The organism is Microbaculum marinum (assembly GCF_037855135.1).
Classification (GTDB): domain Bacteria; phylum Pseudomonadota; class Alphaproteobacteria; order Rhizobiales; family Tepidamorphaceae; genus Microbaculum; species Microbaculum marinum.
Genome location: NZ_JAZHOF010000001.1, coordinates 284,960 through 398,802 on the forward strand (window position 1 = coordinate 284,960; position 113,843 = coordinate 398,802).

At 67.7% G+C, this 113,843-nt stretch carries 104 protein-coding genes (2 of these 104 running past the window's edge); 50 read left to right on the forward strand and 54 right to left on the reverse strand.

What is annotated here, in order from left to right; all coding sequences use genetic code 11:
• From V3328_RS01325 to V3328_RS01355, 7 genes are all read right to left on the reverse strand, one after another.
• Window positions 1-366, reverse strand: the start of a protein-coding gene (locus tag V3328_RS01325) for a N,N-dimethylformamidase beta subunit family domain-containing protein (protein ID WP_340327837.1). 1,938 nt of this gene lie to the left of the window's left edge; only the first 366 of its 2,304 coding nucleotides appear in the window; its start codon is at window positions 364-366; its stop codon lies off the left edge, out of view.
• A gap of 428 nt (window positions 367-794) precedes the next feature.
• Entirely contained in the window at window positions 795-2,348 is a 1,554-nt protein-coding gene (locus tag V3328_RS01330) for a N,N-dimethylformamidase alpha subunit family protein (protein ID WP_340327838.1), read from the reverse strand.
• 3 nt (window positions 2,349-2,351) lie between these two features.
• Entirely contained in the window at window positions 2,352-3,278 is a 927-nt protein-coding gene (locus V3328_RS01335) for a branched-chain amino acid ABC transporter permease (protein WP_340327839.1), read from the reverse strand.
• Between the two features lie 16 nt (window positions 3,279-3,294).
• Window positions 3,295-3,993 (reverse strand): ABC transporter ATP-binding protein, encoded by a 699-nt coding sequence (locus tag V3328_RS01340; RefSeq protein WP_340327840.1) that lies wholly within the window; start codon window positions 3,991-3,993, stop codon window positions 3,295-3,297.
• Window positions 3,963-4,712, reverse strand: a complete 750-nt coding sequence (locus V3328_RS01345; protein WP_340327841.1) for an ABC transporter ATP-binding protein — start codon at window positions 4,710-4,712, stop codon at window positions 3,963-3,965. Before V3328_RS01345 ends, V3328_RS01340 begins: the two co-directional genes overlap by 31 nt.
• Window positions 4,713-5,207: 495 nt before the next feature.
• On the reverse strand, window positions 5,208-6,467 hold the full coding sequence (locus V3328_RS01350) for an ABC transporter substrate-binding protein (protein ID WP_340327842.1): 1,260 nt from the start codon (window positions 6,465-6,467) through the stop codon (window positions 5,208-5,210).
• Window positions 6,468-6,626: 159 nt separating this feature from the next.
• Window positions 6,627-7,289 carry a GntR family transcriptional regulator gene (locus tag V3328_RS01355; RefSeq protein ID WP_340327843.1) on the reverse strand — a complete coding sequence of 221 codons (663 nt, stop codon included), beginning with the start codon at window positions 7,287-7,289 and terminating at the stop codon, window positions 6,627-6,629.
• A gap of 233 nt (window positions 7,290-7,522) precedes the next feature.
• Here V3328_RS01355 and V3328_RS01360 point away from each other — a divergent pair, with 233 nt between their 5' ends.
• From V3328_RS01360 to V3328_RS01370, 3 genes are read left to right on the forward strand one after another with little or no spacing between them, the layout of a single operon-like run.
• Window positions 7,523-8,467, forward strand: coding sequence for a class II glutamine amidotransferase domain-containing protein (locus V3328_RS01360; protein WP_340327844.1), 945 nt, complete (start codon window positions 7,523-7,525; stop codon window positions 8,465-8,467).
• On the forward strand, window positions 8,464-9,156 hold the full coding sequence (locus tag V3328_RS01365; RefSeq protein ID WP_340327845.1) for a GltB/FmdC/FwdC-like GXGXG domain-containing protein: 693 nt from the start codon (window positions 8,464-8,466) through the stop codon (window positions 9,154-9,156). Before V3328_RS01360 ends, V3328_RS01365 begins: the two co-directional genes overlap by 4 nt.
• Complete coding sequence (locus V3328_RS01370; protein WP_340327846.1) at window positions 9,141-10,562, forward strand: FMN-binding glutamate synthase family protein; 1,422 nt, start codon at window positions 9,141-9,143, stop codon at window positions 10,560-10,562. The genes V3328_RS01365 and V3328_RS01370 overlap by 16 nt, the downstream gene beginning before the upstream one ends.
• Before the next feature lie 308 nt (window positions 10,563-10,870).
• On the opposite strand, the gene V3328_RS01375 is transcribed toward V3328_RS01370, so the two are convergent.
• On the reverse strand, window positions 10,871-12,013 hold the full coding sequence (locus tag V3328_RS01375) for an FAD-dependent oxidoreductase (RefSeq protein ID WP_340327847.1): 1,143 nt from the start codon (window positions 12,011-12,013) through the stop codon (window positions 10,871-10,873).
• Between the two features lie 107 nt (window positions 12,014-12,120).
• On the opposite strand from V3328_RS01375, the gene V3328_RS01380 reads away from it, so the two are divergent.
• The 15 genes from V3328_RS01380 to V3328_RS01450 all read left to right on the forward strand — a co-directional run bounded on the left by V3328_RS01380 (window position 12,121) and on the right by V3328_RS01450 (window position 26,090).
• Window positions 12,121-13,416 (forward strand): glutamine synthetase family protein, encoded by a 1,296-nt coding sequence (locus tag V3328_RS01380; RefSeq protein WP_340327848.1) that lies wholly within the window; start codon window positions 12,121-12,123, stop codon window positions 13,414-13,416.
• A gap of 1 nt (window position 13,417) precedes the next feature.
• On the forward strand, window positions 13,418-13,741 hold the full coding sequence (locus tag V3328_RS01385; RefSeq protein WP_340327849.1) for a EutN/CcmL family microcompartment protein: 324 nt from the start codon (window positions 13,418-13,420) through the stop codon (window positions 13,739-13,741).
• Between the two features lies 1 nt (window position 13,742).
• On the forward strand, window positions 13,743-14,054 hold the full coding sequence (locus tag V3328_RS01390) for a BMC domain-containing protein (RefSeq protein ID WP_340327850.1): 312 nt from the start codon (window positions 13,743-13,745) through the stop codon (window positions 14,052-14,054).
• A 38-nt stretch (window positions 14,055-14,092) separates the two neighbouring features.
• The gene (locus tag V3328_RS01395; RefSeq protein ID WP_340327851.1) at window positions 14,093-15,289 is read left to right on the forward strand and encodes a hypothetical protein; all 1,197 of its coding nucleotides are present in this window, start codon (window positions 14,093-14,095) and stop codon (window positions 15,287-15,289) included.
• Window positions 15,289-16,668, forward strand: coding sequence for an aldehyde dehydrogenase family protein (locus V3328_RS01400; RefSeq protein ID WP_340327852.1), 1,380 nt, complete (start codon window positions 15,289-15,291; stop codon window positions 16,666-16,668). Before V3328_RS01395 ends, V3328_RS01400 begins: the two co-directional genes overlap by 1 nt.
• A gap of 18 nt (window positions 16,669-16,686) precedes the next feature.
• Complete coding sequence (locus tag V3328_RS01405) at window positions 16,687-17,328, forward strand: BMC domain-containing protein (protein ID WP_340327853.1); 642 nt, start codon at window positions 16,687-16,689, stop codon at window positions 17,326-17,328.
• Complete coding sequence (locus tag V3328_RS01410; protein ID WP_340327854.1) at window positions 17,328-18,557, forward strand: malate dehydrogenase; 1,230 nt, start codon at window positions 17,328-17,330, stop codon at window positions 18,555-18,557. Before V3328_RS01405 ends, V3328_RS01410 begins: the two co-directional genes overlap by 1 nt.
• A gap of 5 nt (window positions 18,558-18,562) precedes the next feature.
• On the forward strand, window positions 18,563-18,976 hold the full coding sequence (locus V3328_RS01415; RefSeq protein ID WP_340327855.1) for a Rid family hydrolase: 414 nt from the start codon (window positions 18,563-18,565) through the stop codon (window positions 18,974-18,976).
• 127 nt (window positions 18,977-19,103) lie between these two features.
• Window positions 19,104-20,411, forward strand: a complete 1,308-nt coding sequence (locus V3328_RS01420; RefSeq protein WP_340327856.1) for an ABC transporter substrate-binding protein — start codon at window positions 19,104-19,106, stop codon at window positions 20,409-20,411.
• 95 nt (window positions 20,412-20,506) lie between these two features.
• Window positions 20,507-21,358 carry a branched-chain amino acid ABC transporter permease gene (locus V3328_RS01425; protein WP_340327857.1) on the forward strand — a complete coding sequence of 284 codons (852 nt, stop codon included), beginning with the start codon at window positions 20,507-20,509 and terminating at the stop codon, window positions 21,356-21,358.
• Between the two features lie 2 nt (window positions 21,359-21,360).
• The gene (locus tag V3328_RS01430) at window positions 21,361-22,338 is read left to right on the forward strand and encodes a branched-chain amino acid ABC transporter permease (protein WP_340327858.1); all 978 of its coding nucleotides are present in this window, start codon (window positions 21,361-21,363) and stop codon (window positions 22,336-22,338) included.
• The gene (locus V3328_RS01435) at window positions 22,322-23,050 is read left to right on the forward strand and encodes an ABC transporter ATP-binding protein (RefSeq protein WP_340327859.1); all 729 of its coding nucleotides are present in this window, start codon (window positions 22,322-22,324) and stop codon (window positions 23,048-23,050) included. The genes V3328_RS01430 and V3328_RS01435 overlap by 17 nt, the downstream gene beginning before the upstream one ends.
• 181 nt (window positions 23,051-23,231) lie before the next feature.
• On the forward strand, window positions 23,232-23,936 hold the full coding sequence (locus V3328_RS01440; RefSeq protein ID WP_340327860.1) for an ABC transporter ATP-binding protein: 705 nt from the start codon (window positions 23,232-23,234) through the stop codon (window positions 23,934-23,936).
• Between the two features lie 5 nt (window positions 23,937-23,941).
• On the forward strand, window positions 23,942-24,580 hold the full coding sequence (locus V3328_RS01445) for a helix-turn-helix transcriptional regulator (protein WP_340327861.1): 639 nt from the start codon (window positions 23,942-23,944) through the stop codon (window positions 24,578-24,580).
• Between the two features lie 82 nt (window positions 24,581-24,662).
• Window positions 24,663-26,090, forward strand: a complete 1,428-nt coding sequence (locus tag V3328_RS01450) for an amidase (protein ID WP_340327862.1) — start codon at window positions 24,663-24,665, stop codon at window positions 26,088-26,090.
• A 13-nt stretch (window positions 26,091-26,103) separates the two neighbouring features.
• Here V3328_RS01450 and V3328_RS01455 read toward each other — a convergent pair whose 3' ends face one another.
• From V3328_RS01455 to eda, 7 genes are all read right to left on the reverse strand, one after another.
• Window positions 26,104-26,817, reverse strand: a complete 714-nt coding sequence (locus V3328_RS01455; RefSeq protein ID WP_340327863.1) for an ABC transporter ATP-binding protein — start codon at window positions 26,815-26,817, stop codon at window positions 26,104-26,106.
• On the reverse strand, window positions 26,810-27,580 hold the full coding sequence (locus tag V3328_RS01460) for an ABC transporter ATP-binding protein (protein ID WP_378758879.1): 771 nt from the start codon (window positions 27,578-27,580) through the stop codon (window positions 26,810-26,812). Before V3328_RS01460 ends, V3328_RS01455 begins: the two co-directional genes overlap by 8 nt.
• Complete coding sequence (locus tag V3328_RS01465; protein WP_340327865.1) at window positions 27,577-28,596, reverse strand: branched-chain amino acid ABC transporter permease; 1,020 nt, start codon at window positions 28,594-28,596, stop codon at window positions 27,577-27,579. Before V3328_RS01465 ends, V3328_RS01460 begins: the two co-directional genes overlap by 4 nt.
• Window positions 28,593-29,459, reverse strand: a complete 867-nt coding sequence (locus V3328_RS01470) for a branched-chain amino acid ABC transporter permease (RefSeq protein ID WP_340327866.1) — start codon at window positions 29,457-29,459, stop codon at window positions 28,593-28,595. The genes V3328_RS01465 and V3328_RS01470 overlap by 4 nt, the downstream gene beginning before the upstream one ends.
• Window positions 29,460-29,552: 93 nt before the next feature.
• Window positions 29,553-30,725 carry an ABC transporter substrate-binding protein gene (locus tag V3328_RS01475; RefSeq protein ID WP_340327867.1) on the reverse strand — a complete coding sequence of 391 codons (1,173 nt, stop codon included), beginning with the start codon at window positions 30,723-30,725 and terminating at the stop codon, window positions 29,553-29,555.
• A gap of 142 nt (window positions 30,726-30,867) precedes the next feature.
• Window positions 30,868-32,523, reverse strand: a complete 1,656-nt coding sequence (locus V3328_RS01480) for a CocE/NonD family hydrolase (protein WP_340327868.1) — start codon at window positions 32,521-32,523, stop codon at window positions 30,868-30,870.
• A 39-nt stretch (window positions 32,524-32,562) separates the two neighbouring features.
• A complete protein-coding gene (gene eda / locus V3328_RS01485; RefSeq protein WP_340328253.1) occupies window positions 32,563-33,216 on the reverse strand; it encodes a bifunctional 4-hydroxy-2-oxoglutarate aldolase/2-dehydro-3-deoxy-phosphogluconate aldolase in 654 nt (217 codons plus the stop codon).
• Between the two features lie 236 nt (window positions 33,217-33,452).
• Here eda and V3328_RS01490 point away from each other — a divergent pair, with 236 nt between their 5' ends.
• Together V3328_RS01490 and V3328_RS01495 are read left to right on the forward strand one after the other, a co-directional pair.
• Window positions 33,453-34,511: a sugar phosphate isomerase/epimerase family protein gene (locus V3328_RS01490; RefSeq protein WP_340327869.1), complete on the forward strand. Its 1,059-nt coding sequence runs from the start codon at window positions 33,453-33,455 to the stop codon at window positions 34,509-34,511.
• Window positions 34,512-34,695: 184 nt separating this feature from the next.
• Window positions 34,696-35,868, forward strand: a complete 1,173-nt coding sequence (locus tag V3328_RS01495; protein ID WP_340327870.1) for a Gfo/Idh/MocA family protein — start codon at window positions 34,696-34,698, stop codon at window positions 35,866-35,868.
• Between the two features lie 371 nt (window positions 35,869-36,239).
• Here the strand turns inward: V3328_RS01495 and V3328_RS01500 are convergent, their stop codons facing one another.
• The 10 genes from V3328_RS01500 to V3328_RS01545 all read right to left on the reverse strand — a co-directional run bounded on the left by V3328_RS01500 (window position 36,240) and on the right by V3328_RS01545 (window position 49,284).
• Complete coding sequence (locus V3328_RS01500; RefSeq protein WP_340327871.1) at window positions 36,240-36,998, reverse strand: SDR family NAD(P)-dependent oxidoreductase; 759 nt, start codon at window positions 36,996-36,998, stop codon at window positions 36,240-36,242.
• A 35-nt stretch (window positions 36,999-37,033) separates the two neighbouring features.
• Complete coding sequence (locus V3328_RS01505; RefSeq protein WP_340327872.1) at window positions 37,034-37,933, reverse strand: EamA family transporter; 900 nt, start codon at window positions 37,931-37,933, stop codon at window positions 37,034-37,036.
• Between the two features lie 75 nt (window positions 37,934-38,008).
• The gene (locus V3328_RS01510) at window positions 38,009-38,761 is read right to left on the reverse strand and encodes an SDR family oxidoreductase (RefSeq protein ID WP_340327873.1); all 753 of its coding nucleotides are present in this window, start codon (window positions 38,759-38,761) and stop codon (window positions 38,009-38,011) included.
• Between the two features lie 137 nt (window positions 38,762-38,898).
• The gene (locus tag V3328_RS01515) at window positions 38,899-40,491 is read right to left on the reverse strand and encodes an ABC transporter substrate-binding protein (RefSeq protein ID WP_340327874.1); all 1,593 of its coding nucleotides are present in this window, start codon (window positions 40,489-40,491) and stop codon (window positions 38,899-38,901) included.
• A gap of 24 nt (window positions 40,492-40,515) precedes the next feature.
• Window positions 40,516-42,870, reverse strand: a complete 2,355-nt coding sequence (locus V3328_RS01520) for a sensor histidine kinase (RefSeq protein ID WP_340327875.1) — start codon at window positions 42,868-42,870, stop codon at window positions 40,516-40,518.
• 77 nt (window positions 42,871-42,947) lie between these two features.
• Entirely contained in the window at window positions 42,948-44,201 is a 1,254-nt protein-coding gene (locus V3328_RS01525; protein WP_340327876.1) for an MFS transporter, read from the reverse strand.
• 174 nt (window positions 44,202-44,375) lie between these two features.
• Complete coding sequence (locus V3328_RS01530) at window positions 44,376-46,190, reverse strand: ABC-F family ATP-binding cassette domain-containing protein (RefSeq protein ID WP_340327877.1); 1,815 nt, start codon at window positions 46,188-46,190, stop codon at window positions 44,376-44,378.
• A gap of 78 nt (window positions 46,191-46,268) precedes the next feature.
• Window positions 46,269-46,448 carry a hemin uptake protein HemP gene (locus V3328_RS01535; RefSeq protein WP_340327878.1) on the reverse strand — a complete coding sequence of 60 codons (180 nt, stop codon included), beginning with the start codon at window positions 46,446-46,448 and terminating at the stop codon, window positions 46,269-46,271.
• Between the two features lie 590 nt (window positions 46,449-47,038).
• On the reverse strand, window positions 47,039-48,226 hold the full coding sequence (locus tag V3328_RS01540; protein WP_340327879.1) for a pyridoxal-phosphate-dependent aminotransferase family protein: 1,188 nt from the start codon (window positions 48,224-48,226) through the stop codon (window positions 47,039-47,041).
• Window positions 48,227-48,375: 149 nt separating this feature from the next.
• On the reverse strand, window positions 48,376-49,284 hold the full coding sequence (locus V3328_RS01545; RefSeq protein WP_340327880.1) for a helix-turn-helix domain-containing protein: 909 nt from the start codon (window positions 49,282-49,284) through the stop codon (window positions 48,376-48,378).
• Window positions 49,285-49,399: 115 nt separating this feature from the next.
• Between V3328_RS01545 and pobA the strand changes: the two genes are divergently transcribed.
• A complete protein-coding gene (gene pobA / locus V3328_RS01550; protein ID WP_340328254.1) occupies window positions 49,400-50,569 on the forward strand; it encodes a 4-hydroxybenzoate 3-monooxygenase in 1,170 nt (389 codons plus the stop codon).
• 15 nt (window positions 50,570-50,584) lie between these two features.
• On the opposite strand, the gene V3328_RS01555 is transcribed toward pobA, so the two are convergent.
• Window positions 50,585-52,282: a hybrid sensor histidine kinase/response regulator gene (locus tag V3328_RS01555; RefSeq protein ID WP_340327881.1), complete on the reverse strand. Its 1,698-nt coding sequence runs from the start codon at window positions 52,280-52,282 to the stop codon at window positions 50,585-50,587.
• A gap of 304 nt (window positions 52,283-52,586) precedes the next feature.
• Here V3328_RS01555 and aroQ point away from each other — a divergent pair, with 304 nt between their 5' ends.
• Both aroQ and V3328_RS01565 read left to right on the forward strand, forming a co-directional pair.
• Window positions 52,587-53,030 carry a type II 3-dehydroquinate dehydratase gene (gene aroQ, locus V3328_RS01560; protein ID WP_340327882.1) on the forward strand — a complete coding sequence of 148 codons (444 nt, stop codon included), beginning with the start codon at window positions 52,587-52,589 and terminating at the stop codon, window positions 53,028-53,030.
• Between the two features lie 132 nt (window positions 53,031-53,162).
• The gene (locus tag V3328_RS01565; RefSeq protein WP_340327883.1) at window positions 53,163-53,897 is read left to right on the forward strand and encodes a response regulator; all 735 of its coding nucleotides are present in this window, start codon (window positions 53,163-53,165) and stop codon (window positions 53,895-53,897) included.
• Window positions 53,898-54,093: 196 nt separating this feature from the next.
• On the opposite strand, the gene V3328_RS01570 is transcribed toward V3328_RS01565, so the two are convergent.
• From V3328_RS01570 to V3328_RS01605, 8 genes are all read right to left on the reverse strand, one after another.
• The gene (locus tag V3328_RS01570) at window positions 54,094-54,675 is read right to left on the reverse strand and encodes a L,D-transpeptidase (RefSeq protein ID WP_340327884.1); all 582 of its coding nucleotides are present in this window, start codon (window positions 54,673-54,675) and stop codon (window positions 54,094-54,096) included.
• Window positions 54,676-54,732: 57 nt separating this feature from the next.
• Window positions 54,733-55,134: a hypothetical protein gene (locus V3328_RS01575; protein ID WP_340327885.1), complete on the reverse strand. Its 402-nt coding sequence runs from the start codon at window positions 55,132-55,134 to the stop codon at window positions 54,733-54,735.
• A 278-nt stretch (window positions 55,135-55,412) separates the two neighbouring features.
• A complete protein-coding gene (locus V3328_RS01580; protein WP_340327886.1) occupies window positions 55,413-56,921 on the reverse strand; it encodes an aldehyde dehydrogenase family protein in 1,509 nt (502 codons plus the stop codon).
• Window positions 56,922-57,012: 91 nt separating this feature from the next.
• Window positions 57,013-59,121, reverse strand: coding sequence for an acetate--CoA ligase family protein (locus tag V3328_RS01585; RefSeq protein WP_340327887.1), 2,109 nt, complete (start codon window positions 59,119-59,121; stop codon window positions 57,013-57,015).
• A gap of 32 nt (window positions 59,122-59,153) precedes the next feature.
• Window positions 59,154-60,371: an aminomethyl transferase family protein gene (locus V3328_RS01590; protein WP_340327888.1), complete on the reverse strand. Its 1,218-nt coding sequence runs from the start codon at window positions 60,369-60,371 to the stop codon at window positions 59,154-59,156.
• Between the two features lie 177 nt (window positions 60,372-60,548).
• Window positions 60,549-62,120: a phytoene desaturase family protein gene (locus tag V3328_RS01595; protein ID WP_340327889.1), complete on the reverse strand. Its 1,572-nt coding sequence runs from the start codon at window positions 62,118-62,120 to the stop codon at window positions 60,549-60,551.
• Window positions 62,121-62,261: 141 nt separating this feature from the next.
• Window positions 62,262-63,890, reverse strand: a complete 1,629-nt coding sequence (locus V3328_RS01600; RefSeq protein ID WP_340327890.1) for a phytoene desaturase family protein — start codon at window positions 63,888-63,890, stop codon at window positions 62,262-62,264.
• 42 nt (window positions 63,891-63,932) lie between these two features.
• Entirely contained in the window at window positions 63,933-65,276 is a 1,344-nt protein-coding gene (locus V3328_RS01605; protein ID WP_340327891.1) for an aspartate aminotransferase family protein, read from the reverse strand.
• 203 nt (window positions 65,277-65,479) lie between these two features.
• Between V3328_RS01605 and V3328_RS01610 the strand changes: the two genes are divergently transcribed.
• The 8 genes from V3328_RS01610 (at window position 65,480) to V3328_RS01645 (ending at window position 72,903) form a co-directional block, all read left to right on the forward strand.
• Window positions 65,480-66,301 carry a methyltransferase domain-containing protein gene (locus V3328_RS01610; protein ID WP_340327892.1) on the forward strand — a complete coding sequence of 274 codons (822 nt, stop codon included), beginning with the start codon at window positions 65,480-65,482 and terminating at the stop codon, window positions 66,299-66,301.
• 10 nt (window positions 66,302-66,311) lie between these two features.
• Entirely contained in the window at window positions 66,312-66,971 is a 660-nt protein-coding gene (locus tag V3328_RS01615; protein WP_340327893.1) for a TetR family transcriptional regulator C-terminal domain-containing protein, read from the forward strand.
• Window positions 66,968-68,149, forward strand: a complete 1,182-nt coding sequence (locus V3328_RS01620; protein WP_340327894.1) for an acyl-CoA dehydrogenase family protein — start codon at window positions 66,968-66,970, stop codon at window positions 68,147-68,149. Before V3328_RS01615 ends, V3328_RS01620 begins: the two co-directional genes overlap by 4 nt.
• Before the next feature lie 86 nt (window positions 68,150-68,235).
• The gene (locus tag V3328_RS01625; protein ID WP_340327895.1) at window positions 68,236-69,345 is read left to right on the forward strand and encodes a polyamine ABC transporter substrate-binding protein; all 1,110 of its coding nucleotides are present in this window, start codon (window positions 68,236-68,238) and stop codon (window positions 69,343-69,345) included.
• A gap of 135 nt (window positions 69,346-69,480) precedes the next feature.
• Window positions 69,481-70,629 carry an ABC transporter ATP-binding protein gene (locus tag V3328_RS01630; RefSeq protein WP_340327896.1) on the forward strand — a complete coding sequence of 383 codons (1,149 nt, stop codon included), beginning with the start codon at window positions 69,481-69,483 and terminating at the stop codon, window positions 70,627-70,629.
• Window positions 70,630-70,639: 10 nt separating this feature from the next.
• On the forward strand, window positions 70,640-71,620 hold the full coding sequence (locus V3328_RS01635) for an ABC transporter permease subunit (protein ID WP_340327897.1): 981 nt from the start codon (window positions 70,640-70,642) through the stop codon (window positions 71,618-71,620).
• Window positions 71,617-72,459: an ABC transporter permease subunit gene (locus tag V3328_RS01640; protein ID WP_340327898.1), complete on the forward strand. Its 843-nt coding sequence runs from the start codon at window positions 71,617-71,619 to the stop codon at window positions 72,457-72,459. Before V3328_RS01635 ends, V3328_RS01640 begins: the two co-directional genes overlap by 4 nt.
• 21 nt (window positions 72,460-72,480) lie before the next feature.
• Window positions 72,481-72,903 (forward strand): GFA family protein, encoded by a 423-nt coding sequence (locus V3328_RS01645; protein ID WP_340327899.1) that lies wholly within the window; start codon window positions 72,481-72,483, stop codon window positions 72,901-72,903.
• 25 nt (window positions 72,904-72,928) lie between these two features.
• Here the strand turns inward: V3328_RS01645 and V3328_RS01650 are convergent, their stop codons facing one another.
• From V3328_RS01650 to V3328_RS01665, 4 genes are read right to left on the reverse strand one after another with little or no spacing between them, the layout of a single operon-like run.
• Window positions 72,929-74,470, reverse strand: a complete 1,542-nt coding sequence (locus V3328_RS01650; RefSeq protein ID WP_340327900.1) for a DHA2 family efflux MFS transporter permease subunit — start codon at window positions 74,468-74,470, stop codon at window positions 72,929-72,931.
• A 25-nt stretch (window positions 74,471-74,495) separates the two neighbouring features.
• Window positions 74,496-75,698, reverse strand: coding sequence for an HlyD family secretion protein (locus V3328_RS01655; protein WP_340327901.1), 1,203 nt, complete (start codon window positions 75,696-75,698; stop codon window positions 74,496-74,498).
• The gene (locus V3328_RS01660; RefSeq protein WP_340327902.1) at window positions 75,698-76,153 is read right to left on the reverse strand and encodes a MarR family winged helix-turn-helix transcriptional regulator; all 456 of its coding nucleotides are present in this window, start codon (window positions 76,151-76,153) and stop codon (window positions 75,698-75,700) included. The genes V3328_RS01655 and V3328_RS01660 overlap by 1 nt, the downstream gene beginning before the upstream one ends.
• Window positions 76,154-76,201: 48 nt before the next feature.
• Window positions 76,202-77,185 (reverse strand): GlxA family transcriptional regulator, encoded by a 984-nt coding sequence (locus tag V3328_RS01665; RefSeq protein ID WP_340327903.1) that lies wholly within the window; start codon window positions 77,183-77,185, stop codon window positions 76,202-76,204.
• Between the two features lie 118 nt (window positions 77,186-77,303).
• On the opposite strand from V3328_RS01665, the gene V3328_RS01670 reads away from it, so the two are divergent.
• From V3328_RS01670 to V3328_RS01690, 5 genes are all read left to right on the forward strand, one after another.
• Window positions 77,304-78,200 (forward strand): beta-keto acid cleavage family enzyme, encoded by an 897-nt coding sequence (locus tag V3328_RS01670; RefSeq protein WP_340327904.1) that lies wholly within the window; start codon window positions 77,304-77,306, stop codon window positions 78,198-78,200.
• Window positions 78,201-78,394: 194 nt separating this feature from the next.
• Complete coding sequence (locus V3328_RS01675; protein ID WP_340328255.1) at window positions 78,395-79,885, forward strand: carnitine 3-dehydrogenase; 1,491 nt, start codon at window positions 78,395-78,397, stop codon at window positions 79,883-79,885.
• 223 nt (window positions 79,886-80,108) lie between these two features.
• On the forward strand, window positions 80,109-81,269 hold the full coding sequence (locus V3328_RS01680; protein ID WP_340327905.1) for an acyl-CoA dehydrogenase family protein: 1,161 nt from the start codon (window positions 80,109-80,111) through the stop codon (window positions 81,267-81,269).
• A 971-nt stretch (window positions 81,270-82,240) separates the two neighbouring features.
• Window positions 82,241-83,023, forward strand: a complete 783-nt coding sequence (locus V3328_RS01685) for an enoyl-CoA hydratase-related protein (RefSeq protein WP_340327906.1) — start codon at window positions 82,241-82,243, stop codon at window positions 83,021-83,023.
• A 186-nt stretch (window positions 83,024-83,209) separates the two neighbouring features.
• Entirely contained in the window at window positions 83,210-84,088 is an 879-nt protein-coding gene (locus tag V3328_RS01690; protein WP_340327907.1) for a phosphatase PAP2 family protein, read from the forward strand.
• A gap of 60 nt (window positions 84,089-84,148) precedes the next feature.
• Here V3328_RS01690 and V3328_RS01695 read toward each other — a convergent pair whose 3' ends face one another.
• Window positions 84,149-84,721: a GNAT family N-acetyltransferase gene (locus V3328_RS01695; protein ID WP_340327908.1), complete on the reverse strand. Its 573-nt coding sequence runs from the start codon at window positions 84,719-84,721 to the stop codon at window positions 84,149-84,151.
• 272 nt (window positions 84,722-84,993) lie between these two features.
• Between V3328_RS01695 and V3328_RS01700 the strand changes: the two genes are divergently transcribed.
• From V3328_RS01700 to V3328_RS01720, 5 genes are all read left to right on the forward strand, one after another.
• On the forward strand, window positions 84,994-86,493 hold the full coding sequence (locus V3328_RS01700) for a CoA-acylating methylmalonate-semialdehyde dehydrogenase (protein WP_340327909.1): 1,500 nt from the start codon (window positions 84,994-84,996) through the stop codon (window positions 86,491-86,493).
• Window positions 86,494-86,567: 74 nt separating this feature from the next.
• Entirely contained in the window at window positions 86,568-86,753 is a 186-nt protein-coding gene (locus tag V3328_RS01705) for a hypothetical protein (RefSeq protein ID WP_340327910.1), read from the forward strand.
• 163 nt (window positions 86,754-86,916) lie between these two features.
• A complete protein-coding gene (locus V3328_RS01710) occupies window positions 86,917-87,534 on the forward strand; it encodes an AprI/Inh family metalloprotease inhibitor (protein WP_340327911.1) in 618 nt (205 codons plus the stop codon).
• Window positions 87,535-87,765: 231 nt separating this feature from the next.
• Window positions 87,766-88,293, forward strand: a complete 528-nt coding sequence (locus tag V3328_RS01715; RefSeq protein WP_340327912.1) for an AprI/Inh family metalloprotease inhibitor — start codon at window positions 87,766-87,768, stop codon at window positions 88,291-88,293.
• Between the two features lie 166 nt (window positions 88,294-88,459).
• Window positions 88,460-89,092, forward strand: a complete 633-nt coding sequence (locus V3328_RS01720; RefSeq protein ID WP_340327913.1) for a glutathione S-transferase family protein — start codon at window positions 88,460-88,462, stop codon at window positions 89,090-89,092.
• A 226-nt stretch (window positions 89,093-89,318) separates the two neighbouring features.
• On the opposite strand, the gene V3328_RS01725 is transcribed toward V3328_RS01720, so the two are convergent.
• The 5 genes from V3328_RS01725 to sdhC are packed head-to-tail and all read right to left on the reverse strand — an operon-like array spanning window position 89,319 to window position 93,655.
• A complete protein-coding gene (locus V3328_RS01725; protein ID WP_340327914.1) occupies window positions 89,319-90,098 on the reverse strand; it encodes a succinate dehydrogenase iron-sulfur subunit in 780 nt (259 codons plus the stop codon).
• A 38-nt stretch (window positions 90,099-90,136) separates the two neighbouring features.
• Window positions 90,137-90,994 (reverse strand): FkbM family methyltransferase, encoded by an 858-nt coding sequence (locus V3328_RS01730; protein ID WP_340327915.1) that lies wholly within the window; start codon window positions 90,992-90,994, stop codon window positions 90,137-90,139.
• A gap of 23 nt (window positions 90,995-91,017) precedes the next feature.
• Window positions 91,018-92,868, reverse strand: coding sequence for a succinate dehydrogenase flavoprotein subunit (gene sdhA, locus V3328_RS01735; protein ID WP_340327916.1), 1,851 nt, complete (start codon window positions 92,866-92,868; stop codon window positions 91,018-91,020).
• A gap of 1 nt (window position 92,869) precedes the next feature.
• Window positions 92,870-93,244, reverse strand: coding sequence for a succinate dehydrogenase, hydrophobic membrane anchor protein (gene sdhD / locus V3328_RS01740; RefSeq protein WP_340327917.1), 375 nt, complete (start codon window positions 93,242-93,244; stop codon window positions 92,870-92,872).
• 12 nt (window positions 93,245-93,256) lie between these two features.
• Window positions 93,257-93,655 (reverse strand): succinate dehydrogenase, cytochrome b556 subunit, encoded by a 399-nt coding sequence (sdhC, locus tag V3328_RS01745; RefSeq protein ID WP_340327918.1) that lies wholly within the window; start codon window positions 93,653-93,655, stop codon window positions 93,257-93,259.
• Between the two features lie 244 nt (window positions 93,656-93,899).
• Between sdhC and V3328_RS01750 the strand changes: the two genes are divergently transcribed.
• Window positions 93,900-95,249 (forward strand): mechanosensitive ion channel domain-containing protein, encoded by a 1,350-nt coding sequence (locus tag V3328_RS01750; protein WP_340327919.1) that lies wholly within the window; start codon window positions 93,900-93,902, stop codon window positions 95,247-95,249.
• A 107-nt stretch (window positions 95,250-95,356) separates the two neighbouring features.
• Here the strand turns inward: V3328_RS01750 and V3328_RS01755 are convergent, their stop codons facing one another.
• Together V3328_RS01755 and V3328_RS01760 are read right to left on the reverse strand one after the other, a co-directional pair.
• A complete protein-coding gene (locus tag V3328_RS01755; protein WP_340328256.1) occupies window positions 95,357-96,409 on the reverse strand; it encodes a MaoC family dehydratase in 1,053 nt (350 codons plus the stop codon).
• 11 nt (window positions 96,410-96,420) lie between these two features.
• Window positions 96,421-97,302 (reverse strand): HpcH/HpaI aldolase/citrate lyase family protein, encoded by an 882-nt coding sequence (locus V3328_RS01760; RefSeq protein WP_340327920.1) that lies wholly within the window; start codon window positions 97,300-97,302, stop codon window positions 96,421-96,423.
• A gap of 159 nt (window positions 97,303-97,461) precedes the next feature.
• Here V3328_RS01760 and V3328_RS01765 point away from each other — a divergent pair, with 159 nt between their 5' ends.
• Window positions 97,462-98,631 carry an NAD(P)/FAD-dependent oxidoreductase gene (locus tag V3328_RS01765; RefSeq protein WP_340327921.1) on the forward strand — a complete coding sequence of 390 codons (1,170 nt, stop codon included), beginning with the start codon at window positions 97,462-97,464 and terminating at the stop codon, window positions 98,629-98,631.
• Between the two features lie 25 nt (window positions 98,632-98,656).
• Window positions 98,657-99,505: a bifunctional hydroxymethylpyrimidine kinase/phosphomethylpyrimidine kinase gene (locus V3328_RS01770; protein WP_340327922.1), complete on the forward strand. Its 849-nt coding sequence runs from the start codon at window positions 98,657-98,659 to the stop codon at window positions 99,503-99,505.
• Window positions 99,506-99,562: 57 nt separating this feature from the next.
• On the opposite strand, the gene V3328_RS01775 is transcribed toward V3328_RS01770, so the two are convergent.
• Entirely contained in the window at window positions 99,563-100,837 is a 1,275-nt protein-coding gene (locus V3328_RS01775; protein ID WP_340327923.1) for a beta-1,3-glucanase family protein, read from the reverse strand.
• Window positions 100,838-101,047: 210 nt separating this feature from the next.
• Here V3328_RS01775 and V3328_RS01780 point away from each other — a divergent pair, with 210 nt between their 5' ends.
• From V3328_RS01780 to V3328_RS01800, 5 genes are all read left to right on the forward strand, one after another.
• The gene (locus V3328_RS01780) at window positions 101,048-101,824 is read left to right on the forward strand and encodes a DUF429 domain-containing protein (protein WP_340327924.1); all 777 of its coding nucleotides are present in this window, start codon (window positions 101,048-101,050) and stop codon (window positions 101,822-101,824) included.
• A gap of 109 nt (window positions 101,825-101,933) precedes the next feature.
• On the forward strand, window positions 101,934-102,185 hold the full coding sequence (locus V3328_RS01785) for a hypothetical protein (protein ID WP_340327925.1): 252 nt from the start codon (window positions 101,934-101,936) through the stop codon (window positions 102,183-102,185).
• Between the two features lie 6 nt (window positions 102,186-102,191).
• The gene (locus V3328_RS01790; protein WP_340327926.1) at window positions 102,192-102,971 is read left to right on the forward strand and encodes an alpha/beta hydrolase; all 780 of its coding nucleotides are present in this window, start codon (window positions 102,192-102,194) and stop codon (window positions 102,969-102,971) included.
• Between the two features lie 105 nt (window positions 102,972-103,076).
• On the forward strand, window positions 103,077-104,012 hold the full coding sequence (locus tag V3328_RS01795; RefSeq protein WP_340327927.1) for a threonine/serine dehydratase: 936 nt from the start codon (window positions 103,077-103,079) through the stop codon (window positions 104,010-104,012).
• A 36-nt stretch (window positions 104,013-104,048) separates the two neighbouring features.
• On the forward strand, window positions 104,049-104,705 hold the full coding sequence (locus tag V3328_RS01800; RefSeq protein ID WP_340327928.1) for a carbonic anhydrase: 657 nt from the start codon (window positions 104,049-104,051) through the stop codon (window positions 104,703-104,705).
• A 1,210-nt stretch (window positions 104,706-105,915) separates the two neighbouring features.
• Here V3328_RS01800 and V3328_RS01805 read toward each other — a convergent pair.
• From V3328_RS01805 to argH, 6 genes are all read right to left on the reverse strand, one after another.
• Window positions 105,916-106,563, reverse strand: coding sequence for a hypothetical protein (locus V3328_RS01805; protein ID WP_340327929.1), 648 nt, complete (start codon window positions 106,561-106,563; stop codon window positions 105,916-105,918).
• Window positions 106,564-106,608: 45 nt separating this feature from the next.
• On the reverse strand, window positions 106,609-107,004 hold the full coding sequence (locus tag V3328_RS01810; RefSeq protein WP_340327930.1) for a MarR family winged helix-turn-helix transcriptional regulator: 396 nt from the start codon (window positions 107,002-107,004) through the stop codon (window positions 106,609-106,611).
• Between the two features lie 166 nt (window positions 107,005-107,170).
• Window positions 107,171-107,839: a cation efflux transmembrane domain-containing protein gene (locus V3328_RS01815; RefSeq protein WP_340327931.1), complete on the reverse strand. Its 669-nt coding sequence runs from the start codon at window positions 107,837-107,839 to the stop codon at window positions 107,171-107,173.
• Between the two features lie 95 nt (window positions 107,840-107,934).
• Window positions 107,935-108,963 carry an aspartate-semialdehyde dehydrogenase gene (locus V3328_RS01820; RefSeq protein ID WP_340327932.1) on the reverse strand — a complete coding sequence of 343 codons (1,029 nt, stop codon included), beginning with the start codon at window positions 108,961-108,963 and terminating at the stop codon, window positions 107,935-107,937.
• A 520-nt stretch (window positions 108,964-109,483) separates the two neighbouring features.
• Window positions 109,484-110,596: a 3-isopropylmalate dehydrogenase gene (leuB, locus tag V3328_RS01825; RefSeq protein ID WP_340327933.1), complete on the reverse strand. Its 1,113-nt coding sequence runs from the start codon at window positions 110,594-110,596 to the stop codon at window positions 109,484-109,486.
• A gap of 95 nt (window positions 110,597-110,691) precedes the next feature.
• Complete coding sequence (argH, locus tag V3328_RS01830; RefSeq protein WP_340327934.1) at window positions 110,692-112,074, reverse strand: argininosuccinate lyase; 1,383 nt, start codon at window positions 112,072-112,074, stop codon at window positions 110,692-110,694.
• 53 nt (window positions 112,075-112,127) lie between these two features.
• Here argH and tlpA point away from each other — a divergent pair, with 53 nt between their 5' ends.
• Complete coding sequence (gene tlpA / locus V3328_RS01835; RefSeq protein WP_340327935.1) at window positions 112,128-112,805, forward strand: thiol:disulfide interchange protein TlpA; 678 nt, start codon at window positions 112,128-112,130, stop codon at window positions 112,803-112,805.
• A 32-nt stretch (window positions 112,806-112,837) separates the two neighbouring features.
• On the opposite strand, the gene V3328_RS01840 is transcribed toward tlpA, so the two are convergent.
• On the reverse strand, window positions 112,838-113,843 hold the 3' portion of the coding sequence (locus V3328_RS01840) for a GGDEF domain-containing protein (RefSeq protein WP_340327936.1). 182 nt of this gene lie beyond the right edge of the window; the window shows 1,006 of its 1,188 coding nt (coding positions 183-1,188); its start codon lies off the right edge, out of view; the stop codon is at window positions 112,838-112,840.

Consider the following 113,843-nt stretch of genomic DNA (forward strand, 5'->3'; position numbering starts at 1 on the left):
GCCTTTCGATTCGTTGACCGACCACGACCCCATGATCGCCTGACGCTGGTGGCCGGGCCTGGTCGGGCAGAAGAAGGCGTGCAGGGTGAGCGCGCCGGGGGCGGCGAGCACGCGTCCGGGATCGGCGACCTCGGCATAGGAGCCGACCTGCGTGTACTGGCGCGTCGCGCCGATCTCGGCCGGCACGTCGGAGGCGATCTCCTCCTCGACGAAGCCGGGGCCGAGCGGGTTCTCGTCGCCGTGGATCAGGCGGACGATCTGCGCCTTCAGGCGCGTCGCGCCTTCCGCCGACACCATGAAGTCGACCCTGCCGCCGGCGCGGGCGGCGAGCGGATCGGAGTAGCCGAAAATTCGGACGTCGGTCATGGGTCAATCATCCGGTGATTGGAACGGGCTGGCGTCGGGCGGATGCGGGCCGCCCTCGTGGTTCGAGACGCGGACTGCGTCCGCTCCTCACCATGAGGGCTGCGGTTTGGGCGTCTGGCGAGTGCAGGCGATGCGCGCGGTGCGTGACGCGATCGGGCGGCGGCGGGCTCGGCGATCGGGCACGGCAGGAGATGAGCCTCATGGTGAGGAGGGCGCGGATGCGCCCGTCTCGAACCACGAGGCGCGGGGGGAGGCCTGGATGATGCGGCGACGGCCTCGTCTGCCGCTCTGGGTCCCGGATCAAGTCCGGGACGTAGGCCTGCATTCTTTGCATCTGCATTTGCCATGCGACCGGCCGACGCCCCGGATCTGATCCGGGGCCCAGGCGGGCGGTGGCGGCAGGTGCCGATGGTCGAGCGACCCCCACGCTAGCTCTCCAGCAGGTCATTGACGCGCAGCAGGAAGACCGCGTGGTAGGCCTCCGACAGGCTCCTGTACTCCTTGTCGTCGACCACCCGCGGCGGGGCGCCGCGTTCGCCGGAGAAGGCGAGGATGCGGAACCGGTCCATCGAGCGCTCGACGCGCAGGATCGCGTACTTGTCGGGCATCTCGCCGCGGCGGAAGAAGTTCAGAACCCGCTCCAGCCGGTCGGTGTGCCTGCCGAGCGGCGCCCGCTTGTGCTCCTCGATCAGCTCCGGCGTGATGTAGGTCTTCAGTTCGTCGCGCAGGCGCTTGTTGAAGCGGCGGTAGTAGATCTCCTGCTTGTCGGCGATCTCGGTTGCCTCTTCCGGCATCACTTCGCCCCCCTTCTCCGTGCGAACGGCGCGGCGCTCGCTCTTCTTGCGGTTGCGGAAATTGCGGAACTGCTGGTGCGCGCCCATCAGGCCCTCGTGGGCGAAGATGGTGACGCCGCCCATGATCAGGGCGACCAGCACGATGCGCAGCGGCCCGAGCTCGACGAGGCCCCGGTCGATCAGGATGACGACGGCGGCGCCCAGCACCGCGCCCTCGGAGCGGCCGAGGCCGCCGATCACCATCATGGCGAACAGCAGGAGGAGCTGGTCGAGCGAGAAGATCGACGGCGAGATCGACCGGTAGTACATGGCGTAGAAGGCGCCGCAGACGCCGAGCGCCGCCGACGAGATCAGGAACACGTACATCCGCGCCCGGCGGAAATCGATGCCGCAGGCCTCGGAGAACGCTTCGTCCTCGCGCGCCGTCTTGGCGGCGCGCAGCAGCAGGCCGAGGCGCTCGGAGTTGACCAGCCGGAACACCAGCAGCGCGCCGAGCAGCAGCACGAAGGCGCCGGCGAAGCCGAGCATCAGTCCGGGGCGCTGCAGGAACCAGTCCTCGGGAATGAAGCTGCCGACCCGGTTGATCGATCCGTTGGTGGGGGCGAGCGGGCGCAGCTGGGTGACGAAGATCCGGCAGATCTCCGCCACGCCCATGGTCAGGAGCGCGTAGTAGAGCCCGTCGAGCCTCGTCGACGGCAGGGCGAGGATGCCGCCGATCAGCAGTCCCGCCAGCGGCCCGATCAGCAGCATCAGCGGCCACGGCACGCCGAGATATACGTTGGCGGCGGCCGCCGCGTAGCCGGACATGCCGACGACGGCGAGCGTCGCCAGCGAGAAGATGCCGGCGGTGCCGATGATCAGCGTCCACAGCACGTTGATCGCCGCGTACATGCAGAAGATCGACGCGACGTTGATCATCGAATTGGGCAGGAACGGCGTCACGACCAGCAGGGCGCCGAGCGACAGCGCCCACCACAGCGGCTTCTTGTCGACGAGCACCCGCTCGCGGGCGAGCGTGCGCGGGTTCTGGACGCCGCGCCATTTCAGCCAGTGGCGGCGGGTGAAGGGCAGCCGCGCGCGCGACCATTCCTTCGCACCGTCCGGCCTGATCCGGTAGTCGTGGTGGCGGCGGCCGACCTTGTAGAGCCTCTTGCGGGTGGCAGGCGTGTGCGGGCGCGCGTCCGTCATGACCTACTCCCGGGTCTCGTCTAGGAGGCCGCCGAGGCCGCGCGGACGGATCACCAGCACGGTGATGATGAAGGCGAACTGCACGAACATCACGTAGCGCTGGCCGAGGAAGGGGATGATGCCGGTAAAGGCCTCGATGAAGCCGATCAGCAGCGCGCCGAGGACGGCGCCCGGGACACTGCCGAGCCCGCCGAGCAGGGCGATGGTGAGGCCCTTGATCAGCGGGATCGCGCCGGCGGTCGGGCTGACGAAGATCGTCTGCGACAGGAGCACCGCCGCCATGCCCGCGAGCATGCCGGTGACCATCATGATCGGCAGGCCGGTGCGGCGCACCGAGACGCCGGACAAGGCCGCGCCCTCCGGGTTCTGCATCATCGCGCGGATCTCGAGGCCCTTGCGGCTGTGTCTGAGCCATTCCAGCACGACGAGCAGCAGGATCGCCGTGCACAGGATCGTGCCGGCCTGGTCGTAGCGGATCGACACCCCGAACACCTCGAAGCGGCCGAAGCCGAAGATCTTCGGCAGGCTGCGGCTGCGCGGGCCGAAGAAGAACAGCAGCGCCTGCACCGTGGCGATGTTGATCGCCAGCGTCACGATCAGGCTGCGCACGGCGAAGTTCGGCTTGTCGTGGATCGGCAGGAAGGCGAGCAGGTAGATCAGCGCGCCCATCAGTGCACCGACCAGGAGCGCGGCGCCGACGACGATGCCCGCCGTTGCCAGGGACGCCATCATGGTCTTGCCGAGCATCGCCAGGATGACCGGCTTCATCGCCTCGGAGGCGAGCCAGGCGCCGTAGCCGGCCACCGCGAAGGTCGCGCCGTGCGCCATGTTGATCATGCCGACGCTCGACCACAGGATCGAGATGCCGATCGCCATCAGGCCGTAGATGGCCGCCAGGTTGAGGGCGTAGACGATGATGCCGAGGTCCATCTGTGCTACCGGCTCCTCAACTCAGCGCCACATGGCCGACTTCGCCGCGCATCCGGCCGGCGTGCATGCCGATGATGCGGTCGACCCGGCCCGACAGGAGCGACACGTTCTGCTCGGCGATGATCATCGCGCGGCCTTCGATGGGCAGCGACCAGACGGCGTCCATGACGGCGCGCGAGATCTTCGGGGCGAGGCCCAGCGACGGCTCGTCGATCAGGTAGAGCTCGGCCTCGACCATCAGCATGCGGCCGAGCGAGACCATGCGCCGCTCGCCGCCCGACAGCTTGCCGACCAGGGAACTCTGGAGGGCCCGCAGCGGCGGGAATATCTCCATGATCCGCTCGCGGCGGCGCCTGCGCTCGCGCCAGGCAAGCTTCGTGTAGGCGCCGCAGTCGAGATGCTGCCTGACGGTCAGGCCGGGAAAGATCGCGTCGCCCTGTGGCGCCATCGCAACGCCCCGGCGCACGATGCCGGAGGTGCGGCGGCCGGCGCCGAGCGAGCGCGTCCCGCCGATCTCCTGGCCTTCCAGGCGTATCGAGCCCTGCTGCCAGCCGACCATGTGGGTGATGGCGCGGAACAGCGTCGTCTTGCCGTGGCCGTTGAGGCCGACGAGACCGATCCGCTCACCCGCCCTGACGGTCAGATCGACCTCGTGGAGGACGCGCAAAGGGCCGTAGCCGGCCGTCAGCCTGCGGATCTCGAGCAGCTCAGCCATGCGGTCTCCCGCGCGTGGGGCTCTCGCGCATCGGGCGCGCCCTCGAAATAGGCGGCGTGGACGCGGGGGTCCCTGAACACCTCTTCGGGCGCGCCGCGGGCGATCACCTCGCCGAGATCGAGGACGACGACGCGGTCGGCGATCGCCGACAGCAGTTCAAGCCGGTGCTCGATCAGGATGACGCCGATTTCGTACTCGTCGACGAGCCGGCGGATGATCATGTCGAGTTCGTCGATCTCGGTGTTGATCAGGCCGGACGCCGGTTCGTCCATCAGCAGCACCGAGGGCCGGCGCATGATCAGGCAGGCGAGCAGCAGCTTGCGCCTGTCGAAGGTGTCCAGCGTCCCGGCGGGACGCTCCCAGTCGACGTCGAGATGGGCGAGGCGGGCCGCCCATTCCGCGTCATGGGCGCTGAGATAGGGCCGGTAGGCCTTGCGGGTCGCCCGGAAGGTCTCGCCGACGGTGAGCGCGGCCGGGACTACGGGGCTCTGGAACGTGCGGGCCATGCCGAGCCGCGCCCGTTCGGGAAAGCTTGCCGAGGTCACGTCCCTGCCGGCCAGGCTGACGCGGCCGGCCTGCGCCGCGTAGCGCCCCGACAGGACCTCGAACAGGGAGGTCTTGCCGGCGCCGTTTGGGCCGACGAGGCCGAGGATCTCGCCCTGGCCGACCGCCAGGGAGACGTCCTGGAGGATGGACCTACCGCCGAGCGACAGGCTCACGCCTTCGCATCCGAACAAGGCCGCCGGGGTGGTCGCCACGGCGCCGCTTCGACGGTCGGCCGCCGGACTAGAGCTTGTCGACATCTGGGCTAGCGAGAGTGGACGGTACCGGGATTTCGGTGTGCCGGAGAGGGCGCTGCCTGCGCTCCCTCCCCCCTTGCGGGGGAGGGTCGGCGAGGGGGCGCGCCGCCCTCGGCGGCGCGTATGGCTGCGCCGGAACGAAGCGGCCACTCGAACTGCCGCGGGCGCCGCACGCTTCGCTTCGCTTGCGCTCGCTCCGCGCCCCACCCCCGACCCCTCCCCACAAGGGGGAGGGGAGGGCGGGAGAGCCCCGCAAGGGGGAGGGGAGGGGCGGAAAGCGACCGCCTCCGCGTGCCGCAGCCTGCGTCCCGCGTTGCCGGACCCCGGATCCCAGAGGCGCCAGGTTAACGGCCATTGGGGCTCCAACCTTTCGTTCGAAGGAGGGTGACGGCGCTGCCGCTGGCGTCTACGGACCTACATCCAGGGCGCCGGCTTGAACGGAACTTCGGCGTAAGGTTCCGGCGCGATGATCCGGTGTTCGTCGTCCTGCACCTGGAAGAACAGGTGGGCCTGGCCGGCTTCCGGGTCGTCGGTCATGTTGGGATAGCTGATCCCCGACTGGGTCTCGGCATCGAACTTGTAGAAGCCGTTGACGCCCCTGAACTCCATCGCGCGGATCGCGTCGCCGACGGCGTCGTAGTCCTTGGGGTCGCCGGCCTTCTCCCAGGCGTCCTTGAGCATGTAGACCGCGTCGTAGCCGCCGCCCGTGTAGACCATGCCCATCGTGCCGGGGTAGAGCGCCTTGTACTTCTCGCGGAACTCGGTGCCCTTCTCGTCGGCGTAGACGCCGTAGACGGTTCCCCAGATCATGCCTTCGGCGGCGCCGCCGGCGAGATCCAGGAATTCGGGTTGCGAGGGGCCGTACTGCAGGTAGACCAGCGAGCCCTCGACCGGATCGGAGGCGAACTGCTGGGCGAAGGCGGCGAGCTCGGCGGCGACCCAGTGGTCGATCATCAGGGCCGCGCAGTCGCTTTCATGCAACGCGCGAATGACCGGCGCCCAGTCCTGGACCGGAAACTGGATGTCGGTGATCGGACCCTGCTCCCACATCTCGGATTCGGCGATCGACTCCTGCGTCGCCTTGGAGATCTGCTGGGTGTATGCGATCTGCTCCTGGACGATGTGGACGCAGTTGTTCTTCGGCTCCCACTGGCCGCTCTCGACGAGGTCGGTGAGGAAGTTGATGAAGCCTGAGCCGTACCAGACCTCCGGCACGTCGAGCTGGAAGATGTTGCGGTACTTCTCGGGGTCGGCCTTCATCAGTTCGTTGTGCGAGGACTGCGTGTTGCCGTGCAGGTAGGGCACGCCGGAAGAGGCGGCGGCGTCCATCGCCGGCTGCGGGATCAGCACGAAGGCCGATGCGATGGCATCGACGCCCGCATCTGTGAGCGCCTGGATGCCGGCGACGGTGCCTTCCGGCGACAGGATGTCGGTGTCGACGACCTTGGTGGCGAGCTGCCTGCCGAGGACGCCGCCATTGGCGTTGATCTCGTCGATGGCCATCATGACGCCGTTCGTCCAGTCCTGGTGGTCGGCGACGCCGACGGGTCCGGACTGCGCGGCGGGCACGCCGATGACGATCTCGTCGGCAACCGTCGCCGATCCCGAGCCCACGCACAACGCGGTTGCGGCGACCGCCCCCATCAATGCCCTGCGGCTGAACTGCAGCTTCATGTCACGACCCTCCGGAATGGTGCGGACCGGTCGCACGGGCGGCGCCGATCATTGAATTCTGTATTCAGAAGACCAGAGAACGCAGGGTCATGAAAATGATGCAAATGCATCAGGCGGCGTGCCGTGGCCACGGCACGCCGCCTGCCGTGGAGGTTCCGATCAGGAGGTGAGCGCCAGGGCCTCGAGCTGGAGGTCGAGCCCGTCCTCGATGTGGCGGATCATCGCCGCCTGGGCCTTGTCTGGGTCCCCGCCTTCCATGGCGTCACACAGGGCCATGTGCTCGCCGAGCGATTTCGACAGGTCGACCTTCTCGATCGCCGCGAAAAGGTGGAACGACACGCCGCGGTTCCAGATGTTGTCGTACATCTCCAGCAGATAGCGGTTGCCTGTCTGTTCGACGATCGACCGGTGGATCGCCCGGTTGGCGTTGAAGTAGTCCGTGGCCGAGGTCGACTGGATCGCCTCCTCGCGCTCGATCACCCGCCGGATGGCGGCAATGCGTGCGGGATCCTCCAGTTCGGCGACGATCCGCGCGGACATGCCTTCGATCGCGGTGCGCGACTGATAGAGCTCGCGGACCTCCGCGGTACTGGTGGTGCGGATGGTGAAGCCGCCGCGGCCGGCGGTTTCAAGCACGCCTTCCTGCTCGAGGCGCAGCAGCGCCTCGCGCACGGGGGTGCGGCTGATCACGAATTCCCTGGCCAGCTTCTCCTGGACGATGCGCTCCTCCGGGCCGATGGCGCCCTTGTGGATGGCATCGAGAATCTGCCGGTAGACCTCGTCGGCCAGTCTCGACCGCTGGGTTTGTATCTGCCTGAACATTCCGGTAGTGGCTCTCCTTGAGGGGCTCTCCTCCGAATCTTCGCTCTGCCCCGCCATGCCGGCCCGCACACAGGCTACGGCACACGGGGATCGCCTATCGGCACAGGGGGCCCGTTCTCTGTATACTGTATTCGCTCGACCGTCGATCCGACCATTTATCTGGTGAAGACTCCGCTTGCGGTCAATCTGGATACTGAATACAGTATCCATGTCGGCGGAGGAGGAAGACCCCCATGTGCGGCATAGCAGGCAGGATTTTGACGGCGCCCGGCCGGGTCGGTGCCGACCTGGTCGATCTGATGGACGCGCAGGAACACCGCGGCGCGGACAGCACCGGCTTCGCGATCTACGGCATTCCGCGCGACGAGGGCTTCGTACTGCGCGGCATGGGGTTCGACAAGGCGCGGCTGTCTCCCGACATGGAGGACTTCCGGCTGATCCTGCGCGAGCACGGATCCGACCTGCTCGAGGAGCCGACCTTCGTCACCTCGGACGCCAGGCACTACAGCTTTCGCGCGGTGATCTCCGAGCCCAACGACCTGGCCCGCTGGATCAGGGACGCCGACGCGATCACCGACCGGCTCGAGGTGCAGTCCTGCGGCCGCTCGCTCGAGATCATCAAGGATACCGGCAGTTCGGCCGAAGTCGCCGACAAGCACGGCGTGCGCGACATGATCGGCACGCACGGGCTCGGCCATGCCCGGCTCGCCACCGAAAGCTCGGTGCTGCCGAACGCGAGCCACCCGTTCTGGGCGCGGCCGTTTCCCGACACCGCGATCGTCCACAACGGACAGATCACCAACTATTACACCTGGCGCGACCGGTTGCACCGGCTCGGCTACCGCTTCCTGACCCAGAACGACAGCGAGCTGATCGCCGTCTGGGTCTCGCACGAGATGAGCGAGGGGCTGACGCTGGAGCAGGCGCTGAAGAAGTCCATCAAGGACATCGACGGCGTCTTCACCTACATGATCGCGCGCGAGGACGGCATCGGCTTCGCCAAGGACCGCTACGCCATGAAGCCGCTGGTGGTGGTCTGGCAGGACGGCGCGTTCGCCGCCGCCACCGAGGAGCAGGCGGTGCGGCGCATCTATCCGGGCGAAAGCGAGGTCATCAACTACGACGGCCCCAGCATCACCGAGATCTGGGGCGTCGGCAACCGGAGCATGGCGGCGTGAGCGAGATCGTCATCGACGTCGGCAAGCGTCCGATCCGCGAGATCAACGAGGAAATCCAGGCGGCCTGCAAGACGGGCAGCCCGATCCGCGTCGTCAACACGCTGTCGCGGCACAATCTCGGCATCGGGCTGCCGCCGGGCGTGCGCATCCATTTCGAGGGCAGCGTCGGCTACTACTGCGGCGGCCTGAACACCGGCGCGACGGTGTCGATCGAACGCAATTGCGGCTGGGCGGTCGCCGAGGGGATGTCGGCCGGCCACGTGACGGTCGGCGGCTATGCCGGCATGTCCTGCGGCGCGGCGATGACGGGCGGACTGATCCACGTCAAGGGCGACAGCGGCCCGCGCTGCGGCGTCGCCATGAAGGCCGGCAACATCGTCGTCGAGGGCAAGATCGGCTACCAGTCGGGCTTCATGGCCCATCAGGGCAAGATCATCGCGCTCGGCGGGGCCGGCCACTCCTGCGCGGATGCGCTGTGGGCGGGCGAGGTCTGGGTCGCCGGCGAGATCGACAGCCTCGGCGTCGACGTCAACGTCGTCGAGCCGACGGCCGAGGAGGTCGCCGAGGTCGACGCGATCCTGGAGCCGCTCGGCCTGGTCGATTCCTCGCGAAACTGGCGCAAGATGATATCGGGTCAGCGCCTCTGGTACTTCCAAAGCCGGGATGCAGGCGCATGGCTGATGATCTGAACGACACGTACCAGTATCCCTTCGAGATGGCCGACGAGGCCGACATCAAGTTCCGGGACGGGGCCATTCCCGGCCGCCCCGCCGGCGTGCCGTCGTCCTACGAGGAGGGCGGCTCGACGCGCTGGACGCCGGACGCGATCGCCGAGGTGCACGCGCTCGCCCAGCTCGGCCGCTACCAGGTCCGCGGCTACAATACGTTCAACAAGCGTATGCCGACCTTCGACGACCTGACCTTCGTGCCGGCGACGATGACGCGGCTGCCGCTGGAAGGCTACCGCGAGGGCTGCGACACCACGACGGTGCTGGGCGCCGGCCGCGGCCTCGTTGAGAAGCCGCTGGAACTGAAGATCCCGATCTACATCGCCTCGATGTCGTTCGGCGCCCTGTCGGCGCCGGCCAAGGCGGCGCTCGGCTACGGCGCCTCGAAGGCCGGCACGATGACCTGCACCGGCGAGGGCGGCATGCTGGAGGAGGAGCGCGAGGCCTCGCAGACGCTGCTCTACCAGATGTCGCCGGCGCGCTACCGCATCGACCTCGACCACCTGCGCCGCGCCGACGCCCTCGAGCTGGTGGTCGGACAGGGCGCCAAGCCCGGCACCGGCGGCCTCCTGCTCGGCATGAAGGTCAGCGAGCGCATCTCGCGGATGCGCACCCTGCCGGTCGGCGTCGACCAGCGCTCGACCATCCGCCACCCCGACTTCCTCGGCGCCGACGACCTGGCGGTGAAGCTCGAGGAACTGAGGATCGCGACCAACTACCAGGTGCCGATCTTCGTCAAGATGGGCGCCACGCGGCCGCGCTACGACGTCGCCATCGCCGCCAAGGCGGGCGCCGACGTGGTGGTCGTCGACGGCGCCGAGGGTGGCACCGGCGCCTCGCCGGAGCTGCTGCTCAACCACACCGGCATCCCGACGATGAGCGCGATCCGGGCGGCGCGCGAATCGCTCGACGAGTGCGGCATGACCGGCAAGGTCAGCCTGGTCGCCGCCGGCGGCATCCGCTCCGGCGTCGACGCCGCCAAGTGCCTGGCGCTCGGCGCCGACGCGGTGATGATCGGCAATGGCGCGATGATCGCGCTCGGCTGCAACTCGCCGCGCTATCTCGATGACTATCGCAAGCTCGGCACCGCGCCCGGCGCCTGCCACCACTGCCACACCGGCCTGTGCCCGGTCGGCATCGCCACGCAGGATCCCGAACTCGAAAAGCGGATGCACGTCGCCGCCGGCGCCGAGCGGATCGCCCGCTACCTCGCCGCGATGACCATGGAGATCACCGCGCTCGCCAAGGCCTGCGGCAAGTCGTCGGTGCACAACCTCGAGGTGGAGGACCTGCGCGCCATGTCGTTCGAGGCCTCGGCCTTCACCGGCGTCAAGATGGCGGGTATCGACCGGCCGTTCGAGTGGTGAGCCGCTAGCGGAACGTCTCGCCTGGACCCGCAGCCCGTCCGGCTGCCTTCCTTGCAGGGCCTAGCCCGGCAATCCACCCGGCGCGCAGGGAGCGGAGACGTGGATGCCCGGAACAAGTCCGGGCATGACGACTGTGGGTATGGGCTCTCACGCGTCGAGATCCGATTGGTCCAGACATTCCTATCCGTCGTCATCCCGGAAACTGCGCAGCAGTTGTCCGGGATCGCTCCGAGCCGCAGCGCTGCGGCCCTTGGAGATCCCGGCTCGCGCTCCGCTTGGCCGGGATGACGTGGGTAGTTTGGTGTTCTTTACCGCCCCGACGGGCTTTCCGCCGGCGACAACTTGCGGCGGCCGGCGATCCTGAAGCGGTCGGCGGTGCCGTATTCCTTCAGGCCGACGCCGGCGACGAAATCGCCGAAGACGGGGCCGTGCTTGTAGAGGTGGCCGGAGCAGCCGCCGGCGAACAGCACGTTGGAGTGCTCGGGATGCCAGTCGACGATGAAGTGCGTGTCGGGCGTCAGGATGATCTGGTTGAACTTGGAATCGACGACGCGTTCGCCGACCAGGCCCGGCAGCCGCTTCTGGATGTAGCGGCGGGTGCGCGACAGGGTCTCGCGGCGGATCAGCCGCTCGTCGTTGTCGAGGTCGATCTTGTCGGGAATGACGACCGCCGCCTTGACGCCGCAGCCCTCCGAGGAGGGCAGGCCGAAGGAGCCCTCGCCGTGGTCGATCCAGCACGGCATGTTGGCCATGTCGAAGGCGGTGCTGCCGTCCGGGGTCGAGGTGTAAAGGACGTTGACGCCGACCACCGTGCTGATCGGCTTGATGGTGCGCGGGAACATCTCGCCCATCCATGGGCCCGAGGCCACGACGATCAGGTCCGCCTCCAGCGGCTTGCCGTCGAGGTGGAGCCGTTCGTGGGCATCGGTGGTGACGTGCCCGCGCGCAACCGTGCCGCCGGCCCGCTGGAACAGCTCGAGCCCCGCACGCACGCCGCGATGAGCCATGATCATCCCGGCTTCGGGCTCGTAGAGGGAATAGGCGATGGAACTGGTGTCGAACTGGGGAAACCGCAGCGCCGTCTCCTCCGCCGAAAAGCGGTAGTAGGGCACGCCGAGCTTGTCGAAGGTCTCCGCTGTCGCGTCCTCCCAGTGGCAGTGGCCGCGGGTCGCCAGGATCAGCGCGCCGCACTCGTAGTAGAGGGTCTGGCCGATCTCCGCCTGCAGCTCCATCCAGCGCAGGCGCGCTTCCCGCACCCAGCGCGTATAGAACTCGTCGCGGCCGTGGATTGCGCGGATGATGCGGTTATAGTCGGTGGACGAGGCGCGGGAATGGCCGGGTTCCCAGCGGTCGATGAGGGTGACGCGCTCGCCGCGGCGGGCCAGTTCGAGCGCCGTCATCACCCCGGCAACGCCCGCACCGACGACGATTGCTTCGCTTTTGCCCGGCACGGAACATTCCCCTTGCATCGGTATGATCTTTGAATACAGTATTCAATGAGGGGCGTCCGAACAAGGGCGATATCGCCAGGGACAGTTTCCAGTACAGGGGGAATCCGTTGAGTTCGAAGGATTTCAGCCTTCCGGAAGGCACGCATACGGTTGCCTTGGGCATGGGGGATGCCAACGGGATCATGCGCGGCAAGCGCATTCCCGCGAGCCACTGGCCGACGATCTGCGAAAGCGGCAACGCCCTGTCGATGGCGCTGCTGGCGATCGACATGACCTGCGACGTCTGGGACACGCCCTACGTCAACTTCGACAACGGCTACCCTGACATGCACATGTTTCCGGAGTCCAAGCCGGTATCGGTACCCTGGGAGGACGGCGTCGCCTTCTGCTTCGCCCGTGCCGAAGGCATGGACCACAAGCCGGTGCCGATCGACCCGCGCGGGGCGCTCATCAGCCAGGTCGAGCGCGCCGAGGCGATGGGCTACGACGTCGTCGTCGGGGCCGAGCTGGAATTCTACCTGCTGGACCCGGAGACGCTGCGGCCGCGCGACAAGGGCATCCAGGTCTACAGCATGGCGCGCGCCGCCGAGCTCGAGCACGTGCTGGGGCCGATCCGCCGCCAGATCAACGACATGGGCATCCCGATCGAGCAGTCGAATCCGGAATACGCCGCCGGCCAGGCCGAGGTGAACCTGCGCTACGGCAGCGCGCTGGAAGCGGCCGACCGGGTCGTCATGTTCCGCAACCTCGTCCGGGAACTGGCGATGCATCACGGCTACCTGGCGACGTTCATGGCCAAGCCCTTCATCGACCAGTCGGGCAACGGCTTCCACGCGCACTATTCGCTGCGCAAGGACGGCCGGAACGCCTTCGCCGAACAGGGCAAGCTCAACGCCACGGGCATGTCGTTCCTGGCCGGCCTGCAGAAGCGCATGGCGGAAACCGCGCTGGCGGCGGCGACGACGCCGAATGCCTACCGCCGCCGGCAGCCCTACACGTTCTGCCCGATCAATTCGTCCTGGGGCATGGACAACCGCACCGTCGGCATCCGCGTCATCGAGGGCTCGGACAGCTCCACCCGAGTGGAGAAGCGCGACGGCTCGGCCGACTGCAATCCCTACTACCTGATGGCCTGCGACATCGCCGCCGGCCTGGACGGCATCGAGCAGGGCCTGCAGCCGCCGCCGATGACAGAGGGCAACGGCTACGAGGCGGCCGACTGCGCGCCGATCCCCACCGACCTGGGCACCGCCGTCGAGCTGGCCAGGAACTCCGACTTCATGAACTCGGTGATCGGCGAGGATCGGCTGCTGATCCTCATCCAGCAGGCCGAACGCGAGCTCGAATTCATCGCCAACCAGGTGACCCCCGTCGAGACCGAACGATACCTGGGGAACTTCTGACATGCGGATCGCGCGCGTGACCGGCCATGTGACCGCAACCGTCAAGGACGTGTCCCTGGCGGCCATGCGGCTGCTCGTCACCGACATCGAGGACGGCCTCGGCAACGTGCTCGAACACGCGGTGGTCGCGGTCGACCATCTCGGTGCCGGACCGGGAGACATGGTGCTCGTGGTCACAGGATCCGCGGCCCGTCTGCCGGCCACCGTCGGCGGCATTCCCGTGGACGCCACGATCGTCGCGATCGTGGACGACATCAAGATCGGCGGCGCGTCCGCCCAGTCCCAGCCGGGTCCCTCCCGGACGGGCGCAACAAGGAGGAAGTAGAATGGCTCAGAAACCTGCGCCCGGCCAATCGGCGCTGGGCATGATCGAGACGCGCGGTCTCGTCGCCTCCATCGAGGCAGCCGACGCGATGGTCAAGGCGGCCAGCGTGACGATCGTCGGCCAGACCAAGTCGGGCGGCGGGCTCGTCTCCACCCTGATCCGCGGCGAGGTCGGCGCCGTCAAGGCAGCCACCGACGCCGGCGCGGTTGCCGCCAACAAGGTCGGCGAGGTCGTCGCGGTGCACGTCATTCCGCGTCCCCACGACGAGCTGGAAGCGATCATCGGCAAGCTCGGTGGCGGCGGCGGCGACTGAGCCGGCGCGCGACATCCGCCAAACCGTAAGCGCATGACATGAGCAGCGCCGACTTCGGGAAGTTCGCCGACTCGGTCACCGGCAGACGCAGCGATGGGGCCCTGTCCGCCGACGTGCCCGCCTACCAGCGCGTCACCGTGCTCGGCGGCGGCGCCGACGCGCGGCTGCTGGCGGCGCTCTGCCTGTCGGAAGGCGCCGACGTCACGCTGTTTTCGGCCTATGGCGCGGAGCTCGACCAGATCCGCCAGGCCGGCGGCATCACCATCCGCGGCGAGGGACCGGTCGGCACCTACCAGGTCGACCAGGCCGCCGTCCCGTCGGTGAAGACCACCGCGGAGCTGGACCGCGCGGTCAAGGGCGCCGAGCTGATCTTCCTGACCGGACCCGTCCACAAGCAGCGCACCTACGCCATGGTGCTTGCCGACCACCTCGCCGACGGCCAGACGCTGGTGCTGGCGCCGGGCCGGTCGCTCGGCGCCGTCGAGACGGCCTGGCTGCTGCGGGTCGGCGGCGTGCGCGCCGACGTGACGCTGATCGAGGTGCAGGGGCTGCCCTACTGGACCAATGCGCAGGGTTCGGTGCTGCACCTGACCCGCTGCGGTCCGGCGCCGGCCGCGGCCCTGCCGAGCGGCCGGGCGGGCGCGGTGGCCGGGCTGAAGCGCTTCTTCCCGAACCTCGTCGAGACCGAATCGATCGTGCAGAGCGGCTTCGCCGACGGCAGCGGTCTGGTCGAGGTGCCGGCGTTGCTGATCGGTGGTCCGGCCTGTCCGGACGGCCAGACGGACATTCCCGACGGCGCGAAGCGGCTGGCCGAGCGCGAGACGTTCCGCAGCCTGATCGGGCCGCGGCACGAGCAGGTCATCGCGGCGATGGCCGCCGAACGGCGCGCCGTCGCCTCGCGCTTCGGCGTGCGCGGCCTGCCGGACGACGATGCCTGGCTCGACGTCAATGCCGGCGAGGCCGTCGGGCCCGCTTCCAGGCCGATTCCCGATGAAGGCCATGCAGTCGCGCTGGTGCGCTGTGCGGTTGTCGGATCGCTCGTGCCGCTGGTGTCGGCGGCGCGGCTCGCCGGCATCTCCGTGCCCGTCACGGAGGCGATGGTGACGCTGGCCGGGGCTGCGCTCGGCGGCGATCTCGCCAGTGCCGGACGCCGGCTCGACGCGATCGGGGTGACGGCTGACACCATCGACGACGCGCGCCGGATCATCGACGCGATCGCCAAGGGAGAGCGCTGATGGATGCCGATCTCCGCTCGATCGCAGCCGCCCGCCGCACCGTCGAGGCGGCGTGGAACGCCTACCAGACGTTCCTCGGCGCCGATCCCGCGCTGATCGACCGGATGGTCGAGGCGATGGCGCGGGCTGTCGAGCCCGAGGCCCGGCGGCTCGGCCAGATGGCGGTCGAGGAGACCGGCTACGGCAACACCGAGGACAAGCGGGTCAAGAACCTGTTCAACGCCCTGTCGGTCGCCGACTGGCTGCGCGACGTCACGACATTGGGCGTGCTGTGGCGCGACGACGTCACCAAGGTCGCTGCGATCGGCGAGCCGATGGGCGTGGTCGCAGCCCTGATCCCGGTCACCAATCCCACCTCGACGATCATCTACAAGGTGCTGTCGGCGGTGAAGGCGGGCAACGCCATCGTCTGCGCGCCGCACCCGCGCGGCGTGCGCTGCGGTATGGAGACGGTCCGGATCATGGCGCAGGCGGCCGAGCAGCTCGGCGCGCCGAAGGGCCTGATCCAGTGCCTCGACGAGGTGACGATCCAGGGCACCGCCGAGCTGATGCGGCACCGGCGCACCTCGGTGATCATGGCGACCGGCGGTCCGGGCATGGTGCGGGCCGCCTACTCGTCGGGCAAGCCGACGATCGCGGTCGGCGCCGGCAACGTGCCCTGCTACGTGCACGCATCGAAGGCCGACGAGGTCGGCGAGGTGGCCGAGCAGATCCTGACGTCCAAGTGCTTCGACTACGGCACCGCCTGCGTCTCCGAGCAGGCGGTGATCGCCGACCGCAAGCTGGCCCGCGAGCTGCGCCAGGAGATGAAGATGCGCGGCGCCTATTTCTGCACGCCGGCGGAGGCGAACCGTCTGGCGGCGCGGATCTTCACGGAGTCCAACGCCATCCACCCGGATTTCGTCGGCCAGTCGGCGCAGGCGCTGGCGGACGCGGCGGGCTTCGACGTGCCGCCGCGCACCCGCGTGCTGGTGTCCGAGGAGACCGAGGTCGGCTGGTCGCGGCCATTGTCGGCGGAAAAGCTCAATCCGGTGCTCGCCTTCTACGAGGCCAGGGACACGGCGGAGGGCCTCGCCATCTCCGACAGGATCGTCAGGTTCGGCGGCTGGGGCCACTCCGCGGTGATCCATTGCGGCGATCCGGAGGTAGTGGCCGCGTTCAGCCGCGTGCCCGCGGGGCGCGTTCTGGTCAATACGCCGGCGATCATGGGCGGCATGGGCTTCTCGACCGACCTGGAGCCGAGCTTCATGCTCGGCACCGGCACCTGGTCCGGCTCGATCGTGTCGGACAACGTCACCGCGCTGCACCTCATCAACATCAAGCGCGTCGCCTACGAGAGCCGGCCGTGGCGCGACATCTACGACGTCTACGGCGCGTGAGTCCGGGGGAGAACGAGTTTGGCAAATCCGCAGAAACGGTCCCCGACGATCCGGGCGCTGGTGCAGATCGACAACCTGCAGCCCAAGTTCGCCGCCTATAACGGGGCGACGGTGCAGGGCTCGATCCCGCTGGCCGGCGACACGATCCTGATCGGCGAACTGGCGCCGGGCAACGAGGTGTTCTCGCTGATCGACGTGGCGCTGAAGGCGAGCCGGGTGGAATCGACCTCGCAGATCGTCGAGCGCGAGTTCGGCTTCTTCATCCTGCGCTCGCCCTCGAACGCCGAGGTGACCGCGGCGCGCGAGGCGATCCTCGCCGAGATCGGCCAGTCGATGTCCGACCGCCTGAAGCCGGCGATCGAATCGACGCAGATCATCACCTCCGTCGAGCCCTATCAGGCGCAGCTCCTCAACAAGTGGCGCAAGGGCACGCTGCTGGTGCCGGGCCGGACCCTCGGCATCGTCGAATGCGCGCCGGCCGCCTACATCGCGATCGCCGCCAACGAGGCGGAGAAGGCAGCCGACATAGACATCGTCGAGGTCAGGGCCGTCGGCCGCTTCGGGCGCCTGTTCATCACCGGCAGCGAGGATTCGGTGAAGACCGCCATCGAGGCGGCGGCGGTCGCCGTCAACGGCATCGAAGGCAAGGCGGCAGACTGATGGCGCGCGCGCCCGCTACCGGTGGTTCCGGCCGTCGCGGACGGCGGGTCATCGGCGCGGAGCACGTCAGCGAGGCGCATCAGCGCGGCCGCGTCGTCATCGAGGTGCTGCCCGGCGACATCGTCACCGCTCAGGCGCGCGAGTCGGCCGAACGGCTGAAGATCAGGCTCGTCGACGGGCCGCTGGAGAAGCCGGCGGTGGTGCGTACCGACGGCGCCACCGCGATGCGGCGCACGCTCTACCGGCGCTCGCCGAAATGGGTCGCGCCAAGGCCGCAGCACACCCGCAACGCCCGCCGCGTGAGGCGGCTCGCCCTGGTCGGGGCCGGCGGCGTCGGCGCCAATATCGGGCATCTGGCGGCAAATGCCGACATCGCCGACGAGATCGTCCTGATCGACATTGCGCCGGGCATGGCCGCCTCGGTGGCGCTCGACCTCAACCACGCATCCGGGGTCAGCCGGTCGCGGTCGCGGGCAACGGGCGGGACCGAGCTGTCGCGCGTCGCCGGCGCCGAGGTGATCGTGGTCACCGCCGGCCGGCCGCGCACGCCGGGCATGACCCGGGCGGACCTGCTCGACATCAACCGGCGCATCGTCCGCCAGGCCGGCGAGGCGATCCGCGCCCACGCCCCCGATGCAATCGTCATCGTCGTGACCAATCCCCTCGACGAGATGACGGTGGAGATGCTGCAGGCGACCGGGTTCCCGCGCGAACGGGTGCTCGGCATGGCCGGGACGCTGGACTCCAGCCGGTTCCGCAACGCGCTGGCGCTGGCGGCCGGAGTCCCGGTGTCCGACGTGGAGGCGATCACGCTCGGCAGCCACGGCGACGAGATGGCGCCGATCACCTCGCGCGCCCGCATCCGGGGACGGCACCTCGACCGGTTCCTGTCGCCGGACCAGATCGCCGCCTGCGTCAAGGATGCGGTGACCGGCGGGGGCCAGGTCGTGGCGCTGCGCAAGACCGGCTCGGCCGTGCTGGCGCCGGCGCACGCGTCGATCGAACTGATCGACCACATCCGCGGCGCCCGCGCCGGCGCGGTGCCGGCGTCGGTCATGCTGCGGGGGGAATACGGGATCGAGGGCGTCGTCCTCGGCGTCCCCTGCCACCTGGGCGCATCCGGACTGGTGGAGGTCGAGGAACTCGACCTGTCGGAGGCGGAGCTGGCGGCCCTGCGCGCGGCGGCAGACGCGATCCGCGCGCGGCTCGGCGGCGCGGCGACGGGGTAGGCGGAATGGTGCGGGCGACGGCAGCGGGAGGCGGGCGGTTCGAGCAGATCGGATCCTACTCCCGCGCCCTTCGCGTCGGTCCGTTTGTCTACGTGGCCGGCACCACGGCGATCGAGCCGAGCGGCAAGCTGCATGCGCCGGGCGACACCTACGCCCAGGCGATGTTCATCTTCAAGCGCATCGAGGCGGCGCTGCAGGATGTCGGGGCGGAAATGCGCCACGTCGTGCGCACCCGCGCGTTCCTGACCGACATGGCGGCGGGCGGCGGGGATTTCGTCCGCGCGCACGGCGAGACCTTCGCGGGAATCGCTCCCGTCACCAGCGGCGTGGAGGCCGGGCTGACGACGCCCGGAATGATGATCGAGATCGAGGTGGATGCCGTGATTCACGACCCGGACGGACGCATCGAACTGGGCTGAGGGGGGAGCGTTCCGAGGGGATTTTTATGGGGCGCCGGCAATTGACGTATAGGGCAGTGTATGCACTGAATACAGAATACAATAGGCGTCAATGATAACGAGCTCCGGTAACGGAAGGGGAACCGAAATGGGATGGACAATTCGCACGGTCGCCGCAGCGGCGGCGATCTCCGCGCTGGCGGCGACGGCCGCCCTTGCCGCAGATGACGGGCCGGTCAAGGTCGGCTTCATCGGGTCGCTGGCATCCGACACCGGCAGGAGCACCCTCCGCGGCGCCCAGATCGCCATCGACGAGCTGAACGAAGGCGGCGGCGTGCTCGGCGGCCGGCAGATCGAGCTCGTCACCGCCGACACCGGCGAGGACGTGACCGAAGGGATCAAGGCCTACGAATACCTGGCCGAGACCGAGAACGTGGACTTCATCGTGTCCGGCTCGATCGACGACGTGTCGCTGGGTTGGCTGCCGCGCATGGTCGAGTACAAGATCCCGACCCTCGACACCTGGACGTCCTATATCGGCATCATCGACAAGCTGGTCGAGGACTACGACGCCCACAAGATGTACTTCATGAACATCGCCTCCGACGAGGCTCTGGCGACGCTGTACGTCGACTTCGGCAAGGACGTGCTCAAGGACAAGATGGGTTGGAAGAGCGTCGTGATCCTCCAGGAGGACACCGCGTTTGGCAACGCCATCAACGGACTCGTCAGTGGCCTGCTCGCCCCGGAAGCGGGCATCGAGGTCGTCGACACCATCGTCTACGACACCCAGACGGTCGACTTCTCGCCGATCTTCTCCAAGGCCGTGGATAGCGGCGCCGACTTCATCTACCTGATCTCCTCCGTCAACGGTCAGGTCGTCGCCTCGCAGTACGTGAAGTTCCAGGTTCCGATGCCGATGACGGGCATTTCCGTGGCGGCGCTCGGACAGGAGTACTGGGAGGACACGGGCGGCGCCGGCGGCGGTATCTCCACGCTGAGCCCGATTCCCTCCGTCGGCTTCGCGCTCGATCCGAAGTCGCAGGAATTCGCCGACAAGTACATCGCCCGGTTCGGCGACGAACGGCCGAAGTTCCCTCACTTCAACGGCTTCAATGCCTACTGGGGCACGCTGCAGGCGTTCGCCGCGGCCGAAGAGGCCGGCGGTTTCGAACCGCTGGACGCCTGGGTCGCGGCCATGCAGGATCAGGACATGATCCTGGAGAAGGACGGCGAGCTGTGGCTGCGCTACGGCTTCTGGAAGCCGGACGAAGTCGAGCCGCGGACCGGACGCACCTATCCGCACAACCTGCGCTTCGACATCACGCCGCCCTACGAGGACGGCGCGCCGTCGATGGTGGTCATCCAGTGGTACGAGGACGGCACGGCGAAGGTGGTCTACCCGCCCAAATACGCGACCGGCGAGTTCCAGGTGCCGTCCTGGATCAAGCAGTAGCCGCTTCTACAGCAGGCATCCGAGCGCGGTCCGCGTCCGGATGCCCACCTACCCGACACCCGCCGACAACCCGTAGCCGCCGGATCATGCTCTAGATGAGCCAGGTCGTCATCCAAGGCTTGCTTCTGAGCGGTCTCTACTCGCTGATCGCGATAGGCTTCACGCTGATCTTCAGCGTCGGACGGGTCCTGAACCTCGCCTACGGCGCCTACATCATGCTCGGCGCCTACTGCTACTTCTACATCACCCAGACCGTCGGCATGTCGAAACCGGCGGGATTCGCGCTGGCGATCGCGGTCGGCGCGGCGGCGGGGATCCTGAAGTATCTCTTCATCGTCAAGCCGCTGAAGGGCAACCATGTCGCGGTGGAAATCTCCACGCTGATACTGGCCGTCGTCGTCCAGGCCGGCATCGTCCTGCTCTTCAACGACAGCGCCAAGGTGCTGCACCCGATCGTTCCCGGCGTGATCTGGGTGGGCGGTGCGGCGGTGACCTACAACGTCGTCGCGGCGACGCTGGCAAGCTGGCTGATCCTCGCCGCGCTCTACGTCTTCGTGCGCAGGACGCATACCGGGCGGGCCATGCAGGCCGTCTCGATGGACGTCAAGGGCGCGTCGATCTCGGGGATCGATCCGGATCGGGTCAACCTAATCACGTGGATCATTTCGGGAATGCTGGGCGCGACAGCCGGCGTGTTCTTCGCCAGCTACACCCAGCTCAATCCCTCGATGTGGGTCGCGCCCCTGATCATCGCCGTCGCCGTCGTCATCGTCGGCGGGATCGGCTCGATCGTCGGAACCCTGATCGTGGCGCATATCATTGGGTTCATGGAGGTGATCTCCACCACCTTCATCGCGCCGGAACTGCGCGGCGTGTTCACCATGCTGCTGATCATCGTGGTGCTCGTGATGATGCCGCGCGGCCTGTTCGGCCGGGAGGAGCTGTAGCGATGGCGGCCGACATCCGCCTGCGTCACGTGTTGCTGTGGGGCCTGTTCATCGCCGGCATGTGCCTGCTGCCGTTCGTGACGACGCCCGGCACACTGCGCACGGTCATCTTCGCGAACTACCTGGCGATCTTCGCCATGAGCTGGGACTTCCTGACCGGCCGTACGGGATATGTCAGCTTCGGCCACCCCTTTCTGATCGGCATCGGCGCCTATTCGACCGCCATCCTGTCCTACCGGTTCGGCGTTCCCGTCGCGATCAGCATACCCGCGGCGGTCCTGATCACGATGCTGGCCGGGACGCTGTTCTTCCTGCCGGCGCTCAGGATCCGCGGGTCGTATTTCGCGCTGGTGACGCTCGCCTTCATGGAACTGATGTACCAGCTCGTCCAGGTGATACGGCCCGACATCACCGGCGGCACGCGCGGGATTTCCGGCGTGCAGACGCTGACGAGCGGTGCGTTCAACAACTTCTATCTGTCCTTCGCGCTGATGGTGGTCATCGCGATCGTGCTGTGGACCCTGACCCGAACCCGGCTCGGCACGGCGCTGAGCGCCATCGGCATGAACGAGGAGTCGGTGCGCGGCAGCGGCCTCAACACGACCAAGCTGAAGCTGTTCTCCTTCATGGTGTCGGCCTGCGTCGCCGGCATCGGCGGGGCCTTCTACGTCCACTATCTCGGCTCGATCGCGCCGAGGGCGCTGTTCGACATCAACTTCCTGTTCACCATCATCGTGGCCGCCCTGATCGGCGGGGCCTCGACCATCATCGGGCCGATGGCCGGAGCCTTCTTCCTGACGTTCCTGCTCGAATACCTGCGGCCGGTGCTGCCGGGCTCGGAACGCTACTTCATCTACGGGGCCATCGCGCTGGTGCTCTACATGTACCAACCCAAGGGACTCTACGCGATCGTCGAGGATCTCGCCGGCAGGGTCCGCCGCAAACCAACCCAGGATACCGTCCGTGACCGCGCTGCTTGAAGTCGACCGCGCGGTGAAGCGGTTCGGCGGCATCTCCGCCGTCAACGACCTGTCGTTCAAGGTCGAGGCGGGCGAGTCGCTCGGGCTGATCGGGCCGAACGGCGCCGGCAAGACCACCGTGTTCAGCCTGATCATGGGCGAACACAGGCTGAACTCGGGCGCGATCAGACTGAACGGGACCGACATATCGGCGCTGCCGACCTACGAACGCATCAAGCGCGGCGTCGCCCGCACCTACCAGGTGCCGCGGCCGTTTTCCGAGATCAACGTGGCGGAGAACATCCGTGTCGGCCTGATGCCCGACAGCCTGCGGCTGATGCTGACGGAGGGCCCGGATCCCGACGCCGAACTGGAACTCGCCCGCAGCGTCGGCTTCGGCCCCGCCGACCTCGAGCGCAAGCCGAGCCAGCTGTCGATGGGCGACCTGCGCAAGCTCGAACTCGCCCGCACGCTCGCCACCGCGCCGCAGATCATCCTGCTCGACGAGGTGTTCGCCGGGCTGACGGTCGGCGAGATCGCGCAGATCTCCGACCTGATCGCGCGCAAGCGCGCCGAGGGCATGACCTTCGTCATCGTCAGCCACGACCTGCGCTCGCTGCAGCCGCTGATCGACCGCGCGGTGGTGATGACCTTCGGCCAGGTGATCGCGGAAGGCAGCTTCGAGTCGGTGATGAGCGACGAGAAGGTGCGCGCGGCCTACTTGGGCCACTAGTGGTCCGATACCGACATTTGCATTCCGCTGATGCAGGCCCGAGAGCAAATGTCGGTATCAAAAGGACCACTAGCTACTTTAGGAGTTCAGTGGAGCTTTTGAAAATGACATTTGATGCGGCGTTCGCAGCAGGCGGTGATCAAATGTCAAATTCGCTCCACTAGCAGGAGACCGCAACGCGATGGCACTGCTGGAAATCGAGAACCTGAACGCCTTCTACGGGATGGCGCAGTCGCTGCACGACGTTTCGCTGTCGGTCGAGGAGGGCGAGATCGTCGGCATCATCGGGCCGAACGGCGCCGGCAAGTCGACGCTGTTCGATTCGATCATGGGGATGACCAGGACGACCGGATCGATCCGCCTGAACGGCACCGAACTGACCCGGATGCAGCCGGCGGCGATCGTCCGGCTCGGCATCGGCTACGCCCCCGAGCGGGCCCATCTGTTCCCCTACATGAGCGTGCGCGACAACCTGCTGGTCGGCGCCTACACGTCTCGGGACAGGATCGAGGCGAACCTCAAGCTGGTGCACGAACTGTTCCCGGTGCTGCTGGAACGCCGCAACCAGGAGACCAGCACCCAGAGCGGCGGCGAGCGGCAGATGGCCTCGCTCGGACGGGCGCTGATGACGAGCCCGATGCTGCTGCTGGTCGACGAGCCAACCATCGGGCTCGCCCCGAAGGTCTGCCTCGACATCGCCGCGGCGCTGAGGAAGCTGAACCGGGAAACCGGGCTGACGATCGTCATCACCGAGCAGAACGTCAACTTCGCGATGACGCTCGCCAACTACCTGCACGTCCTGGAGACCGGGGAGATCCGCACCCGCGGCACGGTCGAGGAACTGCGCTCCGACGAGGAACTGAACCGGGCCTATTTCGGGCAGTAGCGCCAATGAGGATACCATCGAGCCGGCACTGGGCGGCGAAGATCGAGATCGGCGCCAGCTTCGGCGCCCACGTGGACGTCGATTGCCTTCCCGTCGGCGTCGGGTTGCTCGACAACGAGTTCCGGTTCCGGCGGTTCAATCGCGCCTATGCCGACTACCTCACCGCGAACACCCGCTACAGCGCCGGTGAAGCCATCGGCCTCAGCTATTTCGGCTGCATCGACGGAGCCCGCGCCAAGGCCGAGCCGCTGATGCGCCATGTCCTGGCCAGCGGCACGCCGTACGAGCTCAGGCGCGAGGAACTGGCGATCCGCGTCGGCGATCGCACCGTCGTCACCTATTGGGACGGCCAGATTTCCCCGGTGATCGAAAGGTCCGGGCACGTCTCTGGCATCCTGCTGGTGTGTACGGAGATAACGGAGCTGCGCTCCGAGCAGCCCCGGCAGGACTGCCGCGCGCCGCTCACCTTCAAGGAGGAGCAGGTCGCCGCGCTGATATGCGAGGGGCTCACCTCGAAGGAGATCGCCGACCGGCTGTGCCTGACCAAGGCTGCGATCGACGCGCGCCGGAACGTCATCCGCAAGAAGCTCGGCATCAGCGGCTCGCAGGCAAATCTCTACGGCTGCCTCAAGCAGCTCAATTGAGCTTTTTCATATAAATCTCGTATGGGCGCCCGTCCGGGACTCCCGCAGGCTGCGTCGCGAGAACGCCAGCGGGAGGAGCAAGATGCGGGTCGACGAATACGCCGAACAGGACGCGGTCGGCCTGGCCGACCTCATCCGCCGCGGGGAAGTCACCGCCGAAGAGGTGGCCGGCTGCGCCGCCGAGGCCGCCGAGCGGGTCAATCCCCAGATCAACGCGATCATCGACCGGTTCGACGCGCCGATACACGGTGCCGCGGACGGACCGCTTGCCGGCGTGCCCTTCCTCGTCAAGGACCTGGTCCTGCACGTCGAGGGCGTTCCCACCAAGATGGGCAGCCGCCTGCTCGGCGGAGGACAGTTCGTGCCGCCGGCCAGTTCGGAGCTGTTCCTGCGATTCCGGAAGGCCGGACTGGCGACGATGGGGGTCACCAATACGCCGGAGTTCGGCTTCTCGCCGACCACCGAACCGGTGCTGCACGGTCCGACGCGCAACCCCTACGACCGCGAGCGCAGCTCGGGCGGGTCGAGCGGCGGTTCCAGCGCGGCGGTCGCGGCGGGCATCGTGCCGGTGGCGCATGCCAACGACGGCGGCGGCTCGATCCGCATTCCCGCCGCCTCCTGCGGCCTCGTCGGCCTGAAGCCGACGCGCGGACGCACCCCGCTCGGCCCGGACTATGCCTTTCCCCTGATGGGCATGGGCATCGAGTTCGCCGTGTCGCGCACCGTCCGCGACGCCGCGACGCTGCTCGACAGCACCGAGGGGCCGGAGGTGGGAGCGATGTTCGACATCGCGCGTCCGGCCGAGACATATACCAGGCTGATCAACCAGCCGACCCGCAAGCTGAGGATCGCGGTCGCGCACGGGCTGCCCGGCTCCGGCAGTCCGGAACCGCAGATCGTCGAGGCGGTCGACAGGACGGCGCGGCTCCTGGAATCGCAGGGGCACTCGGTCGAGCAGGCGATGCCGGACTACGACGCCGAGGTGTTCCACAGTGCCAACTTCGTCGCCTGGGTTTCCTTCCTGGCGAGCGGCGTGTTCGGCCTCGGCCAGATCCTCGGCATCGAACCCGGTCCCGACACCGTCGAGGCCGCGACGCTTGCCTGCGCCCGCGACGGCGCCGCCCTGAGCGCGCTCGACGTCGAAGTCGCGATGATGCAGATGAACGCGATCAACCGGGCGCTCGGCGCGTTCATGACCGGCTACGACGTCCTGCTGATGCCCGTCCTGAAGACCGCGCCGCTGAAGCTCGGGACCTTGAACCAGAACGAGGCCGGGATCACCGGCCGTCAGTGGTACGACAACCTGTTCGAGGCCTTTCCCTATACCGCGCTGTTCAACATGACCGGCCAGCCGGCGCTGACCGTGCCGGCCGGCGAGCATGACGGGTTGCCGGTGCCGATACAGCTTGTCGGACCGTATGGCGACGAGGGAACGCTCCTGCAGGTCGCCCGCGATCTCGAGGAGGCGCAGCCGTGGCGGGACATGCGGCCAGCGATCTTCGCGGCGTGACCGGTTACGGAGACTATTCGGCCAGCTTCAGTCCGATGTAGCGGTCGAGCACCTCGTGGTCGTCCAGCAGGGCCTTCGAGGGGCCGCTGTGGGCGATCGCTCCGCGTTCGATGACGATGGCGCTGTCGGTCAGCGACAGGGCGATCTCGGCGTGCTGCTCGACGAGGACGAGGGCGATGCGTTCGCCCGCGCTCATCTGCACGATGGCTGCGGACAGCTCCTCGGCGACGATCGGCGCAAGGCCTTCCAGCGGTTCGTCGAGCAGCAGCAGGTCGGGATTGGTCATCAGCGTGCGGGCGATGGTGAGCATCTGCTGCTCGCCGCCGGACAGCTGGTTGCCCATGTTGGCGCGGCGTTCCTCCAGCCGCGGGAAGAGGGCGTAGACGGTCTGCAGCGTCCAGTGACCGGGGCGGGCGGCGACCGTGAGGTTCTCCTCCACCGACAGGGTGGCGAAGATGTCGCGCTCCTGCGGCACCCAGCCGATCCCGGCGCGGGCGCGGCGGAAGGAGGACATGCGCGTGATGTCCTTGCCCTGCCAGCGGATGGTGCCGCGCCGCAGGTCGGTGAAGCCCATGATGGTCAGCAGCAGCGTAGACTTGCCGACGCCGTTGCGGCCCAGCACGGCGAGACTGCCGTGCGGCGGGATGTCCAGCGAGACGCCGTCGAGCACCACCGCGTCGCCGTAGCCGGCGCGAATGTCGTCGAGGGCCAGCAGCGGCTCAGCCATGGGGTGCGGCTCCGTGATGGGAACTGCCGAGATAGACTTCGCGCACCCTCGGATCGGAGGAGATTTCGTCCGGGGGCCCCTCGACCAGCACGGCGCCGCCGACCAGCACGATGATGCGGCTGGCGAAGCGGAACACGATGTTCATGTCGTGCTCGATGAACAGCACGCTGATGTCGTCGGGCAGGTTGGCGATCACCTCGAACAGCCCGGCCGACTCGCTGCTCGGCACCCCGGCCGCCGGCTCGTCGAGCAGCAGCACCTTCGGCCGTGTCGCCAGGGCGAGCGCGATTTCGAGCAGCCTCTGCTGGCCGTAGGCGAGCGCATGGGTCGGGCGCAGGCAGTCCTCGGCCAGCCGCAGCGAGGACAGGATCTGGTGGGCTTCGTCGACCGCCTCGCCGTATGTCGGCAGCTGCTTCCACCAGTTGCCGGCCTCTCCCCGGCGTTCGCACACGGCGAGCGTGACGGATTCGAGCGCGGTCAGGTGCGGGAACAGCGTGTTGATCTGGAACGTGCGGACGAGACCGCGCTTGACGCGCGCGTCGGGCGACAGCGCGGTGATGTCGCCCCCCTCCAGCAGGATCCGGCCGGAATCGGGGCGCAGCAGGCCCGTCATCATGTTGATCAGCGTCGTCTTGCCGGCGCCGTTCGGGCCGATCAGCGCATGCCGGGCGCCGCGCGGCAGGCTGATGTCGATCGACTGGGCCACGGCCAGCGAGCCGAACTGCTTGTTCAGGCCGCGCGTGGCCAGCGCCGGCTCGCTCACAGCGACCTCCATCGGGCCGGGACGAGCCGCCGCAGGCCGCCGAGGATGCCGGAAGGCAGGAACAGCACGACCGCCATCAGCAACAGGCCGATCCAGAAATACCAGTACTGCGGATTCATGCCGGACAGCTGGTCGCGGGCGATCAGGAAGATCAGCGCCCCGAGGATCGCGCCGTAGAGCTGGCCGGTGCCGCCGAGGATCAGCATGATGGCGACGTCGGCCGACCTCTGGAAGCCGAGCACCTCGAGCGAGGCGAAGTCGGTTGTCTGCGTCAGAAGCGCGCCGGCGACGCCGGCCATGGCCGCGGAGATGACATAGATCTTCCGCAGCCGACGCCGGCTCGGCGCTCCGACCGCGGGCATCCGCACGGCATTTTCCCGGATCCCCCTGAGCGACAGGCCGAAGGGCGAATGGACGAGCCGCCGCGAGATGACGAACATGATGAACAGCACGGCCAGCGAGTAGGCGTAGGCGGTGTAGCCGTAGAAGTCGAACTTGAAATAGCCGAAGATCGGCCAGGTATCGACGTCCTGCAGACCGTCGGCGCCGCCGGTCAGCCAGGCGGCGGAGTTGGCGATCTCGACGGCGATGAAGCCGAGCCCCAGCGTGATCATGAGAAGCGCCAGGTGCTGCACGCGCACGATGACGAAGCTCGTCACGTAGCCGACGACGGCCGCCGCTGCGCCGCCGATCAGGAGCCCGGTGATCGGCTCGCCCCAGCCGTACCTGGCCGAAAGTATGCCGGTGGTGTAGGCGCCGACGCCGAAGAACACCGCATGGCCGAGCGAGATGATACCCGCATAGCCGAGAATCAGGTCCAGCGAGACGGCGAACAGCGCGGTGATCGCGATCTGGCTCGCCAGCGACAGGTAGGTCGGAAACAGCCAGAACGGCAGCAGGGCGGCGAGCCAGAACAGGATCTCGAACATGCCCCAGCGGGTCTGCCGGCGCAGGAAGAGGTGCGGATCGGGGAGCGGCGACGTCCCGGCCGGCGCGTCGTGGCGGGACGCGCTCATGCCCGTTTCCCGAACAGCCCGAGGGGAATGAAGAACAGGATGCCGATCATCAGGACGTAGATCAGGAAGGCGCCGAATTCGGGGACGTAGTACTTGCCGGCCACGTCGCCGATGCCGAGCAGCGTCGCCGCCACGAACGACCCGCGGATCGATCCCAGTCCGCCCACCGCCACCACGATCAGCATGTAGACGAGGTAGTGGAAGGCGAACGAGGGATCGAGCCCGACGATCTCGATCGACATCGCGCCGCCCAGTCCTGCAAGCCCGCTGCCCAGCGCGAAGGTGATGGCGAAGACGCTCTCCACGTTGATACCGAGCCCGTGCGCCATCCGCTGGTTGTCGACGGCGGCCCGCACCATCGCGCCGAACCGGGTGTAGTCGAGCCCGACGATCAGCAGCGCGGTGACGGCAAGCGCCACGGCGATCAGGAACATCCGGTAGATGCCGAAGCTGACGCCGAGCGCCTCGACGGAGCCGCGCAGGTAGTCGGGAATGCGGACCGGCTGGAACTCGGTGGTGAAGAGGTAGGCGGCGATCGCCGAGAAGACGAACACCAGGCCGATGGTGAAAAGCACCTGCTGCAGCGGATCGGACGCGTAGAGCCGCCGGAACAGGGTGCGCTCCAGCACGATGCTCAGCGCGCCGGCGGCGAGGAAGGCGACCGGAAGCGTCGCCAGGAACGGCCATCCGAAGTTGTTCATCAGCGTGACGGTCACGTAGCCGCCCAGCATGGCGAAACTTCCGTGGGCGAGGTTGATGAAGTTCATCAGCCCCAGCGTGACCGACAGGCCGACCGACAACAGGAACAGCAGCATGCCGAAGGCAAAGCCGTCGAATAGAACGCCCAGGATCTGTGCGCCCATGCCCTGCTGCCCGACCTCTTGCCCTGGAGAGACTTGCAGCGACCGGACCCGCTATCCGGTCGCCGCGATTTCAGCGTACCGACCCGGCGCGGATCACATGCGCGCCTTCACCGGATCCTTGACGTTCTCGATCTTGTCGAACTCGACGTTGAGAAGCGTGCCGTCGGCGGACTTCTCGACCCGTCGGATATAGACCGTCTCGATGATGTCGCGGGTCTCCGGATCGATCGAGATCGGCCCGCGCGGGCTTTCCCACGCCATGCCCTTGGCCGCGTCGACCAGCGCCTGGCCGCCGGCGTCGCCGCCGGTCTTCTTCAGGGCCTCGTAGATGAGGTGCATGCCGTCGTAGCCGCCGATCGAGAAGATGTCCGGGTTGCGGTTGGCCAGCGCATTGTAGGCCTTCACGAATTCCGCGTTCTTGTCGGACTGGTGGTTGAAGTCGTAGTGGAACGCCGTGACGATGCCTTCGGCGCCGTCGCCCATGCTTTCCAGCGCGCTTTCCATGGTCAGTTCGCCCTGACCCATGATCTGCATGGTCTCGGGCGTCAGGCCGCGTTCGGCCAGCGCCTTGCCGAGCGCCGCCGGCATCGAGCCGCCGGGAATGAACACCCACAGGCCCTGCGGATTGGCATCCTTGACGCGCTGCACGAAGGGGGCGAAGTCGGGGTTGGCGACCGGCATCTTGTCGGCGCCGACGATCTTGCCGCCGGCCTCGGTGAAGCCGCGCTCGAAGGCGGCCTGCGCGTCGTTGCCCGGGCCGTAGTCGGAGTTCAGCGTGTAGACTTCCTTGAGGCCGCTGTCGTAGACCCACTTGCCGAACGCCTCGTTCAGCAGCGGCGTGGTCACCGAGACCCGGACCATGTAGGGCGACTTCGTTGTGATGATCGAGGTCGCGGCGTTCATCACCACCATGAACTTCTCGGCCTCCGCGGAGATGTCGGCGGCGGCAAGCGCGTTCGGGGTCAGCGCGAATCCGGCCAGGATGTCGATGCCGTCGCGCACCACCAGTTCCTGGGCGAGGCGCTTGGCGACGTCGGGGGCGATGCCGCCGGTGTCCTTGCGGATGATCTCGATCTTCTTGCCGGCCACCGTGTCGCCGTTCTGCTCCATGAACAGCTTGATGCCGTTGTCCATCTGCGTGGCGGCGTCGGCGAAGGGACCGGAATAGGGCAGGATCACGCCGATCTTGACGGTGTCCTGCGCCTGGGCGCTGCCGAAACCGGCAAGGCCGGCAGCCAGCGCCAAAGCGGCAAGTTTCAGTTTCATTGAATTGTCCTCCCGGGGTGATGAAGTCGATGCTTTTGGAGCAAAACTAAGAGCGAACCCCGGTCCGGTCAATTTGAACGATAGTAAAACCGGGGTCTCCCGATCGATTTTCGGATGCCGAACGGATTCGCCCGAAATCCGCTCACCTCGGCACGACCGGCACCAGGAGATGGGAGTCGTAGCGCCCGCCGGCGTGGATGGTGTGCCTGCCCGAGTTGACCAGCTCCTCGTGGCGCGCGTAGACGCTCGGCTTCGGGTAGTCGTAGATGTCGAAGCCCTGCACCACCACCCGCAGGCCCTCGCCGCGATCGAAGCGGGTGCCGGACGGCCAGATCTCGATGTCGAGCGGGACGATCTCGCCGGGGGCGAGCTTCAGGTCGCGCCGGTGCGCCAGAACCGGCTGGAACGCGGTGGATCTTTCCGGATCGAGCTCGCGATGCGACGCGCGCAGCCAGCCGAGCGCCACCGGGCCGTCCTCGAACTGGGCGTAATAGGCGAACGGCACGACCTCGCCGGCCCGGTCCAGCTTCTGCACGGCCACGAACAGGTCCATGTCGTCGGCGGCGTCGGCGACCATCCACAGCCTCAGCTTCATGTGGCCGACGAGATCGGTCGGGGTCTCGAAGACGTGGTCGAAGGTCGCCCGCGTCGGATCCCCGCCGTCGGCCCTCGACGCATACCCGACCGTCGATTCGGCGGCCACGGGCTCCGCCCGCAGTCGACCGGCCGAGGCATCCAGCCAGAGTGGCGTGTAGCGCGTGCCGGCGAGCGGCCATTCGCCGCCGGCGCGGTCCTCGCCGGCGCCGTAGCGCTCGCGCACTTCGAACCGCACGCGAGGCCACTCGGCGAGCTCCGTCTCCTCGCCTTTCAGGAAGTGATCGAAGAAGGCGCGCTGCATCTCGACGCTGGCCGCGTCGTAGTAGTGCTTCCACTTCTTGCGGCCGTGCACGTAGAGCCACTTGTGCGCCGAGGCGATGCCTTTGAAGCCTTCCAGCGTGCCACGCGTGTGCAGCGCCTGGTCGGTCCAGCTCGCCACCACGAAGGCCGGCACGGTGATCTTCGAGAAGTCCGCCGCCTTGGAGGCCCAGAAATCGTCGTAGAACGGGTGCTCCACGGTTTCGGTCCACAGGTCCTCGATCCGCGTCGTGCTGTTGCCCCAGCGGGTCGGCAGGTAGGGCCAGAACGAAGTCTCGGGGATACCGCCGTGGCGGACGACCTCGCGATAGGTGTCGGTCCAGCCCTCCCACGGGTTGATCGCGGCCAGGTGCGGCGGGTTCAGTTCGGCGACGCGCCACTGGGCGGAGGTGAGGTAGGAGACGCCGGACAGGCCGACCTTGCCGTTGCTCCAGGCCTGTGTCCCCGCCCATTCGATCAGGTCGCGAAAATCGAGCGCCTCTTCCGGCGACAGGTAGGTGGCGGTGCCCTCGGAGTGCCAGGTGCCGCGCGGGTCGGCGTTGATGACGGCGTAGCCGTGCGGCACCCAGTAGAACGGATCGGGCGCCTCGAAGGCGGTGTAGGCGGACATGTTGCTGTCGTCCACGTCGGCCTTCGGGAAGTTGACGCTGTAGCGCGTGTGGCCGTGCTTGCCGTAGGGGCCCCAGGCGATCAGCGGCGGCACCGGCGGCCCGTCGGCGGGCCGGTAGACGTCGACGTAGATCCTCGCCCCGTCGCGCAGGGTCACGGCGACGTCCCGTTCGATCAGAACGCCGTCCTCGATCCGGCTGTCGTAGGCCGGTGGTCTCGCGCCCTTGTCCTCTGGCCTGCCGATCGGATCGCGGACTCTGTAGCTCTCGGGCACCCGGGAACCTCCTGATTGCGGGGTGAGGCCGGCCGGCCGTTACGTGCGGATCCGCCGCGCCAGCGTGCTCGCCGTCAGCGTTTCGGCCGCGATGCGCGCGAAGTCGCCGCTCTCCACCCACTCGGGATTCACCATCCACGACCCGCCGACCGCCGGTACGTTCGGCAGCTTCAGATAGGTTTCCAGGTTGTCCGGGGCGACGCCGCCGGTCGGCACGAAGGAAATGCCGGCCAGCGGCGCGGCGAAGGCCTTCAGCGCGGCCGGCCCGCCATAGGCTGCGGCCGGGAAGAACTTCAGCGTCCCGAAGCCCAGTTCCGCCAGCGTCATCGCCTCGCTCGGCGTCGCGCAGCCGGGCAGGAAGGGAACCGGCGCCTCCAGGGCCGCGCGGGCGAGCTCCGGAGGCGTTCCCGGCGATACGAGGAACCGGGCGCCGGCCTCGAGCGAGGCCTCGATGTCCGCCGGCCGCCGGATCGTGCCGGCTCCGACGACCGCCCCCGGAACCTCGGCGGCAATGCGCCGGATCGCCTCCAGCGCGGCCTCGGTCCTGAGCGTGATCTCGATGACCGGCAGCCCTGCGTCGACCAGCGTTCCGGCGAGCGCGACGGCCGCGTCGGCGTCGGTGATCGTGACGACCGGCACGATGCCCGCCGCCGCCAGCGCCGACATCACGTCCGTTTCGCTGCCTTGACCCATGGTCTGCACCATTCCTCCGGCGAATCCGGCCCCGTCTTTCCAGCCCAACATCCACCATCGCGGGTGTGGCGGCAACCGCCGCCGTGGGGCGAATGGCGATGGTGGTCACGGGTGCCCGAGGCACGTCCGGGCATGATCCGGAGCCGGTGCCCGTCGATATCCCCTTGCGCCGACGTCGCCCGTAGGGCGCAATGCGATCGAAGCGGGGACAACAGCCGTCTGGGAGGACAAAATCCGTGAACACGATCAAGGGGCCGGCGATCTTTCTCGCCCAGTTCGCAGGCGACGAGCCGCCGTTCAATTCGCTCGACGCCATCTGCGAATGGGCCGCGTCGCTCGGCTATGCCGGGATCCAGATTCCCACATGGGACGGCCGCCTGTTCGATCTGAAGCAGGCGTCCGAATCGCAGGCCTATTGCGAGGACGTCGCGGCGACGGCCGCCAAGCACGGCGTCGCGATCACGGAACTGTCCACCCATCTGCAGGGTCAGCTGGTCGCGGTGCATCCGGCATATGACGAGGCCTTCGACGGGTTTGCGGCGCCCGAGGTGCGCGGCAATCCGGGGGCGCGCCAGGAATGGGCGGTCGACCAGCTGATGCGGGCGGCGAAAGCGTCGGCGAACCTGGGACTGCCGGTCCACGCGACGTTCTCGGGCGCGCTCGCCTGGCCCTACGTCTATCCGTGGCCGCAGCGGCCGGCGGGCCTGGTGGAAACGGCCTTCGACGAACTGGCGAAGCGCTGGATGCCGATCCTGAACGCCTTCGACGAGGCGGGCGTCGATCTGTGCTACGAGATCCATCCGGGCGAGGACCTGCACGACGGCGCCACCTTCGAGATGTTCCTGGAGCGCGTCGGCAATCACCCGCGCTGCAACATCCTCTACGATCCGAGCCACTTCGTGCTGCAGGCGCTCGACTACAGGGCCTTCATCGACCTCTATCATCCGCGCATCCGGATGTTTCACGTCAAGGACGCCGAGCTCAATCCGGACGGCCGCGTCGGCGTCTATGGCGGCTTCCAGTCCTGGGTCGACCGGGCAGGCCGGTTCCGGTCGCTCGGCGACGGCCAGGTCGACTTCGGCGCGATCTTCTCCAAGCTGACCCAGTACGGCTACGACGGCTGGGCGGTGCTGGAATGGGAGTGCTGCCTGAAGCATCCCGAGGATGGCGCGCGCGAGGGCGCCCCGTTCATCCGCGACCACATCATCCGCGTGACCGAGAAGGCGTTCGACGACTTCGCCGGGGCCGGCACCGACGAGGCCGCCAACCGGCGCATGCTGGGGATTGAAAAATGATGCCCCGCGAAGAATTCGGCGGGAACTACGGCAGTGCAACCGCTTTCCGTCGTCATCCCGGAAATCGCGTAAGCGATTATCCGGGATCGGAGGGCCACCGAGGGTCTTGTGGCTCTCCGATCCCGGCTCGCGCTGCGCTGTGCCGGGATGACGATGGTGAGGGTGATGCGAGAGGTAGGCGAGCATGACGATCGATGGTTCGAAAGGGGCAGACGCCCAAACCCGCATCCGCCTCGGCATGGTCGGCGGCGGGCAGGGTGCCTTCATCGGCGCGGTGCACCGGATCGCGGCGCGCATGGACGATGCCTATGAACTGGTTGCGGGTGCGCTGTCGTCCGATCCGGACCGGGCGAAGGCCTCCGGCGCACAGCTGGGCCTCGATCCCAGGCGCAGCTATGCCGACTATGCGGAGATGGCGAAGCGCGAGCGGCGGCTGAAGGACGGCATCGAGGCGGTCTCGATCGTCACGCCCAACCACATGCACTTCCCGGTCGCCAGGACCTTCGTGAAGGCCGGTGTCCACGTGATCTGCGACAAGCCGCTGGTGACGACCTCGCGGGAGGCGCGCGAGCTTGCGAGACTGGTCGAGAAGGCGGGCACGATCTTCGCGGTCACCTACAACTACTCGGGCTATCCGATGGTCCGGCAGGCCCGCGAGATGGTCGCTTCCGGCGACCTTGGCGCGATCCGGGTGGTGCAGGTCGAGTATTCGCAGGACTGGCTGACCGAAAGCCTCGAGGCGACCGGACAGAAGCAGGCCGCCTGGCGCACGGACCCGGCCAAATCGGGCGCGGGCGGGGCGGTCGGCGACATCGGCACGCATGCCTACCAGCTCGCCTGCTTCGTCTCCGGGCTGACGCCGTCGGAGCTATGCGCGGACCTGTCGAGCTTCGGGGCCGGCCGCGTGCTCGACGACAATGTGCACGTGCTGCTGCGCTTCGAGGGCGGCGCCCGCGGCATGCTCTGGGCGAGCCAGGTCGCCCCCGGCAACGAGAACGCCCTAAAGCTGCGCGTCTACGGCGAACGGGGCGGGCTCGAATGGTGCCAGGAGGAGCCGAACCGGCTCTGGTACACCCCGTTCGGCGAGCCGAAGCGGCTGATCACCCGCGGCGGCAGCGGCTCGGCGCCGGTCGCGGCGCGCGTGACGCGCGTCCCGCCGGGCCATCCGGAGGGTTACCTGGAAGGCTTCGCCAACATCTACTCCGAGGTGGCCCGGGCGATCCGCGCCCGCCGGACCGGCGCGGCGGCCGACCCGGACGTGACGTTCCCCACGATCACCGACGGGGCCGCCGGCGTCGCCTTCATCGAGGCCGCGGTGACGTCCTCGCAGCGGGGCGGCCGCTGGGTCGGGCTGTAGCCGCCGCGCCGATCGTACCCCCAAATTCCGCTCACTCCCGCGAAAGCGGGAGTCCAGGACGGCGGCTGCGCCGGGTCCTTGCGCTGGGTCCCGGGTCGAGCCCGGGACATCGGCTGCGGCGTGTGGCACCGCCCTCGCGACCCGACAGGCCGACGCCCCGGACCTGATCCGGGGCCCAGCGCCGCGGCTGCCGCAGCTGCAGTCGGTGGACGCCGGCACGCAGTCCCGAGCAGCGGCTGCGCCGGGGTCTTGCGCTGGAGTCCCGCTTTCGCGGGAACGAGCGGAAGGGACGATGCGCGGTCTGCCGACCTCCGCGTTCTGGCGCCGCGGCCGCTGGGAAGCGCTATACTCCGACTGCCAGACCGCGAGCCCTATACCCAGCCGCCGTCGACGATGAACGTCTGGTTGGTGCAGCCGCCGGCCTCGTCGGATGCCAGGAAGAGGGCGACCTTGGCGATGTCGTCGGGATAGAGCTTCCGCTTCAGGCACTGGCGCTGCATCAGCTCCTGCTCGGCCTCGGGCGTCAGCCACAGGTCGATCTGGCGCTGCGTCATGATCCAGCCGGGCACCAGGGTGTTGACCCGGATGTTGTGCGGACCGAGGTCGCGGGCGAGGCTTCGGGTCAGGCCTTGGATCGCCGACTTGGCGGTGGTGTAGCCGGGCATGCCGCCCTGGCCTATCATCCAGGACACCGAGCCGAGGTTGACGATCGCCCCGGCGCCGGTCGCCTTCATGTCCGGATAGGCCGCCTGGGCGGCGAAGAACTGGTGGCGCAGGTTCACCGCCATCCGGTTGTCCCAGTATTCCGGCGTCACCGAATCGATGTCGTGGCGCTCGTCATGGGCGGCGTTGTTGACCAGCACGTCGATCGGTCCGAGCGCCTGGCGGATCGACCTGATCGCGGCCCGCAGCGCCTCGATGTCGGTGAGGTCGCAGTTCTCGAAGTGAACGGCTGCCGACGCCGACAACTCGTCGGCCAGGGCGCGGGATTCCTCCTCCTTGATGTCGATGAACCCGACCTTGCTGCCCTGTCCGGCGAACCGCCGGACCATCTGTTCGCCGATGCCGGAGCCGCCGCCGGTGACGATCACCACCTTGTCGCGCAGGCTCGGATAAGTTGCGTCTTGCATGGGTCGTTCCTCCTCTGTGTCCTGTCCCGCACGCGTCAGCCGCCGCCGAGGATCAGGATAACACCCAGCACGAGCAATGCGATTCCCGCCATTTCCAGCGGCGAGGTGCGCTGGTCGAACAGGCGGCGCGAGACGATCTGGGCGAACAGTATCTCGACCAGGCCGAGCGTGCGCACCGCCGCCGCGGTCTGGATGGCGAAGGCAAGGAACCAGAACTGCGAGGCCAGTGCCCCGAGGAACCCGGCGGTCATCGACGGCCGCCACATCCTGAGGATCTCCCGCAGCGTCCGCCGGCTGCGGATCAGCAGGATCGCCGACACCGTGGCCGTCTGCAGCGCCAGCGCCACGACCAGCGTCGAGGACGCCGCCACGACGAAGTGCTGGGCGCCGCTCGTCTGGATGCCGCCGCGATAGCAGACCGCCGAGAGGGCGAACATGGCGCCCGAGCCGATGCCGAGCGCGGTGGTGCGCAGCAGATCGTCGCGCCGCGTCAGCCGGGTCGGCCAGGACATCGCCAGCACGCCCGCCGTCGCCACCACCACCGCGGCCACCACCATCGGCGTCGGCACCTCGGACAGGAACACGACCGCGAACGCCAGCACCAGCACCGGCTCGGTCTTGGTGTAGGCGATGGCGACGACGAAGGTGCGGGTGTTCATGGCCGTCAGCATCAGCGCCGTCGCGGCGAACTGCGCGCCTGCCCCGACGGCCGTCCAGGCCAGCGACTCGAGATTTGGGAGCGGTGGCGGCGAGCCGGTGACGGCGACCACGACGAGCAGGAACAGAACGGCGAAGGGGAAGCCGAACAGGAAGCGGACATGCGTCGCGCCGACGGTCCCGAGGGTCGCCGTCAACTCCTTCTGCATGGCGTTGCGCATGGTCTGCGCACCGGCAGCGGTGACGGTGAACACCGCCCAGAGCCACTCACCGAACATGATCTTCCAATGTACTCCGGACGGGAGCGCCGGAACCGGCGCCCGGGCAGGCGAGGCGGGACGTCGGGCGCGGCGTCAGCCGCGTCCGACGAAGGGCATCTTGGTCGCCATGACGGTGATGGTCTGGACGTTGGCGTCAGGCGGCAGGTTGGACATGTACACGATCGCGTCGGCGATGTGCTTCGGGTCGATGGTCGGCTCCGGCATCATCTCGCCGTTCGCCTGCGGCACGCCGCCCGCCATGCGGGCCGTCATCGGCGTCGTGGCGTTGCCGATGTCGATCTGACCGCAGGCGATGTCGTACTTGCGGCCGTCCAGGGACGCGGACTTGGTCAGGCCGCTCACCGCGTGCTTCGTGGCGGTGTAGGGGGCCGAGTTCGGCCGCGGCGCGTGGGCGGAGATCGAGCCGTTGTTGATGATCCGCCCGCCCTGCGGGGTTTGCGCCTTCATGACCCGGAAGGCCTGCTGCAGGCACAGGAACATGCCGTTCAGGTTGACGTCGACGACGGTCTTCCACTGTTCGAACGTCAGGTCCTCGAGCGGCACCGGCGGCGCCCCGGTGCCGGCATTGTTGAACAGGACGTCGAGACGTCCCAGTTCGCCGACGGTCGTCTCGAACAGCTGTTCCACCGAGGCCGGATCCGTCACGTCGGTCGGCACGGCAAGCGCCTTTCCGCCGGCCGCGGATATCTCGGCGGCGACCTCGTCAAGAGGCTCCTTGCGGCGTCCGGCCAGCACCACCGCGTAGCCCGCGGCCGCCAGTCCCAGTGCGGCGGCCTTGCCGACACCGGTGCCGGCGCCCGTCACGAGAGCGACTTTTTTCCTCATTGCAGCATTCCCTCACTTTGCCCCTCGATTTGCGACGGCCGGTGCAGCCCGGCCGCAGTCTTGCGTCCCGTCAGCGAGCGGAACGTATACGCAGGCCCCGGCCGATGCCACCTCGAGAAGCGACGGCCGGCGGCAAATCAGTATTTCAGGTCGACATGATCGAAGGGGTGGCGTCCGAGCGGGTCCATCCTGAAGCCGTCCACCTCGTCGCGGGACGCCATGAAGACGACGGAATGGGCGATCGGCACCCACGGCGCCTCCCGCTTGAAGATCTCCTGGGCCTCCCGGTAGAGCCGCTCGCGGATTTCCTGGTCGTAGGTCAGCTTGGCGCGGCTGACGAGGGCATCGAAGTCCTCGTCGCACCACCGCGCGACGTTGTTGCCGCCGATGCGCGAGGCGGTGCAGCCGAGCAGTACGTTGAGGAAGTTGTCCGGATCGCCGTTGTCGCCGGTCCAGCCGTACAGCGCCATGGAATGCTCGCCGTTCTGCAGGGCGGTCCGGTAGTCGCTCCATTCCCGGGTCACCAGATTGGCGCGCACGCCGATGCGGCTCAGGTCGGTCTGGATCAGCTCGGCGACCCGCTTGGCGTCGGGATTGTAGGGACGACTGACCGGCATGTACCAGAGATCGGTCTCGAAGCCGTTCGGGTATCCGGCCTCGGCCAGCAGTCGCTGCGCCTGCGCGGGGTCGTAGGGGTAGTCCTCAATGTCGTCGTTGTAGGACCACAGCGTGGGGGGAATCGGGTTCTTGGCGGCCTTGCCGGCGCCGCCATAGGCGCCGTCGATGATGGCCTGCTTGTCGATCGCCATGTTGATGGCGCGGCGTACGCGCACGTCGTCGAACGGCGGCCGCGAGGTGTTCAGGGCGAGATATCCGATGTTGAAACCCTCCTGCTGCATCAGCTTGAGGTTCGGATCATCGCTGATCCGCTGCGCATCGGAGGGATTGGGGAAGGCCATGACGTGGCATTCGCCGGCCTTGAGCTTGGTCAGGCGGACGGCCGGATTGGGCGTGATCGAAAAGACCAGCGTCTCGATCGGCTGCTGGCCTTCCCAGTAGTCCGGGAAAACCTGGTAGCGCACCGCGACATCCTTCTGGAAGCTGTCGAACGTGAACGGGCCGGTGCCGATCGGCTCCTCGTCCAGGCGCTCGGGGGTGCCGTTCTCGAGCTGCTGCGCGGCATACTCCGCCGACAGTATCGAGTTGAAGGGCATGGCGAGATCGGCGAGGAACGGGGCTTCCGGCCGGGTCAGCCTGATGCGGATCGTCATATCGTCGATCTTCTCGATCGACTTCAGCAGCTCCGGCATCCCCATGTCCTTGAAGTAGGCGTACTGGGCGCCAGACACCGCGTGGAACGGATGGTCCTGCTTCCACTGCCGCTCGAGCGAGAACAGCACGTCGTCGGCATTGAGGGGCCGCGTCGGCGTGAAGTCGTCCGAACTGTGGAACTGCACGTCGTCGCGCAGATGGAAGATGTACTCCGTGCCGTCCGGCGAGACCTCCCACGACCTGGCCAGCGCAGGGCGGATCCGGGTCGAGCCGGGCACGAATTCGACGAGCTGGTTGAACATCGGCCGTGCGGCGTTCAGTCCGGTGGTGGTGGTGACGATCTGCGGATTGAGCGCCTCCGGATTGCCTTCCGAGCAGAACACCAGCGTCTTAGCCTCCGCTGCAGCCGCCGACGTCATGACGAGGACGGCAACGATGCATCCGGTCCAGAACTTCATCTTGATCTCCTTCGCACCACGGTCTCAGGCCTCGACCCTGACCGGCTCCGCCCTGACGTCCTCGACGGCGGCGGGCAGTTCGATGATGAAACGGGTTCCCTGACCCGGCGTGCTTTCCACGTCGATCTTGCCCTGCAGCAGGCCGGTGACGAGGTTGTAGACGATGTGCAGGCCGAGCCCGGTGCTGCCGAGGCTGCGGCCGGTCGTGAAGAACGGATCGAAGACGCGGTTGAGATCGGCGGGGTTGATGCCGCGACCATCGTCGGAAAACACGATCCGGACGGTATCGCGCCGCGGCTCGCTGACGGCGACGGTCATGTGGCCCGACTGATCCTCGCCATAGGCGTGCGTCAGGGCATTCATGACGAGGTTCGTCAGCACCTGGCTCAGTGCGCCCGGATAGGTGTCGACCTCCAGTCCGTCGCGGCATTCGATTGTGACCTCGTGCCGCGACTTGCGCAGCGCCGGGCCGAGGCTCGTCATCAGTTCCTCCAGCCACCGGTGCATCTGGAAGCGGCGCCGCTCGCCGCTGGCCTGGTCGGCGGCAACCTGCTTGAAGCTGTGGACGAGCTCGGCTGCGCGGCTCAGGTTGACGTAGAGCAGCCGCGAGCCCTCCCGCATCCGGGCGACGAACTTCTGCAGCTGCGACTTCTTCAACTGGCCCGATTCCGCCGTCGCGTTGAACCGGCGCACCTCCTCCTCGAGCTGCGTTCCGGTGGTCAGTGCGATGCCCACGGGGGTATTGATCTCGTGGGCGATGCCGGCGACGAGCTGGCCGAGCGAGGCGAGCTTTTCGGCCTGGATCAGGTCCGCCTGGGCCCGCTGCAGGTCTTCCAGGGCTGTGTCGGCGCGCTCCTTGGCCTGGCGCAGGTCCTGTTCGCGCTTGCCGATCTCGGCGACGAAGAAATTCGCCGCGCGCGCCATCTCGCCGAGTTCGTCGGCGCGGTCGGCATCGGCGATCGGGCCGGCCTGCGGGTCCCTGGCCAGCGCCACCATTCCCTGCTGGACGCGCAGAAGCGGGCGCGTGATCGACCGGGCAACGAAATAGCCGGTGACCGCGCCGAACAGCAGGCCGGCCGCGGCGCCGAATATCAGGATGTTGCCGATCGTCTTGCCGATGAGATCCGCGTCGGCGGTGAACAGGTCGTTGAGGGCGCGGGCGCCGTCGATCATGGTGACCGCGGCCCGGTCCATGTCGGCGATCCGCTCGTTCTGGCGCCGCAGTCCCTCCGTCGCCGTGGCGAGCCCTTCTCGCCACTGGTCGATCGCGTCGATCATCTCGGACTGGATCAGCGGCGAGATCGGCAGCGAGGCGACGATCTGCGGCATCGGCGCGCTTTCGGCGAGGATGGTCGCGGTGGCCTCGGGGTCGCGCTCGCCGAGGGCCACGGTGGTCCGCTGCCCCAGTTCGAGCACCTCGATGGCGACGTTCTGGGCGGCCCTCTCGGTCTCGTTGGCGGCGACCGAATAGCCGACGAGCTGGGCAATCTCTTCATAGAGGGCGCGTTGCTCGGATGTCTTCACCTTGACGATGCGGTCCGACCACTCGGAGATGTGCGAGCCCTCCAGCTCAAGGCGGCTGTCGGCCGCCGCACCGTCTGCGGGCCCGTCGTCCTCGACGATTCCGGTAATGACAGTGTCGTAATCCTGCGCCAGTGTCTGGAGCTCGGCCACGGCGTGCGGGTCGTACTCGGCCAGGATCTCCGACAACCTGGCGGCCGCATTGCGGAACCGGCCGATGTCGAAGCCGAGCTTCAGCCTGATGTCGTCCCGGGCGTCCGGCGGCGAGATCATCAGCATCGCCGCGCGCAGCTCTGTGGCCGACACCGCAGAGCGCAGTTCTTCGGCTGCGTTGACGAGGCTTCGAATCCTGCGGAAGGCCGCGTCGCGGTCGCGCAGGGTGGAGATGATATCGGCATTCGAGGCGCGCTGGCGCTCGCGCGCCTCGTCGGTCAGCGCGACGAGAAGTGCCGCCCGGGCGACCATCTCCTCGACCAGCCGGTCGTTGCGGACCGTCGCCTCCATGAAATCGGCCATGCTGTCGACATAGCGGGTCAGGGCTTCGTTGGCGCCCGTCGCCGATTCCCGCAGTTCCGGCGCGCGGGCGACGACGATCAGCTTCTCGATATCGTCGCGCGCGGCGGTGGAATACGTCCGGAACCGCTCGGCGAAGGTTTCCCGGTCGGCCGGCGGCGCGTTGACGTACTCGTCGCGCGCGGTCATCGCGACCAGCAGGTTGCGGTAGGTCGACCCGGCGAGCACCGCGCCGTCGCGGGCGCGTTCCGCCTCGTTGAGCAGAATCCAGGCGACCGCCGCGATCGCCGCGGCGATCGCGATCGGGATTCCACCCACGAGGAAGACGCGATACGTGATCCGCATAGCGGGCTTTTTACAGCGCGAGACCGGTTTCCGCCACGAAAAGCAAGAGGCGGTGCGATTTTGCCGGCTGCTGCGGCCTAGACGCGGCCGGTCAGATGGCGTGCCCGCCGCAGCGCCGGGAAGGCGTAGGCCCAGATGCCCGCCACAGCTATGGTGCCGATGCCGCCGAAGACCACGGCAGGCACGGCACCGATCAGTGCCGCCGACACGCCGGCGCGGAATTCGCCGAGCTCGTTCGATGCGCCGATGAAGACCATGTTGACCGCGTTGACGCGACCGCGCACGGCGTCCGGCGTCCACAGCTGGATGAGGGTCTCGCGGATATAGACGGAGACCATGTCGCACGCGCCCATCAGTATCAGTGCGACGATCGACAGCCAGACGATGGTCGACAGCCCGAACACCACCGTGAACAGGCCGAAGAAGCCGACGAACACGAACATCAGCAGGCCCGCCTGGTCGCGGATCGGCCGGAAACCGAGATAGATCGCTACGGTCACCGCGCCGATGCCGGTGCCGCCGCGCAGCAGGCCCAGCCCCCACGGCCCGACGTCGAGGATGTCGCGGGCATAGACCGGCAGCAGCGCGGTCGCCCCGCCCAGCAGCACCGCGAACAGGTCGAGCGAGATGGCGCCGAGCACCACTTTCTCGTGCCAGACATAGCGGAAGCCTGCGATCAGCGTCTCCCAGCTGGCCTTCTCGTGAAGCGTCTTCTGGGCCGGGCGGGGGACCCACAGCATGAGCGCCGAGCCGACCACCATCAGCAGGAACGCCGTTGCATAGGCGGCTTCCGGCAGAACCCCGTAGAGCAGGCCGCCGGCGACCGGTCCGGTGATCGTGGCGATCTGCCAGCCCGATGAGTTCCAGGCGATCGCGTTGTTGATGTCCTCGGGGGGAACGATGTTGGCGATGAGGGACTGGGCCGCCGGATTGAAGAACGCCCTGGCGATGCCGAAGCATACCAGGACCGCGAAGATCGGCCAGACGACGACCAGTCCCGACAGGGTCAGCGCGAAGATGGCGGCGGCGCAGAGACCCTCGGCGAGGAGGCAGATCGACATGATCAGGCGGCGGTTGAAGCGGTCCGAGACGCTGCCGGTGATCAGCACGAGCAGGAGGGCCGGCGCGAACTGGACGAGGCCGACGAGGCCGAGATCGAACGGGTCACGGGTGATGTCGTAGACCTGCCACCCGACCGCCACGGAGATGATCTGGGTCGAGAAACCCGACAGCGTGCGGGCGATCCAGTAGAACAGGAACCCCCGATTCCGGAAGGCATTGCCGGTCTGCGGACCGACGGAGGGGTCAATTGGCGTGGCTGGGTCGGTCATACCGGGGATGTTTGAAGAAGGGCCGCCGCAGGTGGGTCCGGCCGGAGCGGGATCGCTGCTCAATACAGGATCGAGGCACCCCCGTCACGCTGGCGTTTCGGCATGACACCTGCTCACCTGCGCGGCGACGATCCGCCCAACCGCGACGCGCGGTGTGGGCGCAACAGTTGGGGCTCACCCGGTGCCTTCTATTTCCTCGCGCAGCATCTCGAGCTCGAGCCAGGCCTCTTCGGCCCGGGCAAGCTCTTCCTGTGCCCGGGTCAGCCGCTCGGTCGCCGAGGCGAAGGCGCCCGGATTGCGCGTATACAGGTCCGGGTCAGACAGGGTCTTCTGGTGGCCTGCGATCTCCGTCTCCAGGGCGGCCATGCGCTTGGGCAGCGTTTCCAGCGCGTGCTTGTCCTTGAAGGTCATGCGGCGCCGGTCGGACGGTGGTCCCCCGGCCGCCGCCGTGGACTGCTTGCGCGGCTTCCTGTCTGACTTGTCGGATCCGCCGCCGCTACCGCCGCGCCGCTGGGCGAGCATGTCGGAATAGCCGCCCGCATACTCCGTCCAGGTGCCGTCGCCCTCCGAGGCGATCACCGAGGTGACGGTGCGGTCGAGGAAGTCGCGATCGTGGCTGACAAGGATGACGGTGCCCGAGTAGTCGCCGATCAACTCCTGCAGCAGGTCCAGCGTCTCGAGGTCGAGGTCGTTGGTCGGCTCGTCGAGGACGAGCAGGTTCGACGGCCGGGCGAAGGCCAGCGCCAGCATCAGCCGGCCGCGCTCGCCGCCGGACAGGGCGCTGACCGGCGAGCGCGCCTGTTCCGGCGTGAACAGGAAGTCCTTCATGTAGCTCATCACGTGGCGCGGCTTGTCGTCCACCATCACCATGTCGGACCCGCCGCCCGTCAGCGTGGCCCGCAGGCTGGTCTCGGGGTCGAGCCGGGCGCGGCGCTGGTCGAGGCTTGCGATCTCCAGATTCATGCCGAGCTTCACCCAGCCTGTGTCCGGATCCAGCTCGCCGGTCAGCATGTTGAGCAGCGTCGTCTTGCCGGCGCCGTTGGGTCCGATGATGCCGATCCGGTCGCCGCGCTGGATGCGGACCGAGAATGGCTCGACGACGGTGCGGCCGCCGAACGTCTTGGAGATGTTCTTGGCCTCGATGACGAGCTTGCCGGAGATGTCGCTCTCGGCCACCGCCATCTTCGCGGTCGGCGGCGCGTGCCGGTGCTCGCGGCGCGAGGTGCGCAGGTCGTGCAGGTTGCCGAGCCGGCGCTGGTTGCGCTTGCGCCGCGCCGTGACGCCGTAGCGCAGCCAGTCCTCCTCCATGGCGATCTTGCGGTCGAGCTTGTGGAGGTCGCGCTCCTCCTCCTCGAAGACCTTGTCGCGCCAGGCTTCGAAGGCGCCGAATCCCTGTTCGAGCCGCCGCGTCCGGCCGCGGTCCAGCCAGACGGTCGTCCGCGACAGGTTCTCCAGGAAGCGGCGGTCGTGGCTGACCAGCACGATCGCCGAACTCGACGACTTCAACGCCGCTTCCAGCCACTCGATGGCGGGCAGGTCGAGATGGTTGGTCGGTTCGTCGATCAGCAGGATGTCGGGCTCCGGCGCCAGCGCGTGGGCGAGCGCCACGCGCCGCCCCTCGCCGCCGGACAGGCGGGCTGGATCCTCCTCGCCGGTCAGGCCGAGCGCTTCCAGCAGCACCTGTGCGGCGTGTGGGTCGTCGGTCGGCCCCAGTCCGGATTCGACGAATGCGCGCGTCGTCGCGAAGCCCGTCAGATCCGGTTCCTGGGCAAGGTATCGCAGGGTCGTGCCCGGCTGCAGGAAGTACCGGCCGCCGTCCGGCTCGATCAGGCCTGCGGCAAGCTTCAGCAGCGTCGATTTCCCTGAGCCGTTGCGGCCGACGAGGCAGATCCGCTCCCCGGATTCGACGGACAGGTCCGCACCCTCCAGCAGGGCCGTTCCGCCGAAGGTCAGATGAATGTCCTGAAGAAGCAGTATCGGGGGCGCCATCGCCGGGGAGGTAGCCGGTCCCGCGGCGCGCCGCAAGGGGTGCGGCGCAAGGGGTGCGCCGGGGCGGGAGGTGCCCGCCTACTTGTTGAGGATCAGTTTGCCCTGCCGGGTGATGCGCAGGATGTAGCGATCCTGGTTGTGGCGGATCACCAGTTCCCGGGAGCCCTCGAACAGGTCGCTTGAATCGACTGTCTTCTGTTGTTTGTTCGTTGTGTCCGAATTGGAGGAGGGCGCGGGAATCGGGGTGCGTTCGGACATCATTTCGGTACGCGGGTCCTTGTTACCGGTAGCGCCGACGCAAAGGCCCGTTCCGGCATCGTCGGCGCTATTGGATTCTTAACTTGACTTTTATAGTCATATTATCTTACATAGCAACAAGCCAAGGGGACGGGCAGCGCTCGGACCCTTGATTTCCGGGGCACCGTCCCCGGGTTCGTTTTCAGCAAGCGGGTGACCGACCGGTCGCCGTGCCAGCCGCACAAAGTTCGGTCGTGACTTGTAGGCGCGACGCGTTGGGAGGTGCGGAAGGAACGGCGACGCTGTCGTATTGCCGGCGCATCCGCCGGGGCTTCCGGCAGGGCGGCACGCGAGGGCTGGAAACGAACGAACCGAGTTTGAATACGGGGCCGTTGTCATCACGGCCGTCACCACACGGCAGATCGCTCCGAGGTCGGGGGATCAGGGTTCGATCGGCCGACGGTATAGATGACAAAGGCATCGTAGACGGCCGTCGGGCCGATGTCGGCAACTCCTTCTCCTCCTGCCGGCATCACCCGACGGCCTTTTTTGCGGGGGCAGCCACTCACCGCCGCCCGCGGCCGCTCCTGAAAGTCAGGGCCGGCCTTGCCTCACGCGGAAACGTTCTCGCCCAGATAGTCGACCGCCGCCTGCGTCGCGCCGGCGCCGTGGGGCACCTTCAGTGCCTTCAACGCCATGTCGATCGAACTCAGCATGCCCAGCAGCATCGGCGCATTCGCATAGCCCATATGCGCTATGCGCAGGGCCTTCCCCTTCAGGTCGCCGATGCCGCCGCCGACCGTGACGTTGCATTTCTCGAGGCAGTATCGCTGAAGGGCAGCCACGTCCTGGCCGCCGCCGACGAGCACCGCGGTGATCGACTGCGAGCGGGATTCAGGCGCGATGACGTTGAATTCGAAGACGCCGCCCTCAGCCCAGACCTCCACGGCTGCATGCGTTGCTCCGGCCAGCAGGCGATGCCGGTTCCAGACGCCTTCGAGGCCCTCCTCGAAGATCATTTCCATCGCCTTCCTCTGCCCAAACAGCAGGTGCTCCGGCGGCGTACCGCAGTATTTCTGGTAATGCAGCTCGCCCTCGCGGGCGGTCCAGTCCCAGTAGCTGGTGCGCAGGTCCGCGGTCCGGTGCGCGGCGATGGCGCGCTCGCCGGCGGCGACGAAGCCGAGCCCCGGCGGGGTCATCAGCCCCTTCTGGGACGCGGCGACGGACACGTCGATCCGCCATTCGTCCATCTCGAACGGCATGCAGGCGAGCGAGGCGATGGTGTCGACCATGAACAGGGCGTCGTGACCGGCCGCGTCGATCGCGGCCCGGATCGCCGGAATGTCGTTGACGACGCCGGAGGCGGTATCGATCTGGACGACCAGGACCGCCTTGATCCTGCCGCCGGTATCGGCCTTCAGCCGCGCCTCGACGGCGGCCGGGTCGACGGCGTCACGCCAGGTGCCTTCCAGCGTCTCGATCTCGACGCCGAGGGTGCGCGCCATTTCTCCCCAGTTGTGGGCGAAGCGGCCGCTTTCGAGCACCAGCACCCGGTCGCCGCGCGACAGCACGTTGGTGACGGCGGCCTCCCAGGCTCCGTGGCCGTTGGCTGCGTATATGTAGGTACGACCCTTGGTGCGGAAGATGTCGCGCAGACCATCCTGGATGTAGGTCGTGTAGTCGACGAGTTCGCCCGTATAGATCTGGATGGCGGGGCGATGCATGGCGCCCAGCACTTCGTCCGGAATGGTGGTGGGGCCCGGGATGCCCAGAATGTCCCGGCCGGTGCGAACCGTCATGTCGTCGTTTCCCGTTCAAGAGATGCGATCAGGGGGCGTCTTCGGTTCGGTGCGCGCGCCGCTCGGGCGACCGGCCGCCGATGAAGTCTCGTTGGAACGCTTATCTCCGGCGACGCGGTGTCGGGTCAAGCGGCAGCATCGGGCGCCTGTCAATCGGCGACCCGCCGCTCGCGCCTGAACGCGCCGGGCGTCCTGCCGGTGCGCCGCTTGAAGACCCTGCTGAAATAGGCCGGGTCGGCATAGCCCAGTTCGTAGGCCACCATTTCCGCCGTGGCGGACGTGTAGATCAGGTAGCGCTGCGCCTCCAGCGTCAGCCTGTCGTGCAGCAGATCCGAGAAGGTCTTGCCGGAAAAGCGCCGGCACAGCCGGTTGAGACGCGCCTGTGTCATCGCCAGCCGCTCCGAATAGGCCGTCACCGGCAGATGCTCGCGGTAGTGATCCTCGATCAGGCGACAGGCTTCCGCAAACCTGTCGCGCCCTGACGAATGTCCGTCGTCCGGCGCACTCTGCAGGGCGAGCCGCCGGCGGATAGTCATCAGCAGGGCGTTGAGAAGCCACTCGAACATCGCGTTTCGGCCGTGATCGCGCGCCTGGAACTCGCGCGACATCTGTTCCAGCAGGGTGGTGGCGAAGGTGACGTCCTCGCCGCCGTCGAAGGCGACGATTCTCGCTTCGGCGAGCAGCGCGTCGAAATGGGCCGGGCCGCTCTGCTGGGCGGCGTCGAGAAGCAGGCGCTCGGACACGGTCACCACGTAGCCGATCGTCTCGCGGGTGAAGTCGAAGCCGTGGACGACGTCGCCCGGCAGGCAGACCGCGCAGGGAGCGTGCGCCTCGTGCCGGGCGTCCTCGAGCTGCACGATCGCCGGCCCGTCGATCACGAAGACGACCTGAAACATGCGCCGGTGCAGGTGCGGCGCGATGCGCCAGCCGTAGAGACTGGATCGGATCTGGATGTCCTCGATATGGACGAATTCCGGATCGTCCTCGCCCGGCTTCTCACCGTAGAGCGCGAAGCGCGAAACCGGCGTGCCGGAGGCGGGAGGGCGGAACAGGTTCATCGCGATCGGCCAGGTTGGTGACCGGAAAGTACCAGCCGTTGGCCGTGTATGTCCATTCATCGGCATCCTCGCGGCGATAATGTACAGGCTTGTCGTTCACGGGACGCTGGCGGAAATGCGCACGCAGGTCGGGATTATCGGTGGCGGTCCATCCGGTCTTCTGCTCTCGCAGCTTCTTCATCTCAACGGTATCGAGACGGTCGTGCTGGAGCGGCACAGCCGGGACTATGTGCTCGGCCGGGTGCGTGCCGGCGTTCTCGAGCACGGCTTTGCGGACCTCGTCCGCGAGGCGGGGGTGGCCGACCGTATGGACGCCGAGGGCCTGGTCCACGACGGCTTCGACATCGCCTATAACGGCGAGCGCCACCGCATCGACCTGAAGGGCCTGACCGGCAACACCGTCATCGTCTACGGCCAGACCGAGCTGACGAAGGATCTCTACGAGGCCCGCGACAGGATGGGCGGGATCGTCGTGCATGGCGCCGAGGACGTCGCGCCGCACGACGTCGAAACGGACACGCCTTGCCTCACCTATCGGCGCGGCGGCGAGGTCCATCGCGTCGACTGCGACTTCATCGTCGGGTGCGACGGGTTCCACGGGGTGAGTCGCCAGGCGATCCCCGCCGACAGGCTGCGCGAATATGAAAAGGTCTATCCGATGGGCTGGTTCGGCCTGCTGTCGGAAACACCGCCCGTCTCCGAGGAACTGATCTACGTCAATCACGAGCGCGGCTTCGCGCTGTGTTCGATGCGTTCCCACACACGAAGCCGGTATTACGTCCAGTGCGGGGCCGACGAACGCATCGAGCAGTGGTCCGACGACCGTTTCTGGACCGAGCTGGTCTCACGGCTGCCGGAGGATGCGGCGTCGACGATCGTGACCGGGCCGTCGCTCGAGAAGACCGTGGCGCCGCTGCGCAGCTATGTCGCGGAGCCGATGCGCCACGGCAGCCTGTTTCTCGCCGGAGATGCCGCACATATCGTACCGCCGACCGGCGCCAAGGGACTGAACAGCGCCGGTTCCGATATCTTCTACCTGTTCCAGGCGCTGCTCGACCATTACCGGAAGGACGACGACAGCGGCCTGGACCATTACTCGGAGCGGGCCCTGGCGCGGATCTGGAAGGCCGAACGCTTCTCTTGGTGGATGACGCGGCTGCTGCACCACTTTCCCGCCGAAGACGACTTCGACCGGCGCATCCAGACGACGGAGCTGGACTATCTGTTCTCTTCCCACGCGGCGCAGGTATCGCTTGCCGAGAACTACGTCGGCCTGCCGTACTGAGCCGGCGACACCGCCTCAGCGGTCGATCGGCAGCGCGATGGTGAAGCAGGTGCCGCCGTCCGGGGTGCAGCGCTCCGCCCAGATGCGGCCGTTGTGCAGGTCGACCACCCGCTTGACGATCGACAGGCCCAGTCCCGAAGAGCTTTCGCCACCCGTCGGCCGCGCCGAAAGACGCTGAAACCGGCCGAACAGGCGGGTCATGTCCTCCTCCGAGAGGCCCGGACCGTTGTCGGCGACGCGGATGACCGCCTCGCTGTTTTCCACATCGGCGGAAATGTCGATGACGCCACCGCTCGGAGTGTACTTGACGGCGTTGGACATCAGGTTGTCGACGGCTTCGCGGATCCGGTCGTAGTCGGCGCGGATGGACAGCGTCGGCGGGACCGTGACGCTGATCGTCTGGGCCTTGCGATCCGCCAGCGGCTGGTTCGATTCGACCACGGTCCGGATCAGCTCGGCGAGATTGCAGGGCGTGCGGCGTATCGTGAAGTCCACCGCGTCGTTCATCGCCTCCGTGATCAGCCCCTCGATCATCGCGGTCATCCTACGCGCGGAATGGGTGATCTGGTCGACGTGCTTGGTGACGTTCTCGACGGGGATCGGGTTGCGCCGGATCTGCTGGCCGAGGAGGTCGGCGCGGCCGAGTATGACGCTGAGCGGGTTCTTCAGGTCGTGCGCGACGATGCTCAGCACCTCCTTCTTGAAGGCGTTTGCGCGGTCCAGTTCCTCGGTGCGCTGCGCCACGCGTTCCTCCAGTCGAGCGTGACCTTCCTCCAGTTCCTCGTAGAGGGCGACATTGTCGAAGGCGACCGCCAGGCGGCTCGAGAACACGTCGATCAGCGACTGGTCAATTTCTGTGAGCGGGCGGCCGGCGTCCACGGCGATGACGAGTTCGCCGCCCGACCGGGTCGCCAGGTAGACCGCCGCCGCGCTTCCGTGGACGACGGTCCGGTTGGCCGCGAACGCGGCTTCGATCCGCTCCCTGAAATCGGCCTCGAGCTTGCAATCCGCGCCGAGTGCGGGAGCTGCGGCGTACCTGCCGGCGCCGATCAGCGTCGTACAGGCCGCGTCTTCGCCCGTCCGTCGCACGACCACGCCGTCGCCGGGGCCGCCGACGAGGGAGGCAATGCCGCCCAGCATCGCCTCCGCGAGCCTGTCGACGGCGTGGAAGTCGAACAGCACCGAGGCGGCGTCGATGATCGTCTCCAGGCCGCGCTGCGTCTCGTTCATGCGCCTGAGCTGCTCGTAGCTCCTCAGCGCGGAGGTCAGCGTGGTGAACAGCTTGTCCGCCGTCAGCTCGGTCTTCGCCTTGTAGTCGTTGATGTCGTAGTCGACGATGACGCTGCGCTCCGGCGCCTGGCCGGGCTGGCCGGTCCGCAGGATGATGCGCACCGTGTCGTTCTTCAGCTGGTTGCGGATGTAGCCGACGAGATCCAGGCCGGCCGTGTCCGTCTCCATCACCACGTCCAGCAGCACGACCGCGCAATCGGGATGTTCGGCCAGCACCTTGCGGCCTTCCCTGGCGGAGTAGGCCGAAATGATTTCCAGTCCGTAGCCCTGCAGGACATAATCGCTCAGCGCGAAGCGGGTGCCGTCATGGACGGCGGGATCGTCGTCGATGACCACGACCTTCCAGTACCCGGAAATGACCGGATCGTCGGAGTCGGGCCCGTCCTCGAGCACAATGACGAGTTCGTCGTCGTCGTCGCTCATTCCATCGACCCGTCGATTACGCCGTTTCACCAAGCATCACAAAACCCGTCGCGCTTTGCGGCGACGCGGAAACATCCCAGGATGTACGATGCGACCGCCGGTCCCACACCGCGCCTATCGGCCGCAACGGAATTTGGACCATCGAATGGTAGCGCATGCAAGCTCTAATCCGGCTGTTTCGCAGGCGGGAACAGGCATCCGGAGGCCATGAACGGCGCGTTCCGGCGGCGGCAGTGGCGCCGGCCGCGCCGCAATGGCATTGTCCCGGCGCATCCCGACTGCAGCGACGCAGGAGACCGATTCCATGACGCGCACCGTTCTCGTACTCAACGGGCCGAACCTCAACCTCCTGGGCACACGTCAGCCCGACATCTATGGCGCCGACACCCTGGCCGACGTCGAGGCGCGGCTGAAGTCGCTGGCCGGGGATCTCGGCCTGGAGATCGATTTCCGCCAGTCGAACCATGAGGGCGAACTGGTCACCTGGATTCAGGAAGGGCGCGGCCGGGTGGCGGGCGCCATACTCAATCCAGCCGCCTATTCCCACACGTCGGTGGCGATCATGGATGCGCTGCAGGCCTGCGACTATCCGGTGATCGAGGTGCACATCAGCAACATCCACAGGCGCGAGCCCTTCCGCCATCATTCCCATGTGTCGGCGGTTGCGGTCGGCGTCATCTGCGGCCTCGGCGTGCAGGGATATGAGTTGGCTTTGCAGGCGCTGGACCGAATAATCGGCAGGACATAGGCTGGATCGGAGCCGGAGTGTTCGAAAAGGGGCGAATCAATGCGATTTCCTGTCACAATTCCGCGTGCACGGTTCTGCGGGCTTCGTTAGACTTTCCATACAGAGGCAACTGTACCGCATCCGGTTGAGCGCGTGTCCGGCAATCCCCACATCCTGGTCGTCGACGACGACGCCGAGGTCCGCGAGATGGTCCGCGACTACCTGCTCGCGCACGATTTCGTCGTCTCCACCGCCGAGGATGGCGCCGCGATGAAGTCGGTCCTGGCCCAGCGGCCAGTCAATGTCGTCGTGCTCGATCTCAAGATGCCCGGCGACGACGGCTTCACGCTCACCCGCTACCTGCGCGAGCGCGGTCCCGTCGGGATCATCATGCTGACCGGTAGCGGCGAGGTGATCGACCGGGTGGTCGGGCTGGAGCTCGGAGCCGACGACTATCTCACCAAGCCGTTCGACCCGCGCGAACTGCTGGCCCGGGTGCGCAGCCTGGTGCGGCGCCTCTCGTCGGGCGATGCCGCGCACGACGAGGCGCCGGCGACGATGGGTCACGAAGTTGTGATGGGTCGCTGCATCCTGAACCTCGACACCAAGCGGCTCTACCACCGCGACGGCGACGAGGTGCCGATGACCGCCATGGAGTTCGACCTGTTGCGCTCCTTCGCGGAACGGCCGAACCGGGTGCTGTCGCGCGACCAGCTTCTCGATCTGGCGCACAATCGGGACATGGAGGCGTTCGACCGCTCCATCGACATCCGGATCATGCGGCTGCGCCGCAAGATCGAGCCGGATCCGCAGAAGCCGGAAGTGCTGAAGACCATCCGCGGCCTGGGCTACATGTTCGTGCCGGCCGGTCAGCGTCAGGCGAACTGACGATCCTGGCGCTTGCGAAGGCTGCTGGAAGCAGGTCTGGTCGGGGGATCGGCGAAGAAATCATCGCCCGGAAAGAATGTCACCTTGAAAGAACGTCACCCTGAAAGTACGTCACCGGCGGCCGGGAGGTCAGGCCACGGCCACCGGTGAACGGGAACAAGCTCGCGGGGACAGGCTTGTTTCCTGAAATCGGGTCCTAGAGCACCACCACCTGGGTGCCGACGTGGACTCGGTCGTAAAGGTCTTCCACGTCTTCGTTGAGCATCCGGATGCAGCCCGAGGACATCGCCTGGCCGATCGATTCCGGATCGTTCGAGCCGTGGATGCGGTAGAGCGACGAACCGAGGTACAGGGCGCGGGCGCCGAGCGGATTCTCGATCCCGCCGGGGACGAAGTCGGGCAGGCCGGGCTGGCGCTGCTTCATCTCCGCGGGCGGGGTCCAGCCGGGCCACTCGCGCTTCTGGGAAATCTTGTGGGTGCCGGCCCATTCGAAACCCGGGCGGGCGACGCCGATACCGTAGCGGATCGCGATGCCGCCTTCGGCGATGTAGTAGAGCCGGCGCTCGGCGGTGTTGACGACAATCGTGCCGGGGGCATAGGGACCGTGATAGTCGATCACTTCGCGCGGAATGCCCGGGGCCTCCAGTTCGACAAATTTCGGCGCCTTCATCACGCGCCCGGTGAGCGGGTCGAACTGCGTATTGTCGAAGCTGGCGCTTGCGGGAACGCTGGCGAAAGCGGCCAAGGACACTGCAGCCGCGAAAGCGATACGGTACATTGCTGCCTCCACTGGTACGGACGGCGCCGTCTAACGGGTAATTTATTGCGATTGCGTTCAGCGCTGCGCCACGACCGTCGCGGCCGGTGTTACGATCGAGAGACGCTCCGAGGGGCGATGGTCGATCGACACGGTGCGCGGGGTAACGGCATCGTCGCCGGCGTTCAGGCACGAAGCGGGGATCTTCGGCCACGTGTAGCTTCCGCAATCCCGGTTATCGACGATCACGTCGAGACGGTCGTGCTTCGGCGTCGAGGAGGGAATCTCCTGGGCGGTGCCGTTGCGCTCGGCGTCGAGCGCGCCGCGCATGGCCTCTCCGACGTTGAAGGCGGGATGGCGGTCCTGAATCTTGACGGTATCCACGCCGACCGTCTGCTCGCTGTGCGATGGCTGGGTCAAGAAGACGATGCCGGTCGCTGCAACGGCTGACAGGGCGATCATCGTGCGTGTGGTCAACATTTGTCCTCTCCTGAACTCCTCCGCCGGAACCCGGCGGCCTTTTCGGATGTGTCTCTGCACTTCCGATGATGCAGGATTAACGCGCGACCTTTTCTATCGTTTCACACTTCCGCAAGATTTGTGTTTCAAGCGTTTCGTTACCCGACGGCAACACTCAAACGGAAAAACGGCCGAAATCGGCCGTCTCTCAATTATTTAACGGTTCCGTAACTGGTTCTCCGGAACCCCTCCGGTTGAGCGGTACGGACTCCGTTCGGACACAATAATGCTGCGGTTCCTCAGGAGTGGCGGATCCAGGCGGACTTCATCTGGGTGTAGGACACCACGGAATCGAAGCATTTGTCGCGGGCATTGCCGGATTGCTTCCAGCCGCCGAAGGGCTGCGTCATGTCGCCCTCGTCGAAGCTGTTGACCCAGACGACCCCGGCCTCGATCTCCCGGATCAGTCGCATCGCCGTATCCAGGTTCGACGTCCACAGGCCCGCCGCCAGCCCGTAGCTGGTGTCGTTGGCGATCGATATCGCTTCGTCCGCCCCGTCGACCGGGATCACCGTGCCGACCGGCCCGAAGATCTCCTCGCGGGCGATCACCATGTCGTTGCTGGCGTCCGCGAACAGCGTCGGATTGACGAATGCGCCGGGCGACTGGGGCGCATCGCCGCCGAACACCAGCCTGGCGCCGTCCTTCTGCCCGGCCTCGATGTATCCGAGCACCCGGCGCCGGTGCTCCTCGGTCACCAGCGGCCCCATGCTGGTGCCCGGATCGAGCGGATCGCCGGCGGAAAAGCTGTCGCGTGCGGTCTTCTGGAACAGGTCGACGAAATCGCCGGCGATCCTGCGGTCCACTATCATCCGCGATCCGGCGTTGCAGACCTCGCCCTGGTTGGAGAAAATCCCGTTCACCGCCGCGGTGGCGGCGCGTTCCAGGTCGCTGACGTCGGCCAGGATGATCTGCGGGCTCTTTCCCCCGCATTCCAGCGCGACATGCTTCATGTTCGACTGACCGGCATATTGCAGGATCAGCTTGCCGACCTCGGTCGAGCCGGTGAAGGACACCTTGGCGACGTCGTTGTGCAGGGCGAGCGCCCTGCCGGCCGTCTCGCCGAAGCCGTTGACGACGTTCAGCACGCCGGCCGGCCCGCCCGCCCTGACGAAGAGTTCGCCGAGCCGGATGCACGACAGCGGCGACTGTTCGGCCGGCTTCAGCACGACCGTGTTGCCGGCGGCCAGCGCCGGCGCGATCTTCCACACCGCCATCAGCAGCGGGTAGTTCCACGGCGATATGGCGCCGACGACGCCGAATGGCTGGCGCAGGATGCAGTGCAGGACGTTCGCTTCCGTCGCCGTCACCTTGCCGTCGATCTTGTCGATGCATTCGGCCATGAAGCGGATCGTTTCCGCGCAGGCCGGCAGGTCGATGTTGACCATGTCGGAGATCGGCTTGCCCATGTCGAGCGTGTCGAGGAGGGCGAGCGTGTCGGCTTCCTGCTCGATGAGGTCGGCAAAGCCGTACATGACGGCCATCCGGCTGCGCGGCGCCATCTTCGACCAGCGCCCGTCCCGGAACGCCCGTTTCGCTGCCGCGACGGCGATGTCGATGTCGGCCTCCGTGCCCTCCGACATGGTGGCGAGCACGTCGCCGGTGGCGGGGTTGACGGTCTCGAAGCGGCCGCCGCCGGCGGCGTCGACATAGTCGCCGTCTATGAACAGACGGGTCTCCAGCTTGAGGCCTTCGGCCAGCGATACCCATTGCGCCTTGTCGAGATCGGCGAGCTTTTCGAGATGCATGTCTCACTCCGTTTCGTGTTGGCAGGATGATGCCATCCCGGACGGCCGACTGCAGCCGTCCGGGATGCCCCCAATTCCTCCGGTCCCCGGCTCACTGCGCCGTGTCGATGCACCGTCGCGCGACGACCAGCGCGTCGACGGCGGCACAGCCCGCCGGCAGGGCGAGCAGCGGGTTGACGTCGATCGACTCCACGGCGTCGCCGAGGGCCGCGGCAAGCACGGAAAACCGCGCCGCGGTCGTTGCCAGGGCGTCGAGGTCGCTGGGCGGGGCTCCGCGCACACCGTCGAGGAGGGACCGCAGGCGCAGCCGGTCGATCAGGCGCCGCGCCTCGGTCTCGTCGAAAGGCGGTCTTGCGAAGACCACGTCCTTGAGCACTTCGGCGTGGATGCCGCCGAAGCCGATCAGAACCACCGGCCCGAGCGTCGCGTCACGCGTCATGCCGAGGATCAGCTCGACCTTCGGCCCCGGGATCATCGTCGCGATCATCGCGCGCGGCCCGAGCCGCCCGGCCATGTCCCGATAGGCGCCCCTCAGCGCGTCCTCGGTCGCGTGACCCAGCGTGACGCCGCCGACATCGGACTTGTGCGCGATACCGGGCGTCGCCGTCTTCAGCGCGACCGGATAGCCGATCCGGTCGGCGGCGGCAACGGCGGCGGCCTCGTCCTCGGCGATCTCGCACGGGGCCGTCGGGATGCCGAAATCGGCGAGCATGGCGAGCGCCTCGGCCTCCTCGAGCGGTTCGCCGCCGGCCAGCCGCGTCTTCCAGGTCTCGACCGATTGCGGATCGGGCGGGGCGATCCGCATCGGCGGCCGCGCCTTGAAGTCCCGCCAGTCGAATGCGACACGGGCGGCGGCGACGAAGGAGGCCAGCCCGTCCATCACCGGCGTTCCGGCCCGGGTCGCCCGCACCGCTTCCGGATCCGTGCCGCTTCCCTGGTGCGTCGCGACGACGAAGGACGGCTTGCCGGTCTCCGCGAATGTCTCGGCGACCAGCCTGATGTTGATCGGCTGGACCCGGCCGTCGACGGTGCGGTCGAGGACGAGCGCTCCCATGGCGGTGTCCGGATCGCGCATCAGCGCCTTGAAGCTCTCCTCGAAATCGTACGGGAAGTTGCGGCCCGACCCCCAGTGATCGAGCGGATTGACCGGTTCGAGGCCGTGATCGAGCACGTCCGTGAGGCGCTCGATCGTCGCGGCGCCCGGTTCGGCGAGGCGGACGCCCTCGTCGTGGCAGAGGTCGATCATCAGGCCGCGCTCGCCGCCGGAATCGTGGCTCGAAACGATCCCGCCCGGGCCGATGTCGCGGGCCGCCTCGAGTACCATCAGCGAGGCGGCGAGTTCCTCGACCGTGCGCACCTGGCCGACGCCGTAGCGCTCGAACAGCGCGGAATAGGCGGCATGGTCGCCGGTGATTGCGCCGGAATGGGTGACCGCCAGGCGGGCGGACACCTCGGTGCGGCCGACCTTGAGGGCGACGACGGGGACGTTCTTCTCGTTGGCCTTCCTCAGCGCCGCCTCGAAGCCGTCGGGATCGCGCGCGGTCTCCATGAACAGCCCGATCACCCGCGTCCACGGCTGGTCGAGGGCAAAGTCCATGTAGTCGGCGATCGTCGTCGTCAGTTCCTGGCCGGGCGAGACGGCGAGGCCGTAGTCGATGCGCTCCTCGGAATCGACCAGCGCGGTGAACAGGGCGCCGGAATGTGTGAGCAGCACCGTGCCCCCCGGCCGGTGGCGCGGATGAGTCTCGAAGCCGCACACCCACAGGCCGGCGTGAAAATTGTAGAAGCCCATGCAGTTGGCGCCGCACAGCACCATTCCGGCCTCGCGCGCACGCGCGCGCACGCGGTCCTTAAGGGTGTCGTCGCCGGCGAGAGACAGCGGCGAGAAGATCGTCGCGGCCCTTGCGCCGAGTTCGATGGCCTTTGCCAGTTCCTGCTCCAGGCGGTCGTCGCCGATGCCGAAGACGACATGCTCCGGGGCGGCCGGCAGGTCCTGCAGCGAGGCGTAGCACGGCACCCCGTCGATCTCGGGATAGTTCGGGTTGACCCCCCACAGCGCGCCCGGATAGCCGCCGAGCCGCAGGTGGCGAATCAGCATGTTGCCGACGCTGCCCGGCCGTGCGCTGGCGCCGACGATGGCGAGCGACGAGGGCCTCAGCAGCGGATCGAGGCGATGGGTGTAGAGCGCAGTCGGTTTCATCCACGCGGTCTTCGATGGGCCGGCGCCTGTCGTCAGAACGGGGCCGGCGGCGTTGCGGTACGTCTCGGATTTGCAAAGAAGGGCCGCTCCACGATGCGCGCCCGCACCATCATCTTCTGGTAGGTCAGTTCCCGCAACGCGTAGATCTCCACCCACATGTCGTCGGTGACGCTGACGCCGTAGGGCCGCTCCAGCGAGGCGAGCGCGATGTTGCGCTTGGTCGTCGGCGACCATGCGGCAGCCGTGATGTGGCCGATCTCCTTCTTGCCGCGGTGATAGACCAGCGAGTGCTCCGCCGGCACGTTTCCCTCAATGTCGAGGCCGACGAGAACGCGCCTGGAGGTGCCGTTCGCCTTCTCCGCCCTGAGCGCCCGGCGGCCGTTGAAATGGCGCGGCTTGTCGAGCGCCACCATCCAGTCGAGCCCGATCTCGAAGGGCGACCGGCGGCGGTTCGGCCTGACCGCGGTCTCCGCGGCGATGAAGTCGGAGTTGGTGACGATGAAGCCGGCCTCGAGGCGCGCGAGGTTGAGCGCGGTGTAGCCGATCGCGGTGATGCCGTAGAGCCGGCCGGCCTCCCACAAGAGGTCCCACAGCGCCAGCGCGTCGCCCGCCGCGACGAACGCCTCGTAGCCGAGGTCGCCGGTGAAGCCGGTGCGCGACACCGTCACCTCGATCCCTCCCGCGGTAAACCGGCGGATGTCGAAGGGCTTCATCGTCTCGATGCCGTCGAACCCGGCTTCCTGAAGCACGGTGCACGAGGTCGGCCCCTGCACCGCGAGGCCGGCGATGTCCTCGGTCACCTCGGCGACCGCGACGTCGTAGCCGATCGCCGAATCGAGCAGCCAGTTGAGATGGCGCTCCTGGCAGCACAGCCGGAACTCGGTTTCGGAAAAGCGGAACAGCGTGCCGTCGTCGAGCACCTTGCCCTCGTCGTCGCACCAGCAGGTGTACTGGACCCGGCCGGACTTCAGCTTGGCGACGTCCCGGAGGGTCAAGCGGTCGCAGAAGGCCTCGGCGTCGGGCCCCTCGATCCGGTACTTGACCATCGGGGTGACGTCGAACAGCGCTGTGGCGTTGCGGATCGCGAAGTACTCGTTCTCCTCGCTGCGCAGGACGCTGGCGACCTGGTAGCCGCCCCAGTTGTACCAGGCCTTGGTGCGCGACAGCGCCTCCAGCCGCGGATGGAACGGCGTCTGCCAGAGCGGCTCGCGGAAGTGCTCGCGGGGCAGATTGTTGCGGAGCTGGCTCATGGCGCCTTGTCCCCGGTGGGCGTCCGACGCAAACGCTGCTCCGGATCCCCGATTAAGTGGATATCGACTGCGTTTGTGGCATGGCTTCTGCCATACGAAAGCCCTACGCCCCGGACTTGATCCGGGGCCCAGAGCGGCTGGAGCGACTGCGGAGGGCAGGCGACAGTCTTCATAGTCTCACTTCGCCTCCGACAGGATGCGTCTTGCCGCGTTCATTCCCGCCGCCCCCATGACGCCGCCGCCGGGATGGCTGCCGGCGCCGCACAGGTAGAGGCCGGGGACCGGCGCGGCGTACTGGGCAAGGCCGTGCACCGGCCGCAGCATGAACATCTGGTCGATCGCCAGTTCGCCGTGGTGCCAGTGGCCACCCGGCATCCGGCAGGCCTCCTCGATGTCGGCCGGCATCATCGCCTCGCTGGCGACGACCTGCTCGCCGATGCCGGGGGCATGCTGTTCGAGCACCTTCATGACGCTCTTCTGGAAGGCGGTGCGCGCCGTCTTGCGGGCGGCCTTCGGATCGTACGCCGCATAGAGGGCGTTGATCGAGACGACATGCCTACCGGAGGGGGCGAGGGCCGGATCGCTCAGCGACGGGATGACGATCTCCAACGCCGGCACGGGCGAGGAGCTTCCGTACTTCACCGGGTTGAAGGCCGTCTCGATCTCCATGATCGAGGGCGCGACCAGCAGGCGCCCGACGGCGAGGCCCTCGCTCAGGCCCCTGAAGTCCGGCAGGCCCTCGACGGCGAGGTGCAGCCGCGCCACATTGCCGCGCATCCGGATGTTCGAGACCCGGCGGACGAGGCCGGTATCGAGCTCGCACGTGCCGAGCAGGTCGATGAGCGTGGTGCGCGGATTGGCGCCCGAAACGACGGTCGTCGCCCGGATCTCCTCGCCATTCTCGAGCTTCACGCCAGACACGCGGTCGTTCTCCACCAGGATCCGGCTCACGGGCGCGCCGGTTAGGACCTCGACGCCGGCCGCCCTGGCCGCGGCTTCGAGCGCCGAGACAACCGACCCCATGCCACCCTTCGGCAGCGCCAGCGCACCCTGCATGCCGTCGGCCTCGCCGGCGAGGCGGTAGTAGAGCGTCATCAGCGAGTTCGGCGACAGCGGGCCGAGATGCGTGCCGAGCACGGCGTCGAAGGCGACCGCCCCCTTCAGCCGGTCGTCGCCGATCTCCTCGTTGAGCACGTCGGCGACGTTCATCAGCATCATCCGCAGGAACTCGCGCATGTCGGCGCGGCCGAGCCGCCGGATGCCGAGGCCCAGCTTGCCGAGCGCCATCATGTCGCCGCGGGAGCCGTTCTTCAGGCGCGGCGGAATGTCGGTCAGCGCCGGCCGCAGCACGGCGGCGAAGCGCATGAGCTTCGCCCGCAGGTCCTTCCAGGCGGCCTGGTCCTCGGCCGACACGTCGCCTTCCAGGCGTTCGCCGAAGGGCCCGTGCAGGGTCAGGTGCCGGCCGTCGGCGGCGAGCGCCGTCGTCGGGATGTTGGTCGCGGCAAGCTGCAGCCCGTGCCGCTTCAGTTCGAGCTTCTTCTCCACCTCCGGGTGGAGCTGGTTCAGTACGTGGGCGACCTGGCTGACCCTGCAGCCGTCGCCGAACTCCACCGTGCGCGCCGCGCCGCCGAGCGCCTCGGCAGCCTCGACCAGCACCACCTTGCGTCCCGCCTTGGCGAGCAGCGTCGCGCAGACCAGCCCGTTATGGCCGCCGCCGATGACAACGATGTCGGCTGTGCGGGCGGTCATGGCCGGAGGGCTCCACTCACCAATGCCGTCATTGCCGGGCTTGTCCCGGCAATCCATGAACACTGTGGTGCGCGATCGTGGGTATGGATGCCCGGAACAAGTCCGGGCATGACACCCTGGAGTAAGGGCAGTGGCGACATCCTACAGCACCGCATAGGCATCGCTCATGTCCTTGCGCGGCTTCTTCAGGTCGCGCAGGATCTCCGAGGCGGCATTCCGTCCGGGCGCACCCATGACGCCGCCGCCGGGATGGGTCGAGGAGCCGCACATGTAGAGGCCGCCGATCGGGCTGCGGTAGTCGGCGTAGCCGGGGACCGGCCGGTTGAACAGCAGCTGGTCGAAGGTCAGCTCGCCCTGGAAGATGTTGCCCTCGGTCAGGCCGACCTCGGCTTCCAGTTCGCGCGGCGTGCGCACCTCGGCATGCAGGACGAGGTCCCTGAAGCCCGGCGAATAGTCGGCGATCTGGTTGATCACCGCCGCGCCGAAGGCATCGCGCTCGGCATCGGTCCAGTCGTGGCCCTCGACCTTCGGCGGGCAGTACTGGACGAAGCAGCTCATGAAGTGCTTGCCGGGTGGCGCCATGGTCGGGTCGATGGTGGTCGGGATCACCATGTCGAGGAACGGATCGGCCGACCAGCGGCCGGCCTTCCAGTCGTCGTAGGCGCGCTCCATGCGTTCGACGGAATCGGTGAAGTGCATGTCGCCGCGATAGATCGAGGAATCGTCGGGCAGCGCCGGGAACTTCGGCAGGGCGTCGAGCGCGATGTTCACCTTGCCCGAGGAGCCGCGGATCTTGAAGTTCCGGACCTGCTTGACGAAGCCGCCGGGCAGCTCCGTCTCCTCGACCAGCTTCAGGAAGGTGCGCTTGACGTCGAGGTTGGAGACGACCAGCGGCGCGCGGATCTCCTCGCCGTCGTCCAGCACGATGCCGACGGTGCGGCCGTTCTCGACCAGGACGCGGTCGACGCCGGCGCCGGTGCGGACCGTGCCGCCCGAGGCCTGGAACGACGCCGACAGCGCGTTCGAGATGCCGCCCATGCCGCCGCGCGAATAGCCCCAGGCGCCGACCGAGCCGTCGACCTCGCCCATGTAGTGGTGCAGCAGCACGTAGGCCGTGCCCGGCGACATCGGGCCCAGCGCCGTGCCGATGATGCCGGAGATGCAGAAGCTCGCCTTGACCACGTCGGCCTCGAAATACTCGTCGAGGAACTCGGCGATCGGCATCGTCCAGAACCGGATCGTCTCGTACATCTCGGTCTCGGTCAGGTCGTAGAACTTACGGCCGAGATAGAGCAGTTCCTGCACGTCGCGCGGCCTGAACGAGGTCGGGTCGGGCGGCGTGCGCATCAGGAACGGCCGGATGAACCGGCACTGGCGGATCACGTCGGCGGAGTAGCGGTCGTAGGCCTCCGCGTCGCGCAGCGAGAAGCGGGCGATCTCGCGCCGGTGCGCATCGTGCTCGCGGTAGGTGCCGAGCACGTCGCCGTCGCGGGTGAAGGTGCCGCCGCCCTCGTAGGGGATCACCTGCAGGCCGTAGCGCGGCAGCTCGAGGTCGCGCATGATCTCCGGCCGCAGCAGCGAGCAGACATAGGAGCAGTTCGAATAGAGGAAGCCCGGATGCAGCGAGCGGCTGACCGCGGCGCCGCCGACCCAGTCGTTCTTCTCCACCACCAGCACCTTCAGCCCGGCGCGGGCGAGGTAGCCGGCCGCCACGAGGCCGTTGTGGCCGGCCCCGACGACGATGGCGTCCCAGGTGTTCGCGTCGCTCACGGGCATTGCTCCCCTTGCCGCACGGGCTCGGCCGGCACAGTCTCAGCCGGCGGCGCGGCGCGGCTTGCGCCCGGCCAGGTCCTCGACGGTCCGGTCGACGGCCGCCTCGAACGCGGCGAGCGTATCGTTGAGGCAGGACTGGTCGTGCGCCTCGCAGATGAACCACGGCTCGCGCGAGTCCGGCTCGCAGATGACGCCTTCGTCGTGCAGGTGCGCCGCCATCGTATCGTAGAACGTATAGTCGGACGTCTTCCAGTCGCGGTAGTTGGTCGGCGGCTCCTCCGCGAAGAACAGCCCGCCCATCGAGGGATGTCCGGCGAAGGAGTGGACGATGCCGCGGTCGTTCAGGATCCGGCCCATGCCGGCCTGCAGCCGTTCGCCATAGGCGGCGATCGTCTCCAGCGCCGGCGTCTCGTCGAGGATCTCCAGCGTCTTGGCGGCAGCCGCGATCGCGACCGAGTGCGCGGTGTAGGTGCCGCCATGTGCGACGCCGTTGCCGTACTTGCGCATGATGTCCTCGCGGCCGCCGATCGCCGCGATCTGGTAGCCGTTCGCCATCGCCTTGGCAAACGTGCAGATGTCGGCCTCGACGCCCATCAGCTCCTGCACGCCGCCCTTGGCGACCCGGAAGCCGGTCTTCACCTCGTCGATGATCAGCACGACGCCGTACTTGTCGCAGAGCTGGCGCGCGGCGCGGACGTATTCGGGGTCGGCGGTGATGCCGCAGCAGTTGCCCTGGATCGGCTCGATCAGCAGCGCCGCGATCCGGTCGCCGTTCTTCCTGAACAGATCCTCGAGCCGGTTGGCGTCGTTCATCGGGGTGATCTGCAGGAGCCGGCGGACCAGCTCCGGCACGCCCTGCGAATAGGGAACCAGCGGCGGGTCCTCGTCGGTCGTCTCCGGGTCCCAGCGGTCCAGCGAGGTCGCCCACAGCACCGCGTCGAACAGGCCGTGGTAGCCGCCCTCGAGGATAACGTAGGAATCGCGTCCGGTGTAGCCGCGGGCGAGCCTGAGCGCCGCCATCACGGCCTCGGTGCCGGAATTGGAGAAGCGGACGAGATCGACGGACGACACCATCTTCGCGATCCGGTCGGCGACCTCGTACTCTCGCTCGGTCGACAGCGCGAAGACGCCGCCGACCTCCATGCCCTGGCGGGCGGCTTCGTCGACGCGCGGATCGGCATAGCCCAGGATCGCCGGGCCGTAGCCGAGCCGGTAGTCGACATAGGCATTGTCGTCGAGGTCCCAGATCCGGCCGCCGCGGCCCTTCTTGACATAGATCGTCCGGTCGTCGCCCCAGTAGCGGAAGTTGGAGGCGACACCGAGCGGCAGCCGCGTCAGCGCCTTTTTGAAATGCGCGTTGGACTTGGTCAGTTTGCGGCTCATGGCTGGCCCCGTTCTTCAGGTTGTCGCGATGCGGGACGGGTAGGTCCCTGTGCCGGCAGCATGGCATACAGACCCGTCTCGTGTCCAGATTACTGAACGAACATTCAGTCAGTATATTGCTGAACGTTCATTCAAGAGGGGTTGCGCCGCCCCCTGTTTCCGCTATGGTTTGAGCGCAAATGTCCGACATCGGAACAGACGGAATGAGGGCTGAACCAGAGGGCTCCGGATATGCCGGCGGGCACCTTGCCCTGCTGCAGCTGATCTGGGGCGAGGGGTTTCTGTCGCCGGGCGGGCCGGCGGAGGTCGGGCTCATCCTCGACGGTCTCGACCTGGCCGGACGGCGGGTCCTCGACATCGGCTGCGGGGTCGGCGGCATCGACCGGCTGATCGCGCAAGACCATTCCGTGGCCGAGGTCGTCGGCATCGACGTGGAGGCGCCGCTGGTCGACGAGGCGCGCCGGGCGACGGCAGGATCGGCGGTCGCCGGCAAGGTCCGGTTTGAACTGGTCGAGCCGGGACCGCTGCCCTTCGCGGACGCATCCTTCGACGCCGTCTTTTCCAAGGACTCGATCCTGCACGTCCCCGACAAGCAGGCCCTGGCGCGCGACATCTTCCGGCTGCTTCGACCCGGCGGCGTCTTTGCCGCGAGCGACTGGATGACCGGCCGGGAAGGACCGCCGACACCGCAGATGCAGCGCTATCTGGATGCGGAGGGTCTCGGCTTCGTCATGGCGACGCAGGCGCACTATCGCACCGAGCTCGAGGCGGCGGGCTTCGTCGACATCTCCTTCTTCGACCGCAACGCCTGGTATCGCGATCTGGCACGGGAGGAGGAAGCCGCGCTTGCCGGACCGTTGCGGGAGACGATCCTCGCGCGGACGGACGAGGCGTTCCTCGATCAGCAGCTCGACGTCTGGCGGACCATGCGGATCGTGCTTGACTCCGGTGAGCTTCGGCCCACGCATATTCGGGCGGTGAAGCCTCCTACGGACGTGCCGGAGGGCGATCACGTTGAGCCCTGAGACACTTGCCATGCGACCCAGGACAACGCGCCGGGCCGACAAGAGCCTGAGACGTCAGGAACTGATCGAGGCGACGATCGACTCGCTGGCCAAGCGCGGCTTCGACGCGACGACCACGGCCGTCGTCGCCGACGGGGCGGGCCTCTCGCGCGGCATCGTGAACTTCCATTTCGAATCCAAGGAAAAGCTGCTCGTCGAGACGCTGCGCTACCTCTCCGACGAGTACCGAACCCACTGGCGCAGCGCCGTCAACGCGGCCGGACCGGACCCGGCGGCGAGGCTCTGGGCGCTGGCGGCGGCGGATTTCGACCGCAAGGTCTGCACGCAGCGCAAGCTGGCCGCCTGGGGCGCGTTCTGGGGCGAGGCGAAGTCGCGGCCGACCTATCGCGAACTGTGCAGCCCCAACGACGTGGAGTACCAGAACACGGTCGCCGACCTGGTCCGGCAGCTCGTCCGGCCGGGCCAGGACTACCGCCTTCTGGCGCGCGGTTTGGACTGCATGCTAAATGGCCTCTGGCACCACCTGATGATCTCGCCGAGGGAGTTCAAGCGCGAGGAGGCCTGGGCGGTCGCCAGGATGCATCTGGCAACCGTGTTCCCCGACCATTTCACCGACGCCGGACCGATCGTCCCCGATGGCCGGCCGGACGGGCTGGAGGGCGCCGGTTGAGTTTCGAACTGCCCGAAAGCGCCCTCGCCTGGCAGCAGAGGATCCGCCGCTTCGTCGACGACGAGCTGATCCCCTGGGAGCTGGAAGCGGAGATGAACGGCGGCGAGATCCCCGCCGACGTCGCCGACCGCCACGAGGCTATGGCGATCGAAATCGGTCTGCCGCGCATGGACGTGCCGGAGCGCTGGGGCGGGCTTGCCCTGCCGATCCTCGACCAGGTCGCCGCCGCCGAACAGATCGGCCGCGTCACCAACGCGCTCGGCTGGTGCTATCCCGAGGCGCAGGGCTGGATGTTCGACGCCTGCAGCGAGGACCAGATCGAGCGCTTCATCCTGCCGATGATGCGCGGCGAGAAGCACTTCTGCTACGCGATCACGGAGGAGGGCGCCGGCTCCAACGTGGACGACATATCCACGACGGCGCGGCGCGACGGCGACCGGTACCTGATCGACGGCACCAAGTGGCACGTCACCTCCGCCAACCTGTCGGACACGATCCTGGTGCAGGTGAAGATCGCCGGTGGCAACGATCCGGGCGCCCACGGCCTGTTCTTCGTCGACGCCGGCACGCCCGGCATTTCCACTGTTCGCAACCCCGCCTACACGCACACCTATCGCCACCACCACCCGATCCTGCGCTTCGACGATGTGGCGGTGCCGCCGGAGAACCTGATCGGCGCCGAAGGCGAGGGCATGGACTACACCTATGCCTGGTTCCGCCGCGAGCGGCTGATGATCGCCGCGCGGTCCTGCGGCGCGGCAGAGCGGCTGATCGAGGAGGCCGCATCCTTCGCCGCGACGCGCGTCGTCGGCGGCGTGCCGATCGGCGAGCAGCAACTCGTCCAGGCGATGCTCGCCGATTGCCTGGTCGACCTGCACGCCGCCCGCCTCGTCACCTACGAGGCCGCCGCCGCGCACGACCGGGGACTCGACCTGAAGACGCTGCACGCGCGCTGCTCGATCGCCAAGCTGCTCGCCTCCGAAGCCGCCGGCCGCATCGCCGACCGCGCCGTGCAGATCTTCGGCGGACGCGGCTACATGCGGGAGAACGTCGCCGAGCGCTTCTATCGCGAGCTCAGGGTCGACCGGATCTGGGAGGGAACCAGCGAGATCCAGCGGCTGATCATCGCCAACGGCCTGATGAAGAGAGGGCTCGCCGGCACCATCGCGATTGCCTGACGAACTCTGCAACGACGCCGACGGCCACGGCGCAAACGACAACAGGCCGACCGCCTATTCGCATCGATAACCAGGAGTGAGGAACGATGACCAACAGCATCAACACATTGCGCGGGATCGCGCTGGGCGCGGCGATGCTGCCGCTGGCGGCGCTGCCGGCGGCGGCGCAGGACAACGTCGTCCACGTCTACAACTGGGTCGACTACATCGGCGAGAACACCATCGCCGATTTCGAGAAGGAGACCGGCATCAAGGTCGTCTACGACACCTATGACGCCTCCGAGACCGAGGAGGCAAAGCTGCTGGCCGGCCACTCGGGCTACGACGTGGTGCTCCACTCCGGCTCGAAGATCCCCGAATTCGTGGCAGCCGGCATCTTCGAGAAGCTCGACAAGTCGAAGCTGCCCGGCTGGGAGCACCTCGATCCCAAGGTCCTCACCGTGCTCGAGGGCTGGGACCCGGGCAACGAATACGCGGTTCCCTACATGTGGGGCACCACCGGCATCACCTACAACATGGACATGGTCCGGGAGCGCCTCGGCGAGGACGCCCCGCTCGGGACCATGGACATCATCATGAAGCCGGAATTCGCCTCCAAGGTCGCCGACTGCGGCATTTCCGTCCTGGAAAGTCCGCGCGACGTCATTCCCATGATCCTCAGCTATCTCGGCAAGGATCCCAATTCCGAGGATCCGGCCGACTACGAGGCCGTGGTCGAGGCCTTCGCGCCGGTCCGCCAGTACGTCAAGACGTTCGATTCGGCGAACTACCTCAACGCCCTGCCGAACAAGGAGGTCTGCGTCGTCAACAACTGGTCGGGCGACTACGCCACCGCGAGCTGGCGCGCCGAGGAGGCCGGCGTCGAGATCGACCTGGCCTACTTCGTGCCGGAAACCGGGTCTCCGGCCTGGTTCGACACGTGGGCCATTCCCGCCGACGCGCCGCACAAGGAGAACGCCTACAAGTTCATCAACTACATGCTGCAGCCGAAGGTGATCGCCGACGCGACCAACTACACCTACTACGCCAACGCCAACAAGGACGCGGTGGAGTTCGTCGATCCCTCGATCCTCGAGGACCCGGCGATCTATCCCGACGAGGAGATCCAGTCGCGGCTGTGGACCAACAAGGTCCTGGACCGCGCCGCCGATCGCGCCCGCGTCCGCGCCTGGAGCAAGATGAAGACCGGGCAGTAACGGACGGCCGACAAAAATGCTTGTGCGCCGTCAGGTGCGCGTTTCTATAATGACGGCAGTCCCCTGGCCCGTCGGTCTTCCCGACCGGCGGACCGGGGGACATCGTTTGCCGGAGGGGGGCTGGCGATGACGGCGATGCAACCCCGACTGCCAGATTACGTCGAGAAGCCTTGGCTCGACCCGAAGGCGCGGCCATCGGTGCAGGTCGATTCGGTCACCAAGAAGTTCGGCGACTTCATCGCCGTCAACGACGTCTCGCTGAAGATCTACCGCGGCGAACTGTTCTGCCTGCTCGGCGGATCGGGCTGCGGCAAGACCACGCTGCTGCGGATGCTGGCGGGTTTCGAGACGCCGTCGGGCGGGCGGGTTCTGATCGACGGCCAGGACGTCACCAACGTTCCGCCCTACGACCGGCCGGTCAACATGATGTTCCAGTCCTACGCGCTGTTCCCGCACATGAGCGTCGAGCAGAACATCGGCTACGGGCTGAAGCACGAGAAGATGAGCAAGGCCGAGGTGAAGGACCGCATCCGCGAGATGCTGGAGCTGGTCCAGCTCGGGGATTTCGCCAGGCGCAAGCCGCATCAGCTGTCCGGCGGCCAGCGCCAGCGGGTGGCGCTGGCACGATCCCTCGCCAAGAAGCCGAAACTGCTGCTGCTCGACGAGCCGCTCGGCGCGCTCGACAAGAAGCTCAGGGAGCAGACCCAGTTCGAGCTGATGAACATCCAGTACAAGGTCGGCGTCACCTTCATCGTGGTGACCCACGATCAGGAAGAGGCCATGACCCTGTCGACCCGCATCGCGGTGATGGATCGCGGCCAGATCATGCAGGTGGGGGCGCCGACCGACATCTACGAGTATCCCGACAACCGGTTCACCGCCGACTTCATCGGGTCGATCAACCTGTTCGACGGGATCGTCACCGGCATCGACAACGGCCACGTCACCGTCACGGTGGAAGGGATCGACACGCCGATGACGATTTCGCATACCGGCTCGCTGCAGCTCGGCCGCCCGGTTTCGGTCGCGGTGCGGCCGGAGAAGGTGGTGATCGGCCGCGACGCCCCCGCCGAGCGGGGCAGCAACGCGCTGCGCGGCCAGGTGCTCGATCTCGGCTATTTCGGCGACCGGTCGCTGTACCGGGTCAAGCTGCCCTCCGGACGCATCGTCCTGGTCAGCCACCAGAACATCCGCCGGGCCCGCGACAACGAGCGGCAGGTCGACTGGGACGACACCGTCTGGCTGTCGTGGTCGCCGGACTCCGCCCTGGTGCTGACCGAGTAGGGGCCGGGCCATGACGGTCGAATCGCCAGCCGACGGCGTACCGGGAACAGCAGCCGGCGACAGGTCGGCGGGCGGAGACCTTGCCGCCCGCATCGGCCGCTGGGTCACCGAAGGCTGGCGCAGCCTGATCGTCGGCATTCCCTATCTCTGGCTGCTGCTGTTCTTCCTCGTACCGTTCCTGATCATCCTGAAGATCAGCTTCGCGCTGTCGCTGATCGCCCGGCCGCCCTACACGCCGCTGTGGGAATGGGGCAGCGACGGCTCGCTGATGATCGAGCTGCACTTCCTCAACTACCGGTACCTGATCGAGGACGCGCTCTACATCGTCGGCTACCTGAACTCGCTGAAGATCGCGGCGATCTCCACCGTCCTGTGCCTGATCATCGGCTACCCGATGGCCTACGGCATCGCCCGGTCCTCGCCGGCGACGCGCAACCTGCTGCTGCTCCTGGTGATCCTGCCGTTCTGGACGTCGTTCCTGCTCAGGATCTACGCCTGGATGGGGCTCCTCAACAAGCAGGGCGTCATCAACAACGTGCTGGTCGGCCTCGGCATCCTCGACCAGCCGATCACCATGATGAACACCGAGTTCGCGGTCTATGTGGGGATCGTCTACTCCTACGTCCCCTTCATGATCCTGCCGATCTACGTCAACCTCGAGAAGATGGACATGAGCCTGGTCGAGGCGGCGATGGACCTCGGCTCGCGGCCGTTCCGGGTGTTCCGCGACGTGACGCTGCCGCTGTCGCTGCCGGGCATCGTCGCCGGCTCGCTGCTGGTGTTCATTCCCGCGACCGGCGAGTACGTGATCCCGGCGCTGCTCGGCAGCCCCTCGAACCCGATGATCGGGCGGGTGCTGTTCGACGAGTTCTACACCAACCGCGACTGGCCGGTCGCCTCCGCCGTGGCGATCGTCCTGCTCATGCTGCTGGTCATCCCGATCCTGTTCTTCCAGCACTACCAGATGAAGCAGTCGGAGGCCGGGAAGTGACCCAGCGCCGCTCGCCCTTCGTGACGGCCTGGCTGATCTTCGGGTTCGTGTTCCTCTACGGCCCGATCCTGGTGATGATGTTCTACTCGTTCAACGCCTCGCGGCTGGCGACGGTGTGGGGCGGCTTCTCGACCAGGTGGTACGGCGAGCTCTGGCACAACACCCTGGTCATCGACGCGGCGGTCCTCAGCATCAAGATCGCGGCGGGCTCGGCGACGGTCGCCACCGTCTTCGGCACCATGGCCGGCATCGCGCTGGCCCGGTTCGGGCGCTTCCGCGGCCGCGTGCTGTTCTCCGGCATGGTCACCGCGCCGCTGGTGATGCCGGAGGTGATCACCGGACTGTCGCTGCTGCTGCTGTTCGTGGCGCTGGAGGACGCCATCGGCTGGCCGGCGGGACGCGGCATGCTGACCATCATGATCGCGCACATCACCTTCTGCATGGCCTATGTCGCGGTCATCATCCAGTCGCGGCTGACCCAGATCGACGAGTCGCTGGAGGAGGCGGCGATGGACCTCGGCTCGCGGCCGTTGCGGGTGCTGATGGACATCACCGTGCCGCTGCTGGTCCCGGCGATGGTGTCCGGCTGGCTGCTCGCCTTCACCCTGTCGTTGGATGACCTGGTCATTGCAACCTTTACATCCGGCCCCGGTGCCAGCACCCTGCCGATGGTGATCTTCTCGAAGGTCAAGCTCGGCATCACGCCGGACATCAACGCACTTGCGACGATCATCATCGTTGTCGTCACGCTGATCGTGGTGGGGGGAACGGTAATCATGAACCGCGTTCAGGCGCGCCATATGGCCGATAGCCAGCGCGCGGTGGCGGACAACGCCTGATCGCCAACCGACTGAAGTCTGATGAACGCCAAGTATATCGACCTGCCGCTGACCGGCGGCTGCGCCTGCGGCCAGATCCGCTACGAGATCTCGGTCGCGCCCATCGACACCGGCTACTGCCACTGCGGGCTGTGCCGCCTGACCACGGGCGCCGTCATGCTGGCCTGGGCGACGGTACCCGTCCAGGCCTTCAGCTACGTCGTCGGGCAGCCGAGCATCTACCATTCCAGCGCCTGGGGCGAGCGGCGCTTCTGCCCGCATTGCGGGGCGCAGTTCGAGTATCGCGCGCAGAAGGATCCGAAGGTGGTCGACGTCAATGTCGGCACCCTGGACCGGCCGGACCTGGTGCCGCCGACGAGCCACGTGTGGGTCGAGGACGAGGTGCCGTGGCTGCACATCGCCGACGATCTGCCGCGCTATCCCACGACCGGCCCGGAGCCGTGAGGCCCGGACGTCCGGTCGCCGGGCGCTACTCCATTGCCGCCGCTTCGGCCGGCGCCGGGCCGGACTCCTGCCGCTTGCGCATCAGCAGCAGCAGCGGCGCGGTGGCGATCACCACGAACATCATCAGGTAGTAGTCGTCGACATAGGCGACCATCGCCGCCTGCCGGGTGATCTCCGCGCTGATCATGCCGAGGATCTGCTCGTGGCCCGGCGCGAACAGCTGCGGCATGATCGCCTCGACCGCGTCGCGGCCGGGCGTCACCTGCTCCACCAGTCCGGACCGCACGATCTGCGTGTTACGGGCCAGCAGCGACACGACGATCGAGATGCCGATCGACGAACCGATGTTGCGCATCAGGCTGAACAGCGCCGTCGCCTCGGTGCGCAGGCGCGGCTGCAGGGTGGCGAAGGCAAGCGTCGACAGCGGCACGAAGACGAGCCCCAGCCCCAGTCCCTGCACGACCCCGCTCCACACCACCGGCCAGCGGTCCATGCCGATCGAGAACGCCGTCATCTGGTGCAGCGAATACGCGGTCAGGGCGAGCCCCGTGAAGATCAGGATCCGCGCGTCGACCTTCTGCACCAGCCGGCCGACGACGAGCATCGAGATCATCGTGCCGACGCCGCGCGGCGCCATCAGCAGGCCGCTGGTCACGGTCGGATAGCCCATGATCTTCTGCAGCATCGGCGGCAGCAGCGCCATGGTGGCGAGCAGCACGATGCCGATGGCGAAGATGAACACCAGGCCGATCGCGAAGTTCAGGTCCTTGAACATCGCCGGCTCGAGGAACGGCTCGCGGGCGCTGACGATGTGGACGACGAACACCCACAGCGCCGAGACGCAGATCGCCGCCTCGATCCAGATCTCCCGGGAGGAGAACCAGTCGAGCTGCTCGCCGCGGTCCAGCATCATCTGCAGCGCGGCGATCGAGATGCCCAACGCCAGGAACCCGAACATGTCGAACCGGCGGCTGGAGGGCCTCTCGCGCGGCAGGAACACCATCAGGCCCAGGAACGCCAGGATGCCGACCGGCAGGTTGATGTAGAACACCCAGCGCCAGCCGAAGGCGTCGGTCAGCCAGCCGCCGAGCGTCGGGCCGATGATCGGCGCGACCATGATCCCGGCCCCCCACATCGCCATCGCCTGGCCGTGCCGCTCGCGCGGGTTGATGTCCAGCAGCACCGCCTGCGACAGCGGCACGAGGGCCGCGCCGAAGATCCCCTGCAGGATCCGGAACAGCACCATCTCGGGAAGGCTCGTGGCGAGACCGCACAGCACCGAGGCGACGGTGAAGCCGCCGGTGGTCAGCAGGAACAGGTTGCGGCGCCCGAGCCGCCCCGACAGCCAGCCGGTCGCCGGCGTCATCACGGCGGCGGCGACGATGTAGGAGGTCAGCACCCAGGAGATCGAGTCCTGGGTGGCGCTGAGGTTGCCCTGCATGTTGGGCAGCGCGACGTTGGCGATGGTGGTGTCGAGCACCTGCATGATCGTCGCCAGCATGACGGCGATCGTGATCATGCCCCGATTGGGGACGCTGTCCGCGGAAACGGTTGCTGCGGTACTCATCGTTCGAAGGTGCGGCGTGCCGCCGTCACTCGCGGACTGCTGCGAACGCCGAGGTCCCGGTCAGGTCGAGGATGTCCTCCACCAGGGCCGGCAGCGGCCGCTGGTGGCGGGTGTCGACCGACACCTCGGCGCTCATGCCGGTGCGGATGTTCGCCGGAGCGCCCGGGCCGACCGTGATCCTCACCGGCACCCGCTGCACGACCTTGACCCAGTTGCCGGTGGCGTTCTGGGCCGGCAGCAGGGCGAACTCCGAGCCGGTGCCCGCGCCGATGCTCGAGACCGTGCCGGTGAACTCCTCGTCGGGATAGGCGTCGATGGAGACCGTCGCGCTCTGGCCCACCGACATGTGCGTCAGGTCGGTCTCCTTGAAGTTCGCCTCGATCCAGACGTTGTCGGTCTCCACCAGCGTCGCCACCGTCGTTGCCGCGCTCACGAACTGGCCGACGGTGAGGCGGTCGGTCTGCGTGACGATGCCGTCGGCGGGGGCCCGGACGACGGTGTGTTCCAGGTCCAGCGCCGCCTTGTCGCGTTCCGCCGTCGCCCGCAGCACCTGCGGATGATCCTCGGTTTTGATCGAGACGTCGCCGCCGAGCATGGCGAGCTTGCTGGCGACGTCCTGCTCGGCCGAAGCGACGTCCTGGCGTGCGTCCTTCAATTCATGCTCGACCTCGTCCAGCCGGGCCTGGGTGGCATAGCCGTTCCTGGCCAGCGCCTGTTGCCGGTCGAAGGCGGTCTGGTGGAAGTCCACGGTCTCGCGCGCCGATTCCAGGTCGGCCAGGGCGCCCTGGTAGGCGGCGCGCATCTGGTCGACCTGCAGCCTGGCGTTGGCCAGCGCGGCTTCGGCCTGCTGCAGGGCGATCCGGTAGGGGGCCGGATCGAGCTTGAAGATCACGTCGCCGGCGTTGACCGGCGCGTTTTCCTCTGCGTCGACCTCGACGATACGTCCCGACACGTCCGTGCTGAGGACCACCATGCGCTGCTGGACGTAGGCGTTGTCGGTCGCCATGAAGCGGCCGCCGGTGATCCAGAAGTAGCCGCCGGCCGCCGCGATCAGGACGGGCAGGGAGAACATCAGGACGTAGCGCCGCCATCTCCGCCGCCGGGGTGCCTCGGGCGCGGTCTCTGTTCCCCCGTTCAGCGGCACGACCCGGTGCCCCGACTGCGCCCCGGACTCGCCTGCGGTCTCTTCTTCGGCGGCTTCGAGGTGGTTTTCGTTCGCGGCACTCATCAGGCGTACTCGGCTGTCTGCGCGTTGCTGCGGGCAAGGTTCGCCCGGACCACGGTCAGCGCGGCCAGGAGCTGTTCGCGCTCTGACGGGTCCAGCCCCTCCATCGCCTCGTCGAAGAGCTCCATGACGACGGGCTTCATGTCTTCCAGCGCCGGGCGCGCCTTCTGGGTCAGGAACAGTCGGCGCGCCCGGCGGTCGGCAGGGTCCGGTTTACGGGTGACCCAGCCACTTTCCTCCATCCGGTCGACCAGCCGGCACACCGACATCGGCTCCATGTCGAGGAGATCGGCGAGTCCGGCCTGGTTGATGCCTTCGCTCTTGGAGAGCCGCGCCAGCAACTGCCACTGCGCGCGGGTCAGGCCCGTATCCTTCGACTTCTCGTCGAAGCGGCGGCGCATCAGGCGGAACACGTCGGCGATCAGCAATCCGAGCGATGGTGGAGGTGTTTCCGTCATTCCCGCTATTTAATAAGCACGATTATAATACTCAAGATTATAAATTGGTCACCAGCGGCGGCGCCGGTGATTCCGCGCATTGGCCCAGCCCGCCTGGCGCAGCGCCCGCGACAGCGCCGAGGCCGAGCTGAAGCCCGATCTCGCGGCGATTTCGCCCACGCCGAGCTCGGTCTCCTCGAGCAGCCGCCGTGCGACGGCAAGCCGCAGCGACCGGTAATGGGCGCCGGGCGAGATACCCAGGTGACGGCGGAACCGGCGTTCCATGTCGCGCAGTCCGATGCCGCTGAGTTCGGCGATCCGCGCGACCGGCAGGCTGTCCTCGAGATGGCTGTCCATCAGCGCGATAGCGGTGCCGAGGGCGGGATCCTTGCGGGCGATCAGGCGCAACGGGACGGTGTGCTGCGGCTCGGTCTCGCGGCCGTCCTGCGGGAGTTGCGGGTCGTAGATGAAGCGGCCGGCGACCGCCAGCGCCAGCGCCATCCCGTCCTGCCGGCCGATGACGTCGAGCATCAGGTCGAGCACGGTCGTTGCTCCGCCCGCCGTCACCCGGTTGCGGTCGATCACGTAGCGGTCGCGCCGCACGTCGATCCCCGGGAAGCCCTCCGCGAAGGTGCCGAGTTCCTCCCAGTGGATCGTCGCCGAATAGCCCTCCAGCAGGCCGGCGGCGGCCAGCAGGTGGCTCCCGGTGTCGAAGCCGCCGATGCACCTGGCCGAGCGTGCCCACCGGCGCAGTTCCGACAGCAGCGGCCGCGTCGCCAGACTGGCGTAGTGCGCGGCGGATATCACGAACAGGGCGTCCTCGGGCCGGTGCGCCGCGAGCGCGCCGGACACGTTGATGGCAAGCTCGCTCGACGTCGCGACGCTGGCGCCGTCGGGCGATACCAGGCGCCAGCGGTACAGGCGCTCGCCGACGAGCTCATTGGCGGCCCGCAGCGGCTCGATGGCGGTCGCCAGACAGAGGTTGGAGAAGCCCGGCAGCAGCAGGATCGTGACGTCGCGGACCGGCCTGCCCGGAGTGAAGATCTGAGTCATGCCTCTTTGTCGTAAAATGCGCGCTTGTTGTCGAGTTTTGCGTCAGTTTTCGGCGGGACACGTCGTATCGTCCCTTTGCGCTCGGCAGCGTCCGAGGCGCGGTTCGGCGGGAGGAGCCATGAATACCGAGGTCTTCATCACCTGCGCGGTGACCGGCGCCGGCGATACCGCCGGCAAGAGCGAGCACGTGCCGGTGACGCCCGAGCAGATCGCGGCCTCCGCCATCGACGCCGTGAAGGCCGGCGCGGCGATCGCCCATATCCATGTGCGCGATCCCGGGACGGGCAAGGGCTCGCGCGATCCGAAGCTCTATGCGGAGGTCGTCGACCGGGTGCGCTCGTCGGGCGTCGACGTGGTGCTCAACCTGACTGCCGGCATGGGCGGCGACCTCGTGCTCGGCGGCACCGACAAGCCGCTGCCGCTCGACGATGCCGGCACCGACATGGCCGGTGCGGCCGAGCGGCTCGTCCATGTCGAGGAGCTGCTGCCGGAGATCTGCACGCTCGACTGCGGCTCGATGAATTTCGCCGCCGGCGGCGACTACGTGATGACCAACACGCCGGACATGCTGCGCGCCATGGCGAAGCGGATCCAGGCGGCGGGCGTCAAGCCGGAGCTGGAGGTCTTCGACTTCGGCCACATGGTGATGGTCAGGGACCTGATCGCCGAGGGCCTGATCGACGACCCGGCGATGATCCAGCTCTGCATGGGCATCCCCTACGGCGCGCCCGACGATCCGGCCACCCTGCTGACGCTGGCCGGCCAGGTGCCGCCCGGTTCGGTGTTCTCCGCCTTCTCGATCGGCCGCATGCAGCTTCCCTACGTGGCGATGGCGGCGCTCGCCGGCGGCAACGTGCGGGTCGGACTGGAGGACAACATCTACCTGTCGCGCGGCGTGCTGGCGTCGAACGCCATGCTGGTCGAGCGCGCCGTGACGATCCTCGAGGCGATGAACGCCCGCGTGCTCGGCCCCGAAGAGGTGCGTGCGAAGCTCGGCCTGAAGAAGCGGTGGTGAGGGTGTGCCCAAGTCCGACGACGAGACCCCCTCACCCGGCGCTGCGCGCCGACCTCTCCCGGCCGGGGAGAGGTTGGATCCTGGCCCACGGCTCTGGTTTCTTCAACAGGCGCCGCAGGCGCACCTCTCCCATGGGGAGAGGTCGGCGCGCAGCGCCGGGTGAGGGATAGGGCGCCGGTATGGAACGGAACACGATGACGGACATCCGCAAGGTCGGTCTGATCGGCGGCGGGGTGATCGGCGCCGGGTGGGCGGCGCGCTGCCTGCTGAACGGCCTCGACGTCGCCCTGTACGACCCCGATCCCGAGATCGGCCGCAAGATGGACGAGGTGATGGCCAATGCCCGCCGGTCCTACCGCAGGCTCTTCCCCGACGCCCACGCGCCGGAGGGGCGGCTCAGCCTCGTCGCCTCGGTCGCCGACGCCGTCAGGGACGCCGATTTCGTCCAGGAGAGCCTGCCGGAGCGCATCGAGCTGAAGCGGACGGTGCTGGCCGAGGCAAGCCGGGTGGCCCGTCCGGACACGATCTTCGGCTCATCGACCTCCGGCCTGCTGCCGACCGACATCCAGGCGGACATGGCGGGGCCGGAGCGGCTCGTCGTCGGCCATCCCTTCAATCCCGTCTACCTGATGCCGCTGGTCGAGGTCTGCGGCGGCGCCCGCACGTCGCAGGAGACGAAGGAGAGGGCCGCGGACTTCTACCGCTCGATCGGCATGCATCCCCTGATGCTCAGGAAGGAGATCGACGGCTTCGTCGCCGACCGGCTGATGGAGGCGCTGTGGCGCGAGGCGCTGTGGCTGGTCAGGGACGGCATCGCGACGACCGAGGAAATCGACGACGCGGTGCGCTACGGGCCGGGCCTGCGCTGGGCCTTCATGGGCACCTTCCTGATCTACCGGATCGCCGGTGGCGAGGCCGGCATGCGCCATTTCATGGCCCAGTTCGGCCCGGCCCTGCAGTGGCCCTGGACCAAGCTGACGGACGTGCCGGAGCTGACGGACGCCTTCGTCGACCAGATCGCCGCCCAGTCCGACGACCAGGCCGGCGGCAAGTCGATCCGCGAGCTCGAGCAGCTCCGCGACGACTGCCTCGTCTCGGTGCTGAGCGCGTTGCGCGCTCAAGGATACGCCGCCGGCAGGACCACCAAGCGCTACGAGGAACTGCAGTGGGACCGCGCCCAGGCGGCGACGCTCGCGCGGATCGTCGATCCCGCAAAGCCGCTTCGCCTGCACGAGTGCCGGGTCGAGGTCGACTGGATCGACTATAACGGCCACATGACCGAGAGCCGCTACCTCTACGTCTTCGGCAACGCCTCCGACGCGCTTTTCCGCCATGTCGGCATCGACACCGAGTATCATCAGGCGGGCAAGAGCTACTTCACGGTCGAGAGCCACATCATGAACATCGCGGAAGCCTCGCTGAACGAGAGCCTCTACGTGACGACCCAGGTGCTCGCCGTCGATCCCAAGCGGCTGCACATCTTCCACAGCCTGTACCGGGCCGACGACGACGTGCTGGTGGCGACCGCCGAGCAGATGCTGATCCACGTGAACACCAACGAGAGCCACGCCGTGCCCGCCGACGAGGCGGTGCTGGACAAGCTCGGCGTCATCGTCGAGGCGCAGAAGAACCTGCCCCGTCCGGCCGGCGCCGGCCGCCACGTCGGCGCACCGAGGCGGCCATGATCCTCGACGCCCGGGATTGCCCGGCCTCAGCCGGCGCCTCGTGGTTCGAGACGGGCGGCGTCGCCGCCCTCCTCACCGTGAGGCTCGTTCTTGCTTGTCCCGTGCGGCAGGAGAAAAGCCGTCATGAGGAGGAGCCTTGCGCAAGCAAGGCGTCTCGAACCACGAGGGCGGGCCGGGGTCCAGGCGCCGACATCTTCATCGAACCACATTCAAGCCGGCTCCCATGAACTTCGCGCTGTCCCCCGAACAGGAGATGATCGTCGAGACCGTCCGCGGCTTCGTCGAGACCGAGCTCTATCCGCTCGAGGACGAGGTCGAGCGGCGCGGCGAGGTGCCGCCCGAAATGGGCCGCATGATCCAGGACAAGGTCAGGGCGCTCGGCTTCTACGCGCCGAACGTGCCGGAGGAATTCGGCGGCGGCGGCCTCGACACGCTGACCTTCACGCTGCTGGAGCGCGAACTCGGCCGCGTCTCGATGGCGCTGAGCGTGTTCTGGGGCAGGCCCTCCAACATCCTGTGCGCCTGCAACGACGAGCAGCGCGAGCGCTACCTGCTGCCCGCCGTGCGTGGCGACAGGATCGACTGCCTGGCGATCACCGAGCCCGACGCCGGCTCCGACGTGCGCGGCATGAAGACGTTCGCCCGGCGCGACGGCGACGACTGGGTGATCAGCGGCACCAAGCACTTCATCTCCCATGCCGACGTCGCCGACTTCGCTATCGTCTTCGTCGCCACCGGCGAGACCGAGACGGCGCGGGGCAAGCGCAAGGAACTGACCTGCTTCCTGGTCGACCGGGGCACGCCGGGCTTCGAGATCAGGAAGGGCTACACGTCGGTGTCCCATCGCGGCTACCACAACTGCATCCTGTCCTTCGACGACTGCCGGGTCTCCTCCGCGCAGGTGCTCGGCGAGGTCGGCGCCGGCATGGAGGTGATGAACGAATGGCTGTTCGCCACCCGCCTCACGGTTGCCGCCTTCTGCGTCGGCCGGGCGCGGCGGGTGCTCGACCTGGCCGTCGACTGGGCCGCCAGCCGCACCCAGTTCGGCCAACGCATCGGCGACTTCCAGGGCACCGGATTCAAGCTCGCCGACATGGTGACCGAGATCGACGCCGCCGACTGGCTGACGCTGGCCGCCGCCTGGAAGGTCGACCAGGGCGGCGACGCTAACCGGGAGATCGCCTCCGCCAAGCTCTATTCGACCGAGATGCTCGCCCGGGTCACCGACCAGACGCTGCAGATCTACGGCGGCATGGGGCTGATGGACGAACTGCCGATCGAACGCTTCTGGCGCGACGCCCGCGTCGAGCGCATCTGGGACGGCACCAGCGAGATCCAGCGCCACATCATCGCCCGCACCCTGCTGCGCGACGCGGGACGGTAGACCGATGCGCGGCAGGCCCCCAGCCCGTCCTCCCGGCCCGACAGGGCGGAACCGTCACCCCTCCTCGCGCCCCTCCCACGTCATCCCGGCCGGAGGCGCAGCCGGAGAGCCGGGATCGCCAGGCGCCGTAGCGCTGCGGATCGGGGCGATCCCGGATCAGCCTTGCGGCTGTCCGGGATGACGACGGAGGCGTCGTTGGTTCGGGGAAACAGCGCACCTTGTTGCAGACAGTCATGCCCGGACTTGTTCCGGGCATCCATACCCGCCGACGCCTGCGTTCATGGATTGCCGGCACGAGCCCGGCAATGGCACGATTGGGCGAGGTTGCCGGGCGATCGGCCAGGGCGGGAACCGTCACCCCGCCTCGCGCTCCCTCCCACGTCATCCCGGCCGGAGGCGCAGCCGGAGAGCCGGGATCGCCAGGATCCGCAGCGCTGCGAGTCGCGGCGATCCCGGATCAGCCTTGCGGCTGTCCGGGATGACGTCGGAGCGGTTGTTGGTTCGGGAAAACAGCGAACCTTGTTGCAGACCGTCAAGCCCGGATGCCTTCCGGGCGTCCATACCCACCGACGCCTGCGTTCATGGATTGCCGGCACGAGCCCGGCAATGGCATGATTGGGCGAGGTTGCCGGGCGATCGGCCTGGGCGGAACCGTCACCCCTCCTCGCGCCCCTCCCACGTCATCCCGGCCGGAGGCGCAGCCGGAGAGCCGGGATCGCCAGGCGCCGTAGCGCTGCGGATCGGGGCGATCCCGGATCAGCCTTGCGGCTGTCCGGGATGACGACGGAGGGGTTGTTGGTTCGGGGAAACAGCGCACCTTGTTGCAGACAGTCATGCCCGGACTTGTTCCGGGCATCCATATCCACCGATGCCTGCTCTCGGGGATCGCCGCGACACGCCCGGCGATGACACCGGAGTGAGGCGAGACCGCGGGATATGAACCGCGGCGATCGCGAACCAGGGAACCCACCATGACCGACGCCCTCAAAGTCACCCGCGACGGCCCCGTCCTCGAGGTCGTCATCGACCGGCCCAAGGCCAATGCCATCGACGCGGCGACGAGCCGCGCGATGGGCGGGGTCTTCGCCTCCTTCCGCGACGACCCGGAGCTTCTGGTGGCGATCTTCAGCGGGGCCGGCGAGCGGTTCTTCTCGGCCGGCTGGGACCTCAAGTCCGCCGCGGAGGGGGAAAGCGCCGATGCCGACTACGGCGTCGGCGGGTTCGGCGGCTTCCCCGGCCTGCCGGACCTCAACAAGCCGGTCATCACCGCGATCAACGGCCTCGCCGTCGGCGGCGGCTTCGAGATCGCCATGGCCGGCGACCTGATCGTCTGCGCCGAGCATGCCCGGATGTGGCTGTCGGAGACCCGCCTCGGCCTCGTCGCCGACACCGCCTCGTTCCGGCTGCCGAAGCTGATTCCGCGGGCGCTGGCGATGGAGCTGCTGCTGACCGGCCGCGAGCTCCTCCCGGACGAGGCCAGGGCGATCGGTCTCGTCAACCGGGTCGTGCCGGCGGCGCGGCTGATGGAGGAGGCCCGCGCCATGGCGGCCGAGATCGCCAGGGGGGCGCCGCTGGCGGTGGCCGCCACCAAGGAGATCGTCCGCATGACCGAGACCATGCGGATCGAGGACTGCTATCCGGCGATGGCGGCACGGCAGTTCCCGACCTACGAGAGGCTGCTCGCCAGCGACGACGTCAAGGAGGGCGCGAAGGCTTTCGTCGAGGGCCGCGATCCCGTCTGGACGGGTCGCTGAACGTCCGGCCCGTTCGCCCCCGGTTGCCGATTGCCCACTGCTGGAGAGGCGATATCGTGGGGTCGCCGGCGCTTCGGCCGGAAAACGACGTCCGCCGTCCGGGATTTTCTGATATCGACTGGCATTCAAGTCCGCCCGGATCCCCGCCCACGACCAGCCCCCGCAAGAAGTCCGATGTCCGACCTGATGCCCCTTTCGAATAGCGGTGCGCTCGTGTTCGTCGCCGCCGCCCTGGCCTTTTTCGTGCTGCTGTGGGGGATAATCCGCGGCCTGTACGAAAAGAGCGGGGTGATCGGCCGGGTCGGTTCGCATGTGCGCGGCTATTACGAGGCGCCGACGAGCAGGAGGTGGCGCGGCGCGCTGGAATCCCGGTTCCCGCGCGGCTGGCCGTTCGTCGAGAACCGCTTCGATCCGGGCCGCTTCAGGGGGCTTCCGTTGACGCTCCTCCTGCTGGCGGCGGCCTACGTGGCGTTCCTGTTCGTCGGCCTCGTCGAGGAAGTGATGGAATCGGAGGAAATCGACGCGATCGACGATTTCATCGTCGCCGCCGTGGTCCCGCTGCGTAACCCGATCCTCGTGCAGGCGTTCACCAAGCTGACCGTATTCGCCTCGATGGAGACGCTCACGGCTGTGGCGATCGTTTCGACCGCGTTCCTGTGGGCGCGCGGTCCGCTCTGGGGCATTCCCGCCCTGTGGGTATGTGTGCTCGGCTCGCAGGTGACGACCTGGTCCGGCAAGTTCCTGATCAACCGCACCCGGCCCGACTTCATCCTCGACGTCTCGGCGGCCTCGCCGTCCTTTCCCTCGGGCCACGCGACCGGCGCGATGGCCGTCTACGGCATCATCGCCTACGTGGTCTCCCGCGATCTTGCGTCACATCGCCGCCGGCTGGACGTCATCTACTGGACGGCGGTGCTGATCCTTCTGCTGGCCTTCAGCCGGGTCTATCTCTCCGTCCATTTTCCAAGCGATATCGGCGCCGGCCTGCTGGTCGGCGGCTTCTGGGTGCTGGCGGGCATCGTCGTGGCCGAGACCCTGCGCGACCGCGAAGACGTGCCGACCTGAAACGGAAGCGGCGGACCGCCGGCCCGCCGCTTCGTCGTCCCGGGCGGCCGGACGCGGAACCTACTCGGCCGCCTCGATCCTTGGTCTGTCGAACAGCACGTTCAGGACGCCCTGACCTTCGTCCATCGCCTCTCGCCACAGCGAGATCGGCGTCGGGATCGGCGGATTGATCGTGCCGAACACGTCGCCCTCCTGCCACTGCAGTTTGGCGCCGTGCTTCGAGGCGACACGCTGCATCCGCACGTTTTCCGGCAGGCAGGTCATGATGAGCCTGCTCTTGCCGCGATTTCGCGCCGCCCGCATGACGCGGCCCAACAGGGCGGTCCCGACGCCGGCGTCCTGCCAGTCGTCCTCCACGCTGAAGGCGACCTCGGCGGTCGCCTCGAAGGCCCCGCCGACAGGATGCATCTCGGCGGCGGCGCGAATGGGGCCCTCATCGAAAAGACCGTAGACGACGGCCGCACCGGCAAAGACGCGCGCCGCGTGCTGCTCGATGAACAGGTCCGACACGCCGCCGCCGAACCGGCTGCGCCGGCCCTTCGGTGACAATCTCAGGAGGTGATCGCGGAAAACCTGCCGCTCCGAGCCACCGACCCTCCGGATGACGCCCCCCTTCAAACCCGACTGCGACATGTGAGTCTCCTGAAGTTGGACTATCCGACTGCCGGTAGATGGTGCAGTGCAATACGGTTTTTCAAGGGCGGATGGTGCGCTGCACAATAAAGCGGCCGCTGACTCGGCGGCATCAGGGGAATGCCACACCGGCCGGCAAAAGATGCGAACGGATGGCTTGCCGCGGAGCGGTCGCGGCGATACCAAGCTCCGAGCAAAGCACGGCGCTGGCGGTCGCGGCCTTTCGGCGGACGCCGTTGCGCCATCGGGCAAACGCTTCACGGGAGTCAGGGATGACGCGCAGGATCGGCCATTTCGTAGGCGGCAAGGTGGTCGAGGGATCGAGCGGCCGCTTCGGCGATGTTTTCGACCCGAACACGGGCGAGGTTCAGGCGGAGGTCGCGCTTGCATCGAAGTCGGAGGTCGAAGCGGCGATCGCCAACGCCGCGGAAGCCCAGGCGGCCTGGGCCGCCGAGAACCCGCAGAAGCGGGCCCGTGTCCTGTTCAGGTTCCTGCAGCTCGCCCAGGCCGAGATGGACAGCCTCGCCGCACTGCTGTCGTCGGAGCACGGCAAGACCGTTCCCGATGCCAAGGGCGACATCCAGCGCGGCCTCGAGGTGGTCGAGTTCGCCTGCGGCATTCCGCATCTTCTGAAGGGCGAGTTCACCGAGAGCGCCGGGCCCGGGATCGACATGTACTCGATGCGCCAGCCGCTCGGCGTCGTCGCCGGCATCACGCCGTTCAATTTCCCGGCGATGATCCCGCTGTGGAAGTGCGCTCCGGCGATCGCCTGCGGCAATGCCTTCATCCTGAAGCCGTCGGAGCGCGATCCCTCCGTCCCCATGCGCATCGCCGAACTGTTCCGCGAGGCGGGGCTGCCTGACGGCATCCTCAACGTCGTCAACGGCGACAAGGAGGCCGTCGATGCGATCCTGACCGATCCGCGGATCATGGCGATCGGCTTCGTCGGGTCGAGCTCGATCGCCGAGTACATCTATTCCACCGGCACCGCGCACGGCAAACGGGTCCAGTGCTTCGGCGGCGCCAAGAACCACATGATCGTGATGCCCGACGCCGACATGGACCAGGCGGTCGACGCGCTGATCGGCGCCGGCTACGGCTCGGCCGGCGAGCGCTGCATGGCGATCTCGGTCGCCGTCCCGGTCGGCAGGGAAGCCGCCGAGACGCTGATGGGCAAGCTGATCCCGCGCGTCGAGAACCTGAAGATCGGCCTGTCCAGCGATGCCGGCTCCGACTACGGCCCGCTGGTGACGAAGCAGGCGCTGGAGCGGGTCCGCAGCTATGTCGAGCTCGGGGTGAAGGAGGGCGCCAAACTGGCCGTCGACGGCCGCGACTTCGCCATGCAGGGCTACGAGAACGGCTTCTTCATGGGCGGCTGCCTGTTCGACGAGGTGACCCCCGACATGACGATCTACAAGGAGGAGATCTTCGGGCCGGTGCTGTCGGTTGTCCGCGCCAGGGACTACGACGAGGCGCTGTCGCTTCCCTCGTCGCACGAGTACGGCAACGGCGTCGCCATCTTCACCCGCGACGGCGATGCGGCGCGCGACTTCGCCTCCAAGGTCAATGTCGGCATGGTCGGCATCAACGTGCCGATCCCGGTGCCGCTCGCCTACCACACCTTCGGCGGCTGGAAGCGGTCGGGCTTCGGCGATCTCAACCAGCACGGCCCGGATTCGGTGCGCTTCTACACCAAGACCAAGACGGTCACCTCGCGCTGGCCGTCCGGCATCAAGGACGGAGCGGAGTTCTCGATCCCGACGATGCGGTAGGGTCGTGGCGTTGCCGGATCGGCCGGAGAGTCCGGTTCGGGTGCGAATTGAAGTTCAGCTACGGGGACGTGCATATGACTGACCATGTTGTTTCCAGGGCGGTGCTGCTCGGCACCAGCCTTCTCGTTCTGGCCGCGTGCAGCAACACCGGCCCGACCGCCGGTCCGCCGCCGACCATTCCCGATGCGCAGCAGGAACTGGAATCGCTGCCGGGCGGACTGGGGGCGGATGACGAAACCCCCGACGCGCCGCCGGACTAGGCAAATCGCGACTGCCGGGCAACACGGCCTCCCTTCCTGCCCACCGGCGGCTCCGGGGGGACGCGTTAAGGCGGCGTTCACGGTCGGGTCCGACCCGCGGTTGAGCTTGCCGGTCCGGGCATGTAGGACTCTTCCATTGCGCGTTGGCCATGGGGGATTTCCGATGAAGACGTTTCTGTCGCTTGCTCTGATCTTGCCGGCGGGGCTCATGCTGGCGTCCTGCCAGAGCGATCCGAACTACGCGACCGGCCCGATGGTGGCGCCCGTCATGGCCCCGACGGTCATGCCGACGACGTCGAAGCCGAGCGGAACGCTCTATTCCAAGACGAAGTCGTCGACATGGACGAGTCCGAGCGGCAACAGCTCGGTGACCAAGACGCGCTCGACCTCGGCCAGCGTCTCCGTCGATCCGAACGCGGCCCTGCAGACCCTTGCCGCCCTCGGCGTCGCCGCCTCGGTGCCGCAGCCGGGAATGATACCGGGTCCGGTGCCGGGGGCCCCGGCCGGCCTGTTCGGCAAGTGGCAGCTCACCGACGGCGACAACTACCGGTCCTGCTCGATCGACCTGAAGAGCGACGAGAGCTTCGGGTCCTACCGGGCGTGGACCAGCGGCTGCTTCACCACCGATCTCTTCCAGGTCGGCAAGTGGCAGCAGCGCGGCTACGAGGTCGTTCTGCTCGACTTCTCCGGGAAGCCGCAGGCGAGCCTGCGGCCGACCGCGCCGAACCGCCTCGACGGCTACATCGTCGCCGACGGCCAGCCGATCAGCATGTGGCGGTAGAGCGAGCGGCTGCGCGGCCATGGCGCGGCGTTATGGGGATGTTTACCCGCGGCGCTCACCATGACCGGAACCGGGTTTGCGGGGCGCAGGTTTTCGGGGCGTAGGTTTTGGGCGCAGGCGGGGTTGCCACAGCGGTGCCCCGTTTGTTCTGTCAGACTTGTGGCCGTTCACGGTGCCCTGTAGGGTCGCGACCCCGAAGCACACGCGAAACACACGCGGCGGATTTTGCTCATGACATCAAGAATAAGCCCCGCCATCGGGGTCCTGCTCATCACACTGCCGCTGGTCGCGGCCTGCAGCAGCAACTCCTCGCGGGTGCGCCCGCTGCCGCCGGCGCCGACCGGTCCGGTGGTCAGCCAGCCGCTGCCGACGACGCCGCAGCCCACGACGCCCGATCCGAACGCTCCGCCGCCGGTCGAGGCCCAGGCGCCGTTGCCCGAGGAGCAGCAGGTCGCTGCCGTGCCGCCGGCCCAAGACAAGCCCACCCAGGAAGGCGTCCTCGGCCAGTGGGCCCTCTCGAGCCCCGCCGATTCCTGCCAGCTCTTCGTGACGCTGACCGGCTGGACGGGCGGCTACCGCGCCTCGACGCGCGGCTGCGGCTCGCCGGAGCTGAAGAGCGTCGGCGCCTGGAACATCGAGGGCGACCTGGTCGTGCTGAAGGACAATGACGGCAATGCCGTCGCCCGTCTCGCCAAGACCGGCGCCACCCAGTACAACGGGCGGCTCGATCTCGGCGGCACCGTCTCCATGAGCCGCTGACCGGGTGTCCTGCGCGCGCAGGTCGCTGCGCGTGGCGGCAGGCCGTGACCGGACGTCGGACGCCGGCTTCCCGTGATTTCCGTGTGGTCCGGGGTCGGGCGTTCGTCTCCTGGGCTGCTGCAGACAGTGCAACGAACGTCCAGTCGACCAGCTAGCGGAGGTCCCGATGGCCGAATATCACCTCTACTGCTTCGCCCAGTCGGGCAACGCCTACAAGACCGCGCTGATGCTGGAGACGACCGGCTGCGACTGGGGGTCGCGCTTCGTCGACTTCTTCAACGGCGAGACGCGCACGCCGGAGTACCGCCGCATCAACGTGATGGGCGAGGTGCCGGTGCTGGTGCACGGCGAGACGACGCTCAGCCAGTCCGGCGTCATCCTCGACTATCTCGCCGAGAAGACCGGCAGGCACGGCTGGAAGAACGACGCCGAGCGGCGCGAGATCCTGCGCTGGTTCCTGTTCGACAACCACAAGCTGACCAGCTACACGGCGACCTACCGTTTCCTGCGGGCCCTGTCCAAGGATCCCAATCCCACCGTGCTCGAGTTCTTCGGCGCCCGCATGCGCGGCGCCTTCTCGGTGCTCGCCGCCCATCTCGCCGATCGCGACTGGGTGGTCGGCAACCGCGCGACGATCGCCGACCTGTCGCTGTGCGGCTACCTGTTCTACGACGACGAGATCGGCGTCAACTTCGAGGAAAGCTATCCGGCCATCCACCATTGGCTGAACCGCATCAAGGCCCTGCCGGGCTGGAAGCATCCCTACGAGCTGATGCCGGGCCACCCGCTGCCGAGCTGAGTAGGCCAGGCCGGCGCTCGCGTCCGACACCGGGCACCAGCCCTCGTGGTTCGAGACGCGGACATGCGTCCGATCCTCACCATGAGGGCTTCGTTGGTTTCGGGGCGCTACAGCGAAACTTGAGCCTCATGATGAGGAGGGCTCGTCAGGGCCCGTCTCGAACCACGAGGCGCCGGCGCAAGCGGTTGCCCGCGGAGAAACAGCGCCTCCGGGGTACGGCGCCTTCCTACATCCGCCGTTCGACCATCAGCTTCTTGACCTCGGCGATCGCCCTGGCCGGGTTGAGGTGCTTGGGGCAGGTCTGCGCGCAGTTCATTATGGTGTGGCAGCGGTACAGCCGGAACGGGTCCTCGAGATGGTCGAGCCGCTCGCCGGTCGCCTCGTCGCGGCTGTCGTTGAGCCAGCGGTAGGCCTGCAGCAGCACGGCCGGGCCGAGGTAGCGCTCGCCGTTCCACCAGTAGGACGGGCACGAGGTCGAGCAGCAGGCGCATAGGATGCATTCGTAGAGGCCGTCGAGCTTCTCGCGGTCCTCGTGGCTCTGGCGCCATTCCTTCTCGGGCTGCGGCGTCGACGTCTTCAGCCACGGCTCGATCGAGCGCAGCTGCGCGTAGAACGTCGTGAGGTCCGGCACCAGGTCCTTGACCACCGGCAGGTGCGGCAGCGGATAGACCTTCACCGTGCCCTTGATCTCGTCCATGCCCTTGGTGCAGGCCAGCGTGTTCATCCCGTCGATGTTCATCGCGCAGGAGCCGCAGACGCCCTCGCGGCAGGAGCGGCGCAGCGTCAGCGTCGGGTCGATGTTGTTCTTGATCCACAACAGCGCGTCCAGCACCATCGGCCCGCAGTCATCGAGATCGACGTGGTAGGTGTCGATCTGCGGGTTCCGGTCGTCGTCCGGGCTCCAGCGGTAGACGCGGTATTCGCGCACGTTGGATGCGCCCTGGGGCCGGTCCCAGACCTTGCCTTCCTTGATGGTGGAATTCTTGGGAAGCGTCAGCTGGACCATGTCAGCTCCTGTCGGCCTTTCGGTTCCATTCTCGGCGTCTACTGGATTCGGGTTCGCGACAGCACGGCGTTGGCCGCGGTGGCGGCGACCTGCTCATAGCCCCGCGCCGCCAGGGCGGCAAGGCAGTCGCCGCGCCAGCGATCGGCGACGTCGGTCTCGACGACCACGGCGCGCGGCAGCAGCGTATCGGGCGCAGCCTCGAGGAACGGCACCAGCGCCCGGTCCTCGTATCCCTCGATGTCGATCTTCAGCACGTCGATCGAGGAGATGGCGCTCTCGCCCACGATATCGAGGAGCGGCCGCACCGGCACCTCGTAGCTGCGGTCGGGGCGGAACGCGACGTCCTCGATCAGCGACGACTGGCCGACATTGCCGCCGCCGCTGTCGTGCAGGCGCGCGGTGGCGTCCCCGTCGCCGGCCGCGGCGCGGACGATCGCGACATTGCCGAGCCCGTTGGCGGAGACATTGAAGGCGAGCCGCCGCGCGGTTTCGGGATGCGGCTCCAAGGCGAGCACCCGTCCGCCCGGTCCGACCCTGCGGGCCGCCCAGATCGCATAGACGCCGACATTGGCGCCGACGTCGACGAAGGTCCCGCCATTCTCGAGATACGGCGCGACCGCGTTCCGCTCGTCGCGGTCGGGCAGCCGCCCGCGGGCGACCGCCACACGGTCGGAATGGTTGTCGGCGGGATAGGCGCGCAGGCGAACGCTCTCGGCCTCGACATCGAACGGGCCCGGCGCGATGCGGCCGACGAGGGTGCGCAAGCGTGCCCGCGTCAGCGGCCGGATCCGGCGCGAATCGGCGAGCCGCCACAGCGCCACGTGAAACGGCCGCGGCCGCCTGGCGCCGTATCCGCAGTCGTCCTGCCGCCCTGCCGCCGGCGTGCCGATCGCCACCGCGGTCGCTGTCCGGCCGTGCGTCAATACACCCGCACCTTCGGTTCGATGTACTGGATGTCGTTGGACATCGTGTAGGAGTGGACCGGCCGGTAGTCGATGCGGACCTCGCGGGTGGCGTTGTCGGCCCAGGCCAGCGTGTGCTTCATCCAGTCCTGGTCGTCGCGGTCGGGATAGTCCTCGCGGGCATGCGCGCCGCGGCTTTCGGTGCGGTTGACGGCGCCTTCCATGGTGACGACGGCGAGCGCGATCAGGTTGTCGTATTCGAGCGTCTCGACCAGGTCGGTGTTCCAGACCAGCGAGCGGTCGGTGACATGGATGCTGTCCTCGGCCCTCCAGACGTCGTGGATCAGGTCCTTGCCTTCCGACAGCACCTCGCCGGTGCGGAACACGGCGCAGTTCGACTGCATCGTCTTCTGCATCCTCAGCCGCAGCTGCGCGGTCGGCGTGTCGCCGTCGGCGAAGCGGAAGCGGTCGAGCCGTTCCAGCGAGTTCTGGCCGGCGTCGCGGGGCAGGTCGGCATGCTTCTCGCCGGGCTGGATCGTCTCGGCGCAGCGCATGCCCGCTGCACGGCCGAACACCACCAGGTCGATCAGCGAGTTGGAACCCAGGCGGTTGGCGCCGTGCACCGACACGCAGGCGGCCTCGCCGATCGCCATCAGGCCGGGGACGATCGCGTCGGGGTCGTCGCCGCGCTTGGTCAGCACCTCGCCGTGGTAGTTCGTCGGGATGCCGCCCATGTTGTAGTGCACGGTCGGCAGCACCGGGATCGGCTCCTTGGTGACGTCGACGCCGGCGAAGATGCGCGCCGATTCGGAGATGCCCGGCAGCCGCTCGGCAAGGATCTTCGGATCGAGGTGGTCGAGGTGCAGGAAGATGTGGTCCTGCTCCTTGCCGACGCCGCGGCCCTCGCGGATCTCCACCGTCATGGCGCGCGACACGACGTCGCGCGAGGCCAGGTCCTTGGCGTGGGGCGCGTAGCGCTCCATGAAGCGCTCGCCCTCGGAGTTGGTCAGGTAGCCGCCTTCGCCGCGCGAACCCTCGGTGATCAGGCAGCCGGCCCCGTAGATGCCGGTCGGGTGGAACTGCACGAATTCCATGTCCTGCAGCGGCAGCCCGGCCCGCAGCACCATGGCGTTGCCGTCGCCGGTCTGGGTGTGGGCGCCGGTGCACGACAGGTAGGCGCGGCCGTAGCCGCCGGTCGCCAGGATCGTGCGGTGGGCGCGGAAGCGGTGCAGCGTGCCGTCTTCCAGGCACAGCGCCACGACGCCGCGGCAGGCGCCGTCCTCCATGATCAGGTCGATGGCGAAGTACTCGATGAAGAACTCGGTGGCGTGCTTCAGCGACTGGCCGTACAGCGTGTGCAGCATGGCGTGGCCGGTGCGGTCGGCCGCCGCGCAGGTGCGCTGGGCGGTGCCCTCGCCGTAGTTGGTGGTCATGCCCCCGAACGGCCGCTGGTAGATGCGGCCGTCCTCGGTCCGCGAGAACGGCAGGCCGTAGTGCTCGAGCTCGTAGACGGCCGCCGGCGCGTGCCGGCACAGATACTCGATGGCGTCCTGGTCGCCGAGCCAGTCGGAGCCCTTGACGGTGTCGTACATGTGCCAGCGCCAGTCGTCCGGCCCCATGTTGCCGAGCGAGGCGGCGATGCCGCCCTGGGCGGCGACGGTATGGCTGCGGGTCGGGAACACCTTGGTGACGCAGGCCGTCTTCAGGCCGGCTTCCGCCGCACCGAGCGCGGCGCGCAGGCCGGCCCCGCCGGCGCCCACCACGACCACGTCGAAGGTATGGTCGGTGAAGGGATATTCGCGGCCGTTGATGTTGGGCACGGCGCCTATGCCGCCGTTGCTCTGCGGGGTCTCACCGTTCTGTGCCATGTCAGCCTCCGAAGGCGAGCTTGAGGATCGCGAAGGCCGAGGCGAGCCCGACGATCACGCAGAAGAAGGTGTTGGCCATCACCAGCAGCATCTTGGTGAACTCGGTGTGGACGTAGTCCTCGATGATCACCTGCATGCCGATCTTCATATGGGTCACCACCGACGCGATGGCGAGCAGCAGGATGATGGCTATCGCCGGCGAGGCGAGCGTCGCCGTGACGGTCTCATAGTCGTTGCCGGCCAGCACGATGATCAGGAAGATGAAGAAGATCGTCAGCGGAATGTTGGCGACGGCGGTGAGCCGCTGGCGCCAGAAATGGTCGGTGCCTTCCTTGGCCGAACCGAGGCCGCGGACGCGGCCGAGCGGGGTGCGCATGTCCGCCTCTCCTCACATTGCCAGGTAGCCGATGATCCAGAGCAGGATCGTCAGCGTCACCGAGCCGATGATCGCGCCCCATGCCATCGCGTCGGCCGTCTTCAGGTCGAACCCGTGTCCGGTGTCCCAGATCAGGTAGCGCAGGCCGCTGAGCAGGTGGTGGACCAGCGTCCAGGTGAACCCGAACAGCACGATCTGTCCGATGATCGAGCCGAACAGCCCGTTGACGAACGCGAAGCTGTCCGGTCCGCTGGCGGCGGCGACCAGCCACCAGGCCAGCAGCGCCATGCCGAAATAGAGACCTGCGCCGGTGATCCGGTGCACGATCGACATGACCATCGTCACGATCGGCCGGAAAACCTGCAAATGCGGGGATAGGGGCCGATTGGCCCCTGTTTTGACGTCTGCCATGGCTGTCCGCTTCGGTAGGCCGGGGGATCTAACCGAATCTCCGGCGGGTGTTGCCTTCGCCTATGAGGTTCTATAGCGCAGCCCCGCGCCATGCAATGCATGGAAGCCATGTCATTGAGCGCAACGGGAAACCTGCCGCCCCGCCGGACCCGCCCGGCCGGACCCGCCCGGTTTTCCGTTGCGCCGCCGCGGCGAAGACCGTTCGATGGGCGAAGCCCTTTCACTTGTCGCTTTGAGGTCGACCATGCGCCAGTTGGCATTCGCAACCGTCCTGCTGCTCGCCGCAGTCCTTGCGGCCGCGACCGGCGGCGGCCTGTCGGCGGCGCGCGCCCAGTCCGACGGCCCGGTCGCCCAGCCCGACCGCGAGATTTCGGCGGAAAAGGATCCGCAGGCGGACCGGGCGCTGCAGAGCCGGCTGAACGCCCTGTTCGACGAGGTGGAGGGCCTGTCCGGGGTGTTCGCGCTGGTGCGCGACGGCGTCGTGCGCCTGAACGGGGTCGTCGCCGAGCCGGCCCTGTCGCGGGCCGCCGAGTCGCTTGCCGCCAGGGTCGAGGGCGTCGTCCTCGTCGAGAACCGGATCGAGATGGACACCGACATCGCCAACCGGTTCGAGCCGCTGATGAAGCGGATGCTGAAGGATCTGCAGGACGTCGTGCTGTTCCTGCCGGTCTTCGCGGTGGCGCTGGTCGTGGTCTTCCTGTTCTGGGCGGTGGCGCAGATCGTCATTCGCCTGTCGGGGCCGCTGTTGCGCAGGACCCCCAACGAATTCGTCCAGAACATCGTCAAGACGGTGATCCGGGTGGTCATCGTCGGCGTCGGCGTGCTGGTGGCGCTGGAGGCGATGGACGCCCGGGAGCTGGCGACGTCGATCCTCGGCGCCGCCGGCCTCGTCGGCCTTGCGGTCGGCTTCGCGGTGAAGGACACCATCGAGAATTACCTGGCCAGCATACTGCTCTCCATCCGCCAGCCGTTCAGCCCGCACGAGGTCGTCAACATCGACGGCCAGGAGGGGATGGTGGCCCGCCTCACCTCGCGCACCACGGTGCTGATCAACTACGACGGCAACCACGTCCGGATTCCCAACGCCACCGTGTTCAAGGCGACGATCATCAACTACTCGCGCGAGCCCAAGCGCCGGTTCGATTTCCGGCTCGGCGTCGACCCCGGCTGCGACATCGACGTGGCCCGGGCGCTGGTGGTGGAGACCCTCCGGGGGTTCGATGCGGTGCTCGACGATCCCGGCCCGATGGTCACCATCGACGAGCTGGGCGACTGGGCGGTGATCCTCTGGGTCGCGGCCTGGATCGACCAGCGCACCACCGACCTGCAGAAGGCGAAGAGCGAATCGCTGCGGCTGATCAAGATTGCCTTCGACGACGCCGGCATCGCCATGCCGAACCCGACCTATCGGATCCTCACCGGGGAGGAACCGGCGTCGCAGGCCCCCTCGCGCCAGCCCAGGCCGGCAAGGACCGCAGCCGGCCCGGCGGCCGCCGACACGTCCGTCGAGCGCGTCATGGACGAGGCCGTCCAGCGCGACCGAGAGAACGCCCAGTCGCCCGACCTGCTGCAGACGGATGCCGAAAAGGAGTGAACTCCAAGGGGAGTTGTCGGCGGTATGGCCGAATGCGATCCGATCCGCTTCAGCCGTCATGCCCGGCCTTGTGCCGGGCATCCACGTCTTTGCGGCGCAGCCGCCGCCTACCGCGGCATCAGCGCCCAGTAGTCGAGGTCGAGGATCACCGCCGGGTCGTAGCGGTTGTCCGCATCGACGAGCGGGAAATCGGCGCAGGACCTGTCCTTCGTCGCCACCGTCCGCAGCCGCAGGGCGCCGACGTCGTCGCGGCCGGGCAGCTCGGCCCGGTCGACGACCTCCGACCAGGCGTAGACGGTCTCGCCCGCAAACAGCGGCGCGACGTGGCGGCCGCCGTTGATGGCGGCGATGTGGAAGGCGTTGGCGAGGCCGTTGAAGGACAATGCCCGGGCGAGGCTGATGACGTGGCCGCCGTAGATCAGCCGCCGGCCGAAGCGGCCCTGCCCCTCGGTATGCTGGTTGAAGTGCACCTTGGCGGTATTCTGGAAGAGCCGCGTCGCGATCTGGTGTTCGGCCTCCTCCACGGTCATGCCGTCGACATGGTCGATGCGCTCGCCGACGGCGTAGTCCGACCAGAGGTAGGGGCTTCCGGCCAGGTGCCGGTTCCAGTGGTCGAGGCTGAGATACGGGGCGGCATCGCCGAGCGTGTCCGGTGCCAGCGCCGACGGCACTTCCGGGACGTGCGGGGCGGGCGCCGGCGCGCTCTCGTCGCGCTTCCTCACCATCACCCAGCGGACGTAGTCGAGCACCTCGGTGCCGTTCTGGTTGAACCCTTGCGTGCGCACGTAGACGACGCCGGTCCTGCCGTTCGAGTTCTCCTTGACGCCGATCACCTCGGAGACCGCAGACAGCGTGTCGCCGGGATAGACCGCGTGCAGGAACCGGCAGCCCGCGTAGCCCAGATTGGCGACCGCGTTGAGCGAGATGTCGGCGACCGTCTTGCCGAACACGATGTGGAAGACGAGCAGGTCGTCGACCGGGGCGTGCGGGTAGCCGACCGCCCTGGCGAAGGCGTCCGACGACTGCACCGCAAAGCGCGACCCGTAGAGCGCCGTGTAGAGCGCCACGTCGCCTGCCGTCACCGTGCGCGGGGTGGCGTGAACGATGGTCTCGCCGACCGTGAAGTCCTCGAAGAAGCGGCCGTGGGTGGTCTTGGTTATGGATGCGTCGCTCATTCGCTCGTTCCCCCGATCGCTTCGGCCAGCGCCACCGTGCGCTTGGCCATTTCCGCGTGCAGCAGTTCGACCATGCGGCCGTCGAGCGAGATCGCACCCTTGCCGCGGTTCTCCGGCTGCTCGAACGCGGCGATGATCCTGCGGGCCTGCTCGACCTCGGCGTCGGCGGGGGCGAAGACCTCGTTGGCGGCGGCGACCTGGGCGGGGTGGATCAGCGTCTTGCCGTCCATGCCGAGGTCGCGCGCCTCGATGCATTCGGCCCGGAAGCCCTCCTCGTCGCGGAAGTCGTTGTAGACGCCGTCGATGATGTCGAGCCCATGGGCGCGGGCGGCCAGCACCGAGGTGACGAGCCACGGCAGCATCGGCGCGCGGCCGGGCACGAAGCGGGCGCGGGTCTCCTTGGCGAGATCGTTGGTGCCCATGACGAAGCAGGCCAGCGGGGCATGCGAATGGGCCGCGCAGCCGGCGATCTCCCGGATGTTGAGCAGGGCCAGCGGCGTTTCGACCATCGCCCACAGCGCGATCGTCCGGCCCGCCTCCTCGACCCTGCGGGAGACCGCCTCGAGGTCGGCGGCGCGGCTCGCCTTCGGCACCAGGATCGCGTTGGGTCCGGCGTCGATTGCGGCGGCGAGGTCGGCATGGCCCCATTCGGTGTCGAGCGCGTTGATGCGGATCACCAGTTCGCGGCCGCCGTAGCCGCCGGCCGCCACCGCCGCGGCGACCTGGTCGCGGGCCTCCGCCTTCACGTCGGGCGCGACCGCATCCTCGAGATCGAGGATCAGGGCGTCGGCCGGGAGCGTCCTGGCCTTCTCCAGCGCCCGGGCATTGGAGCCCGGCATGTAGAGAACGCTGCGGCGCGGGCGGATCGTCTTCGACATCGGCTGTCCTGTCTGGCTGTCAGGTCGGTGGCACATCCACGGCATGGCGACGGCACGGCGACGGCATGCCGACGACACGCTGATGGCAGTGTTGCGGCGCAACCTAGCCCGGACTTTCAGGATGTGCCAGTTTCCCGTCGCACCGAAGGAGGGACAGTCGTGGCAGAGACCTACGATGTGGTGATCGTCGGCGGCGGCGCCGTCGGCAGCGCGGTTGCGTGGTTTCTCAAGGGCGAGCTCGGATTCGCCGGATCGGTCGCCGTGATCGAGCGCGACCCGACCTATGCGCAGGCCGCCACCACCCTGTCGGCGGCCTCCATCCGGCAGCAGTTCTCGACGCCTCAGAACATCCGCATGTCGCAGTTCGGTCTCGAATTCCTCAAGGGAATCAAGGGCCGCTTCGGCGAGGACGCGGACGTCGCCTTCCGTGAGGGCGGCTATCTGCTGCTGGCGCCAGAGAGCGGCCGGGCGGTGCTGGAGGCCAATCACAGGGTCCAGCGCGGCGAGGGCGCCGACGTCGCGCTGCTCGGCCCGGACGAACTCGCGAAACGCTTTCCCTGGATCTCCACGGCGGGGGTTGCGCTCGGCTCGCTCGGCCTGTCGGGCGAGGGCTGGTTCGACGCCCACGCGCTGCTGCACCTGATGCGGCGCGGCGCCCGCCGGACCGGCGTCGACTACATCGAGGGAGAGGTCGCCGCGATCGATCGGACAAACGGCCCGGTCGACGCGGTCCGTCTGCTGGACGGGCGTGAACTTGCCTGCTGCCTCCTCGTCAATGCAGCCGGCCCGCAGGCGGGACGCGTCGGGCGGCTGGCCGGCATCGACCTGCCCGTGGGGCCCCGCAAACGCTCGGTCTTCGTGTTCCGCTGCCGCGAAGACGTGGGCCCGATGCCGCTGATGGTCGATACCTCCGGCCTGTGGGTACGGCCGGAGGGCGACGTCTACATCACCGGCATCTCGCCACCAGTGGCCGATGATCCGGAGACCGACGGACTCGACGTCGACTACGACCTGTTCGACGAGATCCTCTGGCCGGCGCTGGCCCATCGCGTGCCGGCCTTCGAGGCGATCCGAATGGAACGCGCCTGGGCCGGTCACTACGACTACAATTCGCTCGACCAGAACGCGGTGATCGGTTTCCATCCCGAGATCGCCAACCTGATCTTCGCAAACGGGTTTTCCGGGCACGGGCTGCAGCAGGCGCCGGCGGCCGGACGCGCCGTCGCGGAACTCGTGCTGCACGGCCGCTACCGGACGCTCGATCTTTCGGTTTTCAGCTACGATCGAATTGCCGCTCGCCGGCCGGTGCGCGAACTCGCCGTAATCTGAACCGGATATCGATGAAGGAGTACCGATGCCGACGATCCTGACCGTCTCCTCGTGGGTCGCGCGCGGGCACGTGGGAAATTCCGCAACGACCTTTCCGCTGATGCGGCGCGGCCTCGACGTGGTGGCGCTGCCGACCGTGATCCTCGCCCATCATCCCGGCCACAAGCGCGACGTCGCCCGGGCCGAGACGCCGGATCTGCTGGCGATGGGACAGGACATCCTCGGCTCGCCGGCGCCGCATCCCGTCGACGGCGTGCTGGTCGGCTACGTCGCGGTTCCCCCCCAGGCGATGGCGATCACCGGCCTGATCGCCGAGGCGCGGGCCTACCGGGAGGGGATTCCGATGCTGCTCGACCCGGTCTCGGGCGACGGCGGCAAGCTCTATGTCGACAAGCTGATCGTCGACGAGATCAGGGCGAACCTGTTGCCGATGGCCGACGTGGTCACCCCCAACGTCACCGAACTGGCGGCGCTCGCCGCGCCCAGGCGCATCCGCCGCGCGCCGAAACTGACCGAGGACGAGATCGTCGCGATGGCCCGCTCGCTCGGCGTCCCGACGGTGATCGTCACGTCGGCGCCCGCGAGCGCGAAGGACAGGATCGCGAACATCGTCATCACCGACGAACTGGCGGTCCGCGTGGAGACGCCGCGGCTCGAGGTCCACGTGCAGGGGACCGGAGACCTGCTTGCCGGCCTGATCCTCGGCGAGATCGTCTCCGGCTCCGATATCGTGCCCGCGGTGGCCACCGCATCGGCCATCGTGCACGATCTCCTCGCCGTCACCGCGAAGGCCGGCAGCGACGAACTGGCTCTGGTCGCAGGCCAGAAGGCGATCGCCGAGCCAAAAGGCGTCGCGGAGGTGTCGATGCTGTAACCGCTGCGAGAGAGCCGCGGCCCGGCTGGCGGGCCGCGCTGCACCCCGAGGCCTGAGCTAGTCGCCGATGTCCATCGGCTGCAGGACGATGGAGAGTTTCCGGGGGACCCCCGACAGGGTTGTGCTCTGGTTGCAGGTGTCGTCGTAGGGCATGGCGTATGAGAGCCGGCCGATCGAATACCTGTGAAAGACCTTAGCGTAGACGTTGACCGGCGGGTACTTGTAGTACGTCTTCGTGTTGCAATCGGAGGGCGTCGAGTCCTTGAGAAGCGTCGAACGGAGGAGGCTGGCGGCGAACAGATCCGTGACTCCGCTTGGCGCCGAGGAGGGAATCTCGTTCATGTAGACCTCGAGCGTGGTCGGCTTCATGATGGCGTCGGAGTTCTTTTCGTTGAATATGATCGCCGGCTGGTTCCTTACCGTGCCGGTGGTGCCGACGTAGGGGACATTGTTGTAGGTGATTTTCAGTTCGTTCTTCTGGTAGTACGCGAAGACGCTGCCGATGTACGAATCCAGCTGATCGGCCGGGAAATTGTACGGAGCGGTGTTTATTCCGTGCTCGGGCGAGATCACTCGGAGATATTCGAGCTGGTGTCCGTGCGGCGCAATGATCAGGTCGGTCCAGGGCGAGCCCGCCTGATCCAGTGCTGTGTACACGTTGCCCCACGTGGTCGGGGTAGCGCCGACCGTCTCCTTGGACTTCGCGGTCGTGCCGGAGACGAGCGTCAGTTTGAGCGGCAGGCCGAACATGTCGACCTGCGTGGTGTTGACGAACAGCACCCGCGGGCCGGTTCCCGCATTCCAGTTTAGTTCCACCCAGTCATAGGGCGTCGCATAATTCGGGTCCGCGGTGTTCCAGCCGGTGGGCCCGCGGATGGCGTAGTAGGTGCCGGTATTGGGGCCGGATTTCGAACTCGGATAGTTGTAGGTCTGTCTCGTGATCGTCACGTTCAGGGGGCTGTAAAGAGAAAAATACATCCTTCCACTCTGAAGCTGCGGCACCATGATCTTCGTTTTATTGTTGGATCCGAGTTTCAGCATATAGCCGATGTTCGTAGATTGACTGCTCTGAGTATAGGCCCGGACGTCACCGTTCTTACCGGTGGCGGAATAGAATTGAAAGGTACCTAAGGTTTCGCTTCCAGAGTTGCCGATTATGGCGACGTAGACCTGGGCGTCGATGCCGGAGTTGTTGACGAACGTGGCAGGGACGAGTTGCATCCCCTGATTATTGGTCGCCGCCCATGTCGACGTGGGCGCAACGAATGCCGACGCCGCTACTGCAACTGAAAATAATGCGAGCTTGGTGGTCCGAATTATCCCTGCAGTCATGATTTCCCCCTTACGGCCCAGTTGCCGGTTGATGGCCGAATTTACCACGGAACGGATCGGATTGTACAAAAAAATACCTGATCATTTTTAGTCTTAAGCGCGGAATTCTGGAATGATATTGGTAAAGACGGAAGGCCGAAAGAGAATATCGCCAACTGGAATTGAAGATCGCATTGGGTATTCTTCGAACGAATAGCGGAAGTTTGCGGCATGGTTGACCTCGACGCCTCCAATGGCCTTGCCGTCACCCCTGTCTGGGTCGCGGGGGTCGACGGCTGCCGTGGCGGGTGGATCGCGGTGCTGCTCGATCTGTCCGGTGCGGAGCCTCCCCGCGTTCGTATGGCGACGAGCATCGCCGACGTCGCCGACCTTCCCGAAGCGCCCCCGGTCGTTGCCGTCGACATGCCGGTCGGCCTGCCGGAGCGGCTGATCGGCTCGGGGCGGGCCTGCGAGGTGGCGGTGCGCCGGCTGCTCGGTGCGCGGCAGTCTAGCGTCTTTTCCATTCCCTGCCGCGCGGCCGTCATGGAAACATCCGACTATCGGCGCGCCTGCGAGATCGCTTCCGCAAACTCCGAACCGCCGCGTATGGTCTCCAAACAGGGATTTGCTCTCTTTCCCAAGATCAGGGAGGTCGACGAAACGCTGCGCGCCCGGCCGGAGCTGCGCGATCGGGTGTTCGAGACCCATCCCGAAGTCTGCTTCCTGCACATGAATGGCGGCGAGCCGGCGCGCCTGCCGAAGAAGGTCAAGGGCCGCGCCCATCCGGACGGCCTCGAGGAACGGCGGGGCCTGCTGCGCGAACAGGGCTTCCCGGCTGATTTCCTGGAGGCCGGGCGGAGGCCGCCGCGACCCGCCGCGGCGGACGATTTCCTCGACGCCTGCGCTGCCGCCTGGACCGCAGCGCGCATCCTGCGCGGCGAAGCCAGGTGCTATCCCGAGACGCCGTCGCGTGATGCCTTCGGGCTGGAAATGGCGATCCGGGCATGACAGGCCGTCGCCGGCTCGATCTGCGCAAGGTGCATATGTTCTGATATTCTATCTGGCGTTGTGAGCGTCGAACTCAGCGACGCTGCCCGGACATGAGAGAGGATGTCCCATGCCAGATCTGAAGATCTTCTTCATCACCAACCGCAACGTCGTGAACTACGAGGAACGGCCCTGGTTCGGTTCGCGCTTCAACCGGGACGGACCGCACGCACTGCGCTTCGGGGTCGCGTACGGAAAGCGGCAGCAGGACGACACCTATCCCTATGTAGTGGAGAAGGTCGAGATCGCGCCGGAGCACCTGACCCAGGTCGACGACGACAACCGTGTCGTCGGCAGCCGTGTGGTTCTCGAAGGCCTTTGAAGACTGATGTGCGGTGCCGAGGGAAAGGATACGCTCGTGCTCGTCCACGGATACGCCTCGACCTTCGAGACGTCGCTGCAACGCGGGCTGCAGCTTGCCGACCTCTACAAGCCGAATGGCCAGCCGCTCAACGTCGTCGTGTTCTCGTGGCCGGCGGACGGCAAGATGACCCCCTACATGTCCTATTTCAACGACAGGAACGACGCGCGCGACAGTGGCGAGGCGATGGCGCGGGCGATCCTGATCCTCAAGGAGTACATCGAGAGCCTGACGCCGGAGGAGCGTTGCGACCGCGCCATCCACGTGCTGGCGCACAGCATGGGAAATTACGCCCTGCGGTACGGCGTGCAACGGTTGCGCAGCCGCCTCGGCGACAAGCTGCCCCGCCTGTTCCAGGAGATCCTGCTGGTGGCCGCCGACGAGGATAACGACGCGTTCGACCACGACCACAAGCTCAGGCCGCTGCCGAAACTCGGCCGGCGGGTGAGCGTCTACTTCGCCCCGCAGGATCGGGCCCTTGTCATTTCCGATACCACCAAGGGCAACCCGGACCGGCTGGGCTCGGACGGTCCAGTTCAGGTCAGCGGCCTGCCCACCAAGGTCATCCTGATCGACGGGCGCAACGTTGCCTTCGTCGGCGACCCCTGGACCGCCCACCAGTACTATCGCACCAGCCCCCGGGTCGCGAAGGACATTACGGCGACGTTGGCCGGCATTCCCGTGGATCAGATCGCCGGCCGTGTCCACGTGCCTGACCTGAGGGCATGGCGAATCGAGGCAGGATAGGCGCCCCGGGACGACCGCTTCCGGCGGCCTTCCACGCCGCCGGCCGGTCCGTTCGCAGTTGCACAATCCCGCCGCCCCGGTTACGAAGCGCCGGGAGACGATCGAATGGTGACCTCCGAGGATATCGAGACAGCCTACGAGCGCATAGCCGGGCGGGTACGCCGGACGCCGGTGATGGACATCGCCGCCGAGACCTTCGGCACGCCGTCTGCGATCTGCCTCAAGCTCGAACTGTTTCAGCACGCCGGCTCGTTCAAGCCGCGCGGAGCCTTCAACAACCTGCTGTCGCGCGAGGTGCCAGAGGCCGGGGTGGCGGCCGCCTCGGGCGGCAATCACGGCGCCGCGGTCGCCTATGCGGCCCGCTCGCTCGGCATTCCGGCGCGCATCTTCGTTCCGGAGATCTCAAGCCCGGTGAAGGTCGGGCGCATCCGCGGTTTCGGCGCCGACGTGCTGGTCGAGGGGGCGGCCTATGCGGACGCGCTCGAGCGTTGCGAAGCCTTCATGGCCGACAGCGGCGCGGTCGGCGTGCATGCCTACGATTCGCCCGAGACGATCGCCGGGCAGGGGACGGTGGCGCTGGAGTGGCAGGAGCAGGAGCCGGATCTCGACACGGTGCTGGTCGCCGTCGGCGGCGCCGGCCTGATCTCGGGGATCGCCGCGTGGTATGGCGGCCGTACCCGCGTCGTCGGCGTCGAGCCGGAGACCTCGCGCGCCCTGCACGCCGCCCTGGAAGAGGGGAGGCCGGTCGACGTGCCAGTGTCCGGGCTCGCCGCGGACTCGCTCGGCGCCCGCAGCGTCGGCGACCACAATTTCGAGATCTGCAGAACCTATGTCGACCATGTCGCGCTGGTGCCGGATACGGCGATCGGCGAAGCCCAGCGGCTGCTCTGGGACCGGGCGAGGATCGCCGCGGAACCCGGCGGCGCGACGGCGCTCGCCGCCGTCGTCTGCGGCGCCTATCGGCCGCGCGCCGACGAGCGGGTCGGCGTGCTGGTCTGCGGCGGCAACGTCGATCTTGCAAAACTTTCCGCCCTCGCCTGAGACGCGGAAGCCTGTCACCCACGAGCGGACACAGCCATGACGACCTCCTTTCCCCCCGACCTGATCGACGGCTACCGCCGCTACTCCGGCGAACGGCTGCCGGAGGAAAGGCGCCGGCTGGCGCAACTGGCCAGGCTTGGCCAGGCGCCGCGGGCGATGGTGATCGGCTGCTGCGATTCGCGCGCGGCGCCGGAAACGGTGTTCTCCACCGGCCCAGGCGAGCTGTTCGTCGTGCGCAACGTCGCCAACATCGTGCCGCCCTACGCGCCGGACGAGTTCCATCATTCCACCAGCGCCGCCATCGAGTTCGCGGTGCGGGACCTGCTGGTGCCCGACATCATCGTGCTGGGCCATTCCCTGTGCGGCGGCATCGCGGCGTACCTGAAGGGCCGCGAGAACGAGGAGATCCGGGGCGAGTTCATCGGCCCGTGGATCGACCTGCTGCGCGGTTCGCGCGCGGAAGCCGAGCAGATCGACAGCGCCATGGCGAGCGAGGACATGCAGCGCGCCGTCGAGGAGGTCGTCGTTCGCCGCTCGCTGGCGAACCTGCTCACCTTCCCGTTCCTGAAGGCGCGGGTCGATGCCGGAAGCCTAGCGCTGCACGGCGCCCATTTCGGCATCGCCACGGGAGAGCTGCGGGTCATGAATCCGAAGACGGGTACCTTCGAGAAAGTGTCCGAACAGGCGGGCTAGGGTCCTTTCCCGGGTGAGTGGCGGTGAGGCCCGCGGCACTGCTGCCCCGGATTGTGCTGCGCTCCATCCGGGCTACGGACCGGCGGGAGGGGCACGGCCGATCGCCCCGCCGCCGGGACCGGCGCGGGTTGGTGTCTTGCTCGGTGCGGCGATTGCCGCGTGTCAAAGAGCCGTGGAGCGATTGCCACTCCGGGGGGGCTGTCGTTTGCCCCCACTGACAGTGCAGACGACCGTCTGCGGGGCGCGGGCGCTCGAAGGAGTGCCTTGCTAGTGGTTTAGTGGTGGCGCTCTTCCGAGCGCCCGCCGCGGCGGTTTAGGCCAAGTCCGGATCGCGCTCCGGCGGGGCCGAACGGCTCGCGCCCTCAAGAGCCCCCGGGGTGCGCTGCCAGGAGGCTCTGCCTCCTGCGCCACGGTCCCCGTGGACCTCCCCTGGACGGCCGGACGGATCCCGCCTCAAGGCCCGCTTGGGCGGCCCGTCGTATTGCGGACGGGCGATCCGGGAGCCTCCCCGAGCCGGCGTGCCGACATGCACGGCCTGCTGGAGGCGCCGCTCCCTCCCGCGTGGTCCGTGTCGGATCCGGACACGCCCCCGCATGGGAGGGATGGACGGAGTCTAACCGAGGTTTTCAGAGTGTGAATAAAATTGTCGGCGGGTTTCCGGTAAGGGGCTGGCAGGCCTACGGAAATCGACAGTCCGCGCCAACCTCGACTGCGTCCCCGGTCGTCATGGCCGGGCCCGTCCCGGCCATCCACGTCTTCTCGGCGGTGACCGCTGTCCGTGGATGCCCGGCAATGCCGGGCATGACGGCTGAGGGGGCGGATGGGATCGGCCGTACCGCAGGCTGCGCCACGGGCTTGATCCAGGGCCAGCGGGGCGTCTGCGACTGTTCTGGGCCTCCGGCACAGAGCACGTAGCCCGGATGGAGCGGCAGCGTAATCCGGGGGCTGCGCCGGAGGCACTCTCGGGTAGGGGATGACCGCACCGCCGTTCCCGGATTACGCTGCCGCTCCATCCGGGCTACGTAGGCGGCGCCTTCGGCTGGTCGTTAGGCTGGGTCCCGGGTCAAGCCCGGGACGTAAGCCGCGTGTTGGGCAGGGGCCTTGCCACACGACAGGCCTACGCCCCGGGCTTGATCCGGGGCCCAGCGCGGCGATTGTTTCGTGCGATCGGGCCCGAAACGATGACGTCTCACATGGCGGGCCGCGCAAATCAGCCGATCCGGCCCGCCCTGATCTGCATCCAGGAAATGAGATGCAGGACGAGGAACCAAGGCACCAGCGCCGTGGGGACAAGGCTCAGCGGCAACAGCGACATCGGTTGCGACGTCGGTCCGGTCGCCGGCGCCAGCATCAGGCCGGGGTTGGACAGGACGCCGGTCCCGACCGCGAGGGCGAAGTCCAGAAGGCCGGCCGCCAGCACCAGGAGTGCGAGCGGCAGGCCCGTCACACTGGCGCGCGCGACGGCGACGGCTGCGAACATGGCCAGAATGCCGACCGCGAAATCGCCGAAGCCGGCGGGAACTGCGAACACCGGCGGCAGCAGGCCCATCAGCCACAGGAAGACGAAGAGAATGCCCGCGGCACGCCATGACTGCATGCCGACCACGACCGCCGGGTCGAGTGCCAGCGCCCAGTTCCGTACCGCCGGAACAGTCGCGTAGGCCGCCAGGAAGGCGGCACCCGGCAGCAGAACGGCGATCGGCAGGACCGGGGACAGTTCACCGTCGCCGGCGGCGAAGGCGCCATTCGCGCCCAGCCAGACCGCGACGGCGAACCAGAGGCCAAACAGTGCCAGCGCCACGAGCGTGCCGCGACCCTGCCGAAGGACGGCGGGCCCGGGATAGGACAAGTCGGTCATGTCGGATCTCCTTTATGTGTATATGCACATATCCATCTCGGAAAACTAGCGTGCTGCCCTCAATGCCTCCTCCAGCGCATTGAGGCGGGCCAGCAGGGCTCTGGCCTCCTCGGACCCCAGTACCGATACGGCGGTCTGCTGCGCCGCCTCCCACAAGGGCCAGGCTGTCTGGAGCGACTTCCGGCCCTTGTCGGTGAGCACGATCGGACGTTCCCGTCGGTCGCGACTGCCCGCTTCCTGGATCAGTTCTTCGTGGACCAGCGGCCGCAGCGTCCGGCTAAGGCTGGTGCGGTCCATTCCCAGTCGGCGGGCGAGGGGATTGATCGGGATCGGGCCCGACAGGGACAGGGTTGCCAGGATGGAGAACTGGGTGCCGGTCAGTCCGGCCGGCGCCAGGATGCGATCGTAGGTTTGCGAGATCGCGCGCGTGGTGCGGCGCATTCCCGTTCCGACGCATGCAATCGGCGTGTCCAGCCCGGGAGGAAGGCGCGCGGTGGTCTGCTCGGTGTCGGCCATGATAAGTGTATATGCACTTAATGGCGGGACGTCAATCCGGTTGCCCGGACGAAGCCGTGTCCGTCTGTGGTCCTACACGCCCAGGGGCTGGCTAGGGCTGGGTTCGTGCATGGCGGTGGCCAGCGCCATCGGCCGACGTGCCTTCCGCCATTTCCGATAGCGACCGGCGGACGATCTGCACGGCCGACGACAGGAACAGTCCCGCCATCAGGGTTGCGACCGCCAGATCGGGCCAGGCAGTGCCCGTGGCGAAGACCAGGGCCGCCGCTCCGATCACCGCGACATTGCCGATCGCGTCGTTGCGGCTGCACAGCCAGACGGAGCGGACGTTGGCGTCGCCGTCGCGCCATCTCATCAGGATCAGGACGCTGGCGACGTTCGCCGCGAGCGCCAGGAGACCGACCACGCTCATGACGCCGGCGGACGGAACGCCCAGGACGAGCACCTGCCAGGCCGTGCTGGCGAGCACCCAGAGCCCCATCGCAGCGAGACTCAGGCCCTTGAGGAAGGCGGCGCGGGCACGCCAGAGCAGGGGCCGCCCGATGACCAGCAGGCTGATCGCATAGGTCGCGGTGTCCCCTGCGAAGTCGAGGGCGTCCGCCTGCAGCGCCTTCGAGCCGGCGAGCTGGCCGGCCGTCATTTCGATCAGGAACAGCGCCGCGTTGATCGCGATGACGGCGATCAGCGCACGGCGGAAGGCGGTGGACGTCCCGTCGAAGACGGTCTCGTGAGAACAGCAGTGACCCGACATGCCCGCCATGTAGGGCGGGCGCGGGACGTAATACTATGTCAGGTAGCGGTTTTTTTGCGGGGCCGTGCGGCCCCGCAGGTTCACGGCTTCGGCGCGCCTGGTCCTCAGGCCGCCTTCTTCTGCAATAGCCCGCGATTGATCACGGTCTCGGCGATCTGGACGGTATTGAGGGCGGCGCCCTTGCGCAGGTTGTCGGAGACGCACCACAGGTTCAGGCCGTTCTCGATCGTCGCGTCCTCGCGGATGCGCGAGACGTAGGTGGCGTAATCCCCGACGCATTCGATCGGCGTGATGTACTGGTCCTCCTCCGGCTTGTCGACGACCAGTACGCCGGGCGCCTCGCGGAGGATGTCGCGGGCCTGTTCGGCCGTCATCGGCTTCTCGAATTCGATGTTGACGGCTTCCGAATGCCCGACGAACACCGGAACGCGGACGCAGGTGGCGGTCAGCCTGATCTTCGGATCGAGGATCTTCTTGGTCTCCGCCATCATCTTCCATTCCTCCTTGGTCGAGCCGTCTTCCATGAAGACGTCGATGTGGGGAATGACGTTGAAGGCGATCTGCCGGGTGAACTTCTCGGGCTCGGGGGCATCGGTGACGAAGATGCCCTTGGTCTGGGTCCACAGCTCGTCCATCGCCTCCTTGCCGGCGCCGGAAACGGACTGATAGGTGGACACAACCACGCGCCTGATCCCGGCGGCGTCGTGCAGCGGCTTCAGGGCCACGACGAGCTGCGCCGTGGAGCAGTTCGGGTTGGCGATGATGTTGCGCTTGGTGAAGCCCGCCACCGCGTCGGCGTTGACTTCGGGAACGATGAGCGGGACGTCGGCGTCGTAGCGCCAGGCCGAGGAGTTGTCGATGACGAGGCAGCCCTTCGCGGCGATCCTCGGCGACCATTCCCGCGACAGCTCGCCGCCGGCCGACATCAGGCAGAAATCGACCTTGGAGAAATCGAACTGCTCGAGATCCTTGCACTTGAGGATGCGGTCGCCGAACGACACCTCGGTGCCGAGCGAGCGGCGCGACGCAATCGCGTGGACCTCGTCGGCGGGGAAGTTCCGCTCGGCGAGGATTTCCAGCATTTCCCGGCCCACGTTCCCCGTGGCGCCGACAATGGCAACCGAATAGCCCATCGGTAAGTCTCCTGAAGCCTTCTGGCGTTCGCTATGTGCCTCCCCGGACGGTGGAGCCCCGGTCGGGGCGGCCCTCCTTAACCCCGCCGGGGAGAGGGACCGGGGACGAGGAAAGCGGTCAGGCGCCGGTGGCGCCGGTGCCCGTTTTGGCCGTCGCTTTCGTCGATTTGGTGGTGACCGTGATGGTCAACTCGATCGTCCTCGTGCCGCAGAGTGGCGGTCACGCATGCGAAACAGCATTCCGGCCGGAAAGTCAATGCATGTTGCGATTGCACCCGGAGCTGGCGCGTCCTTCTACGACCCCGGCGGCACCTCGCGATCCGCAGCAAAGGCGGCGACCGCTGGCGACGATGATCTGCCCTTCCGAGACCCGCCGGACGGCCGGCCAGCAGGGGCCGTCCGAGGGGGAGAGCGGGCGGCTCTCCCCTACCGGACGCTTCGGCGCGCTACCACGGGAGCGCCGCGGACCTGGCGGCAAGGGCAGCCGCCGCGGCTGCGACGAGACCCCCGTGGCGCGCGCCTATCCGGCGCGGGCGTCCATCGCCCTGACGATAGCCTCGCCCATCTCGGTGGTACTCACCGCATTCTGGCCCTTGGCGGCCAGATCGGCGGTACGGGTGCCGCCCGCCAAGACGTCGGCGATGGCGCCGTCGACGAGATCGGCGGCCTCGCCCATGTCGCAGGAGTAGCGCAGCGCCATGCCCAGCGAGGCGATCATCGCGATCGGATTGGCAAGGCGCTTGCCGGCGATGTCGGGGGCGGAGCCGTGGACCGGCTCGTAGAGCGCCTTGCGCTTGCCGGTCTTCTCGTCGGGCGCGCCGAGCGAGGCCGACGGCAGCATGCCGAGCGATCCGGTCAGCATGGCGGCGACGTCCGACAGCATGTCGCCGAACAGGTTGTCGGTGACGATGACGTCGAACTGCTTGGGCCAGCGCACGAGCTGCATTCCGCCGGCGTCGGCCAGCATGTGCTCCAGCTCGACGTCGGAATACTCCGCCTTGTGCACGGCCGTCACGACCTGGTTCCAGAGCACGCCGGAGCGCATCACGTTGCGCTTTTCCATCGACGTGACCTTGTTGTTGCGGGTGCGGGCCAGTTCGAAGGCGACGCGTGCGATCCGCTCGATCTCGTGGGTCGTGTAGAGCTGGGTATCGACGGCGCGCTTCTCGCCGTTCTCCAGCGTCACGATCTCCTTGGGTTCGCCGAAATAGACGCCGCCGGTGAGCTCGCGCAGGATCAGGATGTCGAGGCCCTCCACCACGTCGCGCTTCAGCGATGATGCATCGGCCAGCGCCGGATAGCAGATCGCCGGCCGCAGGTTGGCGAACAGGTCCATGTCCTTGCGCAGCCGCAACAGCCCCGCCTCGGGGCGAACCTCGTAGGGGACCGAATCCCATTTCGGCCCCCCGACCGCGCCGAACAGCACGGCGTCGGCGGCCTGCGCCTTGTCCATGGCGGCATCCGTGATCGCCACGGCATGGGCGTCGTACGCGCTGCCGCCGACGAGATCGGTCTCCGTCTCGAAGGTGGAACCGGAGTTCCTGTCGAGCCATTCGATGACCCGGCCGACCTCGGCCATCACCTCGGGGCCGATGCCGTCGCCGGGCAGGAGAAGCAGATCGTAGGAAGCCATTTATTCGCTCGCCGTTTGTGTGACTGGACGGGTGGATTGAAGATGCGGTCGCCGTTGTAGCCCGAATGGAGCAACAGCGAAATCGGCTTGCAGCATCAGGAGCGGAGCCTTTCGATCCAGGTCTTGGCCCGGGCCTTCACGTTCGCCGGAGCCGTGCCGCCGTAGCTCGTCCGGCTCCTGACGGAGTTGTCGACACCCAGCACCTCGAAGACCTCGGCGGTGATCCGCTGGTCGACCGCCTGGAACTCCTCGAGGGTCAGCGCGTCGAGATCGCGTGAATTCTCCGAGGCGACCGCGACGATGCGGCCGGTGACGTGGTGGGCCTCGCGGAACGGCATGTTCAGCGCCCGCACCAGCCAGTCGGCGAGGTCGGTCGCGGTGGAATAGCCGGCGCCGGCGGCGGCCGCCATGCGCTCGCGGTTCGGCTGCATGTCGGAGACCATGCCGGTCATCGCGGCAACGACAAGTTCGGCGGCGTCGAGCGCGTCGAAGAACGGCTCCTTGTCCTCCTGCATGTCCTTGGAATAGGCGAGCGGCAGGCCCTTCATCACGGTCATGAGGCCGATCGTCGCGCCGAAGATGCGGCCGGTCTTGGCGCGGACCAGTTCGGCGGCGTCGGGATTGCGCTTCTGCGGCATGATCGAGGAGCCGGTGGTCCAGGCATCCGACAGCCTGACGAAGCCGAACTGCGCCGAGGACCAGATCACGATCTCCTCGGCGAAGCGGGACATGTGGACCGCCAGGATCGACAGCGCCGACAGGGTCTCGAGCACGAAATCGCGGTCCGAGACGGCGTCGAGCGAGTTCGCCATCGGCCGATCGAAGCCGAGCGCCGCGGCGGTCTGTTCCCGGTCGATCGGAAACGAGGTGCCGGCCAGAGCGGCAGCGCCGAGCGGAGATTCGTTCAGTCTCCGCCGGGCGTCCTGCAGCCGGCCGCGGTCGCGTGCCGTCATTTCGACATAGGCGAGAAGATGATGGCCGAAGGTCACGGGCTGGGCGGCCTGCAGGTGCGTGAAGCCCGGCATCACCACGTCGTGGTGCTCCAGCGCCTTGTTCGCCAGCGCCGTCTGCAGCGCCGCGATCGCGGCGTCCAGACGGTCGACGGCGTCGCGCACGTAGAGCCGGAAATCGGTGGCGACCTGATCGTTGCGCGAGCGGGCGGTGTGCAGGCGGCCTGCGGCCGGGCCGATCAGCTCGGACAGCCGCGCCTCGACGTTCATGTGGATGTCCTCGAGCGACTTCGAGAACGTGAAGCCGCCGGCCTCGATCTCTGACGCGATCGTGTCTAGACCTCTGGCAATCTCCTTCCCATCTTGCTCAGACAGGATACCCTGCCTGACGAGCATGGCGGCATGCGCCCGGGAGCCGGCGATGTCCTGGGCCCAGAAGCGGCGGTCGAAGTCGATCGAGGCATTGATCGCTTCCATCACCGCGTCGGGACCGGCGACGAAGCGGCCGCCCCACATCTTGTTGCTCATGGCGTCACTCCGCGATACCCGGTCTTCGCCGGGCAGTAAGGAAAGAAGGTGCGATGGACGAACATCAATCGAAGAGAGGGATCAGGCGGCTTCTCCTGACCCTCGCCATTCTGGTGGGCCTCATCATCCTCGCTGCTGCCGCGGTATACGGGATCGTCTGGCGCGGACGCAATGCCGAGGCCGCGGAAGCGGCCTGCAATTCGGCGGTCGAACTGGCGAAGGCCGTCGATCCGCTCGCAACCGGAGAGGTTGCCGCCCTGATCGTACACGACACTCCAGCGCCGGTGGCGGACCTGACCTTCGTCGACGCCTCGGGCGCTGAGCGCAGGCTCTCGGAGTGGCGGGGCAAGGCCGTTCTCTTCAATCTGTGGGCCACCTGGTGCGCGCCCTGCCGGCACGAGATGCCGGCGCTCGACAACCTGCAGGCGGAACTGGGCGGCGACGATTTCGAGGTCGTGGCAGTCAACATCGACACAGGCGGCGACGAGAAGCCGAAGGCGTTTCTTCGAGACGTCGAGGTGGATACCCTTCGCTACTACGCCGATCACACCACCGGCGTGTTTCGCGAACTCAAGAAGTCCGGCAAGGCGTTCGGTTTGCCGACGACGCTGCTGATCGACCGCGAGGGCTGCGAGATCGGCCACATGGCCGGGCCGGCGCAATGGGACTCGGAGGACGCGAAGGCGCTGATCGGCGCGCTGGTCGGACAGGGGGCTGAAGGTTCGAGCTGAAGGCCAGCGCCTGAAGGCTCGGGGCTGAACGGCTAGGCGATTCGCACGACCCGAGACATCCCGGATGCCGGCGACTTCCTGGCCAGCACCGTCTGGTTCCTGCCGCGCGCCTTGGCCCGGTAGAGCGCATCGTCAGCCCGTCGCAGCACCTCGGAAAACGTGCAGGCCTCGCCCTCGCATATGGCGACGCCGACACTGACCGTCGCCGTGACGGCGCCCCCCGGCAAGGTTGCGCAGGCGGCCTGGAAGCCGTTCCTGACGCGTTCGGCATAGGCAAAGCCGACGTCGGCGGCCGCGCCGGGCAGGACGATCGCGAATTCCTCGCCGCCGATGCGTCCGACGATGTCTATCGCCCGCACGCTTTCGCGCGCCACCGCGGCGAAGCATTCGATGACGCGGTCGCCAGTCGCGTGGCCGAACGTATCGTTGATCGTCTTGAACCGGTCGATGTCGAAGATCAGCACCGAGATCGGTTCCTTGTTGCGAACGTGCCGGTGCAGTTCCTCGGTGGCGCCCTCCATGAATGCGCCGCGGTTCGACAATCCCGTCAGGGAATCAACGGTCGCGGCCTTCTTGTGCTGCACTTCGCTGCGTTCCTTCATCATGGCGATCAGGAATATCGCGGTGCCGATCGTGAAGACCATGTGCTCGAAATGCACGAGGGAGAAGACGGATCCGAAATTCGGGTCCTCGTTCGGCGGAGCGCCGAGCAGCACGTCGACGATCGAGGCCACGAACAGGGTGCCGTGAACGACGAGCAGGGCGATCATCGGCCAGCGGGCGAACAACCGCTCGCGGCCATCCCGCCAAAGCCCCCATCCGGCGGCGTATGTATATCCGGCGATGATCGCCGCCCCCAGGATCGAGTGCACCGCGCCGGCCGCGGTGAAGCCGGGAACGAGGCACGCGACGATCCACGCCGCGGCGCCCGCGAACGTGACGGCCGGCGGGGCGGACCGATGGTCGAACCGCCGTGCGGCGGCCCACACCAGCCCGCTGGCGAGCACGAACAGGCCGGTGATGTAGACGAGCCACTCG

Bases quoted from the DNA above. Each gene is read 5' to 3' on its own strand.
- V3328_RS01535 (WP_340327878.1), bottom strand. From the start codon at position 46,448: ATGTCCGAACGCACCCCGATTCCCGCGCCCTCCTCCAATTCGGACACA.
- sdhA (WP_340327916.1), bottom strand. From the start codon at position 92,868: ATGGCACAGAACGGTGAGACCCCGCAGAGCAACGGCGGCATAGGCGCC.
- argH (WP_340327934.1), bottom strand. From the start codon at position 112,074: ATGAGCAACAAGATGTGGGGCGGCCGCTTCGTCGCCGGTCCCGACGCG.
- V3328_RS01495 (WP_340327870.1), top strand. From the start codon at position 34,696: ATGACGATCGATGGTTCGAAAGGGGCAGACGCCCAAACCCGCATCCGC.
- V3328_RS01450 (WP_340327862.1), top strand. From the start codon at position 24,663: ATGCGGGTCGACGAATACGCCGAACAGGACGCGGTCGGCCTGGCCGAC.
- V3328_RS01505 (WP_340327872.1), bottom strand. From the start codon at position 37,933: ATGTTCGGTGAGTGGCTCTGGGCGGTGTTCACCGTCACCGCTGCCGGT.
- V3328_RS01720 (WP_340327913.1), top strand. From the start codon at position 88,460: ATGGCCGAATATCACCTCTACTGCTTCGCCCAGTCGGGCAACGCCTAC.
- V3328_RS01605 (WP_340327891.1), bottom strand. From the start codon at position 65,276: ATGAGCCGCAAACTGACCAAGTCCAACGCGCATTTCAAAAAGGCGCTG.
- V3328_RS01475 (WP_340327867.1), bottom strand. From the start codon at position 30,725: ATGAAACTGAAACTTGCCGCTTTGGCGCTGGCTGCCGGCCTTGCCGGT.
- V3328_RS01465 (WP_340327865.1), bottom strand. From the start codon at position 28,596: ATGAGCGCGTCCCGCCACGACGCGCCGGCCGGGACGTCGCCGCTCCCC.
- V3328_RS01650 (WP_340327900.1), bottom strand. From the start codon at position 74,470: ATGAGTACCGCAGCAACCGTTTCCGCGGACAGCGTCCCCAATCGGGGC.
- V3328_RS01685 (WP_340327906.1), top strand. From the start codon at position 82,241: ATGACCGACGCCCTCAAAGTCACCCGCGACGGCCCCGTCCTCGAGGTC.
- V3328_RS01785 (WP_340327925.1), top strand. From the start codon at position 101,934: ATGCCAGATCTGAAGATCTTCTTCATCACCAACCGCAACGTCGTGAAC.
- sdhD (WP_340327917.1), bottom strand. From the start codon at position 93,244: ATGCGCACCCCGCTCGGCCGCGTCCGCGGCCTCGGTTCGGCCAAGGAA.
- V3328_RS01690 (WP_340327907.1), top strand. From the start codon at position 83,210: ATGCCCCTTTCGAATAGCGGTGCGCTCGTGTTCGTCGCCGCCGCCCTG.
- V3328_RS01390 (WP_340327850.1), top strand. From the start codon at position 13,743: ATGGCTCAGAAACCTGCGCCCGGCCAATCGGCGCTGGGCATGATCGAG.
- eda (WP_340328253.1), bottom strand. From the start codon at position 33,216: ATGGGTCAAGGCAGCGAAACGGACGTGATGTCGGCGCTGGCGGCGGCG.
- V3328_RS01675 (WP_340328255.1), top strand. From the start codon at position 78,395: ATGACGGACATCCGCAAGGTCGGTCTGATCGGCGGCGGGGTGATCGGC.
- V3328_RS01420 (WP_340327856.1), top strand. From the start codon at position 19,104: ATGGGATGGACAATTCGCACGGTCGCCGCAGCGGCGGCGATCTCCGCG.
- V3328_RS01680 (WP_340327905.1), top strand. From the start codon at position 80,109: ATGAACTTCGCGCTGTCCCCCGAACAGGAGATGATCGTCGAGACCGTC.
- V3328_RS01775 (WP_340327923.1), bottom strand. From the start codon at position 100,837: ATGACTGCAGGGATAATTCGGACCACCAAGCTCGCATTATTTTCAGTT.
- V3328_RS01575 (WP_340327885.1), bottom strand. From the start codon at position 55,134: ATGTTGACCACACGCACGATGATCGCCCTGTCAGCCGTTGCAGCGACC.
- V3328_RS01780 (WP_340327924.1), top strand. From the start codon at position 101,048: ATGGTTGACCTCGACGCCTCCAATGGCCTTGCCGTCACCCCTGTCTGG.
- V3328_RS01440 (WP_340327860.1), top strand. From the start codon at position 23,232: ATGGCACTGCTGGAAATCGAGAACCTGAACGCCTTCTACGGGATGGCG.
- V3328_RS01410 (WP_340327854.1), top strand. From the start codon at position 17,328: ATGGCGCGCGCGCCCGCTACCGGTGGTTCCGGCCGTCGCGGACGGCGG.
- V3328_RS01525 (WP_340327876.1), bottom strand. From the start codon at position 44,201: ATGACCGACCCAGCCACGCCAATTGACCCCTCCGTCGGTCCGCAGACC.
- V3328_RS01705 (WP_340327910.1), top strand. From the start codon at position 86,568: ATGACTGACCATGTTGTTTCCAGGGCGGTGCTGCTCGGCACCAGCCTT.
- V3328_RS01655 (WP_340327901.1), bottom strand. From the start codon at position 75,698: ATGAGTGCCGCGAACGAAAACCACCTCGAAGCCGCCGAAGAAGAGACC.
- V3328_RS01395 (WP_340327851.1), top strand. From the start codon at position 14,093: ATGAGCAGCGCCGACTTCGGGAAGTTCGCCGACTCGGTCACCGGCAGA.
- V3328_RS01385 (WP_340327849.1), top strand. From the start codon at position 13,418: ATGCGGATCGCGCGCGTGACCGGCCATGTGACCGCAACCGTCAAGGAC.
- V3328_RS01425 (WP_340327857.1), top strand. From the start codon at position 20,507: ATGAGCCAGGTCGTCATCCAAGGCTTGCTTCTGAGCGGTCTCTACTCG.
- V3328_RS01470 (WP_340327866.1), bottom strand. From the start codon at position 29,459: ATGGGCGCACAGATCCTGGGCGTTCTATTCGACGGCTTTGCCTTCGGC.
- V3328_RS01340 (WP_340327840.1), bottom strand. From the start codon at position 3,993: ATGGCTGAGCTGCTCGAGATCCGCAGGCTGACGGCCGGCTACGGCCCT.
- V3328_RS01695 (WP_340327908.1), bottom strand. From the start codon at position 84,721: ATGTCGCAGTCGGGTTTGAAGGGGGGCGTCATCCGGAGGGTCGGTGGC.
- V3328_RS01630 (WP_340327896.1), top strand. From the start codon at position 69,481: ATGCAACCCCGACTGCCAGATTACGTCGAGAAGCCTTGGCTCGACCCG.
- V3328_RS01770 (WP_340327922.1), top strand. From the start codon at position 98,657: ATGCCGACGATCCTGACCGTCTCCTCGTGGGTCGCGCGCGGGCACGTG.
- V3328_RS01820 (WP_340327932.1), bottom strand. From the start codon at position 108,963: ATGGGCTATTCGGTTGCCATTGTCGGCGCCACGGGGAACGTGGGCCGG.
- V3328_RS01415 (WP_340327855.1), top strand. From the start codon at position 18,563: ATGGTGCGGGCGACGGCAGCGGGAGGCGGGCGGTTCGAGCAGATCGGA.
- V3328_RS01430 (WP_340327858.1), top strand. From the start codon at position 21,361: ATGGCGGCCGACATCCGCCTGCGTCACGTGTTGCTGTGGGGCCTGTTC.
- V3328_RS01805 (WP_340327929.1), bottom strand. From the start codon at position 106,563: ATGACCGACTTGTCCTATCCCGGGCCCGCCGTCCTTCGGCAGGGTCGC.
- V3328_RS01625 (WP_340327895.1), top strand. From the start codon at position 68,236: ATGACCAACAGCATCAACACATTGCGCGGGATCGCGCTGGGCGCGGCG.
- V3328_RS01700 (WP_340327909.1), top strand. From the start codon at position 84,994: ATGACGCGCAGGATCGGCCATTTCGTAGGCGGCAAGGTGGTCGAGGGA.
- V3328_RS01635 (WP_340327897.1), top strand. From the start codon at position 70,640: ATGACGGTCGAATCGCCAGCCGACGGCGTACCGGGAACAGCAGCCGGC.
- V3328_RS01815 (WP_340327931.1), bottom strand. From the start codon at position 107,839: ATGGCGGGCATGTCGGGTCACTGCTGTTCTCACGAGACCGTCTTCGAC.
- V3328_RS01580 (WP_340327886.1), bottom strand. From the start codon at position 56,921: ATGCATCTCGAAAAGCTCGCCGATCTCGACAAGGCGCAATGGGTATCG.
- V3328_RS01750 (WP_340327919.1), top strand. From the start codon at position 93,900: ATGCGCCAGTTGGCATTCGCAACCGTCCTGCTGCTCGCCGCAGTCCTT.
- V3328_RS01725 (WP_340327914.1), bottom strand. From the start codon at position 90,098: ATGGTCCAGCTGACGCTTCCCAAGAATTCCACCATCAAGGAAGGCAAG.
- V3328_RS01800 (WP_340327928.1), top strand. From the start codon at position 104,049: ATGACGACCTCCTTTCCCCCCGACCTGATCGACGGCTACCGCCGCTAC.
- V3328_RS01545 (WP_340327880.1), bottom strand. From the start codon at position 49,284: ATGAACCTGTTCCGCCCTCCCGCCTCCGGCACGCCGGTTTCGCGCTTC.
- V3328_RS01790 (WP_340327926.1), top strand. From the start codon at position 102,192: ATGTGCGGTGCCGAGGGAAAGGATACGCTCGTGCTCGTCCACGGATAC.
- V3328_RS01585 (WP_340327887.1), bottom strand. From the start codon at position 59,121: ATGAAACCGACTGCGCTCTACACCCATCGCCTCGATCCGCTGCTGAGG.
- V3328_RS01500 (WP_340327871.1), bottom strand. From the start codon at position 36,998: ATGCAAGACGCAACTTATCCGAGCCTGCGCGACAAGGTGGTGATCGTC.
- V3328_RS01445 (WP_340327861.1), top strand. From the start codon at position 23,942: ATGAGGATACCATCGAGCCGGCACTGGGCGGCGAAGATCGAGATCGGC.
- V3328_RS01810 (WP_340327930.1), bottom strand. From the start codon at position 107,004: ATGCGCCGCACCACGCGCGCGATCTCGCAAACCTACGATCGCATCCTG.
- V3328_RS01715 (WP_340327912.1), top strand. From the start codon at position 87,766: ATGACATCAAGAATAAGCCCCGCCATCGGGGTCCTGCTCATCACACTG.
- V3328_RS01555 (WP_340327881.1), bottom strand. From the start codon at position 52,282: ATGAGCGACGACGACGACGAACTCGTCATTGTGCTCGAGGACGGGCCC.
- V3328_RS01515 (WP_340327874.1), bottom strand. From the start codon at position 40,491: ATGAAGTTCTGGACCGGATGCATCGTTGCCGTCCTCGTCATGACGTCG.
- V3328_RS01760 (WP_340327920.1), bottom strand. From the start codon at position 97,302: ATGTCGAAGACGATCCGCCCGCGCCGCAGCGTTCTCTACATGCCGGGC.
- V3328_RS01350 (WP_340327842.1), bottom strand. From the start codon at position 6,467: ATGAAGCTGCAGTTCAGCCGCAGGGCATTGATGGGGGCGGTCGCCGCA.
- V3328_RS01670 (WP_340327904.1), top strand. From the start codon at position 77,304: ATGAATACCGAGGTCTTCATCACCTGCGCGGTGACCGGCGCCGGCGAT.
- leuB (WP_340327933.1), bottom strand. From the start codon at position 110,596: ATGGCTTCCTACGATCTGCTTCTCCTGCCCGGCGACGGCATCGGCCCC.
- V3328_RS01330 (WP_340327838.1), bottom strand. From the start codon at position 2,348: ATGACGGACGCGCGCCCGCACACGCCTGCCACCCGCAAGAGGCTCTAC.
- V3328_RS01645 (WP_340327899.1), top strand. From the start codon at position 72,481: ATGAACGCCAAGTATATCGACCTGCCGCTGACCGGCGGCTGCGCCTGC.
- V3328_RS01355 (WP_340327843.1), bottom strand. From the start codon at position 7,289: ATGTTCAGGCAGATACAAACCCAGCGGTCGAGACTGGCCGACGAGGTC.
- V3328_RS01590 (WP_340327888.1), bottom strand. From the start codon at position 60,371: ATGAGCCAGCTCCGCAACAATCTGCCCCGCGAGCACTTCCGCGAGCCG.
- V3328_RS01615 (WP_340327893.1), top strand. From the start codon at position 66,312: ATGCGACCCAGGACAACGCGCCGGGCCGACAAGAGCCTGAGACGTCAG.
- V3328_RS01595 (WP_340327889.1), bottom strand. From the start codon at position 62,120: ATGACCGCCCGCACAGCCGACATCGTTGTCATCGGCGGCGGCCATAAC.
- V3328_RS01360 (WP_340327844.1), top strand. From the start codon at position 7,523: ATGTGCGGCATAGCAGGCAGGATTTTGACGGCGCCCGGCCGGGTCGGT.
- V3328_RS01665 (WP_340327903.1), bottom strand. From the start codon at position 77,185: ATGACTCAGATCTTCACTCCGGGCAGGCCGGTCCGCGACGTCACGATC.
- V3328_RS01400 (WP_340327852.1), top strand. From the start codon at position 15,289: ATGGATGCCGATCTCCGCTCGATCGCAGCCGCCCGCCGCACCGTCGAG.
- tlpA (WP_340327935.1), top strand. From the start codon at position 112,128: ATGGACGAACATCAATCGAAGAGAGGGATCAGGCGGCTTCTCCTGACC.
- V3328_RS01335 (WP_340327839.1), bottom strand. From the start codon at position 3,278: ATGGACCTCGGCATCATCGTCTACGCCCTCAACCTGGCGGCCATCTAC.
- V3328_RS01370 (WP_340327846.1), top strand. From the start codon at position 9,141: ATGGCTGATGATCTGAACGACACGTACCAGTATCCCTTCGAGATGGCC.
- V3328_RS01660 (WP_340327902.1), bottom strand. From the start codon at position 76,153: ATGACGGAAACACCTCCACCATCGCTCGGATTGCTGATCGCCGACGTG.
- V3328_RS01510 (WP_340327873.1), bottom strand. From the start codon at position 38,761: ATGAGGAAAAAAGTCGCTCTCGTGACGGGCGCCGGCACCGGTGTCGGC.
- V3328_RS01570 (WP_340327884.1), bottom strand. From the start codon at position 54,675: ATGTACCGTATCGCTTTCGCGGCTGCAGTGTCCTTGGCCGCTTTCGCC.
- V3328_RS01540 (WP_340327879.1), bottom strand. From the start codon at position 48,226: ATGACGGTTCGCACCGGCCGGGACATTCTGGGCATCCCGGGCCCCACC.
- V3328_RS01610 (WP_340327892.1), top strand. From the start codon at position 65,480: ATGAGGGCTGAACCAGAGGGCTCCGGATATGCCGGCGGGCACCTTGCC.
- V3328_RS01520 (WP_340327875.1), bottom strand. From the start codon at position 42,870: ATGCGGATCACGTATCGCGTCTTCCTCGTGGGTGGAATCCCGATCGCG.
- V3328_RS01710 (WP_340327911.1), top strand. From the start codon at position 86,917: ATGAAGACGTTTCTGTCGCTTGCTCTGATCTTGCCGGCGGGGCTCATG.
- V3328_RS01455 (WP_340327863.1), bottom strand. From the start codon at position 26,817: ATGGCTGAGCCGCTGCTGGCCCTCGACGACATTCGCGCCGGCTACGGC.
- pobA (WP_340328254.1), top strand. From the start codon at position 49,400: ATGCGCACGCAGGTCGGGATTATCGGTGGCGGTCCATCCGGTCTTCTG.
- V3328_RS01530 (WP_340327877.1), bottom strand. From the start codon at position 46,190: ATGGCGCCCCCGATACTGCTTCTTCAGGACATTCATCTGACCTTCGGC.
- sdhC (WP_340327918.1), bottom strand. From the start codon at position 93,655: ATGGCAGACGTCAAAACAGGGGCCAATCGGCCCCTATCCCCGCATTTG.
- V3328_RS01795 (WP_340327927.1), top strand. From the start codon at position 103,077: ATGGTGACCTCCGAGGATATCGAGACAGCCTACGAGCGCATAGCCGGG.
- aroQ (WP_340327882.1), top strand. From the start codon at position 52,587: ATGACGCGCACCGTTCTCGTACTCAACGGGCCGAACCTCAACCTCCTG.